The 109,511-nt window shown below is 63.0% G+C and carries 116 protein-coding genes (2 of these 116 running past the window's edge); 37 read left to right on the plus strand and 79 right to left on the minus strand.

Translation table 11 applies throughout. The features are described 5' to 3' along the window. The 4 genes in view from thiD to Q9Q94_RS06640 are tightly spaced (at most 41 nt apart) and all read left to right on the plus strand, a layout consistent with a single transcriptional unit that may run on beyond the window. On the plus strand, positions 1 to 301 hold the end of the coding sequence (gene thiD, locus Q9Q94_RS06625; protein ID WP_305979233.1) for a bifunctional hydroxymethylpyrimidine kinase/phosphomethylpyrimidine kinase. The gene continues 533 nt to the left of window position 1, outside the view; only the last 301 of its 834 coding nucleotides appear in the window; its start codon lies beyond the left edge, outside the window; its stop codon occupies positions 299 to 301. Positions 302 to 309: 8 nt separating this feature from the next. Then, the gene (locus Q9Q94_RS06630; protein WP_305979234.1) at positions 310 to 990 is read left to right on the plus strand and encodes a pseudouridine synthase; all 681 of its coding nucleotides are present in this window, start codon (positions 310 to 312) and stop codon (positions 988 to 990) included. A gap of 41 nt (positions 991 to 1,031) precedes the next feature. Then, entirely contained in the window at positions 1,032 to 1,676 is a 645-nt protein-coding gene (locus tag Q9Q94_RS06635; RefSeq protein WP_305979235.1) for a YceH family protein, read from the plus strand. Continuing rightward, positions 1,673 to 2,407, plus strand: a complete 735-nt coding sequence (locus tag Q9Q94_RS06640) for a hypothetical protein (RefSeq protein WP_305979236.1) — start codon at positions 1,673 to 1,675, stop codon at positions 2,405 to 2,407. Before Q9Q94_RS06635 ends, Q9Q94_RS06640 begins: the two co-directional genes overlap by 4 nt. Here the strand turns inward: Q9Q94_RS06640 and Q9Q94_RS06645 are convergent. The 11 genes from Q9Q94_RS06645 to ccmA all read right to left on the minus strand — a co-directional run bounded on the left by Q9Q94_RS06645 (position 2,323) and on the right by ccmA (position 10,148). Next, on the minus strand, positions 2,323 to 2,616 hold the full coding sequence (locus Q9Q94_RS06645) for a hypothetical protein (protein WP_305979237.1): 294 nt from the start codon (positions 2,614 to 2,616) through the stop codon (positions 2,323 to 2,325). The two genes, Q9Q94_RS06640 and Q9Q94_RS06645, sit on opposite strands and share 85 nt — an antisense overlap. Positions 2,617 to 2,835: 219 nt before the next feature. Next, positions 2,836 to 4,038 carry a c-type cytochrome biogenesis protein CcmI gene (ccmI, locus tag Q9Q94_RS06650; RefSeq protein ID WP_305979238.1) on the minus strand — a complete coding sequence of 401 codons (1,203 nt, stop codon included), beginning with the start codon at positions 4,036 to 4,038 and terminating at the stop codon, positions 2,836 to 2,838. A 1-nt stretch (position 4,039) separates the two neighbouring features. Then, a complete protein-coding gene (locus Q9Q94_RS06655; RefSeq protein ID WP_305979239.1) occupies positions 4,040 to 4,489 on the minus strand; it encodes a cytochrome c-type biogenesis protein in 450 nt (149 codons plus the stop codon). A 19-nt stretch (positions 4,490 to 4,508) separates the two neighbouring features. Continuing rightward, positions 4,509 to 5,039, minus strand: coding sequence for a DsbE family thiol:disulfide interchange protein (locus Q9Q94_RS06660; protein ID WP_305979240.1), 531 nt, complete (start codon positions 5,037 to 5,039; stop codon positions 4,509 to 4,511). Continuing rightward, positions 5,036 to 5,365 (minus strand): hypothetical protein, encoded by a 330-nt coding sequence (locus tag Q9Q94_RS06665; RefSeq protein WP_305979241.1) that lies wholly within the window; start codon positions 5,363 to 5,365, stop codon positions 5,036 to 5,038. The genes Q9Q94_RS06660 and Q9Q94_RS06665 overlap by 4 nt, the downstream gene beginning before the upstream one ends. Next, positions 5,362 to 7,302, minus strand: coding sequence for a heme lyase CcmF/NrfE family subunit (locus Q9Q94_RS06670; RefSeq protein ID WP_305979242.1), 1,941 nt, complete (start codon positions 7,300 to 7,302; stop codon positions 5,362 to 5,364). Before Q9Q94_RS06670 ends, Q9Q94_RS06665 begins: the two co-directional genes overlap by 4 nt. Before the next feature lie 94 nt (positions 7,303 to 7,396). Beyond that, entirely contained in the window at positions 7,397 to 7,843 is a 447-nt protein-coding gene (gene ccmE / locus Q9Q94_RS06675) for a cytochrome c maturation protein CcmE (protein ID WP_305979243.1), read from the minus strand. Position 7,844: 1 nt separating this feature from the next. Beyond that, positions 7,845 to 8,018, minus strand: coding sequence for a heme exporter protein CcmD (ccmD, locus tag Q9Q94_RS06680; RefSeq protein WP_305979244.1), 174 nt, complete (start codon positions 8,016 to 8,018; stop codon positions 7,845 to 7,847). Further along, positions 8,019 to 8,777: a heme ABC transporter permease CcmC gene (gene ccmC / locus Q9Q94_RS06685; RefSeq protein WP_305979245.1), complete on the minus strand. Its 759-nt coding sequence runs from the start codon at positions 8,775 to 8,777 to the stop codon at positions 8,019 to 8,021. Between the two features lie 82 nt (positions 8,778 to 8,859). Further along, the gene (gene ccmB, locus Q9Q94_RS06690) at positions 8,860 to 9,525 is read right to left on the minus strand and encodes a heme exporter protein CcmB (protein ID WP_305979246.1); all 666 of its coding nucleotides are present in this window, start codon (positions 9,523 to 9,525) and stop codon (positions 8,860 to 8,862) included. Continuing rightward, on the minus strand, positions 9,522 to 10,148 hold the full coding sequence (gene ccmA, locus Q9Q94_RS06695; protein ID WP_305979247.1) for a cytochrome c biogenesis heme-transporting ATPase CcmA: 627 nt from the start codon (positions 10,146 to 10,148) through the stop codon (positions 9,522 to 9,524). The genes ccmB and ccmA overlap by 4 nt, the downstream gene beginning before the upstream one ends. A gap of 208 nt (positions 10,149 to 10,356) precedes the next feature. Between ccmA and dctP the strand changes: the two genes are divergently transcribed. From dctP to Q9Q94_RS06715, 4 genes are all read left to right on the plus strand, one after another. Then, complete coding sequence (gene dctP / locus Q9Q94_RS06700; protein WP_305979248.1) at positions 10,357 to 12,495, plus strand: TRAP transporter substrate-binding protein DctP; 2,139 nt, start codon at positions 10,357 to 10,359, stop codon at positions 12,493 to 12,495. Positions 12,496 to 12,657: 162 nt separating this feature from the next. Next, positions 12,658 to 13,644, plus strand: coding sequence for a TRAP transporter substrate-binding protein (locus tag Q9Q94_RS06705; protein WP_305979249.1), 987 nt, complete (start codon positions 12,658 to 12,660; stop codon positions 13,642 to 13,644). 278 nt (positions 13,645 to 13,922) lie between these two features. After that, a complete protein-coding gene (locus tag Q9Q94_RS06710; protein ID WP_305979250.1) occupies positions 13,923 to 16,067 on the plus strand; it encodes a rhamnogalacturonan lyase in 2,145 nt (714 codons plus the stop codon). 408 nt (positions 16,068 to 16,475) lie between these two features. After that, positions 16,476 to 18,152 (plus strand): DEAD/DEAH box helicase, encoded by a 1,677-nt coding sequence (locus Q9Q94_RS06715; protein ID WP_305979251.1) that lies wholly within the window; start codon positions 16,476 to 16,478, stop codon positions 18,150 to 18,152. 79 nt (positions 18,153 to 18,231) lie between these two features. Here the strand turns inward: Q9Q94_RS06715 and Q9Q94_RS06720 are convergent, their stop codons facing one another. After that, complete coding sequence (locus tag Q9Q94_RS06720) at positions 18,232 to 19,131, minus strand: fructosamine kinase family protein (RefSeq protein ID WP_305979252.1); 900 nt, start codon at positions 19,129 to 19,131, stop codon at positions 18,232 to 18,234. Next, complete coding sequence (gene argH, locus Q9Q94_RS06725; protein WP_305979253.1) at positions 19,131 to 20,552, minus strand: argininosuccinate lyase; 1,422 nt, start codon at positions 20,550 to 20,552, stop codon at positions 19,131 to 19,133. Before argH ends, Q9Q94_RS06720 begins: the two co-directional genes overlap by 1 nt. A gap of 113 nt (positions 20,553 to 20,665) precedes the next feature. On the opposite strand from argH, the gene Q9Q94_RS06730 reads away from it, so the two are divergent. Further along, the gene (locus Q9Q94_RS06730; RefSeq protein ID WP_305979254.1) at positions 20,666 to 21,667 is read left to right on the plus strand and encodes a sensor histidine kinase; all 1,002 of its coding nucleotides are present in this window, start codon (positions 20,666 to 20,668) and stop codon (positions 21,665 to 21,667) included. After that, entirely contained in the window at positions 21,667 to 22,428 is a 762-nt protein-coding gene (locus tag Q9Q94_RS06735) for a LytTR family DNA-binding domain-containing protein (protein WP_305979255.1), read from the plus strand. Before Q9Q94_RS06730 ends, Q9Q94_RS06735 begins: the two co-directional genes overlap by 1 nt. Before the next feature lie 311 nt (positions 22,429 to 22,739). On the opposite strand, the gene Q9Q94_RS06740 is transcribed toward Q9Q94_RS06735, so the two are convergent. Genes Q9Q94_RS06740 through pyrE form a run of 3 tightly spaced genes read right to left on the minus strand, consistent with a single transcriptional unit; the run spans position 22,740 to position 26,116 of the window. Further along, positions 22,740 to 24,833, minus strand: a complete 2,094-nt coding sequence (locus Q9Q94_RS06740; protein ID WP_305979256.1) for a molybdopterin-dependent oxidoreductase — start codon at positions 24,831 to 24,833, stop codon at positions 22,740 to 22,742. Between the two features lie 19 nt (positions 24,834 to 24,852). Then, positions 24,853 to 25,476: a hypothetical protein gene (locus Q9Q94_RS06745; protein WP_305979257.1), complete on the minus strand. Its 624-nt coding sequence runs from the start codon at positions 25,474 to 25,476 to the stop codon at positions 24,853 to 24,855. 1 nt (position 25,477) lies between these two features. Beyond that, positions 25,478 to 26,116: an orotate phosphoribosyltransferase gene (pyrE, locus tag Q9Q94_RS06750; protein ID WP_305979258.1), complete on the minus strand. Its 639-nt coding sequence runs from the start codon at positions 26,114 to 26,116 to the stop codon at positions 25,478 to 25,480. Between the two features lie 32 nt (positions 26,117 to 26,148). On the opposite strand from pyrE, the gene Q9Q94_RS06755 reads away from it, so the two are divergent. The 8 genes from Q9Q94_RS06755 to Q9Q94_RS06790 all read left to right on the plus strand — a co-directional run bounded on the left by Q9Q94_RS06755 (position 26,149) and on the right by Q9Q94_RS06790 (position 32,702). Further along, a complete protein-coding gene (locus Q9Q94_RS06755) occupies positions 26,149 to 26,943 on the plus strand; it encodes an exodeoxyribonuclease III (RefSeq protein ID WP_305979259.1) in 795 nt (264 codons plus the stop codon). Positions 26,944 to 27,055: 112 nt separating this feature from the next. After that, the gene (locus Q9Q94_RS06760; protein ID WP_305979260.1) at positions 27,056 to 27,295 is read left to right on the plus strand and encodes an acyl carrier protein; all 240 of its coding nucleotides are present in this window, start codon (positions 27,056 to 27,058) and stop codon (positions 27,293 to 27,295) included. After that, the gene (locus Q9Q94_RS06765) at positions 27,288 to 28,541 is read left to right on the plus strand and encodes a beta-ketoacyl synthase (RefSeq protein ID WP_305979261.1); all 1,254 of its coding nucleotides are present in this window, start codon (positions 27,288 to 27,290) and stop codon (positions 28,539 to 28,541) included. The genes Q9Q94_RS06760 and Q9Q94_RS06765 overlap by 8 nt, the downstream gene beginning before the upstream one ends. Beyond that, a complete protein-coding gene (locus Q9Q94_RS06770) occupies positions 28,538 to 29,530 on the plus strand; it encodes a hypothetical protein (protein ID WP_305979262.1) in 993 nt (330 codons plus the stop codon). The genes Q9Q94_RS06765 and Q9Q94_RS06770 overlap by 4 nt, the downstream gene beginning before the upstream one ends. Beyond that, positions 29,527 to 30,375 (plus strand): MipA/OmpV family protein, encoded by an 849-nt coding sequence (locus Q9Q94_RS06775; protein ID WP_305979263.1) that lies wholly within the window; start codon positions 29,527 to 29,529, stop codon positions 30,373 to 30,375. Before Q9Q94_RS06770 ends, Q9Q94_RS06775 begins: the two co-directional genes overlap by 4 nt. A gap of 41 nt (positions 30,376 to 30,416) precedes the next feature. Beyond that, complete coding sequence (locus tag Q9Q94_RS06780) at positions 30,417 to 31,148, plus strand: 1-acyl-sn-glycerol-3-phosphate acyltransferase (RefSeq protein WP_305979264.1); 732 nt, start codon at positions 30,417 to 30,419, stop codon at positions 31,146 to 31,148. 4 nt (positions 31,149 to 31,152) lie between these two features. Next, positions 31,153 to 31,917 carry a glycosyltransferase family 2 protein gene (locus tag Q9Q94_RS06785; RefSeq protein WP_305979265.1) on the plus strand — a complete coding sequence of 255 codons (765 nt, stop codon included), beginning with the start codon at positions 31,153 to 31,155 and terminating at the stop codon, positions 31,915 to 31,917. A gap of 11 nt (positions 31,918 to 31,928) precedes the next feature. Continuing rightward, on the plus strand, positions 31,929 to 32,702 hold the full coding sequence (locus Q9Q94_RS06790; protein WP_305979266.1) for a class I SAM-dependent methyltransferase: 774 nt from the start codon (positions 31,929 to 31,931) through the stop codon (positions 32,700 to 32,702). 74 nt (positions 32,703 to 32,776) lie between these two features. Here the strand turns inward: Q9Q94_RS06790 and Q9Q94_RS06795 are convergent, their stop codons facing one another. The 15 genes from Q9Q94_RS06795 to Q9Q94_RS06865 all read right to left on the minus strand — a co-directional run bounded on the left by Q9Q94_RS06795 (position 32,777) and on the right by Q9Q94_RS06865 (position 45,455). After that, the gene (locus Q9Q94_RS06795) at positions 32,777 to 33,409 is read right to left on the minus strand and encodes an outer membrane beta-barrel protein (protein WP_305979267.1); all 633 of its coding nucleotides are present in this window, start codon (positions 33,407 to 33,409) and stop codon (positions 32,777 to 32,779) included. 128 nt (positions 33,410 to 33,537) lie between these two features. Then, entirely contained in the window at positions 33,538 to 34,257 is a 720-nt protein-coding gene (gene fabG, locus Q9Q94_RS06800) for a 3-oxoacyl-ACP reductase FabG (RefSeq protein WP_305979268.1), read from the minus strand. Between the two features lie 45 nt (positions 34,258 to 34,302). After that, on the minus strand, positions 34,303 to 34,749 hold the full coding sequence (locus Q9Q94_RS06805) for a 3-hydroxylacyl-ACP dehydratase (RefSeq protein WP_305979269.1): 447 nt from the start codon (positions 34,747 to 34,749) through the stop codon (positions 34,303 to 34,305). Further along, positions 34,746 to 35,540, minus strand: coding sequence for a beta-ketoacyl synthase chain length factor (locus Q9Q94_RS06810; protein WP_305979270.1), 795 nt, complete (start codon positions 35,538 to 35,540; stop codon positions 34,746 to 34,748). The genes Q9Q94_RS06805 and Q9Q94_RS06810 overlap by 4 nt, the downstream gene beginning before the upstream one ends. Continuing rightward, the gene (locus Q9Q94_RS06815) at positions 35,537 to 36,730 is read right to left on the minus strand and encodes a beta-ketoacyl-[acyl-carrier-protein] synthase family protein (protein ID WP_305979271.1); all 1,194 of its coding nucleotides are present in this window, start codon (positions 36,728 to 36,730) and stop codon (positions 35,537 to 35,539) included. The genes Q9Q94_RS06810 and Q9Q94_RS06815 overlap by 4 nt, the downstream gene beginning before the upstream one ends. 32 nt (positions 36,731 to 36,762) lie before the next feature. Further along, the gene (locus Q9Q94_RS06820; protein WP_305979272.1) at positions 36,763 to 37,527 is read right to left on the minus strand and encodes a class I SAM-dependent methyltransferase; all 765 of its coding nucleotides are present in this window, start codon (positions 37,525 to 37,527) and stop codon (positions 36,763 to 36,765) included. 9 nt (positions 37,528 to 37,536) lie between these two features. Further along, a complete protein-coding gene (locus tag Q9Q94_RS06825) occupies positions 37,537 to 38,355 on the minus strand; it encodes a polysaccharide deacetylase family protein (protein ID WP_305979273.1) in 819 nt (272 codons plus the stop codon). Then, a complete protein-coding gene (locus Q9Q94_RS06830) occupies positions 38,352 to 39,029 on the minus strand; it encodes a hypothetical protein (RefSeq protein ID WP_305979274.1) in 678 nt (225 codons plus the stop codon). The genes Q9Q94_RS06825 and Q9Q94_RS06830 overlap by 4 nt, the downstream gene beginning before the upstream one ends. Continuing rightward, entirely contained in the window at positions 39,013 to 41,355 is a 2,343-nt protein-coding gene (locus Q9Q94_RS06835; protein WP_305979275.1) for an MMPL family transporter, read from the minus strand. The genes Q9Q94_RS06830 and Q9Q94_RS06835 overlap by 17 nt, the downstream gene beginning before the upstream one ends. After that, positions 41,355 to 41,939 carry a LolA-related protein gene (locus tag Q9Q94_RS06840; RefSeq protein WP_305979276.1) on the minus strand — a complete coding sequence of 195 codons (585 nt, stop codon included), beginning with the start codon at positions 41,937 to 41,939 and terminating at the stop codon, positions 41,355 to 41,357. The genes Q9Q94_RS06835 and Q9Q94_RS06840 overlap by 1 nt, the downstream gene beginning before the upstream one ends. Continuing rightward, a complete protein-coding gene (locus Q9Q94_RS06845) occupies positions 41,929 to 42,870 on the minus strand; it encodes an acyl-CoA synthetase (RefSeq protein ID WP_305979277.1) in 942 nt (313 codons plus the stop codon). The genes Q9Q94_RS06840 and Q9Q94_RS06845 overlap by 11 nt, the downstream gene beginning before the upstream one ends. Beyond that, positions 42,867 to 43,154, minus strand: a complete 288-nt coding sequence (locus Q9Q94_RS06850) for a hypothetical protein (protein WP_305979278.1) — start codon at positions 43,152 to 43,154, stop codon at positions 42,867 to 42,869. The genes Q9Q94_RS06845 and Q9Q94_RS06850 overlap by 4 nt, the downstream gene beginning before the upstream one ends. Further along, a complete protein-coding gene (locus Q9Q94_RS06855; protein ID WP_305979279.1) occupies positions 43,154 to 44,491 on the minus strand; it encodes an AMP-binding protein in 1,338 nt (445 codons plus the stop codon). Before Q9Q94_RS06855 ends, Q9Q94_RS06850 begins: the two co-directional genes overlap by 1 nt. Before the next feature lie 8 nt (positions 44,492 to 44,499). Next, a complete protein-coding gene (locus Q9Q94_RS06860; protein ID WP_305979280.1) occupies positions 44,500 to 45,162 on the minus strand; it encodes a hypothetical protein in 663 nt (220 codons plus the stop codon). Then, the gene (locus Q9Q94_RS06865; RefSeq protein ID WP_305979281.1) at positions 45,162 to 45,455 is read right to left on the minus strand and encodes a phosphopantetheine-binding protein; all 294 of its coding nucleotides are present in this window, start codon (positions 45,453 to 45,455) and stop codon (positions 45,162 to 45,164) included. The genes Q9Q94_RS06860 and Q9Q94_RS06865 overlap by 1 nt, the downstream gene beginning before the upstream one ends. A gap of 359 nt (positions 45,456 to 45,814) precedes the next feature. Here Q9Q94_RS06865 and Q9Q94_RS06870 point away from each other — a divergent pair, with 359 nt between their 5' ends. Beyond that, complete coding sequence (locus Q9Q94_RS06870; protein WP_305979282.1) at positions 45,815 to 46,381, plus strand: hypoxanthine-guanine phosphoribosyltransferase; 567 nt, start codon at positions 45,815 to 45,817, stop codon at positions 46,379 to 46,381. 346 nt (positions 46,382 to 46,727) lie between these two features. Here Q9Q94_RS06870 and Q9Q94_RS06875 read toward each other — a convergent pair whose 3' ends face one another. The 3 genes from Q9Q94_RS06875 to Q9Q94_RS06885 all read right to left on the minus strand — a co-directional run bounded on the left by Q9Q94_RS06875 (position 46,728) and on the right by Q9Q94_RS06885 (position 48,502). Further along, complete coding sequence (locus Q9Q94_RS06875; protein ID WP_305979283.1) at positions 46,728 to 47,111, minus strand: carboxymuconolactone decarboxylase family protein; 384 nt, start codon at positions 47,109 to 47,111, stop codon at positions 46,728 to 46,730. After that, the gene (locus Q9Q94_RS06880) at positions 47,053 to 47,508 is read right to left on the minus strand and encodes a MerR family transcriptional regulator (protein WP_305979284.1); all 456 of its coding nucleotides are present in this window, start codon (positions 47,506 to 47,508) and stop codon (positions 47,053 to 47,055) included. Before Q9Q94_RS06880 ends, Q9Q94_RS06875 begins: the two co-directional genes overlap by 59 nt. A gap of 76 nt (positions 47,509 to 47,584) precedes the next feature. Then, positions 47,585 to 48,502, minus strand: coding sequence for a DMT family transporter (locus tag Q9Q94_RS06885; RefSeq protein WP_305979285.1), 918 nt, complete (start codon positions 48,500 to 48,502; stop codon positions 47,585 to 47,587). A 182-nt stretch (positions 48,503 to 48,684) separates the two neighbouring features. On the opposite strand from Q9Q94_RS06885, the gene Q9Q94_RS06890 reads away from it, so the two are divergent. Beyond that, the gene (locus Q9Q94_RS06890; protein WP_305979286.1) at positions 48,685 to 49,626 is read left to right on the plus strand and encodes a glycoside hydrolase family 43 protein; all 942 of its coding nucleotides are present in this window, start codon (positions 48,685 to 48,687) and stop codon (positions 49,624 to 49,626) included. 175 nt (positions 49,627 to 49,801) lie between these two features. On the opposite strand, the gene Q9Q94_RS06895 is transcribed toward Q9Q94_RS06890, so the two are convergent. Both Q9Q94_RS06895 and Q9Q94_RS06900 read right to left on the minus strand, forming a co-directional pair. After that, on the minus strand, positions 49,802 to 50,917 hold the full coding sequence (locus Q9Q94_RS06895; RefSeq protein ID WP_305979287.1) for an EAL domain-containing protein: 1,116 nt from the start codon (positions 50,915 to 50,917) through the stop codon (positions 49,802 to 49,804). Positions 50,918 to 51,034: 117 nt separating this feature from the next. Further along, complete coding sequence (locus Q9Q94_RS06900) at positions 51,035 to 52,393, minus strand: MATE family efflux transporter (protein WP_305979288.1); 1,359 nt, start codon at positions 52,391 to 52,393, stop codon at positions 51,035 to 51,037. 135 nt (positions 52,394 to 52,528) lie between these two features. Between Q9Q94_RS06900 and sbcB the strand changes: the two genes are divergently transcribed. After that, positions 52,529 to 53,959, plus strand: coding sequence for an exodeoxyribonuclease I (sbcB, locus tag Q9Q94_RS06905; protein WP_305979289.1), 1,431 nt, complete (start codon positions 52,529 to 52,531; stop codon positions 53,957 to 53,959). Between the two features lie 115 nt (positions 53,960 to 54,074). Here sbcB and Q9Q94_RS06910 read toward each other — a convergent pair whose 3' ends face one another. Further along, the gene (locus Q9Q94_RS06910) at positions 54,075 to 54,974 is read right to left on the minus strand and encodes a LysR family transcriptional regulator (protein WP_305979290.1); all 900 of its coding nucleotides are present in this window, start codon (positions 54,972 to 54,974) and stop codon (positions 54,075 to 54,077) included. Between the two features lie 229 nt (positions 54,975 to 55,203). Between Q9Q94_RS06910 and Q9Q94_RS06915 the strand changes: the two genes are divergently transcribed. Continuing rightward, complete coding sequence (locus tag Q9Q94_RS06915) at positions 55,204 to 56,199, plus strand: DMT family transporter (protein WP_305979291.1); 996 nt, start codon at positions 55,204 to 55,206, stop codon at positions 56,197 to 56,199. Between the two features lie 66 nt (positions 56,200 to 56,265). On the opposite strand, the gene Q9Q94_RS06920 is transcribed toward Q9Q94_RS06915, so the two are convergent. The 3 genes from Q9Q94_RS06920 to Q9Q94_RS06930 form a co-directional block, all read right to left on the minus strand. Then, entirely contained in the window at positions 56,266 to 57,840 is a 1,575-nt protein-coding gene (locus tag Q9Q94_RS06920; RefSeq protein WP_305979292.1) for a DUF4139 domain-containing protein, read from the minus strand. A gap of 253 nt (positions 57,841 to 58,093) precedes the next feature. Beyond that, entirely contained in the window at positions 58,094 to 58,546 is a 453-nt protein-coding gene (locus tag Q9Q94_RS06925; RefSeq protein ID WP_305979293.1) for a hypothetical protein, read from the minus strand. A gap of 64 nt (positions 58,547 to 58,610) precedes the next feature. After that, on the minus strand, positions 58,611 to 60,098 hold the full coding sequence (locus tag Q9Q94_RS06930; RefSeq protein ID WP_305979294.1) for a hypothetical protein: 1,488 nt from the start codon (positions 60,096 to 60,098) through the stop codon (positions 58,611 to 58,613). A 171-nt stretch (positions 60,099 to 60,269) separates the two neighbouring features. Here Q9Q94_RS06930 and Q9Q94_RS06935 point away from each other — a divergent pair, with 171 nt between their 5' ends. The 5 genes from Q9Q94_RS06935 to Q9Q94_RS06955 all read left to right on the plus strand — a co-directional run bounded on the left by Q9Q94_RS06935 (position 60,270) and on the right by Q9Q94_RS06955 (position 65,793). Continuing rightward, positions 60,270 to 61,181, plus strand: a complete 912-nt coding sequence (locus Q9Q94_RS06935; RefSeq protein ID WP_305979295.1) for a hypothetical protein — start codon at positions 60,270 to 60,272, stop codon at positions 61,179 to 61,181. A 285-nt stretch (positions 61,182 to 61,466) separates the two neighbouring features. After that, the gene (locus Q9Q94_RS06940) at positions 61,467 to 61,862 is read left to right on the plus strand and encodes a hypothetical protein (RefSeq protein WP_305979296.1); all 396 of its coding nucleotides are present in this window, start codon (positions 61,467 to 61,469) and stop codon (positions 61,860 to 61,862) included. A 379-nt stretch (positions 61,863 to 62,241) separates the two neighbouring features. Further along, positions 62,242 to 64,590 (plus strand): heparinase II/III family protein, encoded by a 2,349-nt coding sequence (locus tag Q9Q94_RS06945; RefSeq protein WP_305979297.1) that lies wholly within the window; start codon positions 62,242 to 62,244, stop codon positions 64,588 to 64,590. 81 nt (positions 64,591 to 64,671) lie between these two features. Next, positions 64,672 to 65,040, plus strand: coding sequence for a VOC family protein (locus Q9Q94_RS06950; RefSeq protein ID WP_305979298.1), 369 nt, complete (start codon positions 64,672 to 64,674; stop codon positions 65,038 to 65,040). A gap of 54 nt (positions 65,041 to 65,094) precedes the next feature. Continuing rightward, on the plus strand, positions 65,095 to 65,793 hold the full coding sequence (locus Q9Q94_RS06955) for a YafY family protein (RefSeq protein WP_305979299.1): 699 nt from the start codon (positions 65,095 to 65,097) through the stop codon (positions 65,791 to 65,793). Positions 65,794 to 65,847: 54 nt separating this feature from the next. On the opposite strand, the gene Q9Q94_RS06960 is transcribed toward Q9Q94_RS06955, so the two are convergent. The 16 genes from Q9Q94_RS06960 to Q9Q94_RS07035 form a co-directional block, all read right to left on the minus strand. Continuing rightward, on the minus strand, positions 65,848 to 67,470 hold the full coding sequence (locus Q9Q94_RS06960) for a methyl-accepting chemotaxis protein (RefSeq protein WP_305979300.1): 1,623 nt from the start codon (positions 67,468 to 67,470) through the stop codon (positions 65,848 to 65,850). Between the two features lie 156 nt (positions 67,471 to 67,626). Next, on the minus strand, positions 67,627 to 68,232 hold the full coding sequence (locus Q9Q94_RS06965) for a metal-dependent hydrolase (RefSeq protein WP_305979301.1): 606 nt from the start codon (positions 68,230 to 68,232) through the stop codon (positions 67,627 to 67,629). Then, on the minus strand, positions 68,232 to 69,245 hold the full coding sequence (locus Q9Q94_RS06970; protein WP_305979302.1) for an acyltransferase: 1,014 nt from the start codon (positions 69,243 to 69,245) through the stop codon (positions 68,232 to 68,234). The genes Q9Q94_RS06965 and Q9Q94_RS06970 overlap by 1 nt, the downstream gene beginning before the upstream one ends. 4 nt (positions 69,246 to 69,249) lie before the next feature. Then, the gene (locus Q9Q94_RS06975) at positions 69,250 to 69,795 is read right to left on the minus strand and encodes a TonB family protein (RefSeq protein WP_305979303.1); all 546 of its coding nucleotides are present in this window, start codon (positions 69,793 to 69,795) and stop codon (positions 69,250 to 69,252) included. 175 nt (positions 69,796 to 69,970) lie between these two features. Then, positions 69,971 to 70,978, minus strand: a complete 1,008-nt coding sequence (locus Q9Q94_RS06980; protein WP_305979304.1) for an energy transducer TonB — start codon at positions 70,976 to 70,978, stop codon at positions 69,971 to 69,973. Between the two features lie 10 nt (positions 70,979 to 70,988). Continuing rightward, positions 70,989 to 72,911 (minus strand): ribonuclease catalytic domain-containing protein, encoded by a 1,923-nt coding sequence (locus Q9Q94_RS06985; RefSeq protein ID WP_305979305.1) that lies wholly within the window; start codon positions 72,909 to 72,911, stop codon positions 70,989 to 70,991. Between the two features lie 183 nt (positions 72,912 to 73,094). Then, entirely contained in the window at positions 73,095 to 73,970 is an 876-nt protein-coding gene (gene rarD / locus Q9Q94_RS06990) for an EamA family transporter RarD (protein WP_305979306.1), read from the minus strand. After that, positions 73,967 to 74,539, minus strand: coding sequence for a YqiA/YcfP family alpha/beta fold hydrolase (locus Q9Q94_RS06995; protein ID WP_305979307.1), 573 nt, complete (start codon positions 74,537 to 74,539; stop codon positions 73,967 to 73,969). The genes rarD and Q9Q94_RS06995 overlap by 4 nt, the downstream gene beginning before the upstream one ends. 3 nt (positions 74,540 to 74,542) lie before the next feature. Further along, positions 74,543 to 75,484: an undecaprenyl-diphosphate phosphatase gene (locus Q9Q94_RS07000; RefSeq protein WP_305979308.1), complete on the minus strand. Its 942-nt coding sequence runs from the start codon at positions 75,482 to 75,484 to the stop codon at positions 74,543 to 74,545. Positions 75,485 to 75,552: 68 nt separating this feature from the next. After that, on the minus strand, positions 75,553 to 75,804 hold the full coding sequence (locus tag Q9Q94_RS07005; RefSeq protein ID WP_305979309.1) for a YkgJ family cysteine cluster protein: 252 nt from the start codon (positions 75,802 to 75,804) through the stop codon (positions 75,553 to 75,555). Between the two features lie 166 nt (positions 75,805 to 75,970). Further along, positions 75,971 to 76,285 carry a DUF3325 domain-containing protein gene (locus tag Q9Q94_RS07010; protein ID WP_305979310.1) on the minus strand — a complete coding sequence of 105 codons (315 nt, stop codon included), beginning with the start codon at positions 76,283 to 76,285 and terminating at the stop codon, positions 75,971 to 75,973. Beyond that, on the minus strand, positions 76,278 to 77,975 hold the full coding sequence (locus Q9Q94_RS07015; protein WP_305979311.1) for a PepSY domain-containing protein: 1,698 nt from the start codon (positions 77,973 to 77,975) through the stop codon (positions 76,278 to 76,280). The genes Q9Q94_RS07010 and Q9Q94_RS07015 overlap by 8 nt, the downstream gene beginning before the upstream one ends. Further along, entirely contained in the window at positions 77,975 to 78,292 is a 318-nt protein-coding gene (locus tag Q9Q94_RS07020; RefSeq protein ID WP_305979312.1) for an iron uptake protein, read from the minus strand. The genes Q9Q94_RS07015 and Q9Q94_RS07020 overlap by 1 nt, the downstream gene beginning before the upstream one ends. A gap of 112 nt (positions 78,293 to 78,404) precedes the next feature. Beyond that, positions 78,405 to 80,792, minus strand: a complete 2,388-nt coding sequence (locus Q9Q94_RS07025; RefSeq protein WP_305979313.1) for a TonB-dependent receptor — start codon at positions 80,790 to 80,792, stop codon at positions 78,405 to 78,407. Between the two features lie 123 nt (positions 80,793 to 80,915). Beyond that, a complete protein-coding gene (locus Q9Q94_RS07030) occupies positions 80,916 to 82,088 on the minus strand; it encodes a FecR family protein (protein WP_305979314.1) in 1,173 nt (390 codons plus the stop codon). Positions 82,089 to 82,179: 91 nt separating this feature from the next. Continuing rightward, positions 82,180 to 82,722 (minus strand): RNA polymerase sigma factor, encoded by a 543-nt coding sequence (locus tag Q9Q94_RS07035; protein ID WP_305979315.1) that lies wholly within the window; start codon positions 82,720 to 82,722, stop codon positions 82,180 to 82,182. Positions 82,723 to 82,976: 254 nt separating this feature from the next. On the opposite strand from Q9Q94_RS07035, the gene Q9Q94_RS07040 reads away from it, so the two are divergent. The 3 genes from Q9Q94_RS07040 to Q9Q94_RS07050 are packed head-to-tail and all read left to right on the plus strand — an operon-like array spanning position 82,977 to position 84,935. Further along, entirely contained in the window at positions 82,977 to 83,429 is a 453-nt protein-coding gene (locus Q9Q94_RS07040) for a hemerythrin domain-containing protein (RefSeq protein WP_305979316.1), read from the plus strand. Beyond that, the gene (locus Q9Q94_RS07045) at positions 83,426 to 83,653 is read left to right on the plus strand and encodes a DUF2249 domain-containing protein (RefSeq protein ID WP_305979317.1); all 228 of its coding nucleotides are present in this window, start codon (positions 83,426 to 83,428) and stop codon (positions 83,651 to 83,653) included. The genes Q9Q94_RS07040 and Q9Q94_RS07045 overlap by 4 nt, the downstream gene beginning before the upstream one ends. 1 nt (position 83,654) lies before the next feature. Beyond that, complete coding sequence (locus tag Q9Q94_RS07050) at positions 83,655 to 84,935, plus strand: hypothetical protein (RefSeq protein WP_305979318.1); 1,281 nt, start codon at positions 83,655 to 83,657, stop codon at positions 84,933 to 84,935. Between the two features lie 10 nt (positions 84,936 to 84,945). Here Q9Q94_RS07050 and Q9Q94_RS07055 read toward each other — a convergent pair whose 3' ends face one another. Further along, entirely contained in the window at positions 84,946 to 86,148 is a 1,203-nt protein-coding gene (locus Q9Q94_RS07055; protein WP_305979319.1) for a DUF2252 domain-containing protein, read from the minus strand. Positions 86,149 to 86,565: 417 nt separating this feature from the next. Here Q9Q94_RS07055 and Q9Q94_RS07060 point away from each other — a divergent pair, with 417 nt between their 5' ends. The 6 genes from Q9Q94_RS07060 (at position 86,566) to Q9Q94_RS07085 (ending at position 92,314) form a co-directional block, all read left to right on the plus strand. Continuing rightward, entirely contained in the window at positions 86,566 to 86,871 is a 306-nt protein-coding gene (locus Q9Q94_RS07060; protein WP_305979320.1) for a chaperone NapD, read from the plus strand. Further along, positions 86,868 to 89,411, plus strand: coding sequence for a nitrate reductase catalytic subunit NapA (napA, locus tag Q9Q94_RS07065; RefSeq protein WP_305979321.1), 2,544 nt, complete (start codon positions 86,868 to 86,870; stop codon positions 89,409 to 89,411). Before Q9Q94_RS07060 ends, napA begins: the two co-directional genes overlap by 4 nt. A gap of 34 nt (positions 89,412 to 89,445) precedes the next feature. Beyond that, complete coding sequence (gene napG, locus Q9Q94_RS07070; protein ID WP_305979322.1) at positions 89,446 to 90,243, plus strand: ferredoxin-type protein NapG; 798 nt, start codon at positions 89,446 to 89,448, stop codon at positions 90,241 to 90,243. Further along, a complete protein-coding gene (napH, locus tag Q9Q94_RS07075; protein WP_305979323.1) occupies positions 90,240 to 91,097 on the plus strand; it encodes a quinol dehydrogenase ferredoxin subunit NapH in 858 nt (285 codons plus the stop codon). The genes napG and napH overlap by 4 nt, the downstream gene beginning before the upstream one ends. After that, the gene (locus tag Q9Q94_RS07080; protein ID WP_305979324.1) at positions 91,094 to 91,552 is read left to right on the plus strand and encodes a nitrate reductase cytochrome c-type subunit; all 459 of its coding nucleotides are present in this window, start codon (positions 91,094 to 91,096) and stop codon (positions 91,550 to 91,552) included. The genes napH and Q9Q94_RS07080 overlap by 4 nt, the downstream gene beginning before the upstream one ends. Before the next feature lie 87 nt (positions 91,553 to 91,639). Further along, on the plus strand, positions 91,640 to 92,314 hold the full coding sequence (locus Q9Q94_RS07085; RefSeq protein WP_305979325.1) for a NapC/NirT family cytochrome c: 675 nt from the start codon (positions 91,640 to 91,642) through the stop codon (positions 92,312 to 92,314). 248 nt (positions 92,315 to 92,562) lie between these two features. Here Q9Q94_RS07085 and Q9Q94_RS07090 read toward each other — a convergent pair whose 3' ends face one another. From Q9Q94_RS07090 to Q9Q94_RS07115, 6 genes are all read right to left on the minus strand, one after another. Continuing rightward, positions 92,563 to 93,600 carry a PIN domain-containing protein gene (locus Q9Q94_RS07090; protein WP_305979326.1) on the minus strand — a complete coding sequence of 346 codons (1,038 nt, stop codon included), beginning with the start codon at positions 93,598 to 93,600 and terminating at the stop codon, positions 92,563 to 92,565. 165 nt (positions 93,601 to 93,765) lie between these two features. Further along, entirely contained in the window at positions 93,766 to 93,978 is a 213-nt protein-coding gene (locus Q9Q94_RS07095; RefSeq protein ID WP_305979327.1) for a KTSC domain-containing protein, read from the minus strand. 109 nt (positions 93,979 to 94,087) lie between these two features. Further along, positions 94,088 to 94,633 (minus strand): DUF2799 domain-containing protein, encoded by a 546-nt coding sequence (locus tag Q9Q94_RS07100; protein WP_305979328.1) that lies wholly within the window; start codon positions 94,631 to 94,633, stop codon positions 94,088 to 94,090. A gap of 67 nt (positions 94,634 to 94,700) precedes the next feature. Continuing rightward, complete coding sequence (locus tag Q9Q94_RS07105; protein ID WP_305979329.1) at positions 94,701 to 95,141, minus strand: NifB/NifX family molybdenum-iron cluster-binding protein; 441 nt, start codon at positions 95,139 to 95,141, stop codon at positions 94,701 to 94,703. Then, the gene (locus tag Q9Q94_RS07110) at positions 95,129 to 95,671 is read right to left on the minus strand and encodes a hypothetical protein (protein WP_305979330.1); all 543 of its coding nucleotides are present in this window, start codon (positions 95,669 to 95,671) and stop codon (positions 95,129 to 95,131) included. Before Q9Q94_RS07110 ends, Q9Q94_RS07105 begins: the two co-directional genes overlap by 13 nt. Then, positions 95,668 to 96,000: a DUF134 domain-containing protein gene (locus Q9Q94_RS07115; protein ID WP_305979331.1), complete on the minus strand. Its 333-nt coding sequence runs from the start codon at positions 95,998 to 96,000 to the stop codon at positions 95,668 to 95,670. Before Q9Q94_RS07115 ends, Q9Q94_RS07110 begins: the two co-directional genes overlap by 4 nt. Before the next feature lie 110 nt (positions 96,001 to 96,110). Between Q9Q94_RS07115 and Q9Q94_RS07120 the strand changes: the two genes are divergently transcribed. After that, a complete protein-coding gene (locus Q9Q94_RS07120; protein WP_305979332.1) occupies positions 96,111 to 96,425 on the plus strand; it encodes a rhodanese-like domain-containing protein in 315 nt (104 codons plus the stop codon). A 108-nt stretch (positions 96,426 to 96,533) separates the two neighbouring features. On the opposite strand, the gene Q9Q94_RS07125 is transcribed toward Q9Q94_RS07120, so the two are convergent. The 16 genes from Q9Q94_RS07125 to Q9Q94_RS07200 all read right to left on the minus strand — a co-directional run. After that, on the minus strand, positions 96,534 to 96,866 hold the full coding sequence (locus tag Q9Q94_RS07125; protein ID WP_305979333.1) for a hypothetical protein: 333 nt from the start codon (positions 96,864 to 96,866) through the stop codon (positions 96,534 to 96,536). A gap of 20 nt (positions 96,867 to 96,886) precedes the next feature. Further along, positions 96,887 to 97,741 carry an archaetidylserine decarboxylase gene (asd, locus tag Q9Q94_RS07130; protein ID WP_305979334.1) on the minus strand — a complete coding sequence of 285 codons (855 nt, stop codon included), beginning with the start codon at positions 97,739 to 97,741 and terminating at the stop codon, positions 96,887 to 96,889. A gap of 151 nt (positions 97,742 to 97,892) precedes the next feature. Beyond that, complete coding sequence (locus Q9Q94_RS07135; RefSeq protein WP_305979335.1) at positions 97,893 to 99,179, minus strand: hypothetical protein; 1,287 nt, start codon at positions 99,177 to 99,179, stop codon at positions 97,893 to 97,895. After that, positions 99,176 to 99,919 carry an outer membrane lipoprotein-sorting protein gene (locus Q9Q94_RS07140; protein WP_305979336.1) on the minus strand — a complete coding sequence of 248 codons (744 nt, stop codon included), beginning with the start codon at positions 99,917 to 99,919 and terminating at the stop codon, positions 99,176 to 99,178. The genes Q9Q94_RS07135 and Q9Q94_RS07140 overlap by 4 nt, the downstream gene beginning before the upstream one ends. Positions 99,920 to 99,992: 73 nt before the next feature. Beyond that, positions 99,993 to 101,237 (minus strand): FtsX-like permease family protein, encoded by a 1,245-nt coding sequence (locus Q9Q94_RS07145; RefSeq protein WP_305979337.1) that lies wholly within the window; start codon positions 101,235 to 101,237, stop codon positions 99,993 to 99,995. Then, positions 101,234 to 101,923 (minus strand): ABC transporter ATP-binding protein, encoded by a 690-nt coding sequence (locus Q9Q94_RS07150; protein ID WP_305979338.1) that lies wholly within the window; start codon positions 101,921 to 101,923, stop codon positions 101,234 to 101,236. The genes Q9Q94_RS07145 and Q9Q94_RS07150 overlap by 4 nt, the downstream gene beginning before the upstream one ends. A 101-nt stretch (positions 101,924 to 102,024) precedes the next feature. Beyond that, positions 102,025 to 102,738 carry a hypothetical protein gene (locus Q9Q94_RS07155; protein WP_305979339.1) on the minus strand — a complete coding sequence of 238 codons (714 nt, stop codon included), beginning with the start codon at positions 102,736 to 102,738 and terminating at the stop codon, positions 102,025 to 102,027. A gap of 59 nt (positions 102,739 to 102,797) precedes the next feature. Continuing rightward, positions 102,798 to 102,962, minus strand: a complete 165-nt coding sequence (locus Q9Q94_RS07160) for a hypothetical protein (protein WP_305979340.1) — start codon at positions 102,960 to 102,962, stop codon at positions 102,798 to 102,800. A gap of 16 nt (positions 102,963 to 102,978) precedes the next feature. Then, the gene (locus tag Q9Q94_RS07165) at positions 102,979 to 103,197 is read right to left on the minus strand and encodes a hypothetical protein (protein WP_305979341.1); all 219 of its coding nucleotides are present in this window, start codon (positions 103,195 to 103,197) and stop codon (positions 102,979 to 102,981) included. Between the two features lie 322 nt (positions 103,198 to 103,519). Beyond that, positions 103,520 to 103,882, minus strand: coding sequence for a CoA-binding protein (locus Q9Q94_RS07170; protein ID WP_305979342.1), 363 nt, complete (start codon positions 103,880 to 103,882; stop codon positions 103,520 to 103,522). 13 nt (positions 103,883 to 103,895) lie between these two features. Continuing rightward, entirely contained in the window at positions 103,896 to 105,563 is a 1,668-nt protein-coding gene (locus tag Q9Q94_RS07175; RefSeq protein ID WP_305979343.1) for an FAD-dependent oxidoreductase, read from the minus strand. A 24-nt stretch (positions 105,564 to 105,587) separates the two neighbouring features. Continuing rightward, positions 105,588 to 106,019: a DUF2141 domain-containing protein gene (locus tag Q9Q94_RS07180; protein WP_305979344.1), complete on the minus strand. Its 432-nt coding sequence runs from the start codon at positions 106,017 to 106,019 to the stop codon at positions 105,588 to 105,590. Positions 106,020 to 106,023: 4 nt separating this feature from the next. Beyond that, positions 106,024 to 106,449, minus strand: coding sequence for a thioredoxin TrxC (trxC, locus tag Q9Q94_RS07185; protein WP_305979345.1), 426 nt, complete (start codon positions 106,447 to 106,449; stop codon positions 106,024 to 106,026). Between the two features lie 304 nt (positions 106,450 to 106,753). Beyond that, the gene (dksA, locus tag Q9Q94_RS07190) at positions 106,754 to 107,176 is read right to left on the minus strand and encodes an RNA polymerase-binding protein DksA (RefSeq protein ID WP_305979346.1); all 423 of its coding nucleotides are present in this window, start codon (positions 107,174 to 107,176) and stop codon (positions 106,754 to 106,756) included. 207 nt (positions 107,177 to 107,383) lie between these two features. Continuing rightward, complete coding sequence (locus Q9Q94_RS07195; protein WP_305979347.1) at positions 107,384 to 108,763, minus strand: NAD(P)/FAD-dependent oxidoreductase; 1,380 nt, start codon at positions 108,761 to 108,763, stop codon at positions 107,384 to 107,386. Positions 108,764 to 108,970: 207 nt separating this feature from the next. Then, positions 108,971 to 109,511, minus strand: partial view of an ATP-binding protein gene (locus tag Q9Q94_RS07200; protein WP_305979348.1) — the end only. The gene runs 851 nt beyond the window's last position; 541 of the gene's 1,392 nt are visible here — the last part of the coding sequence; the start codon falls outside the window, past its right edge; the stop codon is at positions 108,971 to 108,973.

Genomic DNA, 109,511 nt, shown 5'->3' on the forward strand with positions numbered 1-109,511 from the left:
GGTGCTCCTCAAGGGCGGCCATCTGCCGGGTGACGAGCTGGTCGACCTGCTTTTCGACGGTGACCACATGATCGAAATGTCCGCACCGCGCATCGCAACGAAGAACACGCATGGCACCGGCTGCTCTCTGTCTTCGGCGATAGCGGCCCTATTGCCGCAGCATGCCGGAGGATTCCGCCCTGTCGAGAATGCCGTACGCGGCGCGCGCGACTGGCTGCGCGGGGCGATTGCAGCCTCCGGCCAGCTCAGCGTGGGCCAGGGGCATGGACCGGTGCAGCATTTTCATGCGCTGTGGACATGACGTCCGCAGTGTCTGACGCCCCGCTGGCGCCGCGTGTGCTGTTCAGCCACCCGGATTTTCTCGTGACCCTCAAACCGGCGGGGGTGAGTTTTCATACCGAGGGCGAGGTGCCCGGCTATGTTGCGCTGGTGAAGGCACTCACCGGCGAACCTGGCCTGCATCCGGTGCATCGGCTGGATCGCATCACCTCGGGGCTGGTCATTTTTGCCCGGCACGCCGATGCGGCACGTGAATTCGGGCGCATGTTCGAAGATGGCGAAGTGGCCAAGTGCTACCTTGCACTTTCTGATCACAAACCGGCGAAAAAGCAGGGCTGGGTGAAAGGCGCCATGCTCAAGGCGCGCGCCGGTTGCTGGCGCCTGGCTCGTGAAGGTGAGCTGCGCTGCGCCACCCAGTTCTTCAGCTTCTCGGCAGCAGATGGTTTGCGCCTCTTCGTGCTGCGCCCGCTGACCGGCCGTACCCATCAACTGCGCGTGGCGCTGAAGAGCCTGGGCGCCCCGATCCTGGGCGATGCGCGTTATGGCGGCAGCCCGGCCGACCGCGGTTATCTGCATGCCTACGCGTTGCGCTTCACCTGGCAGGACGTATGCTACGACTTCGTCGAGCGTCCCGCCGAGGGGGCGCTCTTTGCGCTGACCAGCGATCAGCTCACCGGCAAACCCTGGTCACTGCCCTGGCCGGAGGCATGATCTGGCGCCCATCCATTGCACAGAACGTTTCAGGAGACTCCATGTCCGAACCGCAACAACTCAGCCCTGTTGAAGCCCGCGTCCTCGGCGTGCTGGTTGAGAAGCAGGCCACCGTGCCGGATACCTACCCGCTGTCGCTGAATGCGCTGATCACCGGCTGCAACCAGAAGACCGCGCGCGATCCGGTCATGGAGATCAGCGAATCCGCTGCGCTGGAGGCGCTGGACAGCTTGCGCAGCTACAGCCTGATCGTCGAATCCTCGGGCGGCCGGGTGACCAAGTACGGTCATAACCTGCCGAAGGTGTTTCAGCTGCCGACTCCCGCCGTCGCCATCGTTACCACCCTGATCCTGCGCGGGCCGCAGACCGTGGCGGAGCTGCGCGCGAATTGCGAACGGCTGTACCGCTTTGCCGATGCGTCATCGCTGGAAGCCTTCCTTGAAGAGCTTGCCACCCGTGTGGCCGCGCCGCTGACGGTGCTGCTGCCGCGTGCACCAGGCGCGCGCGAGAGTCGCTGGGCGCATCTGCTGTGTGGCATGCCGGACATCTCCGCGCTGCCCGCCGCCACTTCACGCGCCAGCGATTCAGGCCTGGCGGCCGATGTCGTCAGCCTGCGCGAAGAGGTCATGCAGCTGCGTGCCGAGGTGGCGGAACTGCGGGCGGAGCTGAAGGCTCTGCTGGAGTGAGCGCCCTGCGCAGCCATCTGTGGCATGCCAGCGGCGGGCTGGTCTACCACTGGCGTGCGCTGCGTTATCGACGCCGTCTGTGGCAGCCCTTCGCGGCGCAGGTGGCGCGCTGGCTCGCTGACTGGCAGCCCGCGCAGGAGGAACTGGTCATCGTCGGGCCAAGTGCCGGCTATACGCTGGATGCGGGCTTCCTTGCGCGCTTTGCACGCGTGACGATTCTTGAGCCGGACCCCATCGCCAGGAGCCTCTTGCGGCGGCGCTTTGCAGGTATCCACTTTGAAAAAGGGCGCGTGGATTGCTTCTCCGGCATGGATGGCCCAAGAGCCTTGTCACAAGCCTATCCGCGGGCAGCCATCCTTTTCGCCAATTCCATCGGCCAGCAGCTTGAGCGCCTCGACCCGGGCTGGCCGGCAGCGCTGCAGGCTGCCCTGCAAGGGCATTCCTGGGCGAGTTATCACGATGTGACTGCGACTGCGCAGGCGCCACGGCAGAACGCGGCGGCGCAGTGCTTTGCGTCAGGTGCAAGTCTGGAAGAGGTGCTGGCCGGCTTCTGGCCGGGTGGCGAACTGGTCTTGCATGACCATGGCAGCTTTGGAGTGCTGCCGGCGCAGGCGTACGCGATCTGGTCCATCACGCCGCAGCAGCATCATCTGGTGGAGTGGAGCTCCATCACCGTGGTCGGGCCTTCGAGCATCATGCCGGGGAATTCGGGCATTTCCGGCAGATCGTAGTCGGATTCAACCAGACGCAGCGTGCTCAGCTGGCGCATGATGTCCTTCGGGTCGCCGAGCTGTGCGAGCAACTCACTCAGTTCGCCAAAGGGCGTCTTGCCATCCACCATGATCAGGGCACGGCGCAGGCGCGGATTCAGGCCCAGCGTGCGCTCGCTGATTTCGGCCCGGCCCTTGGCGGTTTTACTGTAAATGGCGACGTCGAACATGGTGTGGGTTTCGTGACAACTGTGTGAATGCTAGCTGTCTCAGGGCCCACGGAATACTGTCTGAAGAGGCGATATCGAGCATTTGCGACCGGTGGTTGCCCAAGCCGGACCGGCGAAAAATTGTTCGCTAAATCAACAATTTGTCGAATTTGATTAATGTGAAATAAGTCACACAAAAGCAAAAATAATTGGGCACCCCGGCAAGGCGCCCACCATCGTTCAGCGCGGAATTTCTTCGCTGATGACGAGTTTTATCCCTTGTGCATCCGGCGCGACCGGGGGCGAAAAACCCTGCAAATCGCCAGGCCCGGGAGTGGCATTGCCAGACTTCGAGATCCGCGCGCCGATGATGATTTTTTCCGGCAGGGCCGCGCCGGCCATCATCAGCGTGGCCTGGCGGAAATCGAAATCCAGCGGCAGATCGCTCACCTTGAAGCGCAGTGCGGCGAGTGGCGGCCCACCCGCGGCGGGGCGGGCAAACACGAAGAGGCTGGTTTCAGGGCTGATGCCCGCTGCCATCTCTTTTCCCGCGAGGGTGATTTTCCCGCTCGCGCTGAGCGAGCCTGCGGCGGGTTGTGCCGGGCTGGCGATCGGCAGGCCAGCGCGTTTGCGCGCCTCGCCAATCATGGTCTGGGCAGATTGCGCCATGTCGCTTTGCGGATCGACATGGGCGGCCATCTTTTCCCACAGGCTGACCGCCTGTTTGTAATCGCCCGCGTCGAAGGCAATCGTGCCGGCCAGGGCCAGCGCCTTGACGTTGGCGGGGTCCAGCTGCAATGCACGTGCGACCAGTTTGGCCGGCTCGCCGGTGAGTGAGCCTCCGGCGCTACCCAAGGCATCGGCCCAGTCGGCGAAGGTCTGCGCATTAGCCGGCTGCTTCTGCGCCAGCTTGGCAAAGGTGTCACTGGCGTCCTTGAAGCGCTCCAGCACCATGTAGGAGCGCCCCAGCATGTGCAGGCCCTCCAGGTCATCGGGATTGGCCGCCACCTTGGCGGCGAGCTTGTCGACCATGGCTTCGATCTGCAGCGGGCTGATGCCCTGCGGTGCAACGCGCAGTGCCGGGTCCAGTGCGGCCGGATTGCCCAGCGCCAGATACAGCCCCACGGCGAGCAGGGTGCTTGCCAGCCCGGTGGCAATTGCCCAGCCGCGGCGCGGCACGGCGAGTGCCTGTTCAGCGGGAGCGACATCCGCTTCTGCCAAGGCGCGGCGAGCCAGTTCGTCGAGGCCTTCGGCGTGGGCGGCAGCGTCGATCTGGCCGGCAGCCAGTTCGGCGTCCAGGGTGGCGCGCTGCTCGCGCAGGATGCGTAGCGCAGGCGCTTCGGCGGGGATTTCGAGCGCTGCGGGCCGGCGCCACAAGGGCCACAGCAGCACGGCGAGTACGGCGAGCAGGAGCAGGCCGGCGGCAATCAGGAAGGGGCTCATGTCAGCTTTCTTTCTTGTCGAGCAGGGCACGGGCGCGCGCCAGTGCGGCGGCATCCGGCACCGCCTCGGCGGGCTCGCTGCGGCGTTGGCGCAGGCGCCAGAAGAAGGCGGCCAGTGCGCCGAGGACGAGCAGCAGCGGGCCGAGCCACAGAATCAGCGTGCCGGTTTTCAGCGGCGGGTCGTAGAGCACGAAATCACCATAGCGCTCGACCATGAAGTCGCGCACCTCGGCCTCGCTCTTGCCGGCGGCAAGCATCTCGTGCACCTGGCGCTTCAGGTCCATGGCGAGATCGGCCTGCGATTCGGCAATCGACTGGTTCTGGCAGACGAGGCAGCGCAACTGTTCCTCAAGCCGCGTGGCGCGGGCGTCTACGGTCGCTTCGGGCGTCGCGGCGAAGGCCGAGACACTGAAAAATACGATGCATATTGCCCGGATCAAGCGCTGTGCCATCCGGGGCCTGGAGAGAGATTCACGCACCCTGCAACTCCTTGATCCGTGGCAGCAATTCCTTCTCCAGCACCTCCGGCGTGAGCGGGCCGATGTGCTTGTGGCGGATGCGTCCCTTGCCGTCGATGAGGAAGGTTTCCGGCACGCCATACACGCCGTAGTCGATGCCCACGCGACCGTCGGCATCGACGATGGAGAGCGTATACGGGTCGCCAAACTGGCCCAGCCAGCCCAGCGCGTCGTCACGCTTGTCCTTGTAGTTCAGGCCGATGATGGGCAACACGCCGCGTTTGGCGAAGTCGATCAGCACCGGATGCTCCTCGCGGCAGGCTACGCACCAGCTCGCCCACACATTCAGCAGCCAGACCTTGCCCTGCATGTCGGCGAGCTTGAGCTGCGCCTCGGGCTGCTGCAGTTGCGGCAGATTGAAAGCCGGCGCCGGCTTGTCGATCAGCGGCGAGGGAATCTCGCGTGGATTGAGAGTCAGGCCGATGGCGAGGAAGGCGACGAGGCCGATGAAGATCGCGAGAGGGATGAGGGCTTTGGCTTTCATGCGGATTCTTCTGCGCTGATGAAATGGCACAGTTGTGCGGTGACAGAGATAAGACCGCGGGCCAAGTAAATGAAAGTGGTTCCTTGCGTTGGGGACGGGGCCCACGAAACGATATTTCCAGCTCTGGCATTTGACTTCAACTCTGCGAAATCAGCGATTTGTGAGTGCTGTGACACACCTTCAAAGCGGATGTTGGCGGGGCAGCGTTGGCGTGAGTTGTTTCCGTTTGGGTAATAGTCCAGAGAAATGGAAATCGTGTCCGTTGCCACGTTTATTTCCATTCCTTTGAGTACGGCGTCGTGCAGTTCGATAGAGTCCAGACTCATGCGGCCACCTTGGTTTTTGTCTTGCGGTAACGCGCATCCAGTGCCGCGCACAGCCCGCCCAGCGCCATCAGCAGGCAACCGCCCCAGATCCAGCTGACGAAGGGTTTGTAGTACAGGCGCAGCACCCAGCTGTCCGGCCCGACGGCTTCACCCAGCGAGACATACACATCGCGGAACAGGCCGGTATCAATCGAGGATTCGGTCATCGGCATCTGGCGAGCTGTGTAGATACGCTTCTCCGGATGCAGGACATTGATCTGCCGGCCGTCGCGGGCGAGGCTGACCGTGGCCTGCGCGGCGACGTAGTTGGGGCCTTTGACTTCATTGACCCCGTCCAGCCGGAAATCGTAGCCCGCCAGCTGCGTGTTGCTGCCGATCTTCACGGTGACGTCGACATTGGCCTCCAGCGTCTTCACCAGCGTCACGCCGATGATGAAGATGCCGATGCCCAGATGCGCCAGCCACATCCCCCACCACGAACCGGGGATGCCGGAGAGCCGCGCCCACAGGCCGTCTTCACCCTGCATGCGGGCCCATAGAAGCTGCACGTTGCCCGCCAGTACCCATGCCGCGAGAGCCAAACCCAGCGTACTTCTCCACGATGGATGCCCGGAGAGCCACGCCAGCAGCGCGCCTGCGAGCAGGCTTCCTGCAAACGCAGGCCAGAGGCGGCTCACCAGCGTGCCGAAAGCGTGATCCTTCCAGCGCACGAAGGGGCTGACGACCATCAGCAGCACGACCGGCGCCATCAGTGGCACGAACACGGCTTCGAAATAGGGCGGACCGACGGAGAGCTTGCCGCCGCCCAGTGCATCCATCAACAGCGGGTACAGCGTGCCGAGCAGCACCGTGGCGCACACCACGGCGAGTAGCACGTTGTTGGTCAGCAGCAGGGTTTCACGCGACAGCAGACCGAAGCGCCCGCCGCCCGCCAGCTTCGGGGCGCGCCAGGCATACAGCGCCAGCGAGCCGCCGATGACGATGACCAGCAGCGCAAGAATGAACACGCCGCGTTTCGGGTCGGTGGCAAACGCATGCACGCTGGTCAGCACGCCGGAACGCACGAGGAAAGTGCCGAGCAGCGACAGCGAGAAAGCCGAGATGGCCAGCAGCACCGTCCAGCTTTTGAAGGCACCGCGTTTCTCGGTGACCGCCAGCGAGTGGATCAGCGCGGTGCCGACCAGCCAGGGCATGAAGCTGGCGTTCTCCACGGGGTCCCAGAACCACCAGCCGCCCCAGCCCAGCTCGTAATACGCCCAGCCGGAGCCGACCGCGATGCCCAGCGTGAGGAACAGCCAGGCGGTGAGCGTCCACGGCCGTGACAGGCGTGCCCAGGCCACGTCGAACTGGCCGCCGATCAGCGCCGCGATGGCAAACGCGAAGGCCACCGAGAAGCCCACATAGCCCATGTACAGCAGCGGCGGATGGATGATCATCCCCGGGTCCTGCAGCAGCGGGTTCAGGTCGTTGCCTTCCGGTGCGCCCGGCAGCAGGCGGGTGAAGGGATTCGAGGTGATCAGCATGAAGGCCATGAAGCCCACGCTGACCAGTCCGAGCACGGCCAGCACGCGCGCCGAGAAAACTTCCGGCAGGCGCTTCGAGAAAGACACCGCAGCGGTCCAGCCGGTGAGCATCAGCCCCCACAGCAGCAGCGAGCCCTCGTGGCTGCCCCACACGGCAGTCAGGCGATAGACCAGCGGCAACTGCGTGTTCGAATGCGAGGCGACGTAAGCCACCGAGAAATCGTTGTCGACAAAGGCCCAGGCGAGGCAGGCGAACGCCACCAGCACCAGCACGAACTGCGCGCGTGCGGCCGGGCGGGCGACCGCCATCAGTGCCGCATCGCCACGCTGGGCGCCGAGCAGCGGCAGGCTGCCGAGCACGGCGGCGGTGACAAAGGCGAGGATCAGGGCAAAGTGGCCGAGTTCGGGGATCATGGGTCAGTCGTACCAGTCTCGCCGGGCGGAGGAATGAGTCGCGCGGCAATTGTTGAGCATCAGGATGGCGGGTTACGCCTTCGGCTAACCCGCCTTACTGTGAAATCGTTTGCGCTGTCTTGTGGGCGCGGTCAATCGCGTCCTTGGCTTCCGGCGGCATGTAATTCTCGTCGTGTTTGGCGAGCACTTCGGTGGCGGTGAACACCCCGTCGGCGCCCAGCTTGCCCTGCGCTACGGCGCCTTTGCCATCCTTGAAGAGATCCGGCAGCGCGCCTTTGTACACCACCGGCACCGTCTTCGCGGTATCGGTGATTACGAAGCGTACGGTCTGGCCATCTGCGTTGCGCTGCAGCGAGCCCGCCAGCACCATGCCGCCGACGCGGAAGTTGCGGCCCTGCGGCACCTTGCCCTCGGCCACTTCGCTCGGAGTGTGGAAGAACACCAGATTGTCGTTGAAGGCATTCAGCACCAGCGCGGTGGCGCCGCCAAGCAGGGCCAGCGCGATGCCGATGAGCAGAAAACGTTTGTGGCGGGGTTTCACGTCAGTCCTTTTCAATTTGCTGCAACTGGCACAGGCGCTGCAGGCTCTGCTTCCGACGCTGGTGCAGCAGCCAGAGTTCCGCAGCGATGAGCAGAAAACTCACGCCGTAGGAACCCCATACGAAGAAACCGCGCCCGCCCATGGCGATGAATTCACTGAAGGATTGCCACTGCATTTATCGATCCTCCCTGTTGTTCCGACTCCCCAGCCGGGCAATTTCGGCCGCCGCCCAGTCGGTGTGGCGTTCGCGCTCCAGAATGATGCTGCGGGTGCGGGCAAAGGTGACGGCGAGGCTGTAGAACCAGGCAGCGAAAGCCATGACCAGCATGCCGAGCTTGATCGACGCTGCTACGCTGGCCGAGCTGCCGGCTCCGACCGAGGCGCCCTGATGCAGGGTGCTCCACCATTTCACCGAGAAATAGATGATGGGCACATTGACCGCCCCGACCAGCGCGACGATGGCGCCCGCCTTGTCGGCGCGGCGCGGGTCTTCGATGCTGCGGGTCAGCGCGATGAAGCCGAAGTAGAGGAAGAGCAGCAGCAGTTGCGAGGTCAGGCGTGCATCCCATACCCAGTAGGCGCCCCAGGTCGGGCGGCCCCACAGCGCACCGCTCCACAGTGCGATGAAGCAGAACAGCGCCCCGGTGGGGGCGAGTGCCTGCGTGACGTAGAACGACAGGCGCGTACCCAGCCCCAGTCCGATCGCTGACCAGAAGGCCATCACCAGATAGATGAACATGCTCATCCAGGCGGCGGCGACGTGGATGTAGATCACGCGGTAGACCTCACCCTGCACGGCATCGACGGGGGCGACGAAGAAGCCAATGTACAGGCCCGCGGCACAGCACAGGGCGGCCAGCGTTGCAAACACGGGCACGAGCTTGCCGGCGAGCGGGTAGAAGGTCTGCGGTGAGGAAAACCTGAAGATGTTCATGGTTTCAGCTGTAAGTACTCAGGCAGTTCCGCATGATACGAAGAAATGTGCCTGCAGGTGCCTTGATCTGTTTCAAGAGAGGTCATTCACAGGCCAGTCGCAGGGCCGCCGCGCAAGCAAATGGCGCCAGCGCCAGCGCCGCCAGACTGGCGCCGCCCAGCAGGGAGAGATGCGGCGTGATGCTCATGCCCCCCGCCCATGCATCCACGGCACCTGCACCGAAAACCAGCACCGGTACGCATAGTGGCAGGACCAGCAGGGCGAGCAGGCTGCTGGCGCCGCGCAGGCCCAGCGTCAGTGCTGCGCCGATGGCTCCGAGTAGTGACAGGATGGGGGTCCCCAGCATCAGGCTGGCGACGAGTACCTGGGTGGCGCCAGGCTCCAGCCGATACATCAGACCCAGCAGCGGGGCGATCAGCACCAGCGGCAAACCGGTAGTGAGCCAGTGGGCGAGGATCTTGGCGCTGACCCAGATAACGGAGGGTTCGGGCGAGAGCAGCAGTTGCTCCAGCACGCCATTGTCGAAATCCTGCGCAAACAGGCGGGGCAGGGCGAGCAAGCTGGCAAGGAGTGCTGCGACCCACACGACGCCGGGACCGATGGTACGCAGCTGTTCTGCTTCTGAACCGATGCCAAAAGGGAACAGGCTTGCGACGATGACGAAAAAGGACAGCGCGACCAGCAGGTCGGCGCGCGCGCGCCATGCCAGGAGAATGTCTCGATGCAGGACGGAGAAAAAGGTGTTCATGGAGCAAACGTCTCTACATCAAGGATCCGCAATGGCGTCCGGAAGGAAACGTCCTGATGCGAACTGAAGATCACGCTGCCGCCGGCCGCGCAATGCGCATCCAGCGTGGCCGTCAGCCCGGCCACCGCATCTGCGTCAAGAGCCGTGAAAGGCTCGTCAAGAATCCAAAGAGGACGATCTGCTGCGAGGAACAGTCGTGCCAGCCCGACACGACGACGCTGGCCCTGTGACAAAACTTTACAAGGCAGAGTGGTCTGGTGCTGCAGTCCGATCTGCGATAGTGCTGCGACACAGTCTGCGTGGCTGACAGGAGTGCCAGCTGCAGTGCAGGCAAAGCGCAGATTCTCGACCGGAGTGAGCAATTCGTTGAGAGCCGGAGCGTGGCCCAGATAGAGCAGGGCTGCGTGAAACGCCTCACGCTGGACGTGAATCGAGGTGCCATGCCAGCACAGTGTTCCGACGGCGGGCGGCGATAGTCCGGCAAGCAGGCGCAGCAAGCTGGTTTTTCCCATGCCATTGGCGCCTGCAATGCGCAGCAATTCGCCAGGCTTCAGGGAAAAGCCCAGCCGGCGGAACAGGAGGCGGTCGCCGCGCTGGCAGGCGAGTTGATCGACGTCAAACATGGACGGCATTCAACCACAAGCGGGCAGGCGGAGCCAGCCCGTGAGGGGCGACTGCCTTTCTGGCAGGGGCCTCAAGGTCTGTGATGTGCCGCCGTAACCTGAACATGTAGTCCCGTTTTGCGGGGTGTGTTCCGGTGATGCAGACACGGGGTGTTTCAGGACGGTGCCAATCGGCACCGGGCGGAAAGCTGGTGATTTTCGGAGGATCATGATGTCCATTACCCGCAAGATTTTTGTGCTGATTTGTGTGGCACTGGCCAGTTGCGGTGTTGTTTTCGGAGTGGCCCTCAGCGGCCTTTCGCGCATGCAGGCGGCGGCCAGTGCGGCGGATCCTCAGGCCGTGCAGGTGGCTTTTGCCTCGGCACGCATGCTGTCGGTCGTGGCCTTGCTGCTGGGGGTTGTCGTGATTGCCGGGTTGGGCTATCTGCTGTGGCGTTCTCTGGTGAAACCCTTGCAGAACATGCAGGAGACGATCGCTCAGGCGGCGGACAAACTGGATTTCACCGGAGTGATCACGGTGAGTTCCGGTGACGAAATTGGCACGACGCTGAGTGCCTATAACCGTTTGCTGGAGCGTCTGCGCCAGAGTTTTGCCGATATCCAGAAGGCGACCGAGCACATGCTTGAGGTGACCGAGGATGTCGACGTGTCTTCACGCAAGATTGCGCGCAATTCGCAGATCCAGAGCGATGCGTCGGCCAACATGGCAGCAGCGGTCGAAGAAATGACCGTCAGCATCTCCATCGTTGCGCAGCAGGCCAAGGATGCCAATCAGCACACCCAGGAGTCGCGGGATATTGCCGAGCACAGTGCAGGCTCCATCCTGAGCACCGTTGATGGTATTCGCACGATTTCAGACACGGTGGGAGAGGCTGCCGCGCGGATCAAGACCCTGCGCGCCGACTGCGACAGTATTTCGGCAATGGCCGGGATCATTCACGAGATTGCCGATCAGACCAATCTGCTGGCGCTGAATGCGGCCATTGAGGCCGCACGGGCGGGCGAGCAAGGGCGTGGTTTCGCGGTGGTGGCCGACGAGGTACGCAAGCTTGCTGAGCGCACCACCAAGTCGACGCAGGATATCAGCGCGCTGGTGGTCCGGATGCAGGATAGCGCCCGTTCCGCAGTTGACAGCATGAGCGCAACCGAAGAAGCCGTCAGCCACGGCGTGGTCAATGCCAAGCAGGCTGGGGATTCGATCGAACGCATCAAGGAGGGTTCTGCGGCCGCGGCGGGTGTCGTGGAGGAAATTGCCGGGGCGATTCGTGAGCAGCAAACTGCAAGTACCGAGATAGCCAAGAACATCGAACAGATCGCCCAGATGAGCGAGCAGAATTCCGCAGCGGCAGGTGCATCGGCGACGGCGGTGAGTCGCATTTCGCAGGCGGGGCGGGAGATTGCCCAGTCCCTGTCGTTGTACAAGGTGGATAACCGGCGCAAGACTCTGGAAATCCGCGTTGCGGATATTCACGGCGATGATCATCCGGCGGTGCGCGCCTTGCGCGCAATGGGCGAGTTGATCGAATCACGTTCGGATGGTCGTTTGCGCATGAAGGTGATGTCCAAGGGGGCGTTCGGTGCAGAGAAGGAAGCACTGGAGCAGCTCAAGAGTGGTGGGCTGGACATGACTCGCACCATGATCTCCAGCCTCAACAAGGATTGCCCACAGACTGTGGTGCCGGCCATGCCCTTCCTGTTCCGCTCTATTGATCACATGCAGAAAGCCATGGACGGACTGCCGGGGCAGCAGATCCTTGCGTCCTGTGCGAGTGGTGGGTTCATGGGGCTGGCCTTCTATGACAGCGGGGCGCGCTCGATCTATGCCAACAAGCCTGTGAAATCGATTGCCGATGTGCGTGGCATCAAGTTGCGCGTACCGCAGTCGGATCTGTGGATTGCCGTGGCCAATGCCATGGGTGCGCATGCCACGCCGATGTCACTTGACGAGATCGTGGCGGGCCAGCGCATGGGCCTGGTCGATGCGGCGGAAAACAATCTGCCTTCTTATGAAGGCTTCAAACATTCTGAAATCTTCAAGTATTTTTCCTTTACCGAACACTCGATGGCTCCGGATATTCTGGTGTTCTCGAAGAAACGCTGGGATACGCTGGCTGAGGAAGATCGCCAGATTATTGCCGAGGCCGCTCGCGAATCGGTCGGCATCATGCGCCGGTTCTGGAAGGAGCGTGAAGAGCAGGCCAGCCGGGCCGCCAGTGCTGCGGGGTCGATCTTCGTGCGGGATGTGGACAAGGCTTCTTTCCAGAGCGCGATGAAGCCAGTCTATGACAAGTTTGTGACGACCAGCGACCAGCGCGCCCTGTTGCAGGCAATCCAGGCCATTCGCTGACCCGGATCCGGGCCGTCATTGTCATTCTGTCGCCGTGTGGCAGTGACTGTTATTGCCATCGGCGCTACATCCTTTAGGGTACTTTCTTACTTTATGGCGGGTCGTTAGCATGGCTACGGCAGCGCACGCTGCCCAAGCCATATGACCCGGAGGAACCCGCCCATGAAGTTCGCCCTGACTGGCATTGCCCTGGCTGTCGCCAGCCTGTTTGCAAGTGTTGCTCAAGCCGCTCCGACACCTGTCAATCTGCGTGTTGTGACCCCATTCGCTACCGGCCACATCCTGGCTGATACCGCCGTCAAGTTCAAAGAAGAGCTGGAGGCCCGCGCCCCGCATATCAAGGTGTCGATTCAGACGGGGGTGCTCAACGAGCAGACCATCGATCCGGCCTTCCAGCCCTGCAGCGCAAGCGAGCGCGTCGGAGAGGTGCTCCTGACCGGGGGACAGCCCATTCAGGATTACGCGCCGGCCTATTTCTTTTTCAACGGCCCGTACGTTATTCGTGACTTCAAACATCTGCAGGAGGTGTGGGAAAGCAAGATTGGCGACAAACTCGTCAAACAGCTCGAGGACGACGGCAAGATGGTGGCCTTCGATCCGGTTTATCGTGGTTTCCGGCAGTTCACTGCCAACAAGCCGATCAACACCCCTGCCGATTTCCAGAGCATGAAGCTGCGCCTTCCTCCTGTGCCGGACTGGATTGCGGTCTGGCAATCACTGGGGGTCGTCCCGGTGCAGGTGCCGCTGCCGGGTATCTACGATGCGCTTAAAACCGGTGCTGCCGAAGCGTCCGAGGGCGACCTTACCCAGATCAAATCGCTCAAGCTGTACGAAGTACAAAGTCAGTTGATCATGACCAACCATCTGGTTGGTTTCGGCATGCAGATGGCCAATGCCTGCTTCTATCGCAAGGAATTGTCGAAGGGAGATCAGAGCAAGGTTCGCCTGGCGCTCAAGAAAGCCGCGCAATGGGGAACCCGCACAATCCAGGAGCGTGAGGCCAGCCTGCTGGCCGAGTTGCAGGCGTCCGGCATGAAGATTGTCACTCCGGACGCTGCGGCGATCCGCACTGCGGCTGAACCGGCAATCAACCAGCTGTTTGCCACGAAGTGGACGGTTACCACCTGGAAGAAAGTCCTGGATCAGTAAGCGTTTCAAGGAGTCTGGCTGGAGAGGCTTTCTCCAGCCAGACACGGGTGCTGATTTCGCGGAACGCCCAATGCGGTTGAATCCTGACAGCACCCTCCAGGCATCCTTGCTGGACTGTCTGTCTGTACCATTTGGGATACCGTACCTCTGCCTGGTCGTGGATTCTCCTCCATCCATCTTCCGCTGGTCACTATTTATTTGTAGGATTTATTCTTACAAACTACGATGCCACGGAGACGGGATATTTGTATCCCCGACAACAAGAACAGTGAGGAGACATGATGCGTAGCAAGATTCTTGGCGGCATGGCCGTCATGCTGCTGGCAGCTAATGTGCAGGCAGCTACGGACTATCCGTCCGGTTATACCAAGTGTGCCAAGGAAGGCGCGGCCTGCGCCATGAGTGGCACGCGCAGCGTGGCATTCGGCAAATCCGGCGCGTTTGTATACGCCACCCTGAGTGGCAACTTTACCTGTCAGGCCTCGCTGTTCCCGTCGAACTCGATCACCGGCACGCGTTATTGCTCTTACGCGGCGACGACTTCTTCGTCCAGCTCCAGTTCCTCTTCGAGCAGCAGCTCGTCGTCCAGCAGTTCGAGCAGTTCCAGCTCGTCTTCAAGCAGCAGTTCGTCTTCCTCCTCCTCGTCGAGCAGCAGCTCAAGCAGCGGCGGTACCGGCAAGTACGTCGAGAAGCTCGACCGTGGCGTGGTGGCGGTTCCCGCTTCCAGCGGCATGCTGGTGAGCTGGCGCCTGCTGGGCACCGATCCTTCCGGCATCAGCTTCAACGTGTATCGCGGCTCGGTCAAACTCAACAGCAGCCCGATCACGGGTGCCACCAACTATCAGGACACCGCCGGCAGCGCGGGTTCAGCCTACTCGGTGCGTCCGGTGATCAATGGCGTGGAGCAGTCTGCTGCCAGCGCCACCGTGCTGGCCAATCCCTACTTGAGCATCCCGATCAGCAAGCCGGCTGGCGGCACGACACCGGATGGTGTGGCGTACACCTACGAGGCCAACGATGGCTCGCCGGCGGACCTTGACGGCGACGGCCAGTATGAAATCGTGCTGAAGTGGCAGCCAACCAATGCCAAGGACAATTCGCAGTCCGGCTATACCGGCAACACCTACATTGACGCCTACAAGCTCAACGGCACACGTTTGTGGCGCATCGACCTAGGCAAGAACATTCGCGCCGGCGCGCACTACACCCAGATGGTGGTGTATGACCTGGATAGCGACGGCAAGGCCGAGGTCATGCTCAAGACCGCTGACGGCACGAAGGACGGCAAAGGCACGGTAATCGGATCAAGTTCTGCCGACTACCGCAACAGCTCGGGCTACGTTCTGTCCGGCCCGGAATACCTGACGGTATTCAACGGCGCCACCGGGGCGGCGATGGCCACCACCAACTACCTGCCGGCACGTGGCACGGTATCCAGCTGGGGGGATTCCTACGGCAATCGTGTGGATCGCTTCCTCGCTGGCGTGGCCTACCTCGATGGTACAAAACCGTCGGCGGTGTTCGCGCGTGGCTACTACACCCGTGCAGTGCTGGTTGCGTGGGACTGGCGTGATGGCAAGCTGAGCCAGCGCTGGACGCATGACAGCCCGACTTCAGGTTCGGGTGCTTATGGTCAGGGAGCGCACTTCTTTACCGTGGGTGACGTTAACAACGATGGCAAGGATGACATCGTCTATGGCGCTGCCACCATCAATGGCAGCGACGGCAAGCTGCTGTATCGCACGGGCCTCGGCCATGGTGATGCACTGCATATGACGGATCTGAACCCGAACCGCAGCGGTCAGGAAGTGTTCATGGTTCATGAGGAAACCGGTGCTGCCTATGGCATGGAGATGCACGATGCGGCCACCGGCAAGATCCTTTGGGGCGTGAAGACCGGCGTGGATACCGGGCGCGGCATGTGTGCGGACATCGACCCGGCCTATCCCGGTTACGAGTGCTGGTCCAGCGTGGGCGGCGTGTACAGTGCCACCGGCGTCTCGCTCAGCAGTTCCCGCCCGAGCATCAACTTCGGCATCTGGTGGGACGGCGATCTGTCGCGCGAACTGCTCGATGGCGTGAAGATCGACAAGTGGGTGCCGTCCTCCTCCAGTGTTACGCGTCTGGTTACGGGGGCTAATGCTGCGTCCAACAACAGCACCAAGGCCAATCCGGTGATCTCGGCAGATCTCTTCGGGGACTGGCGCGAGGAGGTGGTCTGGCGCAACACCGACAACAGTGCCCTGCTGGTATACACCACCGGCATCGTGACCAGCGCGCGCATTCCGACCTTGATGCACAACCCGCAATACCGCGTGCAGGTGGCCGGCCAGAACATGGCCTACAACCAGCCGCCGTATCCGAGTTACTTCCTCGGCAATGGCATGGGGGTTGCAGTTCAGCCGGCCGTGCGTACGCCCTGAAGACACTCCGTCGGGAGTGGAGCGCGGGGCGTTGGCAAGATGCTCGCCCCGGTTCCGCTCCGCCGTACCGAAAACCGCCTCCGGGCGGTTTTGCTTTTGGTTGTTCCGGTCATGAGCCCGCAAGCCGCTCCGCGCTTGCTTTTGCGCGAAGACATGCTGTAAACGCTTGCCGGGTGCGGCTCTTCAGCCTGTGCTCACTGTAACTAGACACGAGAATTCACTTTGCACTGCAGCATTTAGCGGTTATCCTGCGCCGCCTGTGGCATGTGTTCCAGTCTCCCCGCCACTGTCCTGTAGCAGCAGACTCGCTGCCCTCAGTAATTCACACGAACCTGCTTCGTCCTCCTCGACTGGAGCCGCACCCTGAAGGCAGCGGCTGGTCGACGCAGCTCTCTGATTGAGAGAAAAATGTCCTTTGCATCCCTCGGGCTCATCGAGCCCCTCGTCCGCGCCGTTACCGAGCGTGGCTACACTACCCCTACGCCCATTCAGACCCAGGCCATTCCGGCCGTGCTGGGTGGTGGCGACCTGCTCGCCGGCGCGCAGACCGGCACCGGCAAGACCGCCGGTTTCACCCTGCCGCTGCTGCAACGCCTGACCGAAACTCCGGCCCGCAAGCCTGGCGCGATCCGCGCGCTGGTGCTGACGCCGACCCGCGAACTGGCCGCCCAGGTCGAAGAATCCGTGCGCCACTATGGTGTGCACCTGCCGCTCAAGTCCATGATGATGTTCGGCGGTGTGTCCATTAACCCGCAGATCACCCAGCTCAAGCGCGGTGTCGACATTCTCGTCGCCACGCCGGGCCGCCTGCTGGACCACGTGCAGCAGAAGACTGTCGATCTGTCCGGTGTCGAAATCCTCGTACTGGATGAAGCCGACCGCATGCTCGACATGGGCTTCATCCGCGACATCAAGCGCGTGCTGGCCCTGCTGCCGAAGCAGCGCCAGAACCTGCTGTTCTCCGCGACCTTCTCGGACGAGATCAAGGAGCTGGCCGACAGCCTGCTGAACAAGCCCGCGCTGATCGAAGTGGCGCGTCGCAATGCCACGGTCGAAGCCATCACCCAGCGCGTCATGCTGGTTGATCAGAAAGCCAAACGTCATCTGCTCGCGCATCTGATCAAGGAACACGCCTGGTTCCAGGTTCTGGTGTTCACACGCACCAAGCACGGTGCCAACCGGCTGGCCGAGCAGCTCACCAAGGGCGGCACTCCGTCCCTGGCGATCCACGGCAACAAGAGCCAGAACGCCCGTACCCGTGCGCTCGCCGAATTCAAGAGCGGCGACCTGCAGGTGCTGGTGGCGACCGACATCGCCGCGCGTGGCATCGACATTTCCGAGCTGCCGCATGTGGTGAATTTCGAGCTGCCCAATGTGCCGGAAGATTACGTGCACCGTATTGGTCGGACCGGCCGTGCCGGCTCCACCGGTGAAGCCCTGTCGCTGGTAGCGCCGGACGAAACCGGTTTCCTCAGGGACATCGAGAAGCTTACCCGCCGCACGATCGAGCGCGTAGTCGTGCCGGCTTTCGAGATTCCGGCCGGTGCTGCTGCTGAAGATGCGCAACCGCGCCCGCCGCGTCAGCCGCAAGGTCGTGGGCGTCAAGCCCAGGGCCAGCGCCGCGAAGGCGGCACACCGGCCAGTGCGCCGCGCAGCCGCTCCGGCAGCGCTTCTTCGGGCAGGTCTTCTGCACAGCCGCGCGCAGCCGGCGCTGGTGAAGGCCGTGCGCCGCAGAGTGAGGCACGGCGCGGATCTGCAGGCGCATCGTCCGGACAGCCGCGCGGAACGGGCTCTTCCGGGCAGCCTCGTCGCTCAGGTCCGTCGGGTGCGGCTTCCGGGCAGGCACGTCATGGTTCCTCGCAAGGTGCCAATGGTCGTCCGCAGCGCAGCAATGCACCGCGTGGCGAAGCCAATGGCAATGTCGCGCGTCCGCAGCGTGAAGTGAATGGCAATGTACTGGCGCAGCCGCGGCGTGATGTTAATGGCAATCGCGCCCAGCCGGCCCGTTCGGGCGAGAGCCAGGGCGGCTTGCGTGGCGCGTTCTCGCGTGGCATCAGTGCCTTGCGCCGCCTGAGCGACAGCTGAAAAAGGCAGTTCGGCGCTTGCCGGGCTGAATGCACAAAGGGCCGCGTTTGCGGCCCTTTGTGCGTCTGCGGATCTGGCGTCAGCGCCCCAGTTCGCGGGCGAGCTGTCCGGCGAGCTTCAGGCTCTGGTTGAGATAGCCGCGACCGAACAGGTTCAGGTGATTGAGGATGTGATACAGGTTGTACAGCGCTTTGCGCCGTTCGTAATTCTCATGCAGGGGCAGGGCTGTGCGGTAAGCGGCATAGAAACCGAGCGGAAAGCCGCCGAAGAGTTCGCTCATGGCGACATCGGCCTCGCGGTCGCCAAAATGGCAGGCCGGATCGAACAACACCGGGGTGCCGTCCGGCAAGGCGCCGATATTGCCGCTCCACAAATCGCCGTGCAGCAGGCTGGGCCGGGGGTGGTAGTCGATGAACAGGCCCGGCGTCTTTTCGCAGATGCGTTCGCCATGCTGCTGCAATTCGCCTTTGAAGCCGTTACGTGCGGCCAGCGCGAATTGTGGCTGCAAGCGCTTCTGCACGAAGAATTGCGACCAGTTGTCGGTCTCGCCGTTGGTTTGTGGCGTACTGCCGATGAAGTTGTCCTGCGGCCAGCCGAAATGCTCGCCGGTGCAACGATGCAACTCGGCCAGAGCTTCACCGGCCCGGCGGGCCTCGGCATCACTGCGCAATGGCGCGATATCCAGCCACTCAAGGAGCAGGAAGGCGTGCCCATCTGCTTCGCCAAGACCCAGTACCGCCGGGGTTCTCAGGGCTGGGCAGCGCGACAGGGCGCGCAGGCCATCGGCTTCCGCCGCGAACATGGCCAGATCACCGGCAGGGCGGAGCTTGACGAAAACATCGCTGGTTGAACCGCCGAGTTTCAGTGTGGTGTTGATGTCACCACCGCTGATGGGTGTGATGCAGTCGATGCGGAAATCCATACCGATTGCGCTGCGAGCGCAGCCTTCAAGACTGGATCGCAGCGCTTCGCTGAGCATTACTTCGCCAGTCTTGCGCGTGCCCGCGCAATCGCTGCGCGCACCTGCTCCGGTGCGGTGCCACCGATGTGATTGCGCGAGGCCAGCGAGCCTTCCACGGTGAGCACGCCGAAGATGTCATCGGCGAGTCTGTCGGCGGCTCCCGGCACATGACCCATCGAGGTGCGCAGTTCGGCCAGCGACATGTCGGGCAGATCGCAGCCTTTGGTTTCGGCTGCGCGCACAGCCAGCGCCACGGCTTCGTGCGCGTCGCGGAAGGGCAGACCCTTCTTGACCAGATAATCAGCCAGATCGGTGGCAGTGGCGAAGCCGAGTTTGAGCGCTTCGCGCATGTTGTGCGCTTTCACCTTGATGCCGGTAATCATGTCGGCATAGATGCGCAGGGTGTCGATCATCGTGTCGGCGGCGTCGAAGATCGGTTCCTTGTCTTCCTGATTGTCCTTGTTGTAGGCCAGCGGCTGGCCCTTCATCAAAGTCAGCAGGGCGATCAGGTGACCATTCACGCGACCGGTCTTGCCACGCACCAGTTCGGGCACGTCCGGATTCTTCTTCTGCGGCATGATGCTGCTGCCGGTGGTGAAGCGGTCGGCCAGATCGATGAAGCCGAAGCGCGGGCTCATCCACAGGATCAATTCTTCGGACAGGCGTGACAGATGCATCATCGCCAGCGCCACGGCGGCGCAGAATTCGATGGCGAAGTCGCGGTCCGACACGGCGTCCAGCGAGTTCTCGCAGACTTCGTCGAAGCCCAGCTCGCGCGCGACGAATTCACGATCGATCGGATAGGTGGTACCTGCCAGCGCGGCAGAGCCCAGCGGCAGGCGGTTGGTGCGGCGGCGCACGTCGGCAAAGCGCTCGGCGTCGCGGCGCAGCATCTCGCTGTAGGCCATCAGGTGGTGGCCAAAGGTGACCGGCTGGGCGATCTGCAGGTGTGTGTGGCCGGGCAAGGGTGTGGCCGCGTGCTCTTCGGCAAGCTTGAGCAGGTTGGTCTGGAAATCGCCGATCAGCACCAGAATGCTGTCGATCGTGTCACGTAGCCACAGGCGGATGTCGGTGGCGACCTGATCGTTGCGTGAGCGGCCGGTATGCAGGCGTTTGCCGGCGTCACCGATCAGCGCGGTCAGGCGCTGCTCGATGTTCATGTGCACGTCTTCGCCGTCCAGCGTCCACACGAACTCGCCACGCTCGATTTCGCCGAGAATCTGCGCCATGCCACGCTCGATATCGGATAAATCCTGATTGCCAATGATCCCTTGTTTTGCCAGCATCCTGGCGTGCGCCAATGAACCGCGAATATCCTGCGCGGCCATGCGGCAATCGAAGAACACGGAAGCGGTGTAACGCTTGACCAGATCGGAGACGGGTTCGGAGAAGCGGCCAGACCAGGCGCCGGAAGCGTTGCCGGAGGATTTATCGGTCATAATCAGCAGATTGGTTCATCAATAACGGTTTGGGTGGCAGCTTGTCACGCAAGGGGAACATGGCGGCAGCACCGGAGAAGACGACAAGTATAAAGCAAGCACCAGAGCGCTCCGTGATTCCGGAGCGTTTGCGCGTGCCGGTGCCGGATTTCCGCAATCTCGGGGCGATCCTGCGCGTGCTGGGCTGCGGCAATCTGCTGATGTTGCTGACCGTACTGATCCGTACGCCGCATCTGCGTGAGTTTGTGTATCACATGACAGTGATGGTGGGGCGGGCCGAATTGCCGTTGATGGCTCTGTCTGGCTGGCTGTACTGGCTGGGGCCCTGGCTCAACCGGCTGCACTGGCGTGACCTGACCCTGATTACCGGCTGCATGGCTGTGGCGCTGGCGATCATCTTCCAGACCTGGATCCTGCCCGCGGTGGATGCCGATGCCTATTTGCGCGGCTTGCTGTGGGCGGCAGGCAGTTCAGTAGCCGTGATGGCGTATTTCCGCTGGCGGCAGATCTCGCAGATGCCGGCGCTGGGGGAGGCACGCATCCTGGCGCTGACGGCGCGTATCCGCCCGCATTTTTTCTTCAACTGCATCAATGGCGTGCTTGGGGTAATGCGCTCTGAGCCCAAGCGCGCCGAGCAGGCACTGGAGTCGATGGCCGAGCTGTTTCGCGAACTGATGCGTGACAGCCGCGAACTGGTGCAGCTGTGCGATGAAATCGAGCTGTGCAACCGTTATCTGGAGCTGGAGCGATTGCGCCTGGGGGACCGTCTGAATGTGAAGTGGGAGCTCAAGCATGCGCCGCTCAACGCCCAGGTTCCGCCGCTCATGCTGCAACCCCTTCTCGAGAATGCGGTATGTCACGGTATAGAGCCAAACCCGGAGCCGGGACGCATCCTGGTGCGTATCATCCGGCGTGGCAATATGCTCGACATGCGTATCAGCAATCCGCTCTGTCCGGGGGGCGGCCGGCGTGCTGGCGGAAACCGCATGGCGCTGAACAACATCCGGGAACGATTGGCGCTGTTTTTTGATATGGAAGCTACCCTCTCTACTGAAGAGCAGGATGGCGAATTCAGGGTGCGGGTGCGCATCCCGCTGCGAAAAGAGGAGAAGTAATGGAAACGACGTCGCTGGCAATCCTGATCGTGGATGACGAGGCCCCCGCGCGCGAGCGCCTGCGTGACCTGCTCGGCGATATTGCCGGCGAGCAGCCCAACCGCGTGGTCGGCATGGTGGGGAACGGGCTGGAGGCCCTGCGTCTGCTTGAAACCACGCCGGTTGATGTGATCCTGGTGGACATCCGCATGCCGGCCATGGACGGCATCGAGTTCGCCCAGCATGCCGCCTTGCTCAAGCCGGCGCCGCCGATCATCTTCGTCACGGCCTACGATGAGCACGCCGTGCAGGCCTTCGAACTGAACGCCATCGACTACCTGCTCAAGCCGGCCCGTGCCGACCGCCTCGCCGCTGCCTTGCAGAAGGCCCGGCACGCCACACCGGTTACCCGCGAGGCGCTCGACACCATTGCCGAACCGCGCCGCCACCTCACCTGCAGCGAGCGCGGCAAGATCCATCTGATTCCCATTGCCGACGTGCTGTATCTGAAGGCCGAGCTCAAGTACGTCACTGCTCGCACCGCTGGTCGCGAATACCTGCTCGAAGAGTCGCTGGTCCAGCTGGAGCAGGAATTTGCCGAGCGCTTCGTGCGTATCCACCGTAACTGCCTCGTTTCCCGCTCCGCTGTCGTCGGCTTCGAGCGTTCGGTGGGGGAGGATGGTGGCGAAGGTTACTGGAGCGTACGCCTGAATGGGCTGGACGAGCTGCTGCCAATCAGTCGTCGGCAGTGGGCCAACGTCCGCGCCGTGCTGGGCGACTGAAAAATCGGCATAAGCCTGCTGCGCGACGCAATCTCGAAGCTCCAGTGCTCAAGCTACTCACGTAGCTATCCGCTCCTCGCTTCGACCTTGCGCCGCTCGCTACGGCTTCTGCACGATTTCCGGGCCTGAACCGGGGTTAGGCAAATCCCGGGAGAGTGTTCTGCTCAGGCGAAAGATGGCTGAAGAGCCGCTTTGGCGGCCGATCTTGCGTGGGTATGCCTGAAAAACCAGCAAGGGCCAAGGTCTTCGCTGGGCGTGCTTGCAGAGCCTTGCTGATGGCGGGTGTACAGGCAGGAGTGGGTGCTGCTCTGTCAGGCTACGTCGGCCGTGACTTCCACCAGACAATCATAGAAGGTCGCGCTGCCGCCCATGTCGGCCAGTGCCTGCGAGGTGACGGCGTTGGCGTTGCAGCCATCGCCGGAGAGCTTCTGCCACCAGATCGAGGGCGCGCTGACCACGCCTTCCCGTACGCCCGGCGTTTCCGCATTCACGCGCAATGTGGCGTGGAAGGCGCCACGGGCGTTGAAGATGCGTACGCGCTGCCCGGTCGTGAGGCCGCGCGCGGCGGCGTCAGACGGGTGCATGTCCAGCCAGGGCTTGCCTTCGGCCTCGCGGAAGCGAGGCAGGTTGGCGAAGCTGGAATTGAGAAAGTGGCGTGAAGGCGGACTGATGAAGGCCAGCGGGTATTTTTCTGCGAGTTCAGGATTGCTGCGCGGGCCTTCGCGAGGGGGCACGTAATGCGGCAGCGGGTCGATACCCTGATGCGCCAGCGTGTCGGAGTAGAACTCGCATTTGCCGGAGGGCGTGGGGAAGCCACCTTCGGCAAAGGGTGCAAAGGGCGTTGGCACGTCAAGACGCTGCCAGCCCTGTTCGCGCAGGATGGCCGGGTCGATATTGCCACTGCGCGGATGGTCGGCGCGGAAAGCCTGCGCGCCGATCTGCTCGTCTGTTTCCGTGAAGCATGGATCGCTGAAACCCATGCGCCGCGCCAGTTCGCGAAATACCCAGGTGTTCGGCCGTGCTTCGCCCAGCGGGGCAATGGCTGGCTGGTTCACCATCACGTTGAGATGGCCGTAGGATTTGTGGATGTCCCATTGTTCCAGCTGGCTGGTGGCGGGCAGCAGGATGTCGGCGAAGTCGGCCGTATCGGTCTGGAACAGCTCATGCACGACCACGAACAGGTCGTCGCGGGCAAAGCCGGCGCGGACCTTGTTGGAGTCCGGCGCCACGGCGACCGGATTCGAGTTGTACACCATGATGGCGCGGATGGCCGGATCGCTGGCTTCGAGCAGAGCGTCGCCTATCGCGCTCATGTTGATGTGGCGTGGCGGGAAGCGCTGGTCGTAGGGATACAGGTCGGGCCGCTCCAGCGCGTGGCTGTCGGCACCGTAAGTGCCGGAGGTGGAGAGCAGGATGCCGCCGTGGGCCCAGCGCCAGTGGCCGGTGAGCGCCGGCAGGCAGGCAATTGCGCGCATCGCGGCGCCGCCACCGGCGCAGCGATTCAGTCCGTAATTGACGCGAATCGCCGCCGGGCGGCCTTCCTGGCCGTATTCGCGGGCGAGCTGCTCGATATCCTGAGCCGCGAGGCCGGTTTCGGCAGCGGCGCGTTCCGGTGTCCAGTCATGCACACGGCGTTTGAGGACGGCATAACCGGTGGTGTAGCGGGCGATGTAGTCTTCGTCGCAGAGGCCGTCGCGGATCAGCACATGCATGATTGCCAGTGCCAGGGCGGCATCGGTGCCAGGCAACGGGGCGAGGTGCCAGTCCGATTTTTCGGCGGTGAGACTGCGTGCGGGGTCAATGCACACGACACGGGCGCCCTTGCGTTTGGCCTCGACGATGCGTGCCCACAGATGCAGATTGGAAACGACCGGGTTGCTGCCCCAGATCAGGATGTAGGGCGCGTTGGCAAAGGCTTCGGGGTCGGTGCCAAAAGTGGCGCCGATGGTGGCCTTGTAGCCGAGGTAGCCGGCTTCGGCACAGATCGTACGATCCAGAAAGCTGGCACCAAGGCGATGAAAAAAGCGCCGGTCCATCGAACTGCCCTGCACCAGACCCATGGTGCCCGCATAGCTGTAGGGCAGGATGCTGCGCGGATCGGTGGCGGCAAGCTGGCGGAACTTTTCGGCAATGGTATCCAGCGCCAGCTCCCAGCTGATGCGCTCGAAGCGCCCTTCCCCTTTCTTGCCGGCCCGCTTCATCGGGTGCAGAAGGCGTTGGTCGGAGTAGGTGCGTTCTTCGTAGTGAGCGACCTTGGCGCAGAGGGTGCCGCGCGTGATCGGGACGTCAATAGCGCCCTGAACCTTGATGGCACGGCCGTCCTCAACCGTGATTTGCATGGCACAACTGTCCGGACAGTCGTGCGGACAGACTGCGCGGACGGTATGACGTGAGTTCGGGCTCATGATGCCCCCTTGCAGTGAATTAGCGCACCGAAGCGCCAGTCAGCACCATGTAGCGGTTGCGATCGGCCTCGAAGCGGGCGCGCAACTGGTCGATTTCGCGTTGCTTGGCGGCGATGACGGAGCGGATGGCTTCCAGTTCCGAGGTGTTGATGCTGATGTTTTCAGCCAGGGTTTTGGGGAAGCTGCCTTTGGCGGGGCGGCTCTTGTCGAGTTTGGCCTGCTGCACCAGCAGGTCGGCCTCGCGAGCGCGGGCGGCTTTCAGCTCGCCTTCGACGTTGCCGATATCGCGGTCACGCCGGCGGTCCAGTTCGCTGACGCTGGCATAGGAGTCGAGCAACACCTGATCGCGCCGGCGAGCTTCTGCTTCTTTGGCGATACGGTCGCGCTGGGCGCGCAGCTCTGCATCTTTTTTCGCACGCTGCTCGGCGGTCAGGGGGGCTTCTACCTCGCGAACCACGCGTCCACCGAGAATTTCCGCATAAGCACGGTCAAAGCAGACCTGTGGCAGGCTGTCGCCGCAGGTCCGGCGGCCCTGCGCGTCATTGCAGCAGAAAGAGCGTGTTTGTCCGGGAGCGTTCGCTTGCCCATGCACGGGCAAAACCGTCAGCAGGCTTAGCAGGAACAGAGCACGCATCAGTCTCATGTCAGCTCACTCCGTAGGTTTGCCGGTAGGCCCGGACGGCCGGCAGGAAGGTGGCAAGACGAGCATCATCCGCGATGAAGCCCATCAGGTCATCAAGGTTGGTCACTGCAACGACCGGTACGCCGAAAGTGTCGCGAACTTCCTGTGCGGCGCTTTTCTCGCCGGTGCCGCGTTCCATGCGATCAATGGCGATGATTACGCCGGCCAGTTCGGCTCCGCTGGCGCGGATGATTTCCACGGATTCGCGCACCGAAGTGCCTGCTGATATTACATCATCGACCACGATGACCCGGCCTTTCAGCGGGGCGCCCACCAGTGTGCCGCCCTCGCCATGGTCCTTGGCTTCCTTGCGATTGAAGCAGAACGGGATGTTGCGCCCTTGTGCGGCCAGTTGCATGGCCGTGCCAGCGGCCAGAGGTATCCCCTTGTAGGCGGGTCCGAACAGCGTATCGAAGGCAATGCCGGAAGCTCGGATGGCCTGAGCATAGTAGTCGCAGAGTTCGGCGAAGGATGCACCATCATCAAACAGGGCCGTATTGAAGAAATAGGGAGACAGACGGCCCGCCTTGGTTTTGAATTCACCAAAGCGCAAAGCTCCTTTGCGTTCTGCGAGGGCGAGAAACTTGCGGCTAAAATCCACGGTAATTATCGATAGCAAGGAAAACGCCAAGGATGTTACGCGTCATCACTCTCAACCTCAACGGCATCCGCTCCGCCGCGACCAAAGGCTTCTATGAATGGCTTGCCACCCAGGATGCCGATATCGTGTGTCTGCAGGAGGTCAAGGCGCAGGAAGCGGATCTGACTGCAGCCATGCTTAATCCGCCTGGCTGGCATGGTTATTTTCACTGTGCCGAAAAGAAGGGTTACAGCGGTGTGGCCATTTATGCACGACGCAAGCCGGCGGCTGTTGCCAGCGGTATTGGCGTGGCCGAGTTTGATGTTGAAGGACGCTACATCCAGGCCGATTTCGACTTGCCTGGCGGTCCTTTGTCGGTGGTGTCTCTGTATCTGCCCTCCGGATCCAGTTCCGAGGAGCGCCAGCAGGCCAAGTTCCGCTTCATGGCCGAATTCGCCCCGCGCATGGATTTTCTGCGCGCGAGCGGGCGCGAGGTTATCGTTTGTGGTGACTGGAATATCGCCCACCGCGAAGCCGACCTGAAGAACTGGAAAAGCAACCAGAAGAACTCCGGATTCCTGCCTGAGGAGCGGGCCTGGTTGGGGGGGCAACTCGATGCGGGCTGGGTGGACGTGTATCGCCGGCTTGAACCCGATGCGACCGATGCCTGCTACACGTGGTGGAGCAATCGGGGCCAGGCCTGGGCCAAGAACGTGGGCTGGCGTCTGGATTACCAGCTTGCCACGCCGCTCATTGCCGCCCAGGCCAGGCAGGCTGCGGTCTACAAGGCGCAGAGGTTTTCCGATCATGCCCCGCTGAGCATTGATTACCTCTTTCCGGTCGCTTGAAACTGCCGTCCATGCAACAAACCGGCTATAGCCTGCATTTGCTGCGCAAGAGTTCAACCGGGCAAGTCCCGGCTGGATTAAAATCGCTCAACTTTGCCTTGCTGGGTTTGCCATGGATACGCTTGAACTGCTGCGCGACTTCATCAAACGTCGGGTCGCCAATCCGCCTGAAGAAATCACGCTGGAGAGCCGGCTCGAAGATGTTGGAGTCGACTCCCTGACGTTGCTCGATCTGATGTTCGACATGGAAGACAAGTTCGGCGTGCGCATGCCGGATGATCTGCCACGCCCCGAAACCGTGGGGGAACTGATCGCGATCTTCGAAAAGCTCAAGCCCGCGACCAATGAGTAATCCCGGCCGCCGCCGTGTGGCGGTGACTGGCGTAGGGCTGGTCAATCCCTTTGGCGGGGATGCGCAGGATTTCTTCGCTCGCCTGATGCGTGGCGAGTCTGCAGTGCGTCTTTATCACCACCCCGCTTCACCCTCGCCGCTCGCCCAACCTGCGGTGAGTTGTCCCCATTTCGACCCGGAGCTTGTGCTGGGCCGACCGCTGGCGGGGGTAATGGATCGTTACAGCCAGCTTGGCGTGGCGGCCGCGTTCTCTGCGTGGGACGATGCCGGCTTGCCGCGTCAAGGGGCTGGCTCCGATGAGTATGGTGTGTCCTGGGGAACGGGCGTCGGCGGGACGCTGACCTTCGAGCGTGGGTACACCGACTTTTATGTCCACGGCAAGGACCGCGCTCACCCGCTTTCCATCGTGCTGGCGATGAACAATGCCGCTGCTTCTCATGTAGCGATTTCGCTGGGGCTGGGCAGTGCCTGCCTGACCTACTCTGTGGCGTGTGCCTCGTCGGCCGTTTCCATCGGTGAGGCAATGCGACGCATCCAGGCTGGTGAGTCGCAACTGGTGGTGGCCGGAGGTTCCGAGGCGCCACTGTCGTTCTCTGTCATGCGGGCTTGGGAGGCCATGCGGGTGGTTGGACAGGGGAATGAAGAGACGGCCTACCGTGCCTGTCGTCCCTTCCAGAACGGGCGGACCGGATTGGTGCTGGGTGAGGGTGGAGCGGCCCTGATCCTTGAAGACTGGGAGCATGCCGTGGCACGTGGCGCACGGATTTACTGTGAACTGGCCGGTTACGGACAAAGCTGTGACCACTCCCATCTGGTCAAGCCTGATGCCTATGGGCAGACCCGGGCGATGAAGCTAGCGTTGCGTGAGGCCGGACTGGCGCCGGAAGAGATTGGCTACGTGAATGCCCATGGCACGGCGACGCGCGAGGGAGATCCGACCGAAATCGACGCCGTGCGCCAGATATTCGGTGCGCATGCGGAAAACCTGCTGGTCAGCGCAACCAAGTCCATGCATGGTCATCTGCTGGGGGCAACGGGAGCCATGGAAGCCCTGATTACGGTGCTCGCATTGGCCCGGGGCGAAGTACCGCCAACCGCGCACCTCGACGACGTTGCCGCCGACTGTACCGGCGTACGGCATGTCATGGGAGCTGGACTGCGTGACGTTCCGCTCAAGGCTGCCCTGTCCAATTCCTTTGCATTCGGCGGCAGCAATGCCGTGCTGGCATTCAAGGCGGCAGCGTGAGCGTTCAGCATCCTTTGCGCATTCTTGATCTGCAGAGTCTGGCTCCGCGCGATGCCGGAGAAGATCTGCTGGGGGCGGTGATCTATGGCGCGCCGCAGACACTGGAGGCGGCGGCAGTCGGCGTGCCTTTGCGGGTACTGCCGGCGGGAGGGCGTACCTGTACCACCTGGTTGTCGCCGGGACCTTTTGTCGAAGGGCACACAGGCGAACTGAACTGGCGGCACAACGAACATCTGCTGTTTGGCAGCATCAGTTTGCGCGAAGCAGGGCAGAGCACTCTCCAGCAGGTCAGCCATCAAGCCTATGCTGCCGTATTTGAAACGCTCCGCCTGACCGGGTTCCCGTATTTGGCCCGCTGCTGGAATTATCTGCCACGCATCAATCTGGATGGCGGCGGGCTCGAACGCTATCGCCAGTTCAACATCGGCCGGCAGGACGCCTTCATCGCCGCCGAACAGGCCTGGTTGGCGGGAGCCCCGTCGGCATGTGCGCTGGGGACTGCCGAAGGTGATCTGGTCCTGTACTTCCTGGCTTCGCGGGTGTTGCCGCAGGCCATCGAAAACCCGCGTCAGATCAGCGCCTACCGTTATCCGGAGCGCTATGGTCCGCGTAGTCCGACCTTTTCGCGAGCCAGTCTGCTGGCCTTGCCGGGGCAGGAGGTGCTGTTCATTTCCGGCACGGCGAGCATCGTCGGACATGAAAGTCTGCATCGTGACAGCGTCGTGGCGCAGACCGAAGAGACATTGCGCAATATTGCCGTGGTGGTGGAGCAAGCCAACCTCAAATCCGGAATTGGTGGCTTCAGCAGCCGTGAGCTGATCCTGAAGGTGTTTGTACGTCATGCTGAGGACATCCCTGTCGTGGCTCAGGTACTGAGGACTCAGCTGGGGCCGGATCTTGATGTGATTTATTTGCAGGCGGATATCTGCCGTGCCGAACTGCTGGTGGAAATCGAAGCGTTCGGTTTTCGCGATGAGGAAAGAAAATGAGCATTTCCCGCCTGTGGAGTCCGTTTTTTCTGTCCCTGCTGTTTTCTTTGCCTGTGCAGGCCGAGCAGGTGCCGCGCTGGGAACTGGGGATGGGCGCGGGTGGTGTGAGCATGCCGGATTACCGGGGCTCGGATGAAACGCGCAGCTACCTGCTGCCTTTTCCCTATGTGGCCTATCGTTTCGAGTGGCTCAAGGCTGATCGCAACGGCGTGCGCGCCACCCTGTTCGACTCCGACCGGGTCGAACTGAACATGAGCCTGGGCGCCACGCCACCGGTACGCAGCAAGAACAATCATGCACGTGAAGGCATGCCTGACATCAAGCCGATGATCGAATTCGGCCCGTCCATGGATTTCAGCCTGTGGCGCAGTGAGGACAAGAGCAAGCGGCTGAACCTGCTACTGCCAGTGCGTGCCGCGATCGAAGCGCGCAGCAATCCGCGCTCTGCCGGCTGGGTGTTCACGCCCAAGCTGAATTTCGATATTTCCGGTATTGGCATGCCGGCAGGCTCGAAGGAAGGCTGGAATCTGGGGCTGGTGGCAGGCCCCTTGTTTGCGGACAAACGCCAGAATGCCTATTTTTATACGGTCGATGAGCAGTATGCGCGTCCGGACCGTCCGGCCTATCAGGCACGTGCCGGTTATGCCGGCACGCAGTTCCTTGCCTCGCTGTCGCGCCGCTACGGCAAGGCCTGGGTCGGAGCCTATGCACGTTACGACAATCTGCGTGGGGCGGTGTTCGAGGACAGCCCGCTGGTCAAGCGCTCGTCCTATGTAACGTATGGACTGGCCTTCACCTGGACTTTTGCTCAATCATCCGAGATGGTTGAAGTGGGTGGCGACTGAGAGTGATGATGTTGTCCGGTCTTTTTTCCCCGCTGCGCCGGGTGCACTCCTTCCTTGCCTTGCGTCTGGGTCTTGGCACCCTGGCGCTGGGCTGTCTGGTGTGGACCCTGTTTTCCCTGCCACTGACCTTCGTGCTGTCCCGTCGTCAGGGGATCTGGTTGGGGCGCTGGGTGGCCTGTCTGGGTTTCCGGCTGTATCTGGGGTTTCTGTGGTTGACGGGGGTCGGGCGTTTCGATCTCAAGGCGCTGGACGAGCTGCGCGATGCCGGACCACTCATCATTGCCCCGAATCACCCGGGCCTGCTGGATGCCGTGATGGTCATCTCGCGTCTGCCCAATGTGGCCTGCGTGCTCAAGGCCAGCCTTCTGGATAACGTGCTGTGGGGCGCTGGTTCGCGCCTGGCCGGCTATGTGCGTAACGACTGGTTCATCGGTTCGATCAATCTGGCCGTGGCTGACTTGCAGCGAGGCAGTCAGTTGTTGCTGTTTCCGGAAGGCACGCGTACCGAAAATCCTCCGCGGCTCAATGATTTCCGGGCCGGCGTGGCCTATGTGGCACATCGTGCCGGAGTGCCGATCCAGACCGTCCTGATCGAACAGGACACGCGTTTCCTGGGCAAGGGCTGGCCCCTGTTCAAACGTCCCGATATGCCGATGCGTTTCCGGGTGCGATTGGGGAGGCGTTTTGAAGCGCCATCCAGCCCGGAAGCTTTCACTCACACCTTGCAAGACTATTTCGAGCAAGAGTTGAATCCCGCAAATCAAAGCACCTGAACCGATGCCCGTCAGCTCCACTAGCCATCTCGTCCTGATCCCCAGTTACAACCCCGGCGCCAAGGTGCTGGAAACCGTGCGTGCCGCACGGGCCCAATGGGAGCCCGTGTGGGTCGTGGTCGATGGCAGCACTGATGGCACGACGGATGCCCTGCTTGATCTGGCCAATGATGATCCTGGCCTGCATGTGCTGGTGCTGCCGGAGAATCGCGGCAAGGGCGCCGCCGTGCTGTACGGCCTGGATGAAGCCAGCCGGCATGGCTTCACGCATGCCCTGACCATGGATTCGGATGGCCAGCATCCGGCAGACCTGATTCCCGCCTTCATGGCAGCCTCACAGGCCGCACCGGCTTGCATGGTGCTGGGTGTGCCGGTGTTCGACGCCAGTGCGCCAGCCCTGCGCGTGAAGGGCCGCAAGATTTCCAACTGGTGGGCCAATCTCGAAACCCTGTGGATGGGCATCGGCGATTCGCTCTACGGATTTCGCGTCTATCCGGTTGGGCCGTTGCGGGCCGTCATGCGTGGCCAGCGCTGGATGCGGCGTTTCGATTTCGACCCGGAGGCGGTCGTGCGTCTGTGCTGGCGCGGTGTGCGACCGGTGAATCTGGCGGCTCCGGTCAAATACCTGAGCGCGGATGAAGGGGGCGTTTCCCACTTCAATTACTGGCGCGACAACCGTCTGCTTACCTGGATGCATATCCGTCTGATGTTCGGCTTCGCCTTACGCCTGCCCGTGCTGGCATTTCACAAACTGTTTCCATATTCCTGATCAGGATTTCCATGTCTACCAATCCGCAAGTCCAGCCTGCCAATGCGCCGCACGTTCCGCTGACCGACTACTACGCCAGCGAACAGGAGCGCGCCGGCTTCGTACGCGAGATGTTTGACAGTACGGCGGAGGATTACGACCGTATGGAGCACATCCTCGGTTTTGGCACCGGACCGACCTATCGCGGCGAGGCGCTGGAGCGTGCGGGTCTCAGGGCTGGCATGCGGATTGTTGATGTCGGCACCGGCACCGGTCTGGTCGCCCGCGAAGCAGCGCGCATTACCGGAGATGTGGCCCTGGTGATTGGCGTGGACCCCAGCCCCGGCATGATGGCCGCGGCAAAACTGCCTGCCGGACTGCAGCTGGTTGAAGGCCGCGCCGAAGCGATCCCCTTCCCCGACGCCAGTTTCGACTTCCTGTCGATGGGCTACGCACTTCGCCACATCAGTGATCTGTCGGTCGCTTTCAAGGAGTTCCATCGCGTCATGAAACCGGGCGCGAAGCTTTGCCTGCTGGAGATTACCTGTCCGGAATCCACGCTGGGGCGCTTCCTGCTCAAGATCTACATGAAGGGCATCGTGCCGATGCTGGCCTATGTCGTCGGTCGCCAGAAGCAGGGCACCAGCAAGCTGTGGCGTTACTACTGGGACACCATCGAAGCCTGTGTGCCACCGAAGCAGGTGGTTGCCACACTCGAGGCTGCCGGTTTCGTCATGGCACGTCGGCACATCGAGCACAAGGGCCTGTCGATTCTGGCCGAGTACCAGGCGACCAAGCTGGAGTAAGGCTTGCCCTTGCCAGCCGGAAAAAAAGCCCGTCAGTTATTGCTGACGGGCTTTTTCATGAGGATGGCTGGCGATCAGAAACGCCCTTCGACGCCCGCGTACATCAGGCCGTAATCGGCCGATTTTGAGAAGCTCGCGCCGTCGGCACGCTCGATCTCATATTTGGCGCCGCCAAAGTGCTCATAGGCCAGGCGAACCGCGAAGTTCTTGCTGGCATGCCAGCGAGCGCCCACACCGCCGGACACGACGATCTTGCGCGTTGTTTTGTCTGGCAGGGACGAGCAGTACAGATCCTCACAGTGATATTTCTGCGAGACGATGCCGGGGCCGATTTTCGCGTCGATGCTGAACTTGTCACCCAGCGGAAGAATGCCGACTACATTGAGGCCGAACGCCTTGGCTGCCAGCGAGTCGCTGACGCTGTAACCATCCCAGTCACGGCCCGAGGCGACATACTTGCCGAAATCGATGTAGCTGGCTTCGACAGCGACATGTTTGTTGAAGGCATAGCCACCGTACACGATAAAGGCGGCATTGCTGTCTTCCTTCTTGTCGACCGTCACGTAGTCGGCGAAGGTCTGTGACAGGCGCTCGGCGGCGTTGGAGCGGGTCATGCCTCCGCCAATCCCGAGATACACCTCGGCAGATGCAACTGAACTCAGCAGCGACAGGCCGGCCGCAGCCAGCGCGAATTTGGTGCTTTTCAAGACAAAGACCCCCGGAAAATGGATTTTCAGCGCAAGCGGTTGGGTGCGCAGGCCGGATTCTAGGGGAGGCGCCCGGCGACAAGTTGACGAGCATTCAAGTCAGTGCCCGAATGCCCGGAAGGGCAGTGTCAGATCATCCCGCCGTTGATGGAGATGACCTGTCCGGTGATGTAGGCCGCGGCGTCGGAAGCGAGGAAGGCGACCAGTTCGGCGACCTCTTCCGGCTGGCCGGCGCGTTTCATCGGCACCAGTTGCTTGATCGCGTCGGCATCAAAGACATCTTTCGTCATGTCCGAGGTGATGATGCCTGGCGCCACGGCGTTGACCGTGATGTTGCGGCTGGCCAGTTCCAGTGCCAGCGATTTGCTCGCAGCGTGCAACGCGCCCTTGGCGGCCGAGTAATTCACCTGGCCGCGGTTGCCGGTGATGCCGGCTATCGACGAGATGCTGATGATGCGGCCCCAGCGCGCGCGGATCATCGGCATGGTGAGCGGCTGGGTCACATTGAAGAAGCCGTTGAGGGATACGTCGAGCACGCTGTCCCACTGTGCACGGCTCATGCCGGGGAAGACGGCATCGTCGTGAATGCCGGCGTTGTTAACCAGAATCTGGATCGGACCTGCCTGCAGAGCCTCTTCCAGCGCGGATTGCGTGGCTTCCCCATCGCAGATGTCGAACTGCAGCGCCTCTGCGGACAGACCCTCTGCACACAGGCTCTGCGCAAGGCTCTGCGCGGCATCGAGATTCTTGTTGGCGTGAATGATGACGTGCAGGCCGCAGCGGGCAAGCTTGCGGCAGATGGCCGCGCCAATGGCGCCACTGCCACCGGTAACGAGCGCGCGTTTCATGACCGTACTCCTGTGATGTGAGGTCGGCGCAGCCTTCGGTCGCGCCTAAAGGTTGCTGCCTGCATCCAGCATTACGCTGGCACGACCGGAAACGAGAACGGCGCCTGCCGCTTCGACGCGGAAGGCATACATCTGGTGGTTGCCGGCGTCTGACAGGCATTCAGCGTGCACATCGAGTCCGTCCGCCACGTCGAGCTGGCTGACGTGAAACTCGACTTCGCGCACGCTGGTGAGGAAACCGGCGCGTGGCGCAGTGCCCGCTCCGGCGCGCAGTGCGCCATGTACAGCCATGGCCTGCGCGGCGTATTCGATGGCGTTGGCAGTACCGAGGCGGCCAGCAGCGCGCAGCGGGTTGTCGCTCAGGCGATGGCTGCTGGCGATGCAGTGAATCCGTTCCTGTGACCAGTCTGCGACGCCATCAAGCAGACACATGCTGCCCTGGTGGGGAATGCGGGTCGCAATCCAGGCGCGGTCCGGGAGCGCCTGGCTCATGCCGTCACCTCGATGGCGAGGCTCAGGTGCTCCAGATAGTCGATGACGACCCGGCCGGGTGCATTGCGCGCCAGTCGTTGCAGCAGCGGCAGGGCTCGTGCGACCGGAATACTCTGGCGCAGGGATTCGAGCGTGGCGTCGGTGCAGCGGTCGGGTGCTTTTTCGCTCAGGCCGATGTTCAGGCAGGCAAGGCTGGTGGTGCTGCGTGCCGGGCGCAGCAGCAGGGCAAGGCCGAAGGGATAGGGGATCGGCCGCAGCGAGTACAGCGGGTCGGGGTAGGCCGTGTCGTAGGCCAGCAGCAGACAGGGCTGGCCGCTTGCCAGAGCCTGGCTGGCGGCTTCAAGCAAGCCCGCGCCGAATGTGGCATCCAGCGCGCACAGGCTGGTGGACGGCGCCATGCAATGGGTGGCGATGCTCCAGTAGCCCGATGGCGCGTTGTGCACCGAGTTGTGGAAGCGCGTCGGCGAAATCTGGCGGTCGTCCGAGGCCAGGGTTTCGAGAATGGCGTGGCAGTTGTCGCAATCGCCACCGGTCGAGGAGAACACTGCCGCGAGGTTTGCCGGATCGACGCCGGCCTGCTGCGCGGCTTCAAAGCCGATGGCCATCGACAGCTTGATCGGCACTCCCACCCGTCTGCGCTCGGCCGGCGGCAGAGCCTCGGCTGCCGGCAGCACGGTGGGACTGAGTTCGACGGGCCGCGTGCCCGCCAGCGAGTCGCGGCTGGCCGCCCAACCCGCCATGCCCGGCCCGCACAGGCCGATGCCGTCCAGATACACACGGAGCGCGCTCATGCCATCACCTTTGACAGGACAATGCTGCAGTTGCTGCCGCCGAAGCCGAAAGAATTGCTCAGGGTGTGGCGCATCGGGATCGTGAGGTTGGTGAGCAGGTAATGACTGGCCAGGCGCGGGTCCACTTCGGTGGTGCCGACGCCGCCAGGGGCGAGGTCATGCTGCAGGGCCAGCGCACAGATGATCGCTTCGGCGCCGCCAGCGGCACCCAGCGTGTGGCCGGTATGGCCTTTGGTCGAGCTGCAGGGTGTGGCCGTGCCGAACAGACCGCTGACGCCCTTGTCTTCGGCCGCGTCATTGCTGGGCGTCGAGGTGCCATGCAGGTTGATGTAATCAATGTCCGTCGGGGTCAGGCCGGCCATGTCCAGTGCAGCCTGCATTGCCAGACGGGCCCCCAGCCCTTCCGGATGCGGCGAGGACATGTGGTGAGCATCGCTTGATTCACCGATGCCGCTCATCACGATCTCGCCGGGGCGGGCCAGCTCACCGGCTTCGACGAGGATGAAGGCCGCTGCTTCACCAATCGAGATGCCGTCGCGGTGTGCATCAAAGGGCTTGCAGGCCGTCGGCGACACCAGTTGCAGCGAGTTGAAGCCGTACAGCGTAGTCAGACACAGCGAATCGACACCGCCAACGATGGCGGCATCGATCAGCCCGGCGGCGATCATGCGCTGAGCGCTGCCGAATACCTTGGCCGAGGACGAGCAGGCCGTTGACACCACGAAGGCCGGGCCGCGCAGGTCGAAGTAATGACGCACGAAATCAGCCACCGAGTAGCTGTTGTGGGTGTGACGGTAATCATGGTTGGCGGGCAGATGGCCGCTGACCGGATCGCGGTGACGATAGGCAATTTCAGTGCTGAGGATGCCTGAAGTACTGGTACCCAGGAATACGCCGACACGGGTCGCGCCGTACTTGGCGATAGCGCTGCGGACGGCCTCGGCAAAGCCGTCCGTTTCCAGTGCAAGCTGAGCCAGGCGGTTGTTGCGACAATCGAATTGCGCCAGATCCGCACGTACCGGCAGGTCATCCAGACCGCCGACTTCGCCGATGCAGGTATCCAGATCGACGGTCTCCCAGTGCTTGTGGGCCAGACCGCTGCGCTGCGCGCGCAGTGCTTCCAGGGTGGGCGCCAGGCCGGTGCCCAGCGCACTGCTCAGGGTGAAGGATGAAAGTCGCAGGGCGGGCACACAGACTCCGGATCAAGAATTCAGGCTGGATTTTAACCGATGCGGCCTTCGGCCTCCGTGACGTGGCCCAAGTTGCCGGAAAGTTTTGCGACCAGCATCACGTTGGCGAAGGGATTGGCGCCATTCATGGGTTCGGTGCGGACTTCAAACCCACGCGCCTCCAGGATGCGTACCCATTCGGCGAGTGGGCGACACCACATGCGTGGCAGGCGATGGCCTTGCACGAAAGAGATCGAGCGGTCGACCAGCTGGCTGATGCGAAAGCGCAGACCGCCCTCGGCATCGCCGACGCGGGTCAGGAACAGGCAGCCCGGGCCGAGTGCGGCACGGATCTGGTCGAGCACCTTGTCCTGCTCCGGATAGTCGACGTAATGGAGCACGTCGAGAATCGCCACGACGTCAATGTTGCTGAAGTCAGCACGGCGCATGTCGCCCTGGGCCAGCTCAACGCGCCCCGGATAGACCGGCTGCAGCGCACGGTTGCCAGCTTCGGGCTCGCGGCCCATCAATTCGAGGCCGCGAAAATGCAGACCGCGCGGGGGCGGTGGGGCATTGGCAGGCCAGAGTCCGTCGGCAGCCATTTTTTCGGCGGCCAGAAACCACGCGGCGAGCAGCCCGCGACCGCAACCGAGATCGAGGATGCTGGCGTTCGACGGAAAAATCTGCTCGTCGATCAGTGCGGCGAAGATCGGATCTCCGCCGAGCTTGCCGCGGCCCCAGTAGTAATGAATCACGCCAACGGCCTTGAAGGGGGCGGTAGCAAGCTTGATCAGACGTTTTTTCAGGGCACGTTGCATGACAGGACTTTAACGTGAACGTCGCTCGGCGACTCGGTCTGGCAGAAAGGCGGGCACAAGCTGGCGCTCGGTCAGCGCCGCCAGCAGGCGTGGCAGTACCGCGAGAATCACCGGCTCGCCTGCCGGCGTGCGGGCGGCGTGCCCGTCGTGCAGCAGCAGGATGTCGCCTGCTGCCAGTCCACGGGTGAGGCGGGCCAGCACGGCATCGGCATCTCCCGTGCGGGTGTCATAGCCGCGCCGGGTCCAGCTCGCCAGATGCAGCCCGAGGCGCTGTAATGCCGGGTCGAGGAATGGGTTGCGCAGGCCCGCAAGCGCCCGGAAGTACTGCGGGCGTCGTCCGCTCAGGGCCGCCAGCGTGTCTTGCGCATCGCCGACTTCGCGTGCCCAGCCGCGCGGGCCATACAGTGAAGCGTGTTTGCGGTGATGCTGGCCATGGTTCTCGATGCGATGGCCCGCGGCAACAATCGCCTGTATCAGTGCAGGGTGCCTGGCGGCGCGCTCGCCGATGCAGAAGAACGTGGCACATGCGCGCTGCGAGGCGAGGATGGCCAGCACGCGCGGGGTGACTTCGGGGTCCGGACCGTCATCGATGGTGAGCGCCACTTCCTTGCGGGCGATGGCCTCGGCTGGCAAGCGGGTGAGGTTGGGGCCGAGCAGGCTGCAGCGCGGCAGCATGCCGGCGACGACCACGCCTGCATGGCTTGCCAGCAATATGCCCAGCGCCCAGGGCCAGGCGTCCGGTCGGGCAAGCCATCCTGCAAGCGCGCCAAGGTGCACCAGGGCCGACAGGAGGATGAACGGAGAGGGGCGCCAGGCGGGCTTCTTCAAGCTGCCTCCCCGGAGAGGCCCGCTGTGCGCGGCAGCGCAGCATGGTCCAGCCAGGATGCCCACAGTGCTTGCCAGACGGGCCAGTCGTGAGTCCCGGGCAGATACTCGACGCGGTCCGTTGGCAGCAGGCCGGCCAGCAGGCGCTGGTTGCGGATGAAGCGATCCTCGCTGCCACAACCGAAGCTCACCGGCAGCGGCGAACCCGCAGCGGCCTGCTCTACCAGCCAGCGCCAGAACACGCGCTCGTCGCCCTGCGCTGCAGCCGGCGTCGCAGACCAGGCCTGCGGGCCGCCAGCGGCGCGGATTTCGGCCACGATGTCGCCGGTGCCGGGGTAAGGCGCGAGGAGGTGAATGCCCGCCAGCTCCGCTGCGTGTTCGCTGGCATACAGCAGGGCATTCATCGCGCCCAGCGAGATGCCGGCGAGCCAGATTGCGCGATAGCCGGCCGCGCGGGCGGGGCGGATCACGGCTTCATGCAGGCTGCTGACCACCGTGCGCGCCATGACATGGGTGTAGTTCAGATCGGTGACGAGGATGTCGGCAGCAATGCCCCGGCTGCGCACGGCTTCGATGAAACCGTGCTGCCCGAAGTCCTCCAGGGTCATCTCCGCACCGGGCAACAGCACCAGCAGGGTGTCCGGACGCGGGGCGAGGCAATCAGTCAGCGTGCGCATCTGCCGGAGCCTTGCTGGCGAGGATTGCGGCGGAAACGAGAGCCAGGAAGGTACCGGGGCCGACGGTACTGCCAAGATAGGACAGCACGGGTACTTCCGACAGGGCGAGCACACCGAAGCTGCCCACCGCAGTGAGATTCGCCACCACGATGGAAATCTGCACCTGGCGTTGCTGTGCCGGGCTGCCGGTGTGGCTGCCCGCATCGAAGAACAGGGTGTAGTTGCGGCCGATGGCGACCACCAGCAACAAGCCGATCAGATGCAGGATGGTCAGTGTGATGCCACACAGGAGCAGGCCGGCGGTGACGCCGATCACGGCGCAGGCCAGCGGCGCGGTGGCGCGCAAGGCGCGGGGCAGGGAGCGCAAGGCGAACAGCAGCAGCAGGAAGATGACGAGCATGCCACCGCCGACCAGCAGCTTGGCCTCGTTCAGATAGCTGGAGAACAGGCTGGTGGATTCCTCCAGGATGTCCAGCACGGTGACACCCTTGAGGCCGGCCGCGTGGATGGCTGCATCCAGGGCCGGGATGTCGATGAGTTCCTGACCGGCCGGCGCGCGCAGCGGAACCAACACCAGCACGTCGCGGGCGCGCTGCACCAGCAGCGAGTCCACCCCGAGTGCGGCGGAACTGCCGGCGAGATCCTGGCGGGTCAGCAAGGCGTGCTGACGAGAGTTTTGCACATCGCTGACAAAACCCTCCAGACGTGCGGGCTGGATCGGCAGATCGCGCAGGGCCTGACCGAGATTGGCGCGCAGAGTGGCTTCATCCGGCAGGGCGGCGCGGCGAGCAGCCTGAGCCTGCTGGCTGGGCAGGAATTGTGCGGGCGAGGTGAAGCCGGCCAGCTTGCCCGCCTCGACTTGCGCCTGCAGCACCACTCCGAGGGCTTCGGCAGCTTGCAGGGCCGCCTCGGAGTCCGGCGCCGAGAGCGCGGCGATGTAGCGCATGTCCGGTGCGCCCATCTCGTTGCGCAACGAGATATCCAGCGCCTGTTCGGCCGGCGTGACCGGGCTCAGGGCGTTGAGCTGGCGGTTCCAGACTGCATCGCCTTGCCAGGCAATCCAGGCTCCGGCGGAAACTACTGCAAGCAGCAGCAGCGGGCGCAGGCGCCGGGCAAAACGGAAGGCGCGGTCAACCTGCCGGGCCGGGCCTGCAAGATCGCGCAGCTTGAGTTGCTGCGGCATCAGGCCGGGCAGCACGAAGCGGGCGGTCAGAGCGGCGGCTACCAGACCGGCAATCGAATATACGCCGAGCTGGGCCAGGCCAGGGAAGCCGGAGACCAGCAGGACGGAGAAGCCGGCCAGCGAACACAGCACGCCCAGCCCCATGGTGCGCCAGAAGCGGCGGCCCTCGATGCCGGCGGCGCGCTGGATGAACAGGTAGATCGAGTAATCCACAGACTCACCGATCAGGGTGCTGCCGAAGGCCAGGGTCAGGCCATGGATGTTGCCGAAACTCAGGCTGACGGCGGCCACTCCGGCGAGGACGCCGGAAGCCACCGGCAGCAGCCCCAGCAGCAGCAAGCGTGGCGAGCGATAAATGGTGAGCAGCAGGCCGACCACCAGAACGGTACTGAACAGGGCAAGGCGATGGATGTCACCCTGGATGCGCTCACGCGAGGCAACCGACATCACACTGGTGCCGCTCATGAGCAGGCGGGTGTCTGCAGCGCGGCCGGGGATGCGGTCGAACGCCGCACGGATATGCTCCAGAGCTGCGGCCTGGGCATCGGTATCCGAGCCTTCGGCGCCGGTCTGGACCAGCAGCAAGGCCCGCTGACCGTCGCGCGAGGCCCAGGCGCCCTCCAGCTGGCGGGGGTGACTGTCGCCGGTGAACTGCTCCAGCAGGTTCAGGGTCTCGCCGGTCGGATCATGCGGCAGCAGCTTCTTGAGCATCAGGCCGGCGTTGCCGGAGAGTGCCTCGAGCGAGCGTTCGATGGCGCTCTGCAAGCCTTCGGCGCTGAAGCGTTCGGCGGTGACGGCAGGGCTGAGCAGATAGCGATTGTCGAAGAAATATGCGCGGTCGCGTGCCTCGGTGGCGGCTTCGCCATTCTGTACGCCAATGAAGGCCGGGTCGGCACGCAGCTGTGCGGCCAGCTCGCGCGATATGCGGGCCCGTTCGGCGGCGTCGCCCCCCTCGATGCCGACCATGATCAGGCGGGCGATGATGCCGTCGCGCAGCTGCTCGATGAGCATCTGTTGGCGGGCATTCGGCGCCCGTGGCATGAAGGCTGTCAGGTCGGCAACGAAACGGGTATGCGCGATGACCGCGATGCAGGCAGCGAGTGCAGCAAGCCAGAGTGCGAGCGGCAGCAGACGACGATTCATTACTGGGCTACCACCTTGGTGACGAACATCTCGGAGCGATCGCCGTCAGCCAGATCGAAATCGATGCGGTTCACATCTCCGCGCACGCCATTGATGCTGATGCGGGTGACGATGTCGCTCATGCGCGAGTACTGGGGCTGCAGGATCAGCTGCCATTTCTCCGCAGAGCCGTGCAGGGTCAGCCGATAGACCTTTTCCAGTGCACTCTTGTCGCCGGCCAGGGTGCCACGAATGCTTTCGACGAAAGCGGCGGCTTCCGGGTAGTCCTGCAGATTCAGGCTCATGCGGGTCTTGCCGGGGCGCTCGATGATCAGGCGTTGCCCTTCCAGCACCAGGCTTTCGGCCTTGGGTTTGAGGGTGCGTTTTTCCAGCTTGTCCGGCGCCGTGAAGCGTAGTTCGCCGGAGGATTCGACTGGTTTGTCGACAATCCCGATGTATTTCTTTTCGACGAAGGTGGCGCGCCCGTCGCGATTCTGCGCCAGTTGTTGCATCAGATCGTTGAGTTGCCACTCGGCGGCCTGGCCGATCGTGGCAAACAGGCCGGTCAGTACGGCGATGGCAAGGCGGAAAAGGTCAGGACGCATCGCGGGCAGATTTCCAGAAATCGTAGAAGTTGAACCAGTTGTAGGGTTGGGCCCGGCAGTGCCGTTCCAGCGTGGCAACGTATTTTTCCACGGCCGCACGGATTGCCGCATCGCGCTCGCCGCGGTCAATCTCGCTGAAGTCGGCAATCTGTTCGAAATGTACATCGTAGCGATTGCCCCCCAGATACAGGCCGGCCATGAAGAATACCGGCTGGCGCAGCATGGCGGCCATGCGGAAAGGGCCGCTCGGAAAATGCGCCGGCGCACCGAGGAAAGACACCGTCTGGTACGCATCGGTTCCTGTCGCGCGATCCGCGAGGATGCCGACCATCGCACCTTCCTGCAGCTTGTTGTGTGCGTTGAGCATCGAGTCGAGCTGGCCGAGCGGAATGATGTCCTGCATCGCGCGCGGGTTGATTGCCGCGAGGGTGCTGTTGATCTGGCGTGCATTGTCAGCGTACATCGCCATGCATACGTTGCGGTGCGGGTTGCCGCGGGCCAGCGTGCGCAGCATCTCGAAGCTGCCCAGGTGAGCGCCGAACAGGAACAGTCCGGTGCCGCAGTCATGTCGCGCGTGCATGGCCTCAGCGCCAAACCAGCGTACGCTGAAGGCCTCGCTGCGATCGTTGAGCAGGTAAAAGCGGTCGTGGATGGTGCTGGCAAACGACAGGATGTGACGATAACCATCAAACCAGTTGCAGGGACGTCCGAGGACACGATCGAGGTAATCCCGCGAGGCGCGGCGTGCTGCGGGGACGGCAAACAGGAAGTACAGGGCAATGCCGTACACGATCAGACGCGAGAATCTGCGCCCGAGCAGCAGGGAGAGCCTACTCATCACGCGCAGCAGGAACATGCTGCCGCGTTCTTCGCGCTGCATCCATTCGGGTTTCTGTGCCGTGGCGGCAGGTTTTCCGGCAGGCATGTTCATGCGGCCTCCGTCGGGCGCAGCGTGAAGCGCCCGTTTGCCACCTTGCGCTCCTCTGTCCGGATCGTGAATGCGCCCGTGTTCTCGAAATCCAGCCACAGCGCTTCGCCAGGGCCGACCGGACTGAGGAATTTGGCCATGGCCAGGCCGCTGACCTGATGTCCGGTGGCCTCGATCAACAACTGGGCCTGATCCAGCAACACGACGCCCGGCACGATCGGGCGCCCGGGGAAATGCCCGGCAAAGGCCGGATGATCCGCTGCGATGTGCAGTTCCAGTGTCGGCATCAGGGCTTTTGCTCCAGATGCGCAGCGACCAGTTGTGCCATCGCGGCCGCAGTGATCTTGCCGGTGGCATTGCGTGGCAGGCTGTCGACAAAGACGATCGGGCGCGGCAGGAATACCGCATCCACCCAGGCGCGCAAGCCGTGCTGGATGGTGTGGGCGCTCACTCCGGGCGCCACCACAAAGGCTGCCAGGCGGCTGGTTTCGCCTTCATGCGGCAGGCAGAAAGCGGCATCCTTCACGCCAGGCAGACGCAGGATCACATTATTCAGGAACGCCAGCGAGGAACGCTTGCCGGCGATGTTGATCATGTCGGCGCCACGGCCAAGCAGGTGGAAGTGCTGTGCGTCGAGCAGTTCAAGCACATCGCCGAGTACGATGTCCTGTTCCAGGCAGGGGCTGCTGGCTGTGGTCAGCTCACCTTGCTGGCGCAGGCTTACGCCGGCATACAGAGTCCACGCCTCGGTGCGGGTCGGCTGGCGTGTGGCGAGCTGGCCGGTTTCGGTGGAGCCATAGATCTCCAGCATCGGCGCGCCGAGCTGCTGCTCGGCCTGCTCGGCCAGTTCGCGGGCCAGCGGAGCCGTGGCCGAGAGCACTGCGGCTACAGGTGGCAGATCAATCTGTGCATCGAGCAGGTTGCGCAGATGGAAGGGCGTGGTGACCAGAAAGCGGGGCTTGGGCAGGGCTGCCAGCGCGGCCGCAACGTCGCCAGCGAAATAGGGACGCTCGGCACTGAGCACGCCGCCGCCAAACAGTGGCAGCAGTACCGTGGATTCCAGTCCGTACATGTGCTGGAAAGGCACCGTGCCGAGCACTGCACAGGGCCCGCCTGCGGCCGCCCACATGCGTTCGGCTTCAGCCAGAACGATTGCGCGCAAACGGCCAAAGCTCTTGAAGTGTGGCTGTGGCACTCCGGTGGAGCCGGAAGTGAACACGCAGGCCATGAGTTGCCCGGCCGGGATCTGTGGCGTGGGGAAGTGTGCCCCCGGAGCCGTGTCGGCCTCATCGAATGCGATGCGCAGGCGCGGCAGATCGAACGGCGCTTCGGCCTGATCGAACAGGCACAGCAGGTCGGGCTGCTGCGCATGCAGGGCGGCAATGGTTTCAGGCGTGGTCGAATTCGGCAGCAGGCTCAGCGAGCCGCGGCTGATTGCCGCAAACAGGGCCACGGCAAACAGATAGCGATCGTTGCACAGATTGAGCAGCGGACGGTCCGCCGGCAGGCTTTGAGCCAGCGCCAGTACGTCACGCAGGAAGCGGGCGCGGCTGATGGCCTGACCATGGCGGCAGGCGACGATCTGATGATCCGGCAGGTCGGGCAGGAGTGGCAGGGTGCTCATCGGACAAGTCAGTGCGGGAGTTTGGCCTGACGCTGTTGCGAGAACTCGCGATAGGCCCGGATGCTGCCGGCAATGCCTGCGTGCTGCCGGTTGGGCAGCACCCGGATGCGGATTGCGTATTCAACGACGAACAGCAGGCCGATGATCACCGGCGTCAGCAAGTTGGCGTAGACCGACCAGACCGATAGCGGGCCGAAGAAAAACAGCAGTGTCGACAATGCGGTGGTGAAGGCGAAATAGATCGTCCACATCACGGTGACGGCCCAGGCGTAGTCGAAGAACTTCGCATCCAGCGTTTCCTTGCTGTAGACGAAGCACGAAATCTGCGAGCACAGCGCCACCGTGCGGTCCCGGCTCAGGGTGCGGCCGAACATCAGGCCGAGCATGGTGTGCATGCCCGCGTGCTGGATGAAATAGACCCAGGCCATATTGGCTCGCAGGAAATCGATGTACACCAGCATGCCGAGCAGACCTGCGGCGCACAGCGCAATCAGCCATGCCGAGCGCGAATGCACGGCCAGCAGCACGGCGCTGACGCTCAGCGGCGCCAGACCGATCAGGATGCTCAGCAAGGGCGGGTCGGCCGAAATCGAGGCCAGATGGCCAAGCCAGAGATACGCCGCACCAAGCAGGCCGATCAGTGCCAGGCGTAACACCTGCTTGACCGGCATCACTTGGTCCGGTGCGCGGCGATGTAGTCGGTCAGGCTGCGCAGCGAGCCGAAGATGCGGAAGTTGTCTTCGCTGTCGGCCTTGAGCTGGAAGCCGAAGCGCTTGGATACGACCAGTGCTACCTCCAGGATGTCGATCGAATCCAGGCCAAGGCCTTCTTCGCCGTACAGCGCATCCTCGCCCTTGATTTCTTCCGGAGCCACTTCCAGATTCAGGGCGGAAACGATCATTGCGGCAACTTCGCGCTCCAGCGCGGTATCGGGTGCGGCGGCCGGGGTTTGCTCTTGAGTCATGCTTGGCGGGAATACAGGTGAACGGGAGGGCGCGATTATAGCCAATCGGTTCCGGTATCCGTTTGATTTCTGCAGGTTTTCCGGTGTCGCCGGGCGGAGGTGGTGGCGAGACCACCGGAAAAGCCATTTTGGCTGCCTGTTTGCAGAAAATCTGTCGTTTTGTGTGAAAACGTGTCACCAAAACACCTGACGGGACGGCTGTCCGGCATCCCTGCCCAGCCTTGTCGCCACCGCGCAGGCATCGCCGTCCTCGCGGTGCTGGCCTGAGAGGCTGGCAGGGCCGCTCTTTTGCTGCGACAGATCAGATCGGCGGCGGGCGCAACGGCTAGAATCCCGCGATTGATTCTGGAGCCCGATTGATGGACAAACAACACGAAAACCTGCAGGACGCCAAGCGTGCCATGGCTGAGGCCGATTGCCTTGTCGACAACGCGGCCGTTGAAGCTGCGCTGGACAAGCTCGCCGAGAGCATCACCGCGCGCCTGGCCGACAGCACCCCGCTGGTGTACGCGGTCATGAATGGCGGCCTCGTGCTCGCCGGCCGTATCCTGCCCAAGCTCAACTTCCCGCTCGAAGTCTCTTACCTGCACGCCTCGCGCTACGGCCACGCCCTCAACGGCGACCTGCTGGACTGGCGCGTGCGCCCCACCCAGGACTTGCGTGGCCGCACCGTGCTGGTGCTCGACGACATCCTCGACGAAGGCTTCACCCTCAAGGCCATCCTCGAACACCTGCGCAACGAAGGTGCGGCCGAGGTGCTCTCCGCCGTGCTCGTGCACAAGGATCACCAGCGCAAGGCCTACCCGGGCATGCGTGCCGACTTCACCGGGCTCGACGTAGCGGATCGTTTCCTCTTCGGCTGCGGCATGGATTACAAGGGCTACTGGCGCAACGCGCCGGGCATCTATGCGCTCAAGGGGCACTGAGGTTCCGTGCCGGGTCCTGAGAGGCTGTTCATGATCTTACTGCGAGGCCGTGATCAGGGCTCATGCGCTGCTCGGAATCCTCATTTATCAACATAAACTCCGGGTCCTGCGCTGCTCTTCACCCTGCTGACGGCCTCTCGCTACAGATCGTGAACAGCCTCTGAGGGCCGGATGAAAATTGCGCCGGCTTCTGCCGGCGCAGTTGTCTGGAGGATGCTGTCTGAAGAGCCTCGCCCGGCGGCCTTCTTCAGATAGGCGTGCGGCAAATGATTGCGGGACGCAGGTCTTGCAGCAGGCATGCTGAAGACCTTTTCTGGATGCGGCTCTTCAGCTGCCTCCAATGTTGTCAGCCCTTTTCCGCAAAGACTTCCTTGGCCGCGAAGAGGCCGTTGAGCGCGGCCGGGAAACCGGCGTAAACACCCATCATCATGATCGTTTCGACGATCTCTTCGCGCGTACAGCCGACGTTGAGCGCTCCGTGCAGATGGACCCGGAGTTGCGGCCCGGCATTGCCGAGCGCGGTGAGGGCTGCGACCACGGCGATTTCGCGGGTCCGCAGGTCCAGGCCGGGGCGGCTGTAGATGTCGCCAAAGGCGAATTCGACCAGCAGGCGGGCGAAGTCCGGTGCAATGTCCTGCAGGGCGTCGCAAACCTTCTGGCCAGCCTCGCCGTCAACCTCGCCGAGTTTTGCGAGTCCGGTCTGGTAACGGGTGTTTTCCTGAGTCAGCATGTTCAGTCTCCATGGTTGCCGGTGGGGTGGAGATGCGTGCCGTGTCGCGATACCAGCGAACCTTGTCCGCCACGAAGCTGGCGAGCTCCTGCAGATGAGCGATTTCTGCCTCTACGCGGGCCAGATGGGTTTCCATCATGAGGCCACGTTCTGCATGGGTGCTGGTGCCTTGCCGGCGCAGTTCGGCGTAGTGCAGCATGTCTGCAATCGACATGCCGGTTTCACGCAGACGCATCAGGAAACGCAGCCAGTCCATGTCCGCCGGGGTATAGCGCCGCCGTCCGCCCGCATCCCGCGCGACGTCGTGGATCAGGCCGATCCGCTCGTAATAGCGCAGGGTGTGGGGGCTCAGGCCGGTGCTTGCCGCGACGTGCTGAATGGTGAGTTGCGTGTCCATGGAGACATTCTCGAAGTTTGAGTGCACTCGAAGTCAAGCACGTACTGAAGCTCCCCGCGTGTCAGCGCGGCGAGCTTCAGGCGTGCAGGTGAGCAGGCCCGGCCGGACGGGTGGACAGGAAAATCCCGCTGATGATCAGGGCCATGCCAGCCAGGTGGTAGGGCAGAATCGATTCGCCAAGGAATACGGCCGACAGCAGCGGTGTGGCCACCGGCATCAGGTGGATGAACAGCCCGGCCGGCGCGGCACCAACCTGCGCCACCGCGCGGTTCCAGAACACGTAGCCAAGGAACGCTGGCAGGGTGCCGGTATAGACGATGCTCGCCAGTGCCGCCGGGGTGGCGTGGATGACACGGCCGGCGGCCAGCTCCCACAGATAAAAAGGCGTCAGCCCCGCCAGGCCGATGGCGGTCAGCAGGGCCAGCAGCAGCATGGGAGGCAGCCCGGCCGGCCGGCGTCCGAGCAGCAGGGTATAGCCCGCCCACACGAACACCGAGAGCATGATCCACAGGTCACCGGGATTGAAGCTGAGGCTGGCCAGACGAGCCAGCTCACCATGCGCCACGATGACCGTCACCCCGGCCAGCGAGACGCTCACGCCCAATGCCTCCAGCGCGCGCAAACGCTTGCCGAGAAAGGCGCAGCCCAGCCCGATGATGACGATGGGGATGAAGGAATTGAGCAGCACGCCGTTGGTGGCGGTGGTGTACTGCAGGCCGAAATAGGCCAGGGTGTTGTACCCGGTGATGCCCAGCAGCGCCAGGGCCCCGAGGATGCGCCAGTGTGCCCGCAGCGCCGGCCAGGCCAGCTTGCGATGCGGCCAGGCAAAAGGCAGGGTGCAGGCCAGCGCCAGCGTCCAGCGCCAGAAAGCCAGTGCCACCGGCGGCACATCACCGCGTGCGCCGCGTCCCACCACCCAGTTGCCGGACCAGAACAGGGCGGTCAGGACCAGTAGCAGCCAGGGGTTGTCGAAGCGCCGGAAAAAGGAAGGCATACAGGGACGGGGTGTTGTAAGAAAAATACCTACATTTGTTCGAGCGATTTTCTTTCTTCATTGAAAGAAAAAACAGCAATTCTGGTCATCGGAGCAGGGTATTGCTGTGCTAGCGTGCGCAGGCTGGGCAGAAAAATGAGTCCGAAAACGGACCATACCATTCAATCAAGGAGACAGAAATCATGCAATCCATCTTTCGCAAGGCGCTGCTCGCGGCCGCGCTCGCCGGTACCACACTGAGCGCAGCCGCCGAGCATTGGGCCCTGAGTGGCGACCTCGGTGTTCACGATCCGGCCATCATCAAGGAAGGCAATACCTGGTGGACCTTCTCCACCGGCGAGGGCATCCAGGTCCTTTATTCCGGTGACGGCAAGGCGTGGAGCCGTGGTGTGAAGGTCATCGGCTCGCGCCCCTCGTGGTGGAGCACCTACGTGCCGAAACACTCCGGCCTCGATGTCTGGGCGCCGGACGTGGTCAATTACAACGGCAAGGTCTGGCTGTACTACTCGATCTCGACTTTCGGCTCCAACACTTCGGCGATCGGCCTGGCCTCGGCCACCAGCATTGCCAAGGGTGACTGGTCCGACAAGGGCAAGGTCATCAGCACCAAGGCCGGCAGCAACGATTACAACGCGATTGATCCGAACTTCACCCTGGACGCCAGCGGTCAGCCTTATCTGGTGTTCGGCTCCTGGTTCTCCGGCATCAAGATCGTCAAGCTCGACAAGAGCACGATGAAGCCGACCGGCTCGGTGTCGACCATCGCCAAGCGCAGCGGCGGCATCGAAGGTCCGGCCATCGTTTATCGCGACGGCTATTACTACCTCTTCGTGTCGATCGACAAGTGTTGCTCGGGCACGTCCAGCACCTACAAGGTGGCCTATGGCCGCGCGACCAAGATCACCGGTCCGTATGTCGACAAGAACGGCAACAAGATGACCGACGGCTATTCGAGCGTGCTGGATGCTGGCAATTCGCGCTGGGTCGGCCCCGGCGGTCAGGACATCTATCGCGAAAACGGCTACAGCATCATTGCCCGCCATGCCTACGACGCGACCGCCAATGGCGCGCCCAAGCTGCTGATCAGCGACCTGAAGTTCTCCGGTGGCTGGCCGACATACTGATTGCTCCTGCCCTGGAAAAAACGCCGCGTCAGCTCATGCCCGACGCGGCGTTTTCATTTCTGTACCTTTTGTAGATCCGCTTCTGGCAAGGCTCTGTGCGTATGCAGTCTGGCGATGTCCGGCTGTATTGGCTCTTGCGGCAGGCTGGCTGGAGATGACCGTCCGGTGCGGCTCTTCAGGTCGGTGCGAATAGCTTGTCTGCGGGAATCGGCTTGCCGGTGAGGAAGCCCTGAATCAGCTGGAAGCCCATCTCGCGGCAGATTTCGGCTTCGGCCTCCATCTCGATGCCTTCCGCCAGCGGCACCGAACCCAGATCCAGCACCAGCTTGACCAGATCCCGCACGACGCGACGCTTGCGCTCGCTGGCCAGATGGATGTCGTGCAGCAGCCCCATGTCGAATTTCACGAAATGCGCAGGCGCCTCGCCGAGTTCGTTCAGGCGGGCCTGGCCGGCGCCGAAGTCGTCATAGGCGAAGCGCACCCCGATGTCGCGGAAGCGCGCGGCCAGCTCCTTGAGCCGATCGGGTTCGGTCACTGCCGTTTCGTGGATCTCGATCACCAGATCCAGATCCGGCATGTCGCGGCGCAGGCTGACGACGGATTTGAAGAATTCCTCGCTGAAGGTTTCCTTCGGATGGGTATTGGCAAACAGCGGATAGCCCCTGAGGTGGGGGGCGAGGGCGGCGATGCCGAATTTGCGGAAAGCCACCGACAGTTCGACTTCGCGATCCAGAGCGCTGGCCAGCTCGAACAGGCGGATCGGGGAAACCGGCAGCAGCGGATGATTGGCTCGGCCGAGCAACTCGTAAGCGTAGATCTTGCCGGTGTGCGCTTCGACAATCGGCTGGGCTGCGCCGGACATGCCGTGACCATCCAGCAGTGCGAGGAACTCCGCCTCATTCGGGACGAACAGTTCCGAGAGCGCCATGCCATTGGGCACCAGCATGGTGTGCATGTCGCTGGCGGAGAGGATGCGGGTCTGATCCGAGACGCGGATGCGCAAACGGAATTCGGCCGTGCCGAAATGCACGATGTCGTTTTCGTCGAGCAGGCACGAGCCTTCGATGCGCCGCCGGTTCACGAAGCTGCCATTGGTGCTGTTCATGTCGGTCAGGCGGATGCGGCCCGAGATGTCCGGCGTGAGGAGCGCGTGATGGCGCGAGAGGCCGAGCGTTGCCACCACCAGATCATTTTCCGGGTCGCGGCCGACACGGAAAGGCAGGTGGGTGATGTTGTAGGTGACGTGCGAGCCATCTGCTGCGATGGACTCCAGGAACCACTGCCTTTCCACGCTGCGCTCCGGGTTAGGGGATGAAGGGACGGTGTTCTTGATTGCTCACAGGCAAGTATCGGCCAGTCCGGTCCGAACTTGCAGACCCGTAAGGGTAGTGCCACACAGTCTGCAAGGCTAGCTTACCAGACGCCGGCCTTTCCAGCGTCCTCCGGAGAGCCGCGCCAGGTAAAGGCCGCTGCGCACCAGCCAGTCGGTGAACATGCCCAGCCACACGCCGGTCACGCCCCAGCCGAACGTTACTCCGAACAGCCATGCCAGACCGAGACGGAACAGACACAATCCGACGAGCGTAGTCAGCATCGCGTAGCGCGCGTCCCCCGCTCCCTTGAGTCCGTTGGGCAGCACGAAGGTGCTGGGGAAGGCGATCAGGAACAGACAGTTCAGCCGCACCAGCGTCGCGCCCAGACTGATCACCTCGGCATCCTGCGAATACAGGCCGACGATCCACTCCGCCAGCGGCGCACACACGATGGCAATGCCCAGCATCGCGACGCTGGCCAGCTTGAGCACGTACCACATGTCACGCTCCGCGCCGGTTTCGTCGCCACGTCCGATGGCTTGCCCGACCAGGGTGGTGAGAGCCACCGCCAGCGCGTTGCCGGGGATGTTGAGCAGCATGGAGATCGAGAAGCCGATGAAATTCGCCGCAATCGCCACGGTGCCCATGCCGACCACCATGATCTGCACCAGCAGCTTGCCGCCGTTGAACACCAGCGACTCCACGCTCGACGGAATGCCGATGGCAAACACGGCGCGCAACAGCGACAGATCAAAGCGGAAACCGGCCAGGCGCAGCGGCAGCAGATGGTGGTGGCGCTGCAGCATGGCAAACAGATAGAGCGCACCGCCCAGCCGTGCCAGGCTGATGGCCACCGCGGCGCCGGCCACGCCGTGGCCGGCAACATCCAGCACGAACCATTCGGTGCGCAGGTGCATGCCATAGATCAGCACGTAGCTGAAGAGCACGTTGAGCACATTCATCAGCGTATTGGCCTGCATCGCCAGCCGCGTCTCTCCTGCGCCCCGCAATGCCCCGCTGGCGATCAGGGTCAATGCTGTGAGCGGATATGTCAGCGCGGTGATCAGCAGATATTCGTGCATGTAGCCCTGCACCGTGGCGCCGGGGGAGCCGTACAGCCAGGCCAGTAGCGGCTCGCGCAACAGCGCGCCGAGCGCCCCCAGCAGCACGGCGAGCAGGCCGCAGACCACCAGCGCCTGACTGGCGGCGGCTCCGGCGCGGGCCCGCTCGCCGCGGCCGATGCACTGCGCCACCACCACGGTGGCGCCGATGGCCAGCGCCGAGAACAGCGAAGAGACGATCAGGTTGATCGAGTCCACCATGCCGATGGCGGACACCGCATCGCGCCCGATGCGCGCGGCCATGATGGTATTCACCGTGCCGAGCAGGTTCACGAACAGCTGCTCGAAGAATACCGGGGTGGTCAGGGCGAGGACGTCGCGGCGGATGCGCATTGGGGCGTGGCGGGTGAAGCGTGGCAAGTGACAGGTACGGCGGCAGGCCCCAAACGTATCACGGATCACTTGTCCCCTGTCACGCGCTGCCCTTCCCGTAGAATGCCGGCATTCCCCATCGCCCGGCGCAGCGCCATGCCCAACACCTTTTACTGGCACGACTACGAAACCTTCGGCATCTCGACGCGGCGCGACCGTCCGGCCCAGTTCGCCGGCATCCGCACCGATGCGGAGCTGAACGAGATCGGCAAGCCGCTGATGATCTACTGCCAGCCGGCGCCGGATTATCTGCCGGACCCGGAATCCTGCCTGCTCACCGGCATCCTGCCGCAGACCTGTGTGGCCCAGGGCCTGCCCGAGCATCAATTCGCCGCTGCGATCGAGCGTGAGCTGGGCGAGCCCGGCACCGTGGGTCTGGGCTACAACACCATCCGCTTCGATGACGAAGTCACGCGCTTCATGTTCTGGCGCAACCTGATTGATCCGTATGCGCGCGAGTGGCAGAACGACTGCGGCCGCTGGGACCTGCTCGACGTGGTGCGCACCACCTGGGCGCTGCGGCCCGAAGGCATCGAATGGCCGAAGCACGAGGACGGGCGCCCGTCCTTCAAGCTCGAACACCTGACCAAGGCCAACGGCCTGACCCACGAGGCGGCGCACGACGCGCTGTCCGACGTGCATGCCACCATCGCGCTGGCCCGCCTGATCAAATCGAAGCAGCCAAGGCTGTGGGATTTCTGTCTGGCCCTGCGCAAGAAGGATGCGGTGCTCAAGGAAATCGACCTGATCAACCCCAAGCCGCTGCTGCACATCTCCGGCATGTTCGGCCCGGAGCGCGGTTGCATGGCGATTGTCTGGCCGCTGGCGCAGCACCCGACGAACAAGAACGAAATCATCGTGTGGGATCTGGCTTTCGATCCGGCCGAGCTCGCCGGCCTGTCGGCCGAGGAAATCCGCACGCGGATGTTCACCAAGGCGGCCGATCTGCCCGAAGGCGTCAGCCGTCTGCCGGTGAAGACCATCCACATCAACAAGTCGCCGATCGTGGTCAGCAATCTCAAGATCCTCAGCCCCGAGGTGATTGCGCGCTGGAATATCGACCTGCCGCAGGCCATGGCGCATGCCGACATTGCACGGGGCTTGCCGGCGCTGACGGGCAAGTGGGCCGCCGTGTTCAAGCGCCCGGCGGATGAAGCGGCGGCGGATGTTGATGAAGACCTCTACGGCGGTTTCGTCGGCAATACCGATCGGCGCACCCTGAATCAGTTGCGCAGCCTCGCGCCGGAAGCGCTGGCGCGGGAGCACGTGAGTTTTCAGGATGCACGCCTCGAAGAAGTCCTCTTCCGCTATCGCGCGCGCAATTTCCCGGCCAGTCTGACCGAGGCCGAGTTGGAGCGCTGGGAAGCCCACCGTGTGGCCTGCCTGCACGAAGGCGCCGGTGGTGCCCGCTCGCTGGCGGCTTTCTTCGAGCAGATCGACACGCTCTCCGAGACGGCCGACGAGCGCGGCGAGGCGATTCTCGGCGCGCTTTACGACTACGCAGAATCCATTGCGCCCCCATTCTGAAGACCCGCATGTGGCGGTCTTCTCCGGTTTACCATGCTGAAGAGTCGCGCCCTGCCTTGCTGAGCGCGATGCCTGCCTGAAGAGGCTTGCCGGAAGCGGCTTTACAGGCAGAGGTTTATGGCAGGTCTATGGCGTCGGCGCGCAGACGGGTGAGCAGGGCGCGCACGGCGGGCGAGCGCTCGAAGCGGCGGTGTATCACCAGCAGGTCGGAGGTGGCCGTGCCATCCTGCAGGGGTCGATACACCACGCCGGGAATCTGCATGTAGGTGGCCGACGCCGGCAGCAGTGCCACGCCCAGTCCGGCCGCGACCAGCCCGACAACCGAGGCCATTTCATTCACGACCATGCTGCGCCGGGGAACAAAACGCGCGGCCGCGCACAGGCGGCTCACCGTATCGGCCAGACCCGTGCCCGGCGGATCTTCGGGCTGCAGAAACGTGTCTTCACTCAATTCCGGCAGGGCGATCGCTGACGCGGCGCTCAGCGCGTGCGCCTGCGGCACGGCGACGACGATGGGCTGATGCGCCAGGACGAAAGACTCGTAACCCTCCGGGATGTCTGGCATGGGGCCGCGGGTGACCGTGAGGTCTACCGCCTGCGCGCGCAGGGCTTCGATGTGCACGGCCACCAGGCGCATGCGCATCTCGATCACGACTTCCGGATGGCTGCTGCGGAAGGCGGCGAGTGCGGCTACAAAAGCCGGCTCGGCCAGCGCGCTGCTGACATAGCCGACGACCACGTTGCCACTTTCTCCCCGGGCGGCCCGCTGCGCCGCGTTGGTAGCCAGCTCCGCGTGGCGCAGGGCCTCGCGCGCCTCGGCGAGAAAGGCTTCGCCGGCTTCGGTCAGGCTGATGCGGCGGTTGGCGCGCAGGAACAGCTGCACGCCGAGGCGATCCTCCAGCGCGCGGATGTGCTGGCTCAGCGCTGGCTGCGCCATGCCCAGCTGCGCCGCGGCACGGGCGACGTGCAATTCTTCGGCAACAGTCACGAAATAGCGGAAGTGGCGGAAATCCATGGATTCAGATTGATATGAATTTACTTATCAATATAGCAATACTAATGCAATTGATAAGATGGAACGCGCCAGCCACACTATGTTTGAGCGTCGGGCCCACGCATCGTCCGGCACTCTGCGTTTGACTTTCCGTTGCCGGAGCGCGCGGCTCCCAGGCCGATCTGGCGACGGACATCCGAGGGTGGGAGTGTACCCAGCACTCCCATCCTGCTTTTTTTCCGGAATCCGCATGACCCCCACTGCACAGACCCCCTTCCTGGCTCGTCCCCTCGTCCTCTTCGTGCTCGCCAGTTTCTGCGGCCTGCTGTGGGGCAGCGCCTATCCGGCGATCAAGCAGGGCTACGCGCTGTTTCACATCGTCTCCAGTGACGTGGCCAGCCAGATGGTCTTTGCCGGCGTGCGCTTCATTGCCGCCGGGTCCTTGCTTCTTGCTGGCGCCTGGGTCATCGGCTGGCAGGTGCGACTCGAACGCGAGCATTTCGCCGGCGTCGTCGGCCTCGGCCTGAGCCAGACCGCGTTGCAGTATGTGTTCTTCTACATCGGGCTGGCCAATGCCACCGGCAGCAAAAGCTCGATCATGAACGCCACCGGCACCTTCTTCTCGGTGCTGCTGGCGCATTTCATCTATCACAACGACCGCATCAGCGGCCGCCGTGCGCTGGGCTGCCTGATCGGCTTTGCCGGCGTGGCCGCGGCCAACTACGGCCCCAGCCTGTTCGAGCCGGATTTCACTTGGGCTGGCGAGGGCTCCATCGTGCTGGCGGCGTTCCTTCTTTCCGCCGCCTCCATCTACGGCAAGCGTCTGTCGCAGCGCCTCAACGCGGTCGTCATGACCGCGTGGCAGATGGGCATTGGCGGCGTGGTCCTGACGGTGCTCGGCCTTCTTGGCGGCGGAGCCCTGCAAGGCTTCACCCCGGCCAGTGTCGGGCTGATGGCTTACATGGCCGTGCTGTCGGCTCTGGCCTTCGGCATCTGGAGCGCGCTGCTCAAATACAACCCGGTGGGGCGCGTGAGCATCTTCAATTTCCTCGTACCGGTGTTCGGCGTCGCCCTGTCCGCCATCTTCCTCGGCGAAGAGGTGCTGGTGGCGAAAAATGCGGTCGCCCTGTGCCTCGTGTGCGTCGGCATCTGGCTGGTCAGCGCCGAGCGGCGCAAGGCGGCGCAGCCGGCGCGGCAGGACATCCCGCGCAAGGATCAGCCCGCAGCCGGCCAGGCGCGGGCCTGAGCGCCACGCCTGCCTGGAGAGCCGCGCTGGGCGGACTTCTCCGGGCGGGTGTGCTGAAGATGCCCGTCAGAAGCCGCTTACCAGCGCATCCTTGGGCCAGGTGATGCGGTAATCCACGCCGAATTTCTGCGTGCTGCCCGCCGGCAGCGTTTGCTCCCAGGCCACCACGCCGGGCTTGCTGTCCCAATCCTGTTTTGCCGGTTGCGGCGTGAAGCGGCTTTCAACCTTGAGCTGCTCGTTGTTGCTGACTGGCGAGGGCTCTAGCAGCAGAAGTTCGACCGGCTGGCGGTGCTGGTTGCTCACGACATATTCGCTGGCGATCTGGCGTTCGCGGCGCTGCTCGATGAAGCCGCTGCTGCTGTTCATCTGCTTGCCCTGATTCACGGTGACCCGCACCAGATCGTCGCGGCCGAAGGGCAGTTCCAGTTTGTCCCCCTCCTGCGCGTTCCAGCGCGTGGCGCCAATGTAGGCGCCGTCGCGATACAGCTGCACGTCGCCCGGCAGCCACACACCTTGCGGGCGCTCACCGGCGGCGACGAGGAAGGCGGTCGGGTCCTGCCGCGGCACCACCTGCACACGCAGCTTCATCGGCAGGCTCTGGCGGGCCAGTGACACGGTGACCTTGCGCCCGTCCGAGGGCAGTGAGATGCGCGCGGGCACGTCGAATTCGGTGGCGAAGGCACCCTGCAGTTCGGTGACGTTGAACAGCGCCTCTTCACTGTTGCGGCGTGCCAGTGGCGCGGGTGCGGCAGCTGGCATGGCCATCGGTTTGGCGGCATAGGCGACGACTGGCTGCGGCTCGCGGATCGAGATGTTCCAGGGGCGCGGTGCCTGGCCTTGCGGCGCGCTGCGCGGCTGGCCGGTGGATAGACGCAGGGCGACGTTGCTCCAGTCCTCGCCGCTGTTCTGCGCGATCAGGGCTTGGCGTTCGATCTCGACATTGGCGCTGGCCGAATCCAGCGTGGCGCGATACACCGGCTGCCAGCCCGGGCCGTTGAGCTGATAGCTGATGCGGATATCGCCGCTGCGTTCGGCGGCGAGGCTCAGATTGAGTTTGCGCGAATCGCGGTTGCGGTCGCTGATTTTCGCGAGCTCGCGTTGCAGGGCAGCCTGCTGCTTTTCCAGCGCCCGCTTCTGCAGGGCAACTTTCTGGATGCGGCTGAAGGCGTCGCTGCCGCCTTGGCGGATGGCGTCCAGCGTGACGCTGAGGTTGCGCCCTTCGGGCCCTGCGGCCTTGCCGTTTTCGGCCGGCGTGCCGAGTTCCTTCAGATAGGCCGTGACGAGTTCGGCGGACTGGCGTTCGATATCCAGCTGAGCCAGCTGGTCTCCCAGCGCCTCGATCTTCGCCTCCAGCTCGGCCTGGCGCGGATTGACCGCTTCGGTGCTGGCCACATCCTGCACGGTGAATTCGCCGAGGCGGATGCCGGTGTCGGCCTCCACCCGGATGGTGCGCGCATCAAAGCTCGCAGGCAGGCCGGCCAGCTCCAGCTTTGTGGCGCCAGCGGCCACGCGGGCGACGCGTTCGACGGTTGCCGCACCCGGATACAGGGTGACGCGGGCGATGCGCGAGGCGTCTTGTGCGTGGGCGAGGCCGGCAGCGAAGAAGAGGGCGACGAGAGGAAGCAGGCGCAGCGATGTCATGATCAGCTCCGGAAAATGGGTTGGGCCGGCGAAGCCGGTCAGTTCATTGATAAACCCCGTTCGGCCTGAGCGTAGCGCGAATGCGCGAAGTCGAAGGCGGCGCAAGTCACTGATTTCTTTGTGTGCGGGTGTTTCGACTTCGCTTCGCTACGCTCAACACGAACGGTATTTTGGCTTTGTCAGCAGTCTGGCCGGCGAAGCCGGTATTGTTGCCGATCCTGAAACGGGCGAGCGTGCCCACACGGGTTGCCGGCTAGCCGGAGCGGCTGCGTTTGAGCTGGCGCAGGGCCGAGGCCGACGGGCAGAGGAAGCTGTCATCCACCGGCAGATAGCGCAGGTTTTGCGGGCCGGCCTCGTGCAACCAGTCATTGATCGTGTTGATCTCGACGCGGCGGTAATAGGCGTGCGCGATCAGATCGTCGGCATCGATACGCTGGTTGGCGTTCCGGTCCGCACGCAGCAGCATGAAATGGGATCGGGTCAGCAGCAGGACATCCTGCCCGGCAATTGGCGTCTGGCCGAGTTGCAGGCGCTGCGCGCGTGGCCACCAGAAGGCGAGGCCCTGATGGATGTTCATGTCCGGGCAACTGCGGCCCGCCTTGCGCAAGGCCTCGATCACCGCCGTAAAGCAATTCAGGCCCGTGCCGGCTGCCGTGTCCGGCTGGCGTGCATAGAGGCGGTACGGCACGTTTCGCAGCGTTTTCATGGCGTGTGCGGCGGGTCGCTCGCCGGCCGCAAGGCAGGCGCCGCTGACGGCGCTCATCGCCGCGCTAAAACAGATAGACCGGATAGATCTCAGAAATGCAGTTTTCATCCGAACCCTTGCGCGCATGAACGCCCTGAATCTCGATCAGTACCTCATCGAATGCGATGCCGCTGCGGTACTTTCTGGCCGCTTGCGCGGATTCAAGTGCTTCGTCGAGCCCGGGAATGTTAGCGGGCCAGATTTCGAGCAGGGCATGTGTGCGGAAGCGGTCACGCGGGCTGCGCATGGCCTGCAGGGGCAGTACGCTCAGGTTGTCGGGCGGCAGAACGCTGCGGTTTTCGGGCTGCGCATCCTGCCCCGCAGCCTCAGCCCCAGCCTCGCGCGAGCGCAGGTGGATTTTCCGGGCCAGTCCGTACTGCGTGAAATGCGCCTGATCAACGACAGCGCCATTGAGCAGCCCGATGCCGGCCAGGCGGCCCTGGTTAAACAGTTTCGGGATCTGTGTATCGGGCGTGATGACTTCACGTTGCAGACGTGCCAGAAGCTGTACCGAAGGCCCGCGCCAGCACCAGAAGGTCTCCGGATTGCGATCCGTCAGTGCGGCGATGTTCTGCCCCGCCGCCGCCGGCTGGCCCGCCCAGAGCAGCACCTGATAGCGGCTCTGCCCGCGTTGCAGGGTGTCCATGAAGCTTGTGTAGTTGCGATAGCCGGCGTTGTCGGTGCGCAGCACCAGCACCGGCAGGCGGGCCAGATCCGGCTTCTGCAGCGTGAGTTGCGCGCGCTCGCCGGTGAAGGCAAAGGGCCAGCGACGGGCATCGAACTGTAGTGGCCCCTGCAGTCCGCTGGCATCGACCCGGATCACCAGATCGCGCATGTCGGGCGCGGCCCACGCCGCGGCGGGCGAGAAGTCATACACCATGCGGGCCGGGCCGTGGTGATCCCCCGGGCTCTTGCTGGTGCCCGCGCTTTGCTGGCGGTAATCCGCCTCGTAATGCAGCGTCAGCGTTTCGACAGCCAGCGTGGCGGGAATCTCCGCCCGGAAAAACACGTTTTCATCGGGCGACTCCTGCTCGACGTCCTCGCCCTGGCGCACCCGTGCATTCAGTCGCCGGGCCTGCGCGCGCAGTGCGGCGTTGCCGGCAAGTTCGCGTGGAGAAACAAGCTGGCTGGTTGCGGCCTGACCATTGATCTCGATCCGGAAATTCCGCACGCAGTCGGCGGGTTTCTCGTCTTGCGCCGACAGGGCATGGCAGACCACCGGAAAGTACAGATAGGTCTTCTGGCCGGCGCGTGCGCCACGGTCGCGCGTCACATAGCGCACGCTGACCGCATGGCTGTCGGCGCGCAGGCTGATATCGAGCTCTTCACGCAACAAGGCGAGGCGCGCTGAGGGCTGCAACAGATTGCCTGCCGCGCGATGCGGGGTATCCCACACGCCGCCATTGGCGCCGGCATGCATCGCCATCCCGCCAAGGCAACACAAGGAGAGGCAACGGAAGAATCGTGACAGGAACATGCGCGCTTTCGAAGGCAGGAAACTGCGGCGAATCATAGCAGCGCCGCCTCCCGGGCGAGGCGGTTGCGCAAGCCGGCAAAGCGGATCGCCCTGCCGGGGCGACAGGATTACGATGCTGTTGTTATGATGGCGGCGTGCGGATTGGGGTTCTCTGGCGACTGCAATCGGCCACAACGGTTGTTTTCAATACAAAATCCTCGAAGGAACATGATGCGTTTAAGAACACTAACTGTAGTTGCACTGTTCAGTTTGGTGTCATACGTGACACCGTGCTTTGCATCAAAAGCTCTGGCTGAGAAACAACCAAAAAGGGCTGCTCCCACTGCTGCCGCAACAACCAAGCCAGAAACAAAGACGACCAAGCCTTGGGAGCCAACAGCCTTTGATGAAAGCGTGGATCGACTCCCTCCCCGCTACCCTGGACTCGATGCGATCAAATTCTTTGAAATGCTCAAATCAAAACTAAGTAGATTAAAAAAGGGAGAGTTTGAAACATCAGAAGAGTTTTTCCTGCGAACGGAAGACAAGAGTGCGATATTTTCTCCAATCAATACAGCCGATTTATATGCCTTTAAGATAACTGACAACTACAGCAAAAAATATGATGCTGATTCACAAGCCTATATTTTAGAAGAAACTGGGGGGTTGAATTGCACAGAAACTTACTCAACTTCAAAATATGGAAACGCGGTGACCTGCCGTATCACCACCGCTATTCACGAGAATGACTCCTACGAAGCAAGCAACGCTTACGGTGCATCTGTGACGGTCCGAAGAACACGTTCTCATTGGCTGTCTGTCGCAATCAATAGAGACAGTTCTGTTTTCAAAGAACACTTTACAAAATACAAATACCTACCGAACAAACATTCATTCACTGACAACATCCCTGTTCAGCTAGAGAAAGCAAAAAGCCTTGCGCAATCAAAAATTTCCATGTTGTTTGTTGGACGATTAATAAGCCCAGAAATAATAGAGGGGCGTCCGCTAGTATTGTCAGCAACAATTAGCTCGCCCAGCGAAATATTTGCCACAGAAGACGCAATTCCATTTGATTTAAAGAAGATTGTTTATTTCGTTACTGAGACGGGTGAAATTCTAGGGCAACGATCTTTTTAGCCTTGTAGGGTGCGCACCGCGCACGCGGAACCCATGTTCATCCTCGCTCGGCGTTTTATCTCTACGGCGAAGGATGCTTTTTGCGTTAAAGGGGCCTGGCTCGAATTAAATCCTGGGCGGCAGCTTGGACTGAGTCTACGAAGCCCAACACCTTCGGGTGATGGTGTAACGTACAGGGAAGGTCTTGGGCTTCGCTTTGCTCGGCACCAACCTACACCCCTCCTACACGTGCTGAAGGTCTGGAGTCGCATGCGCCCCAAGAGATCCGTATTCATTGGCACAGCAATGTGCATCCTGCTGTCAGGCGTATTTTTGGGGTGGGTCAAGTCCGAGCATTCCCCGGAAGAAGCTGTGCAGGTCGCCAGCAGTTTTCTGAAAATGCTCGAAGAAAGCCATTTTTCGCAGGCCTTTGAGCTAAGTGTCAAACAGGGCTACGTCGGAGATAGTCCGGAAGCGCTTCAGGCAATCTCTGCGCGGGAACTATGCAAGGTTGATCGTCTGGTCTCCACCTCTCCCTTTCAATCGAATGGAAACCGGCTGCGTCGCCTCGTGATGGGGAGGGACGTAGAAATGCCGCAGATCCAGGTCGAGTTCTCGGGGGCCTGTCTTCTCGGAGTCACGCTGCGCCGTACTGCCCGGAATGAGTGGCGTGTGTACAGGTTTGCCCGGCATGCAGGCTAAAGGCCTGATCAGGGCCGCTGGTCGCAGTTAAAGGGGCCAGGCTCGAATTAAATCCAGCCTTGTAAGGTCGATGCCATCAAGTTAGGCGTTAACTCCCTTCATTGGCGTCATCCCGGCGAAGGCCGGGATCCAGGCAGGGGCCCGGAGCACTGGATTCCGGCCTTCGCCGGAATGACGTCAAAAGGCCGTAAGCCGGAAGGCGCGCTCGCGAAGGCCGTCCGAGGCCCGGCGAGGCGCCGCGTCCGGCGCTGGTTTTCAGGCAGACATGCCGCAGAGGCCCGCCCGATGCGGCTTTCCGGCTGCCATCGGAATGAGCGATTTGCATGCAGGAAATCCGCCTCCTGCCGATAATCCAGCTTTCCGCTGCGGTGTGCCCATCATGAGAATTTTCCTGCCTGTGCTGTTGGTGATCCTGCCTGCCCTGTGCTGGGCGCAGAGTGATGGCGAACTGGTCGCCGCGCGCGCAAAGCAGTTCCAGCAACAATTGGCCGACGCGCATCCACGCCTGCTGATCCGCCCGGCTGACCTGCCCGCCTTGCGTGAATTCATCAAGACCCTGCCGGCGCAAGCGGAGGGTGCCACGCTGGCGAAACTGGCCCTGCCGCCGCTGGACAATCGTGCCCTGATCCCCGAGCCGAAAGCCGCGAAGAACGGCACGCCGGAAGGTGCGAAACAGTGGGAAGCGGGCTACAAGGCGGCGAACGAAACCGCCGCCTGGGCGCAGCGTTACGCGTTGGCCTGGCTGCTTACTGAAGACCCCGCGTATGGCCGCGAGGCGGCGCGCTGGCTGCTGCATCTGGCGAGCTGGAATATCACGCGCGACACCTATCGCACCAACGACGAGCTTTTCATCCAGTCCCTGCGGCCGATGATCTTTGCGTATGACTGGGCGTATGCCGCGCTCACGCCGGAGGAGCGGGCGACGGTTTCCAAGGCGCTGATTGCCCGCATGGAAATTCTGGCGGCGCAGGTGCAGCCAAAATTCAGCCTGAGTCGCGCGGCAGTTCCGGACAATGGCCTGAGTCACCCGATGCGTTTCATCTCCACGCTGGGGCAGGGCGGTCTGGCGCTGTTTCACGAAACGAAAGAGGCGCCCGGCTGGCTGGCCTGGAGCTATGAGTATTACCTGCGTCAGTTTCCGGTGTGGGGTGGCTCGGCGGGGGGCTGGGCGGAGGGGCTGAACTACTGGAACACCGGGATCAGCCAGCATCAGCGCTTCCTCGAAGGCATGGCGCTGCTGGGCTTCAACGAGCCCTTGCAGAAACCCTTCTGGCGCAACACGCCCTACTTCGGCGTGTATAGCCAGATGCCGTATCCCGCCTCGTTCTTTGGCGATCTCAGCAACATCAACGCGCCCTCCGGCAGCATGGCGCTGATGATGGAAAAATTCGCGGTGCTCAATGCCGATCCCTATCCGCTGGCCTATGCCAGGGCGCTGCGGCAGAAGCCGCCGACCAGCTTCAATTACTACAGCTACGATGGCATCGACGCGATTCTGCAGCGCTTCCGCACGGCGCAGGCCAAGCTGCCGGAGGTGAGGCTCGCCGAGCTGCCGCAGAGCCGCTACTTTGACGACATTGGCGTGGTGACGATGCACTCCGCGCTGGGCGATGCGGCGAATGACATCATGCTGGGCTTCCGCTCCAGCCCGCAGGGCTCGGCCTCGCATGGTTTCGCGGATCAGAACAGTTTCGTGCTCAATGCCTTCGGCCAGCCGCTGGCGATCAACTCCGGCTACCGGGAGTTCTATGACAGCCCGCATCACGTTGGCTGGAGCCGCCAGACCAAATCCAAGAGCGCCATTCTCTTCGGTGGCGAGGGTCAGCGCATCAAGGATGCCAGCGCCAGTGGCGCGATCACGCGCTTTGCCGATGGCGCGAGCTACAGCTTCGCCACGGGGGATGCCACGCGCGCCTATGCGCCACATGCTACGCGCGCGCTGCGGCATGTCTTCTTTGTCGGCCGCCGCTACTTCGTGATGCTCGATGAAGTGGCGGCATCCGAACCGGTCGCTTTTCAGTGGCAACTGCATGCTCGCAGCGAGATGCAACTGGCTCCGGAGCGAGCCGAGATCACGCTGCAGCAGAAAGACGCCCGGCTTGCCGTGCGCTTCCTGCAGCCTGCGCCCGCTGCGCTGGTTTTCCGCCAGACCGATGCCTTTGAGCCGCCGGTGATCGAGAGCTATCGGACGAAGATGCCGAACGAATGGCATGTGACGGCCGAAACGAAAGCCGCCGCGCCGCAGCAGGAATTTCTGACCCTGCTGTATCCGTGGAAGGCATCCCCGGAGAGCGGCGCTGCGCCTGCGTCTGCGAGCATGCCTGCCGCGAAGGGCCATGCCATGAGGCTCGCCGGGCAGGGGGGTGAGGAAGTCGTGCTCATGGCGCGCGAAGCGGAGAAACGGGCCGAGGCGGGCGGCTGGGCGCTGGCCGGCATGGCGGCCAGCTTCGCGACACAAAGCGATACCCTGCGTTTTACACTGGTTGAGGCAACCGGGCTGAGCGGTCCGCTCAGCCTGAAGGCCAGTATGCCGGTGAGTCTGGAAGGTGTGCGCAATGCCAATGGGCTCAACATTGTGGCCAGCCTGCGCGAGCCGCTGACGCTGCAATTGCGGCCGGGCTTTGCCGTCAGCAGCGTGACGGGCGCACAAGGCTGGCAGCAAGACGCCGATGGCGGCGTGGTGGTGACGCTTGCTGCCGGGCCGGTACGGCTCAGTCTGCTGAAGTGATGGCTTGGGGTCTGCTGACACCACGCTGTCAGCAGCCCCCCCGCAACATGACGGCTCCTCAACCGCAACAAGGAGTCCGACATGAATGTCATCAACTGGTTTGAAATCCCCGTCGCCAATTTCGACCGCGCCCGCCGTTTCTACGAAACGATCTTCGCCGTCCAGCTCAAGCAGGAAGCCTGCGGGCCGGACAGTCGCATGGCGATCTGGCCGCATGAAGGCCAGGCGGTGGGTGGTTGCCTCATCGAAATGGCCGAGGCGCGCCCGCACAAGGATGGCACCCGCGTCTACCTGAATGGCGGCAAGGATCTGGGCGAAGTGCTGGCGCGCGTTGAAGCGGCAGGCGGCAGCATCGTCGTGCCCAAGACCCTGATCAGCCCGGAGATCGGTTACTTCGCGCTCTTTTTCGATAGCGAAGGCAATGTGATCGGCCTGCACTCGCTGGGGTGATTTGATCTGTAAATGGAATAATGTGCGGGCTTCGTGATTGCTTCGCACAAACCCATGCGCCGCGCTGACCGCCTCTTCCGTCTCGTCGAACTGCTCCGCGCCCGCCGCCATGCGACGGGTGCGTGGCTTGCCGAGCAGTTGCAGGTGTCATTGCGCACGCTGTACCGCGACATTCATGACCTGACGCTGTCCGGCGTGCCGATCGAGGGCGAGGCTGGCGTGGGCTACCGTTTGCGCTACCGGCTGGACGTGCCGCCGCTGCTCTTCAACCCGGAGGAGCTGGAGGCGCTGCTGGTCGGCTCGCGCATGGTGCAGGCCTGGGGCGATGGGGAACTGGCGGCGGCAGCCGGCGCGGCGCTGGCCAAGATTCATAATGTGCTGCCCGAGCCACTCAAGCGCGAAGCCCAGCTGGCGCGCCTGTTCATCCCGCCCGGCGGGCAGGAGCGCCTGCCCTGGCTGCAGCCCTTGCGGGTCGCTGTTCGCGAGCGGCGCATGGTGCGCATCGATTACGTACGCGAGGACAAGACGCCCTCCGAGCGTATTCTGTGGCCGCTCGGACTGTTCTTCTGGGGCCGCGCCTGGACCCTGATCGGCTGGTGCGATCTGCGCGGGGACTTCCGCCATTTCCGTGTTGACCGCATCCAGCAGCTCGACGCGCTGGATGCGCTGTTCCCGGATCAGCCTGGCCGGCGCCTCGGTGATTTCTTCGATCAGCTGGAGCGCAGGGAAGGCATTCGCGTCAAGCGCGAGTAGGCACCAGGGCGTGTTCACAGCAGGCGAGGGGTTGCGCGTGCACGAAATGACGCTCTAGAGTTGGTAAGCCGACACGATGCCGTGCATCTCCTTGGCAAGATGGTCGAGCTGTTGCGCAACACTGGCGCTTTCTTCTGCCGAAGCGCTGCTTTCCTCCGACATCTGGGCAATCTTCTCGACCTGTGCCGCAATGGAGTTGGTGGCGGAACCCTGCTCGCGGATGGCGCTGGCGATTTCTTCGACCATCTGCACGGCACCGTGACTGCCCGCCCGGATCTGCTGGATGGCCTGGTTGGCTTCCTGCGCACCGGAGACGCCCGTGCTGACGCGGCGTACTGCCTCCTGCATGCAATCGACAGCACCGCTGGCGCTGGTGCGCATGGTGTTGATGGTGCCCTCGATTTCCCGCGTCGAATTGGCCGTGCGCTCGGCGAGCTTGCGTACCTCGTCGGCCACCACGGCAAAACCACGCCCCTGCTCGCCGGCCCGCGCGGCTTCGATGGCGGCATTCAGCGCCAGCAGGTTGGTCTGGTCGGCGACTTCCTTGATTACGGCCACCACGCTGGCGATCTCGCCGCTGTGGCGCTCCAGTTCGTGAATGCGCCCGGCGGCTTCGTGAACGGAGCCGGCGATGTCATTGATGTCGCACACGGTCTGGCCGATCACCTGTTCACCGTTCGCGGCCAGAAGACCGGAATGGCTGGACAGGGTATTGGCTTCCTGGGCGCGATCGGCCACGTGGTTGATGCTGACCGTCATTTCCTCGACGGTTGCGGCCATGTCGGAGGCGGCTGCGCTTTGTTGCTGCGAGCCCGTTGCTACATGGCTCGCGGCACTCGCCATCTGACTGGCGGAGGCGGCGAGTGAATGGGCGCCGTTCGCGATGGTCTGCAGGCTGCCCTGCATGCGTTCGATCAGGCGGTTGACTGCGCCTGCCGTAGCGCCCAGCTCATCCTGCTGCAGGACCCGGATGCGACGCGTGAAGTCCAGCCGGGTTTCGATATGTTCGACCGCCTCCTGCACCTCGTGCAAGGAGCGGCGCACGCTGCGAATCAGCAGGAAGGCGAGCAGGCCGGTCACGGCCATGGCGAGCAGACTCACTGCCCAGGCGATCTCCAGCAACAGGCTGGCCTTTCTGGCCGCCGCCAGCTGGGATTCGTCGGCGAGCTTGTCGTTGTATTCCCGGTGCGCCTTGATCGCTGCGCTGACCTTGGTGCCCAGCTCCACGCCCTTGCCGGTGAAGAGATCACGCGCAGCATCGGTGTCGAAGTCGCGCGACAGCTGCATGACCTGCTCGGTGACCTGCGCATAGGCACGAATCTGCTGGCGTTCGTCTTCCAGCAGGATTTTGTCCTGTGCATCGACCTGCATCTCTTTGGCATAGCGCTCGAGATTCGCCTCGATCCGTTCGTTCGTAGCCCGGATGTTCGCTTCGTCGGCTTTCTTGCGCTCGTCGTAGAGGTCCAGCACGTGTACCGCAGCCATGCGACGAATCGCCAGGAAGTCACGTTCGACTTCATTGAGCAGGGCCAGACTGGGGCGGATGTTGGTCTGGAAGTCGGTCAGACTTTGCTGGGGCGCGCGTGCGGCAAAATAACCTGCTGCCGAGACCAGCAGCAGTGACAGCATGGATGCTGCGCTCATGACAAGAAGTCGTTGCGTGATGCTCAAATTCATATCGATCAACCCCCGAGTAGTCAGAAAACCGGAAATGGGTTGGCGAGTCTTCTGGCTTGCTGCCTGGCCCGAAAGGGTAGGTATCGACAGGTTTAGGGGCGACTTGAATGAGTTTGTGTGAAATTTGTTTTCTGATGCAAAAACCCGGCGGTTTGTTCAGCGCTCGGCCGAATTCATGTCAACCGACGCCGGTTCAGGCGGGATGGTGTGCCGCATGCAGCGCCGGGAGGCGATGTGCCAGAGTTGTCGGCCGGACCAGAGTGCGCTGGCGACAGCCAGACCCGGCAGCCAGATCCACAACAATTCCGAATACAGCACCGCCAGCCCGCGCCCGTCCATGAAGCGCTGCAGGCTCAGCGGCGAGACACGGATGACTTGCCAGGGCGCAAAGAAGCGGTGCTCGCTCTTCGGCCACAGCAGGGCGATGCCCAGGCCACCAGTGGTCAGCGTGTCGAGCAGACCATGTGAAGCCATGGCAATGAAAAGAAACAGCCATGTGCCTGTAAAGCGGCGCGTAGCGGGCTTCTCCAGCAGGCGTGCCATGAGAGCCGCGACAGCAAAGGCTGTCAGCAGGGCATGGCTGAAACCCCGGTGTCCAAGCGCGTTCGCATAGGGTATGCCGAGCCGGAAGGCGAGCACATCCAGATCCGGCAGGATCGACAGCGCCACCCCGGCCCACATTACCCGGCGCGGAATCAGTTCCTTGCCCAGACCAAGGCCGAGGGCGAGTGGCACAGCGGCATGTGACAGGATGGTTGGCATCAGCGCACCGTCTGGCGAATGAAGGGGATGCGCAGCAGCAGTGCGGTGGACAGTGCCGACAGTGCGAAAGCGGCCAGCGTCGTGAGCGGGATGCCGACGGCCGGGTGCCACAGGAAACCGTTGATGCCGATCCGTGCGAGTGCCAGCAGCCACAATGGATGGATCAGGTAGATGCCGAAGGATAGCGGCGCCAGCCTCACGCAGCCTGCGGCCAGGTGCGTGATGAAGCCGGCATGGCGGCGCAGGCCGAGCAGGAACATGCACACGCCCATCAGCAGGATCAGCGGATTCGGGTAGGCGTACATCAGTTCGATGGCGCGTGGTCCCAGCCAGGGGCGCAGCAAACCGGCGCCGAGCGCGACGCCGCTGCCCGCCACAAGCATCAGCACCAGCAGGCCTGGCGAGCGCGGTTGCGTAGGGTGCGTGAAGAGCAGATGGCCGAGCAGGAAATAGCCGGTGAAGGGCAGGAAACTGGTCAGGAAAGTGGCACTGGTGGACGGTGTAGCAGTGCCCACGGCGGCGAGCGCGCAGCAGGCAATGGTCAGCCCGCGCAGCTCGGTGTCGTTGCTGCGGGCGATCAGGCGGCGCAGGAAAGGGGTCAGCAGATACAGACCCGGCAGCATGTACAGATACCACAGGTGATACCAGGGCGTGCCGCGCAGGAGACTGCCAGCGGCCCGGAGGAGGCTCCATTGCGGGGCCGTGGCGGCTGCCAGCGCGAGGTAGAGCAGCGTCCAGAAAACGGTCGGCCGCCACAGGCGCAGGGCGCGGCGTCGGTAGAATTCCGCTGCCGGCTGATCCGCCGGGCCGCTCAGCAATACGGCTCCGCTGATCATCACGAAGACCGGCACGCACCAGTGGCAGAAGCTGTCCCACAGGTTTGCCGCCCACCAGGCGCTGTCCTGCCCGTCGGGCAGGGCGACCAGCACCATCGCCGCCGCATGCACACCGACCACGGCCAGGGCGGCGGCGCTGCGCAGGAGTTCGAGGGAGGCGTGGCGGGTGGAGGGCATGCGCCTATTGCGAGCTGACCCCGATGTCCTCGCGCGTGAAGTTCAGGGTGCGCACCAGCACGAGGATGTCGTATTCCTTGCGGATATCCGGCGAAAAGGGTTCGAAGGGCGCGGCTTTGCGCACGATGCGCAAAGCCGCTTCGTTGAGTCTGGCGTCGGCGGTGGAGCGGGACAGCTCGGCGGACTGGAGGCTGCCGTCAGGCCTGATCTCAAAGATTACTTGCACGCTGCCATACAGTGAATGCCCCGAATCGTCCTTGGGAAAATTGGCATCACCAACCCGCGCGATCTTTTGCACGGTCGAATCAGCGTACGCGGCAAGTGGGTATTCCCGTGTCCGCGGCGAAATGATGCCCTTACGAGGGGATACCGTGTAGTCAGCAAGATTTTTCTCGATGACATCCTCATTGCCCGCGATAGCTTTCGCCTTGCTGATATCGAGCCCTTGGGCGGCTGATGCAGTGGCCTGTGGCGGCGTACTCTGGCTGGCCCCCGGTTCATCGGCACGTACGCAGAAGCTGGCCGATAGGACAAGGAGGATGGCGCGCATGAATGTTTTCACCGTTACGATAAGGCCGGATCATGCCAGCCTATGCGGGGCCGGGGCAATGCTGCACCGTTGGAACAGACGGTCACGATCCTGATCGGCGGGTTACGCTGCGCTAACCCGCCCTTGCTGACTGTGGCTGCCCGCCGTGATCTGGCGGGGGACATCACTCAGTGGGTCACTGTCCGATGCTGATGTCGTCGGTGGTGAAGCGCATGGTCCGGGTCAGCACCAGGATGTCGTACTCTTTGCGGATGTCCGGCGGAAAGGCTGCAAACGGTGCCGAGAGCTTGATGATCCGCAGCGCTGCCTCGTTGAGCTTGGTATTGCGATCCGGGCGCACCACGTCGACGGAGGCAAGGCTGCCGTCGGGGCGGATCTCGATGGAAACCAGCACGCTGCCGTAGAGCGAGCCCCGTTCGCCACGCGGGAAGTTGAGTTCGCCGACCCGCTCCAGCTTCATGCGGAAAGCCTCGCCGTACTGGGCCAGGTTGTATTCCCGGGTGCGTGGTGAAATGAAGCCTTTCTTGGGGCGTGCAGCGTAGTCGCTGACGCTCTTCTCAACCACGGCTTCCTGGCGCGCGATGGCTTTTTTGGTGCTCAGGTCCAGCCCGCCCTTGGGTTGCGGCGTGTCGGCGGGCTGCTCTTCGTTCTTGCTCTGACGCTCGCGGGCAGCACTGATCTCTGTCGCCTTGTTGCGCGCCAGCAGTTCCCGCTGCAGGGTTTCCAGCTGCTGCACTTTCTGCTGGGTTTCGACCAGCGCATCGCCGTCGCGTGTTGCATCCTGCGGCGGCAGGGGCGAGGTCGGCATGTTTTTCTGGTCAGCCTGCTCGCCACCTCCGTCCAGATTGGCCTGAGCCAGGGCCTGGGCGTCCTTGGGCGCGCGCTTGTGCTTGGCGTTGACCAGCACGACCTGCAGGCCCTGATCGCGCTGTTTGCGCAAACCGCCATCGGGGTTGATGAAGTGGGTAGCCAGCAGCAGGCCATGAGCCAGTGCGGAGAATCCGATACCGAAGACCAGCGCGTGCATGATCATCCACTGGCGGACGCGCTGCATCGGTTCGCTTTCGCGCCGCTTCATCTCGCGCACGACCGCCGGCACGCGCGGCTTCTTGGCGACCTGCGTGGCAGGTGCTTGAGCGGACGTGGGCTTGAGGACGCGAGGTGGGCGGTTAGGTGCAGACATCGCGAGGATTCTACGCGAGCGGGGTTTCTTCTTCCTCGCCGTCGGTCCCGTCATCCGCTGTGGTCAGCGGCGGCAGGGTAGCGAGGTATTTGCCGCGCAGCTCGATTTCGACCAGATCGCTGCTCTCGATGGCGAACTGCACGCGTTCGTGCGGCTTCACCTCACCCGGCAGGGAGTGCAGCTTGAAGACGAAGGGCACGGCTTCGCAACGCAGGATGTTCTCGCGCAGCACCTTGGCAGTGGCTTCCTTCTCGCCACTCTGGCGCAACCAGCGCAAGGCCCAGTAGCGCTCCATGCCGCGCTGGAATTCGTTGTAGGCGCTGTAGGTGGCGTCAAAGTCGTTCATCGCCGCGGCGAGTTCGGCCGAGCCTGGCGCGAAGGGCGCGTCCACGCCCTGCAGGTGAGCAATGAGCTGCCACTGATTGCACAGGTCGACGTAGCGCCGCAGCGGGCTGGACGACCAGGCGTAGCAATCGACGCCGAGGCCGTCATGCGGCGCGGCAGCGGTGGTCATGCGCACCCGGCCGCCGGTTTGGGCGCGGTAGATCGCCGGAATGCCGGCTTCGTGCAGCAGCTTGCCCCAGCTGGAGTTGGCCAGAATCATCAGCTCGGCGACCAGCTTGTCCAGCGGCGAGCCACGGCGGCGCTGCTCGATGGTGATGTGCCCGGGGCCGTCCTTCGTCTCCTGCGACCAGTCGACGGTGTAGTTGAAGTCCAGCTGGTTCTGGTTGGCCGAGGGCTTGCCACGCCCGGCTTCCAGCACTGTGGCGAACTCCCACAGGGTTTTCAGCTCGGCCATGTAGGGTGCGTCGGGCAAGTCGCCCTGCAAGCTTTCTTCGTTGAAGACGGGTTCGATGTCGTGGTGGCGCAGATTGGCCGAAACATGCACGCGCTCGATGCGGCTCGTCATGCCAGCGATGCTGAAGTCGCGATTGACCTCGACGTACAGCGACAGCGCCGGGCGCGCCTGACCTTCGCCCAGCGTGTAGGCGGCGACGAGTTCATCCGGCAGCATGGTGATCTTGTTGCCGGGCATGTAGACCGTGGACAGGCGGCGGCGTGCCACCGCATCGACCGGGCAGCCCGGGCGGATGCCCAGACCGGGTGCGGCGATATGGATGCCGACCGTCCAGCCGCCTTCAGCGCGTGGCGCGAGCGAGAAGGCGTCGTCGATTTCGGTGGTGCTGGCGTCGTCGATCGAAAAGGCTTCGACCGGTGCCAGCGGCAGATCATCGGGCAGCGCCGGCGCCATCAGTTCCGGAAAGGCCGTGCCTTCGGGGAAGTATTCGAAGAGGAAGCGGCCCAAATGCAGATCGTGGGTCGACTTGATCGCGCCGACCTTGAGCAGCAGGCGCGGCGCAGACTGACCGCTCTCGTCGGTGGCGGCTTCCAAGGCCTTGGTTTCCAGACGGTTGCGATCCGGTTTGTAGAGCAAGGCTTGCAGCATCGGCGCGAATTCGGCGGGCAGGGAACCAGCGAGCAGTTCGCCCTTCATGCGCTCGACCTGCTCCTGCTGCAGGCGCTTCTTTTCGGCGCCGGCCAGTGCGGCGGCAAGAATCTCGGGTGGTGCCTTGCGGAAACGGCCCTTGCCCTTGCGATGGAAGTGGATCGGCGAGGCGAAGAGCTTCACCAGCACGGCAGTCGCTTCGACCGGCGATGCGGCATGGCCGAAATAGTCGGCAGCGAATTCGCTGAAAGCGAACTCATCGTCGCCACACATTTCCCACAGGAATTCGGTATCCATCTCCGCTGTGGCGGCCTCGGCGCGCGGCATCAATTCACTGGCCGACGGGGCATTGAAGCGCAGCAGCACATTGGCGGCCTTGAGCTTCACGCGTTTGCCCGTGGCGGTTTCCACCTGCAGGGAGGAATCGTTATCAGCGAGGATCGTACCGGTCTTGAAAGACCCGTCCTCTTCGAACAGCACATTCATCAAATTCGGCCTGCGGGGTTTTACGACCGGGGATTATAGCGGGGAAGCAGGCCGGCAAGCCGCTGCAACGGGTATGTCTGGATAGCCGCGTGCAGACTCATTCTTCACCAAGGGGGTTCTGCCAGCCAATGTCCGCCTTGGTCTGCGGGGAGGTGCTTTGCAGGTCCTTGTGCAACAAGGCTTTCAGGCATGTGCCCGGCGCAATGCATCCAGCGAGAAGACTGCCAGCCCGGCCCAGATGAACAGGAAGCTGATCAGGGCCACGTGATCGAAGGTCTCACGGAAGACGAAAACCGCCAGGGCGAACTGCAGGCTGGGGCCTATGTACTGGATGAAGCCCAGGGTGGTGTAGCGCAGGCGGCGTGCGCCGATGGCATACAGCAACAGGGGGATGGCGGTCATTACGCCGGTGCCGGCCAGGGCCGCCATCATGCCGATCCCGGAGAAGTGAGCGTTACCCTGCCAGCCGAGCCAGGCCAGCCAGGCCAATGCAAAGGGCGCGCCGAGCAGGGTTTCGATGAACAGGCCGTCCAGTGCGCCGACCGGGGCCTGCTTGCGCAGCAAGCCGTAAACCGAAAAGGTCACCGCCAGACTCAGTGAGATCCACGGCACCACCCCGAGATGCCACACGCGCCATAACACGCCGGTGCAGGCGAGCGCCACGGCGAGCAATTGCCAGGGCTGCAGGCGTTCGCGCAGGAAGACCGAGGCCAGCAGCACATTCAGCAGGGGGGCAATGAAGTAGCCGAGGCTGGATTCGAGTACATGACCATTGACGATAGCCCACACGAAGAGCAGCCAGTTTACGGCCGTGAGTGCAGTCGTCAGCGACAGCAGGGCTGCCAGACGCGGCTCGCGCCAGATCCGGACCACCACGCCGAAGCCGCCGGCGCGCGGCATGATCAGGGCCAGCAGCAGAAGCGACCACACGACCCGGTGCGACACGGTTTCGAGCGCCGGTACGCCTTGTGTCAGTTTCCAGTACAGCGGGGCGATGCCCCAGATGAAGAACGCCGTGAAAGCGGCCCAGAATCCGCCGCGGTCCTGATCCTTGCTCATCGGCTCAGTCCGGCGAAGGCGATCACCTCGTCGAGATAGTCTTCCCAGCGCGTGAAGCCGTGGTCGCCGCCCGGCAAGACGGTTTGGCGGCTACCAGCGTAGCGCCTGACGGCATGACGATAATCGAGGGTTTCGTCGCCTTCTTCGGCCAGCAGCCAGAAGTTTTCCGGCTGGCGGATCAGGGGTGTATCCAGCGCGGCGATCTGCGCGGCGTGTTCGGCGTTGAACGTGAACCGCTGCGGCGTGTAGAGCATCTCGTGCTCGCCGAGGAACAGGGTCGGGTCGAAGGCTGCATGCGGCACGAAGGGATTGATCACCACTGCGCGCAGCCCGTGCTTCTCGGCCAGATGGGTCACATAAAAACCGCCCAGCGAGCTGCCCGCCAATGCAGGGGGCGTGGCACATGCGGCGATCTGCGCCTCGACCTGGGCGATGACTTCAAACGGCACGGGCGAGAGTTGTGCGCACCACATCCGGTCACTCAGCCCGCGCTGCGCCATGCGCGCGGCGAGTGCCTGCACCTTCTGCGATTGCGGGCCGGAGCGGAAGCCGTGGAGGTAGAGGAGCATGCTTTACATCTCCACCCAATGCACCCAGCCCAGCTGCCAGGTCAGCAGTACGATCAGCCCGAACGCGATGCGGTACCAGGCGAAGACCTTGAAGCTGTGGGTGGAGACGAAACGGATCAGCCAGCGCACCACGAAGAAGGCGGAGACGAAGGAGGCGAGCATGCCGACGGTCCACATGCCGATGTCGTCCATCGAGAGCAGCGCGCGCTCCTTGTACAGCTCGTACAGTGAGGCGATGCCCAGGGTCGGGATGGCGAGGAAGAAGGTGAATTCGGTGGCGGCTTTGCGTGACAGGCCGAAAAGCATGCCGCCGATGATCGTCGCGCCGCTGCGCGAGGTGCCGGGGATCAGAGCAAACGCCTGGGCGATGCCGACCTTGAGGCCATCCAGCCAGTTCATTGATTCGACCGTGGCGACGCGCTCATGGTGACTCTTGCGTTCGGCCCACAGGATGATCAGGCCGCCCACGATGAAGGTGGTGGCGACCACCGGGGCGTTGAACAGATGCAGCTTGAGCCACTTGCCGAAGACCAGCCCCAGTGCGGCCAGCGGTATGAAGGCGATGGCGACGTTGAGCAGCAGGCGCAAGGAGGCTGCCTGCTGCATGAAAGCGCCGAAGAGGCGCTGCCATTGCTGGAACACTTCACTGCGCGAGCGGCCTGGCTGCAGCAGACGCTTGCCGAACTTGCCGCTGAGGGCGAGCGCGGCGATGCCTTCCCGGGTTCCCTGCATGCAGGCCAGGCTCAGGCGCTGACGGTATTCCCACACCACGGCGAGGATCGCGGCGGACTGGATGACGATCAGGAACAGCTTGGCGCGCTCGCCAGTGAAGTCCAGCAGCGCACTGCCGAGGATCAGATGTCCGGTCGAGGAAATCGGCAGGAATTCGGTCAGACCTTCGATGATGCCGAGGAGTGCGGCCTTGAGCAGAAGCAGGAGATCCATGGGAAGCGGAAAGTGGGGAGTGGATGGCGGGGATTATACGAGGCGCGGCATGACAGCCCGTAGCGGGCTCAGCGCGTTTCCCTTTCCAGGTGGCCCAGCCAGCGCAGCGCCTGCTCGCGCGAGTCGCCGCACATTTCTTCAGACGGCTGCAGGCTGCCGCATACCGCCGGGCGTTCCGGCGAGCCGAAAATCTGGCAGGCATCGTTCTCGTCGAGCTGGATGCAGCGCACGCCAGCCGGTTTGCCATCAGGCATGCCGGGGATCGGGCTGGAGATCGAAGGCGCGATGCAGCAGGCGGCGCAACGGGGACGGCAGTGCATGTCGGGCGTGGGGAGCGGGGTTGCGACAATGATGCCTGAAAACGCCCGTCGTGCGTGGCGTTGCAAGGATGCATGCTGAAGAGCCGCGCCAGGAGCGGCTCTTCAGCACATGCGCGTGAACGAGTGAAATCCGGCTGCGGAGCGGGTGCTTTGGATTCTGCCGGGCTCAGTGAGCACGCAGCGGGCAGAGTACGCGCAACAGGGCGGGGCGCCAGGCCAGAGCAAGGGCTACCGTCAGGGCACTGGCGGCGAGCAGCATGAACCACACCAGCACTGCCATCGAGGGCCGGTCTGCCAGCATGCTGGCGACGGCCGACGCCGCCAGCATGACAGTGCCGAAGCCACGCAGCGTCCGCCGTGGCGCATCGGCCCGGCTTGCAGGACGCGGCATGACCTGATCCCAGTGCATTGCCAGCGCCAGCCAGGTCATGCCGGTCAGGCTCAGGACGGCGGCGATGATAAGCCACAGGCTTTCAGGCATTGGCCACCTCCACCGGGTCTGCTGCGCCCATGGCCACCGGATGACGTTCGCGTCGGGCGAGTTTGAGAGCGGCTGCGATGGCCAGCCCGGCACAGACCAGCAGACTCAGATCCACGCCGGCCACTGCCAGGTACGGATCAAGGAACAGTGTTTTCAGCAGGTGATCACCCGTGGTGATGGCGTTCAGTGCGACAGCTGCCAGCGCCAGCGCGGCAATGGTCCAGCACTGCTCGCGCCAGGCCGGGTTGATGCGTGCCTGTGCTACGGGGGCGCCACGCAGCGCGGCATGCACGAAGCTGAGTGCCCACAGGCCCCAGAAAATCTGCTGCTCCCAGGCGCCCTTGTCCGTCAGCCCTGCCGGCAGCAGACGGTTGGCTACCAGGATGCCGATGGCAGCGATGATCATGCCGGTGACGCAGCCGACAGCCAGGGCGTCGACCACACGGGCTCCCTGCAGGCCGGACCTTGCATGTTGCTGCTTGCGTTTCTCGACGAAGAAGATGAAACCCGTGGCAATGCACACGCAGCCGAGCAGGCCGCCCAGCACGTAGAGCCAGCGCAGCAGCCAGTGTTCGAAGTGCTGCAGGTGCAGACCGGCGAGGAATTCGTTGAGCGCCGGCACCGGCGCGCGTGGTGGCTCCTCGCGCAGTACTTCGCCTGTGCTGGCCTTGAAGTGGATGGCCTCGCCGACCAGCGCCACGCGATCACTGCCAGCACGGTAGATGCTCACATAGCCATTCGCGTCGCCCATGTGCTGCAGTTGCAGGAAGCCGACCTCGCCAGCCATGTCGCGCGCGGCCCAGCGGCGCCTGGCCTCCGCCATCATGGCGTCGACGGAGGCCAGCGGTGCCGGGATGCCGGCGCGCGCATGCGGCAAGCCGGTCTCGCGCGCCTCGATGATTTCATGCTGGTCATGCAGGGGTTTGAGCTGGAACTGCGAGACCGGGAAATAGTAGAAGCCGGCAAAGATCAGCAAACCCGTGAAGGCGAAGAAGAAATGGAAGGGCAGGGCGACGACGCCCGTGAGGTTGTGCAGATCGAGCAGGCTGCGCTGGGTCTGCTTGGCGGGGCGGAAGGTGAAGAATTCACGGAAGAATTTGCGATGCATGATCACGCCGGTCACGAGCGCGGCGAGCATGACCAGACCTGCCAGACCGACGATGAAGATGCCCATGTTCCGCCACTGCCAGTTCAGGCTGTAGTGCATGGGATAGAACCACTGGCTGCCGATCTTGAGCTGGTCCGAAGGCACTGCTGCGCCGCTGCGCGGGTCGATGGTGGCGTTGCCGTGGATGTGGTTGTGCCCGTCTGGATCCTTGGCCAGTGGCACGCGAAAGCCTGCGCCGATGGCCAGCACCGGATCGCGGTGGGTGGTGTAGGCCCAGTATTCGTCAGCAGGAAGTGACAGGCGCGGGGTCTGCGGACCCTTGGCAGGATCATGCATGGCGGGCATGTTCAGCGCGTAGTCGGCTGGGTCCGCCTCAAGCCGTGCGAATGCCGGCGCGAGGACCTTGTCGAACGAAGGCATCGGTTGCGGCGCGAAACGTGTTTCGGGCAGCGCCCAGCGGTCGATCTCGCGATCAAATACCGACAGTGCGCCGAAGAAGAAACAGCTCATCAGCACATAACCCAGTACGAGGCCGAACCAGGTGTGCAACCAGGCCATGGATTGGCGGAAGTTTGCGAACATCAAAGTCCCCAGGACAGGATCTGGCGCTGCAGCAGCAGAGCCACGACATGGAATAGCAGCGCGCCAACCGGCAAAGCCGTCGCTACGCGCAGCGCGCTGCGGGTGGCAAAAGCCCACAGGAAAACCGTGAGGAAGGCCAGCAGGCCCAGCATCAGCGAGGCTGTTTCGGCATCGTGAAATGGCATGCCCAACCCCACCAGAACTGTCGTACTGCAGGCCACAAAACTCCAGGAGAACGCCCAGCCGCCGAGGATGGCGGCAAGGATGCGGAGCGGCAGACTGAATTTCCGTAAGGAGGCGGTGAGCGGAATAGTCATGTTGCGATGAGAGATTCTGGATTTGAAATGGCAGTCGCCCCGGGCCGACGAGGTCGGTCCGGGGCTTGCGCCTCACCCCTGCGTACGCCGGGGCGAGGGGGTGGATCTGCGTTCAGAGCTTGTAATCAAGCGAAAGATAGGCGCTGCGCGGTTCGCCATAAATCGCGCCATAAGCAACCCCCGTTACATATTTCTTGTTGAACAGGTTGTTGATGTTCAGGCGCGCGGTGAGGTCTTTCGTGAGCTGGTAGCTGGTGAATGCATCTGCGATGAAATAAGCATCCTGCCGGGCGCCGCCATCCTTTCGCACATCGGATTGCCAGCGTGTGGCGAGCCCCATGCGCAGCTCGGGCAATGTTGGCAGGCTGCTGTCAACGCGTGCCTTGAGCGTGCTGCGCGGCACCCATTCGTAGATGTCATTGCCATCCGGGCCGGTCAGCTTGAGGCGGGTGAAGCCGAGTGCTACGCGGGTGTCGCGGCCGAGCTTGCCGTTGGCTTCAATTTCGAAGCCGCTGGACTTCACATCTTTCGGCACGTAGGCATACTGGCCGCTGCCGGTCATGCCGTCGTAGGTTGCCAGTCCGGCCTGCTTGGCGCTGAACACGGCAAAGCTGGTGAGCAGGCGCTTGTCCAGCCAGTCGGCCTTGACCCCGACTTCGCGATTGACGCCTCTCATCGGAGCCAGATAGGCGCCGCTGTAGTCGGTCTGATCCTGATTCTGGAAGATATCCGAATAAGACACATAGCCCAGCAGATTGCGTGTGAAATCGTAGGTCAGGCCCGCGTAAGGGCTGGATTTTCGCGTGTCGGGGTAGTCGGTGGTGGTGGTGACCGAACCGTAACGCGAGCTGCCTTCACGTGCGAGTTTCACGGAGTTGATGCCCAGGATTGCCCGCAGATCGTCCGTGACCGCCAGGCGCGAGGCCGCATAGAGGCGGGTCAGGGCTTGTTCGCCACCGGTGCTTGGCGTGCGCGGCCCCCAATCGGGCTCGGCGTATACGTTGCCGTCATAGGGGAAGGCCGGCAGCGGCAGGAGCATGTGGGCGGCATCGACGGCAAAGGTGTCGGTCTCGGTTTTTTCCGTGGAATGGCTCAGGCCTGCGATCAGTTCGTGCTTGCGACCGAAGAGCTTGAAGCTGCCGCTGAGGTTGGCGTCGAGCAGATTGCTGTCAGTTTTCGCGAAGCTGCCGTAGGGCCAGCCGACCAGACCGGTGTTGTCGGCATTGAGGCCACCTGACAGTGAGTAGGCATAGAGCAGGCGTGTTTCTTCCTCGGCCTGACGGTGGTTGTAGGTGAGCTTGGCTTCCCAGTCACTGCCGAGGAAATGGGTGTATTCGGCGAATGCGCTGGTGGCCTTGGTGTCCCAGAAGGTCCATTTCTGCGAAGTGGACGAACTGGTGTCAAAGCTCGCCTGATCGCCACCGTTCAGGTAATTCAGGGTCAGCGAACCCCACATCGGCGATTTCTGGTGATTGTCCTGATGCGTGACGCCAACGCTCAGCACGCCATTGCTGCCGATCTGGCTGTCCAGCACGCCGTACAGGGTTGTGTTGCGGTCATTCAGATCGCGGATCCAGGAGTCCTTGTCCTGATGGATCAGTACGACCCGGCCGGCGATGCCGCCGTCTTCGGTCAATACCTTGTTGTAGTCGAGAGCCAGACGTTTCTTGTCGTAAGAGCCGCCGCCCAGGCTGATTTCGCCGCCGTCCGTGTTCTTGGGGCGCTTGCGTACATAGTTGATGGTGCCCGAGGAGTTGCCGACCCCGGTCAGCAGTCCGTTGGCCCCGCGGATGACTTCGATCTTGTCGAACAGATAGGTGTCCTGCTGACCGACGACGGTACCCCAGCTATTGGTCATGCCAAGGCCGTCAATCTGGGTCAGCTGGACTTCGAAACCGCGAGAGTTGAAGGTGGCGCGGTTGGTTTCGTACTGTTCGACATTCAGGCCGGTGACCATTTCCACGGCCTTGTTGCTGCCAGTGACGCCGTAGTCGCGGATTTCAGCAGCATCGAGCGTGCTGATGCTCTGGGGGGTTTCCTTGATTTCCATTGGCAGGCCAGTCGCCCCTTTGGAAACTCGGTTGGCCCGCAGGCCCATGACGGCGATGGGGGCGAGCTCTTTGGCGTCGGTCCCCGCGGCGGGGGGCGTGGCCTTTTTCACTACCACGGCAGCCCCATTCACGCTTGCTTCCAGTCCGCTGCCTGCGAGCATACGTTCCAGCGCCTGGCGTGGTGTGAGCTGTCCGGAAACAGCCGGTGCCGTTTTGCCGGCCACCAAGTCGGCCGGGAAGCTTAGTTGCAGACCCGCTTGACGAGCCAGTTCATTGAGCGCCTGTCCAAGAGCTTGCGCCGGGATCTGGATGGTGCCGGACGCTGCCGTGGCGGCCGGAATGCTGCTTTGGGCATGGGCTGTGCTGGCTCCGCCAGCGGCAAGAACGAGAGCGACGGCCATCGCCAGAGGTGTGGGGGTGAAACGCTTCTTCAGCAGCGCTGCGCGCATGGTTGAGAACTCCTGCATCGGTGGTTGATTGCCGGACCCGGCACTACGCCTGAAGGTCCTCCTGCCGATGAAGACGCAGCACCCTCCCCTGATCCTCATGTTGCAAATGAGAATCTTTTCTATTTATTTTGTTTGCGCGATTATTTCGGTGAGTTCGCCGTGTCGTCGCAGGCGCACTGGCAAAAGCTCCGGCAGCACCCTGGCGAATTCTTGATGCTGGTGCAGGGAATAGCTGCCGCCCACGGGCAGGGCTGCGACCACAGGGTCGCGTACGATCAGGCCGGTGTAACCATAGCGCTCGAATTCCGCGATGGCCTCGGCCAGTGGTGTCTGATCGAAACTCACGCGGCCGCTGCGCCAAGGGGCTACGGCCGTCGTCTGCATTGTGATTACCGCACCAAGATTGCCTTGTCCGTCGGCTACAAGCCGTTGTCCGGCAACCAGCTCCAGAGCAGCCTGAGTGTCAGTGTTGGCTGGAGCGACCCGTACCCGTCCTTCCTCGACCTCCACTACGGTCTGGCCAGCATTACGTCCGCTGCGACTGTGGCGTACCGAGAAGCGTGTCCCCACCACCGTGATGCGGACATTGCCAGCCCAGATGTGGAAGGGGCGCTGTGCATCCGGATGCACGGCGAACATGGCCTGCCCCTCCTGCAGACGGACTTCCCGTCGGTCGCGGTACAGGCTCACCGCCGCCTCACTGGCTGCGTCCAGTTGCAGCGTGCTTCCCTGGCCGGGGGCGTCCGGCAGAGTCAGGCTCAACTGCTGACCACGTGCAGTGGCGTAGGTGTGTTCAAAAACAGGGCGCTGCTGCCACCACAGACCGCCGAGCCAGACCGCCGCACACAATGCAAAAACAGTGGTCGTCAAGGCCGCCTGTGGCCAGTAGCCTTGATGCAGGACATGCCACCAGCGAGAGCGAGAGAGAGGCGCCGGCTTCCGCGCGGGCTGGAGTGCGGCGGGCTTGTCAGCAGAGTATCTGCGCTTCAGTGCTGTCAGCTCACTGGCAGATAGTTGCTGAAGTTCATCAATGGTATGTGCCATGTCATCCAGAGCCCTGACGTGCCGGGGTTCTGTAGCCAGCCAGTCAGCCAACGCGGCCGCCTGAGCTGGGTTCAGGCCGCTGCGCTTGCGCAACGCCCAGATGGCGGCCTGGATATCTGCCGAATTCTGTGTCAATGCAAAGGCCTCGAACTCGGACGCTTCTGCGTCGGGGTCGGGGTCGGGGTCGGGGGCCGGGGCCGGGGCCGGGGCCGGGGCCGGGGCATGAGTAAATTCGTTGCAACGCAGATTCATGATGGGGATGAGGATGGCTCTCAGGAGGTAGACGCACGGAGGAGGATATTTCCTCAGATATCCGGCCGTTTTGAAGGAGGACGTCGGCGGACTATAGTCCGGAGCGGGGTGACTCAGCGCCGGTCGAGGCTTCGGGCATCAGCGTGTGGCGACATTGCTTGCAGGTCAGCATGCCTCGAACGATGTGTTTCTCGACCATGCTGACTGATATCCCCATTCGCTGCGCTACCTCGGCCTGGCTGAGATCTTCGAAGATGTGCAGCACGAAAGCTTCACGACAGCGTGGTGGTAGTGCCTCGATTGCGGTCGTGTAAGCGTGGATGTTCTGACGCGAAGCCAGCGCTTCTTCTGGCTGCAGATGACGTGGCGCAGGTGGATGCTGCGCTTCTGGCATGGAATCCAGTGCTTCGTGCTGGCGCACGGCTTTGCGACGGGACTGATCAATGAGCAGATTGCGTGCCGTACGGTAAAGAAAGGCACGCACGTCGAAAATCGTTTGCCCGCTGCTTTGTAGCGTCAATACCCTGAGACAGCTTTCCTGCGCCAGGTCAGCGGCTGCGTCATGGTCGTTGACCTGACGGATCAGAAAGCTCAGTAATTCGCGGTGATAGCGCTCCAGCACAATACGGCTCACAAATAAGAATCATTCTCATTTTATCTGTGAGCGGGGAGCTTGTGATCTGACCGGAAGCAAAAAATCCTGCATTGCCTGGGTGGAGCGGAGTGAAAAGACAGAAACCCGAAGCTGGGATGCGGCCTGAGAGGCGGCGCTAATTCTGAATAGCGCGCCTTTGTCCTGCAGTGGGGGTGTGCCGATTGACCCGAGTCAATTACAGCTTGCCGCGTGGTTTTTCATACTGCGCCCACACTCCCTGCATGGACAAGACAATGAGCACGACAACTTTCGATCAATACCTGATGGCGGATCATCGCGATTGCGATGCGCTGCTGGGGGCACTGCGGCAGCTCGCCGGTGCGGGCGACTGGGAAGGCGCAGGCAGCGCCTTCCAGAGCCTGCGCAAGGATGTGCTGGCGCATTTTGCGGCCGAGGAAGAGGTGCTGTTCCCTGCGTTCGAGGCGGCGAGCGGAATGACATGCGGGCCGACCCGCGTGATGCGCATGGAGCACGACGAAGTTCGCGATCTGCTCGAAGACCTGAGCCTTGACATGAGCGAACAGGATGGCGAAGGTGTGCGTGGTCATGGCGAGGCGCTGCTGATCCTGCTGCAGCAACACAACATGAAGGAAGAGCACATCCTCTACCCGGCGGCCCTGCAATCCGCCGGTGCGCAGGCGGCGGAGCTGTCGGCGCAGGTCATTGCCCGGCGTGAAGCAGCATGAGCATCCTGCTGGATGTCCGTGGCCTGCCGCCCTGCGAGCCCTTCGAGCGCACCCTGGCGGCGCTGGATGAATTGCCGGCGGGTGAAACGCTGGAGGTGCTGATTCATCGCGAACCCTTCCCTCTGTATGAGCTGCTGCGCGAGCGTGGCTTTGCGTGGCAGGTCGCGCGTGAAGATTTCAGCGGTTACGAACAGTTCCGCATCTGCATCAGCCGGCAAGGCTGAGATGCAGCTCGTTTCGACTGAAGCATCGCCTCCGCCCGGGCTGACCTTCGCCAGTATGCTTGCGGGCCTTCTCGGCATGCTGGCTGCGGCCTTGCTGCTGGTGTGGCAGCCCGAGGCCCTGTTCACGCGCTGGCATCCGGCGGCGCTCGCCGCAGTGCATCTGTTCGCGCTGGGGGGGCTGATGCCGGTGATGCTCGGCGCCCTGTATCAGTTTGTGCCGGTGGCTTGCGGCCTGGCCCTGCCGCGCTGGGGTGGGCTGGACTGGCTGATCCTGTTTGCGCTGCTGGCGGGGGCGTTTGCGCTCGCTGGCGGCTTCCTCTTCGGTGGCCCGCTGTGGCTCGCCAGCGCCGGTGTGCTGCTGTTGGGCAGCCTGCTGGCGGCAGGCGTGCGGCTGGCCTGGTCGCTGTGGCATCAGCCCTTGCGCAGCGAGATGGTGGCGGCCCTGCGACGCAGTGCGCTCGCGCTGGGCGGTACGCTGACACTGGGTGCCGTGCTGCTGGGCGTCCTGCTGTTTGGCTGGCCGCTGCCGCTGATGGTCATCGTTGATTGGCATGCGCTGTGGGGGATCGCTGGCTGGGTGAGCGGGCTGGTTGTCAGCGTGGCCAGCGTGGTGGTGCCGATGTTTCACGTAACCCAAGCGTATCCCCGCCAGTGGAATTGGGCCACGCGCGGACTGCTCCTTGCCTTGCTGCTGGGCAGTGCCGCCGCGTGGCTGGAAACTGGCTGGCTGGCGAGCGCCGCCTGCGTGCTGCTGACGCTGCTTGGGCTGGGGTTTGGCATTCTGACGGCGCAGCGCGTGCGGGCATCAAAGCGCGGCGAGCGCGACGCTTTCCATTGGGGCTGGCTGGGCGTGGCGGCGATCAGTGTGCTGCTGGCGGTGCTCGGGGCACTGGCGCATTTTTCGCCAGATCCGCGCTGGAGCGTGGTCTTCGGCGTGCTGGCGCTGGCCGGCCTGGGGGGCGGCACGGTCAGCGTGATGCTGTATCGCATCGTGCCCTTCCTGATCTGGCTGCACTGGCAGCGTGCCAACAAGGCGCGGGCCCGTCTGCCCTTGCTGCATCAGATCGTGCCGGAGCGCTGGCAGCGAGTCCAGCTCGCCAGCGAGCTGATGGCGCTGGTCTTGCTGTGCCTCGCGGCGTTCGTCCCCGCGCTGACACAGGCGGGGGCATTGCTGCTGGCGATGGGCAAGCTCGGCCAGACTGCGCTGCTGGCGCGGGCGATGCGTGATTACCGCCAGCGTCTGGCGATTCTCAAGACCCTGCCGCCGCGCGTGCGCACCTGAGCCATGTCGCTCATGGCCTGAAAGCGCCGTCGTCGTAGGCCTGGCAGTAAATCTTCCAGTCCGCATTGACCTGCCCGGCGCCAATTTCGGCCAGCGCCATGATGCGCTTGCGCCATTTGCGTTTGGTGCCGAACTCGATCAGTGCGTCGGCATTGGCGGCGCCTTTGCGCCCGCTGCTGCGCAGCTGTGCCCAGGCAACGAGCTGACCCATCTGGACCAGCAGCTCGCGGAACTGGCGGGTTTTGCCGGCGCACCGGTCGAGATTGATGCGGTCTTGTGAGGGCTGCAGCTCACGTAGCACACAGCTGCGTTTGCCGAGTTCGACCGGATGAAGGAATGCCGTCGGGATCGCCTGCATCATCGTCTGCACACCGATGACGCGTTCTGCCTCAGAGCCCCAGCGAGGCTCCGGCGTATGCAGGTGCGGGGTCAGCGTGGAAAGAGGGGCTTCCTTCAGGTCAAGCAGATAGTGTTCGTCCGGAGCGCCACGGCCGCGCACCAGGATGACATAGCGTTCCAGCCCCAGGCTGGCTGTGCCGCTGACGCGCCGCGCGATGTCCAGAACCTTGAAGAATTCCGGGTTTTCCTGCCGGGCTGCGAAGTTGTCGAGTAGCGCTGCGACTTGTGCGTATTGCTTGTCGCTGGCCGGCAGCGCCTTGTCGCCATCCGTGCGCAGGCTGCGCTGCTTGCCCCGGCGCCGCGTGCGGCTGTCGAGCAGATCCTTGCGGCTGCGCTCGCGCAGGTCTTCCAGATGCTCGCGGATCAGGCCTTCGGCGGTGTCGCGTTCCAGCCAGCGTGCCTTGCCAGCGCTCAGCGCATCGGCATAAGCGTCGATAAAGGCGCTGCCATGCTCAAGGGCGTCTTCATGTTTGAAATGCAGGCCGGGTGCCGCGACGAGCACGCTGCTTACGAAGCGCACGATGCTCCAGGTCGCAGGGGCCAGCGTGGCTTCGTCAAAATCGTTCAGATCGAAATAGACCAGACGGTTGTCGCCTTTGTAACTGCCGAAATTTTCCAGATGCAGATCGCCGCAGGTCCATGCCAGGGGCGCCTTGTCGAAGGCCTTGTCGGCGGGCATGGCGGCATTGAAAAGATGGCAGGTGCCACGCAGGAAGTTGAAGGGCGTCTGGCGCAGGGCGGCGTATTTGAGCGCCAGACGCTCGGGCTCACGTGCTGCGTTGTGGTGGATCAGGCTGTCAATCAGGCGGGACATGGTGCATTCCGAACATGTTGTTGTGCGCCGAGCTTAGCGCGCCATTTCCTGCAGGAATATGACAGCCCGACCTTGGGACGTGATCAGTCCGTTCCGGCGCGTGGCTGAAGAGCCGCTTCTGGCGGGCATCTCCAGCATACCCGCCTGCACAGCAAGACCGCGGGCTGCTTTGCGGGGTGGTGTGCCGGAAAGGCCCGCTGCACGCCCCTGTACGGGTAATCACCTAGCTGCGCAAAGCCTTGCCGGATGTGGGCTCTTTTCATTCTTGACTCGAATCAAGGAGCCGCCCTGTTTCCCGGCTTTCAATCAGCCCTGCTGGCACCAGTGTGGGGCAGTTCCCTTGCGGGTGCTTTTCATGCGCCATTCCGGTGCTGATAGCTAAGCTGATCGGGTATCCATGGCGGTGCGGGAGACAACATGAAGATCGTAACCTTGCTGGCGCGGGTGCGTCCGGAGCAGGCCGAGGCCATTGCTGCGCGGCTGGCGCAGATTCCTGGCGTCAGTCTGCATGGCACGACGCCGGACGGCGGGCGCCTGATCGTCATGATCGAAGATGGTGAAGGTTATGCCGTCAGCGATTCCATCCTGGCGGTGTCGATCGAACCCGCCGTGCTGGGTACCACCCTGGCCTACGAATACACCGACGACGAGGTCACCCCGGCCGAGTTGTCGGCAGCCATGAGCAGCTCGAAGAAAAGACACGAACAGGAGACGCAGGCATGACTCTGACCCGACGCGAATTCATCAAGACCCAGGCGCTGGCCGCCGCCACCGCAACCGCCGTGGGCAGCCCGCTGGCCCACGCGGCGACCGCCACCCGGGTGGCACCCGGAGAAGTGCGCTGGGACAAGGCCGCCTGCCGCTTCTGCGGAACCGGCTGTTCGGTGCTCGTCGGGGTGCAGGACGGCAAGATCGTGGCCACGCAGGGCGACCCGGACGCGCCGGTCAACCGCGGGCTGAACTGCATCAAGGGCTACTTCCTCTCCAAGATCATGTACGGCGCGGATCGCCTAACCCAGCCGCTGCTGCGCATGAAGAACGGCCAGTACGCCAAGGATGGCGAATTCGCCCCGATCAGCTGGGACAAGGCCTTCGACATCATGGCGGAGAAGTGGAAAGCCGCGCTGAAGGAATCCGGCCCGACCTCGATTGCCATGTTCGGCTCCGGGCAGTGGACCATCTGGGAAGGCTACGCTGCGTCCAAACTGTGGAAGGCCGGCTTCCGCTCCAACAATCTTGATCCGAATGCCCGCCATTGCATGGCCAGCGCGGTGACAGGTTTCATGCGCACCTTCGGCATCGACGAGCCGATGGGCTGCTACGACGATATCGAAGCCACTGACGCGTTCGTGCTGTGGGGCTCGAACATGGCCGAGATGCACCCGATCCTGTGGAGCCGCATCACCGATCGCCGCCTCAGCCATGAGGGCTGTCAGGTGCATGTGTTGTCCACCTTCGAGCATCGTTCTTTCGATCTGGCCGACAACGGCATGGTCTTCGTGCCCAACACCGATCTGGCGATCCTCAACTACATCTGCAACTACATCATCCAGAACAAGAAGGTGAATCTGGATTTCGTGAAGAAGAACGTGAATTTCAAGAAGGGCGAGACCGACATCGGTTTCGGCTTGCGCCCTGGCCACGATCTGGAAAAGAACGCCACCAACAACGGCTACCCGGGCGCCGACGGCAAACCGAAGGGCGATGTCGGCAAGGCCACCCCGATCAGCTTCGAGGAGTTCGCGAAATTTGTTTCTGAATACACGCTGGAGAAAGTCAGCAAACTTTCCGGCGTGCCAGCGGCCAAGCTGCAGAAGATGGCCGAGCTGTATGCCGACCCGAAGAAGAAGGTGATCTCCTTCTGGACCATGGGCTTCAACCAGCACACCCGTGGGACCTGGGTGAACAACATGATCTACAACGTCCACCTGCTGGTGGGCAAGATCTCGGAGCCCGGCAACAGCCCGTTTTCGCTCACCGGCCAGCCCAGCGCCTGCGGTACTGCGCGGGAAGTCGGCACCTTTGCGCACCGTCTGCCGGCCGACATGGTGGTCACCAATCCCGAGCACCGCAAGCACGCCGAAGAAATCTGGCAGCTGCCCGAAGGCACCATTCCCGACAAGGTCGGCCTGCACGCCGTGGCCCAGAGCCGCGCGCTGAAGGATGGCAAGCTCAAGTGCTACTGGACCAGCACCACCAACAACATGCAGGCCGGGCCGAACATCAACGGCGAGGTCTATCCGGGCTGGCGCAATCCGGCGGCCTTCGTGGTCGTCTCCGATGTGTATCCCACCGTGTCGGCGCAAGCTGCCGACCTGATCCTGCCCAGCGCCATGTGGACCGAGAAGGAAGGCGCATTCGGCAACGCCGAGCGGCGCACCCAGTTCTGGCGCCAGCAGGTCAAGGCCCCGGGCGATGCGCGTTCGGATCTGTGGCAGTACATCGAGTTCTCCAAGCGCTTCAAGGTCGAGGAAGTGTGGCCGGCTGAGCTGATTGCCAAGAAGCCCGAGTTGAAAGGCAAGACCCTCTTTGATGTGCTGTATGCCAACAAGGTGGTGAACAAATTCCCGCTTGCCGAGCTTGAGAAGACCAATGGTCACGCCATCAAGGGCTACATGAATGAGGAGTCGAAGGTCTTCGGCTTCTATCTGCAAAAAGGGCTGTTCGAGGAATACGCACAATTTGGTCGCGGTCATGGCCACGACCTGGCGGACTTCGACGTCTATCACAAGGCCCGCGGTCTGCGCTGGCCGGTGGTGGATGGCAAGGAAACCCTGTGGCGCTTCCGCGAGGGCTACGACCCGTACGTGAAGAAAGGCGAGGGCGTGAAGTTCTACGGTCACAAGGATGGTCGTGCCGTGATCTTTGCGCTGCCCTACGTAAATCCGCCCGAAATGCCGGACAAGGAATTCGACCTGTGGCTGTGTACCGGCCGCGTGCTGGAGCACTGGCACACCGGCTCGATGACGCGTCGCGTGCCTGAGTTGCACAAGGCCGTGCCCGAGGCGGTGATCTACATGCATCCGGACGACGCCACCAAGCGCAAGCTGCAGCGCGGCATGCTGGTCAAGGTTGCTTCGCGGCGTGGCGAGATCACCGCCCGCATCGAAACCCATGGCCGCAACAAGCCACCGGTCGGGCTGATCTTCGTGCCTTTCTTCGACGAAGGCCGCCTGGTGAACAAGCTCACGCTCGACGCTACCTGCCCGATCTCGAAAGAGACGGACTTCAAGAAGTGCGCAGTGAAGGTGACGCGCGCTTGATGCGTGACAGCTGATTCGTGACGCGTGACACGTGATGAGCGAGCCCGCCAAGCCAGCCGCCAGCGCCCCGCGCCGCCGTTTCCTCAAGGAAATGGCCGGTGCGGCTGGTGGCGCCTGCCTGCTCGCCATGGGTGTCGGCCTCTATTCGAAGCAGGCCCGGGCGCTGCCGGCGCAGGCCATCCGCCCGCCCGGTGCGCTGGCGGAAGATGCCTTCCTCGGCGCCTGCATCCGCTGCGGCCTGTGCGTGCGCGATTGCCCCTATGACACGCTCAGGCTCGCCACGCCGGGCGACGGCGTGGTCAGCGGCACCCCCTATTTCACTGCCCGTGACATTCCTTGCGAGATGTGCGAGGACATCCCTTGTGTGAAGGCCTGCCCCAGTGGTGCGCTCGATCATGGCCTTACCGATATTCGCCAGGCCGACATGGGCATCGCGGTGCTGATCGATCAGGAGAACTGCCTCAACTTTCTCGGTATGCGCTGCGACGTGTGTTACCGCGTATGCCCGGTGATTGACAAGGCCATCACCCTGGAGATGCGCCGCAACCCGCGTGAGGAGCGCGAAGGTCCGGCCACCACCCGGCATGCCATGCTGATTCCTACCGTGCATGCCGATACCTGCACCGGCTGCGGCAAGTGCGAGAAGAGCTGCATCCTGCCCGAGGCCGCGATCAAGGTGCTGCCTGCGCACATCGCCCGCGGCGCCCCCGCTGATCACTATCGCCGGGGTTGGGAAGAGAAGAGCAAGGCGGGCGGTTCGCTGATCGGCGATCAGGTGAAGCTGCCGGTGCGCGGGCTGGATGGACAATCCGCGCCGGGAGGCCAGCCATGAGCGCTCAGCACCCCGGTGTTGAAGCCATCGCCGCCAAAGGCTGGCTGCGTGCGCACAAATGGCTTTTGCTGCGGCGTGGCTCGCAACTCGGCATCCTTGCCGCATTTCTTGCCGGGCCATTGTTCGGCTGGTGGATCGTCAAGGGCAATCTTGCCGCCAGCCTGACGCTGGACGTATTGCCGCTGACGGACCCCTTCGTTTTCACGCAGATGCTGGCCGCACGGCACTGGCCGGAAGTGAGCGCCATCACCGGAGTCCTGATCGTGCTCGGTTTCTATCTGCTGGTTGGTGGCCGGGTGTTCTGCTCGTGGGCATGCCCGATGAATGTGGTCACCGATGCCGCCAGCTGGCTGCGTCGTCGCCTGGGGCTCAAGGGCGGCCGCACGCCGCACGATGCCACGCGTCTCTGGCTGCTCGGCGCGGTGCTGCTGGCTGCCGCCATCACCGGCAGGCTGGTGTGGGAATGGGTCAATCCGGTGTCCATGCTCATGCGTGGCCTCGTTTTCGGCTTTGGCGCCGCCTGGGTGTTCGTGATCGGCGTCTTTCTCTACGACCTGCTGCTCGCCGGGCGTGGCTGGTGCGGCCATGTCTGTCCCATGGGGGCGTTTTACGGCCTGCTCGGCAAGGTCGCGCTGCTGAGGGTTTCCGCCCATCGGCGCAGCGCCTGCAACGACTGCATGGATTGTTTTGCCGTGTGTCCCGAGCCGCAGGTAATCCGTCCGGCACTGAAGGCGGCAGGACAGACCCATCCCGTGATTCTGGAAAGCGCCTGCACCAACTGCGGGCGTTGTATCGATGTATGTAGTCAAGATGTTTTCCGGCTCGGCAGCCGGTTCAACAGGAGCGAACAATGAAAAAACTGATGCTGATCCTATCGACCTGCCTGCTGCTGGCTCCGCTGTCACTGCAGGCCGCTCCCGAAGCCAAGCCTTTTGAGCCCATCAAGCTGCAGACCCTGCGCGGCGTGGACATCCAGGGGCCGGAAGCGACGTCCGACAACTTCCGCAACGAACGTGACCAGCCGCCCCTGCCGCGCGATTTCGTGCAGCAGCCCCCCCTGATTCCGCACACGGTGAAGGGTTACAACATCACCAAGAACTTCAACAAGTGCATGGATTGCCACGCCTGGAACCGCACCAAGGATACGGGCGCGACCAAGGTCAGCGTCACCCACTTCAAGACCCGCGAAGGCACCGAGCTCTCCAACATTTCACCGCGCCGCTATTTCTGCACACAATGTCATGTGCCGCAGACCGATGCCAAACCGCTTGTAGCGAACAAATTCCAGCCCGCCGCCGGAATGAGATAAGAAACGCTCGTCAGACGCCAAACCCTTTCGTGCCCGGCTCGACGCAGCATGAATGGGGGCCCGGACCCGACACAACAGGATAAAAACATGAGCAACGACACCCAAGCCTGCAGTCTTAAATCCCGCCTGTGCGGTCTGCTGAAGAAGAAATGGGTCATCGGCCTCGGCGGGCTCACCGTCGCTTTCGCCGCGGGCATCCTCTTCTGGGGCGGCTTCAATACCGCGATGGAATGGACCAACCGCGAAGCCTTCTGCATCTCCTGCCACGAGATGGAAAACAACGTGTATCAGGAATACCGCAACACCATCCACCACTCCAACCGCACCGGCGTTCGCGCGACCTGCCCTGACTGCCATGTGCCGAAAGAGTGGGTACCGAAGATGATCCGCAAGGTCCAGGCTTCGCAGGAAGTGTGGGGCAAGCTCACCGGCACCATCGACACGCCGGAGAAGTTCCAGGCCAAGCGCCTGCAGCTGGCCCAGAACGAATGGCGGCGCATGAAGGCCAACAATTCGCAGGAGTGCCGCAACTGTCACAACTACGATTCGATGGACTATGCCGAGCAGAACCGTCGTGGTGCCGCCATGCACCAGCAGGGCTTTGCCGATGGCATGACCTGCATCGACTGCCACAAGGGCATTGCCCACAATCTGCCGCCGGTCGAGCAGCACATCGGCACGGAGCGCGCCGAAGTGCCGGCGCAGGTGATGCACCCGCCTGTTGCGCCCAAGCCTGAAGCAGACGTATCGGCGCCGAACTGAGCGCTCGAACCTGAAAGCACAAGGCCCCGCGAGTCGGGGCCTTGTGCTTTGCAGGAGGCTTCGGGTTTCGACCCGGAGCGGGTGGTCTGCGCATGTGGAGGCGGACGTTCAATTTGTAGGGGGCGCATTGCGCACCGTTTCAAGAATTCATCCACCACCTAGGCAGATAAAGCCGCCGAGAGAGAACGGGAACATCGGTTCAGCGTGCGCGGTGCGCACCCTACAAGGCTTGATAGGTCGGTCGCCTTCTAGGTGTCGAGCATGTCCCACTCGTCGCCGAGCATCCAGCGGATCGCGGATAGCTTACCGTTGATCATGCCCCACTCGAAGTCATCCCATGGGCCGCACTTCGCTCTACCAAGCCGCTTCATGGTGTCAGCCGCCGACGCTTTCGCACCGTCGAATACCGAGTCTATGATATGTGTTTGGTTGTTCGAGCCGGCCTTGACCCATTCGTCGCGCGTGACAACCTTAATCTTCCCGCTCTTGACATCCCAGCGCAGGTTCATGTGTCGGTTGTACCAGACTTGCTCGGTTAGCTCATCCATAGCCGCGACCATCTCACTTAGGCCGCGCGGCTCAAATTCGTAACCCATCGCCTTCAGCACGTCTGGTTCAAGATAGATACCATCGATTTTACGAATCAGGTCGGCGAGCGTGATGAAATACAGCGACTTGATTTTGCTGAATCCTGCAGCCAGATCCACGTGCGGTTCCTTCTGGTTCCCGCCAACAAGGCTGAAGTCGCTCTTGTTGTGCGTAACGAAGGCAAACCGCTCACGCGGTTTGCCTGACTGCACTGCTTCGAAGTAGGTTTCCACCAACATTGCATCGGCAATGCTGTTCTTGTTCTCGTGATGGCATGGCGCTTTCCGGCTCAATGCACGCTCTGCCGCTTTAAGTTTCGCGGCGTCACTCGTCTTTAGCAGGGTGCCAGCGCATAGCAATTTCTCAATCCGATCGAGCGCGCTCTTGGTGGCAGCGCCCTTGATCGGGATGCTGTGGTCAAGGTCTGACAGGTACTCGAGTACTTGATCCTTTTTCGCGTCATTCGATGCATTTCTGACGGCTTCCTTCACGAGATTGAAATGTGAACTCAGGCTCTTGACACTCCTCGCTGCTACCCGCTCCCGGTTCGCTCTGAACTCCTCGAGCACAAGCTGGGGCACAAGCAGAGCGATCTTGTCATCGTCCACGAGCGCCTGAAGAATCTCAACAAGCGGTGTCTGCCGCTGATTCTCAGCAAGGTCGAGCCAGACGCTCGTATCAATTAAGACGTTGAACATAAATTTCACCTGTCCGCCAGAGCCATGGTCAACTGAGTACGCTCGGTGTGCTGTGACTTCGTCATCGCTTCACGGAGGTCTTAATGAGCAAAGCGAATTGCGCCGTATGAATGTTTTCCCCTGCGGCAAAAAAATGGCGCAATTCCGCTTCGCTCCATTGTTCCCTCAACGCTTGATCGAATAATCCTCTTCGATCTTGTCCTGGTAATAGCCGAACGGGGAGCTGCTGGCGAGGAAGCGGGTGGCGATTTCTTCGCCGACGTTGGTGTGCTGGATCACCTTGCCGGTGGAGAACTCGATTTCGAGGATGCGGCTGCTGCGCTCGTAGCCGGCGGATTTGATGCCGCCGCGGTTGATGGGTTTGCGTTCGATGGCCATGGTGGTTTCCTCTGGAGGTGTCTGAAGAGCCGCATGTGGCGGACTTGTCGGAGCAGCCGTGCTGAAGAGTGCCAAGGGGCGCGGCTCTTCCGGCATGCTGCCCTGAAACTCAGTACCGGAGCCGGTCTGCGCGCATCTCGCGGCGATGCAGATCGTCCCAGGCGAAATCGCGTTCCATGCGCAGGCGGCTCATCTGGCCGCTGAGGTAGCGGACTTCGTCCTTGCTGTCGGCTCTGCGCAGGCGTTGTTCGAGCTCGCGCTGGTCGTTTTCCAGGCGTTCCAGACGCTGGCGCGCCAGATAGATGTCGCGGCCGATTTCGTAGCTGTTGAGGAAGCTGCCTTCGCTCCGGTCCGGGCAGACGCCGGCGTAGTGCTCGCCGCGCTTGCCGACGGCCAGGCCGTTGGTGGGCGTGCAGTAAAAGGCGATGCCGCGTTCGCGGCCCTCTTCATAGGCGCGCTGGTTGGGGTTGATGCCGAATTCGGTGCAGGCTTCGCGGTGCTCGTCCAGGCGGGCCAGTGGGCGGCCGTTCTGGCCATCGCGATAGCCGATGGCGCGCCAGTCACCATTGCGGCATTCCTGCTCGCTGAGCGTGGAGCAGGCACTCAGCAGGAGAGGGAGCAGACAGGACAGCCAGGGCAGGAAGCGGGCAGACATGGAATGACTCCAACGCAGACAGGTGCGAGTCTAACGCGGCACGCGCGCGAAAGGCTGACGTGAGTACTCAGAGGGCAGGTGTCATGCACGCCAGACCGCGCTGCCGCCGCCCGCCTGCCGGGCTGGCTTCGGCGGCCCGGGTGATCAGGCTGCCCGCCAGAAAGCCCTGCACGATGCGCTGTGGGTCCGCTTCTTCCGTTACGCGCGTGTGGATGCCGCGCAAGGCGAGCTTGTCGCGGATGCCGACGCCGATGCTGCGTGCGATCAGCATATCCACGCCATCGAGCGGATGCGCTGCATCGGCCTGCAGCGCAAACAGGCTTTGCTGCGGGCTCAGATCGAGTCGCTGCGGTTCGCTGCCGGCAGGGGCGGCCAGATCAAAGATCAGGAAGTGCCGGCAGCGTCCGGCGTGCGGACTCAGGCTGTGGCGGTTTTGACAGGCGAGGGCGAGCCAGCGCACCGGTGGCGGTGCGGGCTTCGCCCGGGTGCCAAGGATCAGTGCGAGCAACCGCAGCCGCCGCTCTTGCGCCCCTGTCCGCCACAACCACCGGCACCGTGCTCATGGTTGTGACCCTTGCCGCCACAGCATTCGTGGTCGGGATTGTCGTGGCCCTTGCCACCACAGCACTCGTGATCGTCGCCGTGGTTGGCGCCGCCGCAGCATTCATGATCGGCTGCATGATCGTGCCCGCCGCAGCATCCGCCGCCCGCGTGCTCGGGGTTGAAGAGCGGGGCGGCTTCGAGTTCGCCGGCACGGAACTGGGCCAGTGCGGCGGCGGCCGATTCGGCTTCGCAACCGAAGACCTGGATGCCGTTCTGCTGCAGCTGGAACAGCAGCTGCGGGTGGATTTCGCTGCACAGGATGCCCTGGATGCCGCTGACGATTTCTTCGCTGATGGCTTCGGGTTGGGCGCGGTCGATGGCGTGGAAGACTTCGCTGTCACTGTCGAGGATCAGGAGGTGCTGGGCGGCGCCGAAGTCGGCTTCCAGAGCAGCGGCGAGGCCATCCGGTGTGGCGACGGGGATACAGAGTTTCATGCGGGTTCCTTCAGGGCAGAAGATTGGGAAACGAGAGTGATGAGCGGCTGCGCCGGACTGGTGATGCGGAGCGCCTTGCCGTTGATGAGTGCATCGGCGATCTTGCGATGCGCGCGTTCGAGGATGTTGCCCACGGTCTGGCGCGAAACCCCCATGCGCACGGCGACATCGGCCTGATACAGGCCATCCAGATCGGCCAGGCGCAGGGCTTCAAGTTCGTCCAGCTCCAGCGCGACTTCATCCAGCGCGTGCAGCGGAACCCCGCGTGGCTTGAAGTAGTCTGAAACGGGTGCGCAACTGACGCAGCGCTGCTTGGGTGGGCGAGCCATGGCAAACTTGATTATTGGCAAAAGCCAATTATGCAGGCTGCGCCAGAATGGCCGGGTTGATGTGGATCAGGCCGGACCTTCGGCCGCCCGATAATCGAGGAGACAGAAGCATGAAACACATTCTGCTGACGGCACTGCTGGGGCTGGCCTGTGCGGGCGCTTCGGCCAAAACCGTGCTGATTGATGTGCGCACGCCGGAGGAGTTTGCGGCGGGCCATCTGGAGGGCGCGCTGAACATCGACCATCAGGTGATCAGCCAGCGCATCGGCATGGCCGGGGTGAGCAAGGACGACGAGGTGATCCTGTATTGCCGTTCGGGGCGTCGCTCCGCGCTGGCGCTGGAGTCGCTCAAGGGCCTGGGCTACAAGAAGCTGCAGAACTACGGCAGCATGGACGAAGCCCGCAAGAGACTGCAACAGAAGTAGGCTGCAGACCCGCTTCTGGCGGGCGTCTTCAGCAGGCTATGCCGGAGAGGTGCATCAGAAGCGCCTGAGCAGGCGGCATGCCCGGAAAGACTTGCCGGGAGCGGCTCTTCAGGCTTCCTTGCGTCTGCTGAACAGCGCGAACATCAGAAAGCCCCAGCCGGTGGCGTCGCAGGCGAAGCGGATGGCAGTGACCAGACCGATCACCAGGCTGATCTGCGGTCTGAAGCCGGCTTCGGCGACTGCGTCGACCATCCAGATATTCAGCCCGACCGAGATCAGCAGGCCGAGGATCAGGCAGCCGAAGCCCGCCAGGCACAGGCCGGATACGCGGGGATGCTGCTGCCAGCGCACAGCGGCGATGCAGATGCCCGTGGCGTAGACCAGAAACATGGGCAGGATGCTCAGCACCAGCCCCAGAAAACTGCCGATATTGCCGCCCATGGTTTTGTTTCCTTCTTGGCTCAGGCGGATGCGCCGACGCTCATGCACATGGCTTCACCCATGCGCAGCGCGCCGCCCGGCTGCCAGGCCGGGTTGAAGTCGCGCGTGGCCTTGGGAAAGAGCATCACCACGGTGGAGCCGAGCAGGAAACGGCCCATCTCGTCGCCCTGCTTCAGATCGATCTGCTGACCTTCGTAGCGCCACTCGCGCACTTCCTTGCTGCGCGGCGGATTGACCTGGCCGTGCCACACCGTGGCCATGCTGCCGACAATCGTTGCGCCGACCAGCACCAGCACGAAAGGCCCCTGCGCCGACTCGAACACGCAGACCACGCGCTCGTTGCGCGCGAAGAGGCCCGGCACGCCGCGGGCGGTGGTCGGATTCACCGAGAACAGCTCGCCCGGCACATGGATCATGCGGGTGAGGCGTCCGTCACAGGGCATGTGGATACGGTGGTAATCGCGCGGGCTGAGATACAGGGTGGCGAAATCTCCATCCTGGAATTGCGCGGCCAGGGCGGCATCGCCACCGACCAGTGCGGTCGTCGAATAGCGGTGGCCCTTGGCCTGGAAGATCTGGTCGCGCTCGATCTTGCCAAACTGGCTGATCGCGCCATCCACCGGGCAGACCAAGTCGGCAGCCGCCAGCGGGCGGGCGCCGGGCTTCAGCGCGCGGGTGAAGAAATCGTTGAAGCTGGCGTAGCTGGCGATGTCCGGGTTCGCCGCTTCAGCCATGTTCACCTGATAGCGGCCAACGAACCAGCGGATCACGCGGGTGGTGAGACCGCCCAGTTGTGCCGAGGCAAAGCGCCCGGCCAGTTCGGTCAGCGCCTGTTTGGGCAGAAGGTATTGCGGCAAGACGGCGAGACGGGACACGGCGGATCCTGAGTAAAAGGGTTCAGGGGCGGATTGTAGGGCCTGCGGCGCCCGGATGGCGTATCCGGGCTTTGCGGCGGGGCCGTGATCGTCGGAGCGCAGGTGCGGCCCGGAATCCTTACGTACCCCTATTTACTCCGCTGACAGCCTCTCAGAAGAAGTAGCGGGCGTAAGCCTCGACGCGCATCGAGCTGCTCTTGGTGGGGAATTCCGCATTCGGCTGCCCGCCGAAGAAGATCACGCGGCTGCGCAGTTCCCAGTTGGCAAAGCCGGTGTAGCTGACTTCCGGCTGAAGCTGCCAGGAGCCGTCTTTCAGATTGGTCATCGCGGTGACGGAGGCGGCTCCGTATACCCAGTCAAACGGCTCGCTGACACTGGCTTTCAGATACAGGTAATCGGTGCCGGGATTGGCTTTGCCGTAGCCCGATTGCGCCACCGTGCGCGCCTTGCTGCTGAGGGCGGGTGATGCGCCGGGGGCGAGCGCCCGGTCGAGGAAAGCGTAGTAATCGTCGAGCTGATTGGCGCTGTAACCGGCGCCGTTGCGGTAGTACTCGGCGACCCAGGTGACTTCGCTTTTCGTCAGGTAGCGCAGGCCCAGCAGCCATGAGTTGAAATTGATCTGGCCGCTGCTGGTGAGGCCGCTGGCGCTGACGGTGTTGCGCGGGGCATCCAGCGTACGCGCCCATTCGCCATGCACTTCCAGCGCGGGCGTGAGGTTGCGCGAGAAATCGATGCCGAAGGCCTCGGGCTTCGCGCCCTTGCCGCGCCACATCAGGTCGATGTCGGTATCAAAAGCCAGCAGGTAGAGTTTGGCCGCCGGGTTCAGATCCTCTTCGCGGCCGAAGTCGTTGTTCAGATTGTCGTTGGTCGGCACCACCATGCCGGTAAAGTTGATCGAGCTGACCGGGCCGCTGAAGCTGCGGGTCCACTCGCCGCTGGCCATCACGAAGCCTTCGCGACTGGCGGTCGGATCGGACGGGTCCTTCGGCCGTTCGACGAGGCCAACCGGGCTCCAGGCGTAGCCCTTTCCCCAGCGCTGCACGCGCTTGCCGATATCGAAACTCAGTTCCGGCCCGACGCTCCAGCGCAGGCCGCCTTCCATGACCTGGCCATAGTTGGTGGTGTGCACTAGATCGTCGCCCTGATAACTGGCCTGGGCGCGCACATCGGCCGCCAGCGACTGGTAGTTGGCTTTGCCACTCAGTTCCAGTGTGCTGGTGCTGCGTTGCAGCCAGTCCTGCGCGGGTTCGCCGGGAAAGGCCAGCCGGTAGGCGGAGCTGTCGCCGCGCAGTTTCAGGGTTTCGAATTTCTGTTCGAGGTAGCCGTTGAATTCGTAAGGCTTCTTGTCGAACTCGCTGGCGTCGAACTTGAATTCCTCTTCGGCATTCGCCGTCATTGCGGCCAGCGCCAGAAGGATGGCGGCGGATGCCCTGATCATTTGCGCAACTCCTCCAGGCGCGACATGTAGCCCTGTGTGAACACTTCATCACTGACCACGCGCTTCTTCAGACCGGAATAGAGCATCACCGATTTGTAGCCCTTGTACAGCGGGCTGTCGGTTTCGACCGTCGCCGGACGCTTGATGCCGCCGCCGAAGTCTTTGATGTCCTTGAAACGCAAGGTCTTGATCAGCATGCCGGAGCTGGCAAACGCTTCGATTTCCAGCGGCAGCACGGTTTTTTTGTCGACCACCATCTTCAGCTGGTCGTAGGCCACTTCAGCGGTCTTGGCCTTCAGCTTGAGCAGGTAAGTGTCGCCTTGGTCCTCGGCGCTGGTGACGGTGTATTCCTCGGTGTAATCGATGCGCAGGATGTCGGCATTGCTGAACACGCCGCCGGTGATCGACTGCTGGCTGGTGATGCGCATCGGCTTGCCGACGCTGGGCACATAGAGCCACATGTTGTCGCCCTGGCGCAGGGTGCTGCGGCCCTTGTCGCTGGCGGGCGAGAGAAACAGTGCGGCGACGTTGTCCTTGCCCTTCTTCACCGAGAACAGCACGAATTCCTTCTTCGTGCCGTCCGGCTCGATGTTGATGAGCTTGCGATACATCTCGTAGCTCTCTGGCTCCAGATTGCGGTCCACCTTTTGCAGAATGGCAACGCCATCAATGGCGGACTGGCTCAGGGCCGAGGCGAACAAGGCCACGGCAGCGAGCGATAGGGCGATGAGTTTTTTCATGGTGGATCTCCTGATTCCTGGTGTGTGCGGCATGCCCGGAGAGCCTGGCGCAGAGCGGCTCTCCAGGCATATGTCAGACGTGGCGCAGGGCCGTGACGGGGTCCATGTTCGCCGCCCGCCAGGCCGGCTGCAGGCTGGCCAGGGCGGAGACCAGAATCGCCAGACCAAGCACCAGCAACACTTCGCCCGTAGCCAGCACCGGCACCAGCGCCAGCGCGTTGCGGCCGAAGGTGAAACTGATGGGCCAGACATGGAAGATGGCAACCAGTGCATAGCTGATGGCGACGCCGGCGACGGCGCCTACCAGACCGAGCAGAAGACCTTCGCCGAGGAAGATGCCCATGATCTTGCCGGGCCTGGTGCCGATAGCGGCCAGCGTGCCGATTTCGCGGATGCGTTCATACACGGCCATCAGCATTACGTTCATCACACTCACCAGCACGATGGCGATCAGCATCACGCGGATGAAGAGGGTCATCATGTCGATCATCTTGACGATGGTGGCAAAGGGCGACAGTTCTTTCCATGAGTGCAGTTCCGTCGCCGGCTTGTCTTCCTTGTTGCGGATCGTATCGAGCTGCGTGGCGAGGCCTTGCTGCACGCGTTCGAGCATATTGATGTTCTTCAGGCGTACAGCGATTTCCATGACCTCAGGTTTTTCCATGCGCAGCAACTCGCGGGCATCCTTGATGTGGATGTAGCCATCACGTCCGCCCGGACCGGTCACCTGATCAAGGATGCCGCGTACGGTGAAGGGCCGCGCATTGACCGAGCCGGAGGCGTTGGTGACGACCAGCACCACCGAGTCCCCTACCTTCACCTTCAGACCACGCGCCAGCAGCGTTGGCAACAACAGTTCGCCTTCCTTGACCAGCGGGCCGATTTTCTCGCCATCCAGGATGCGATTGCGCAGGGCCGGCACGGTAGTGTCTTCGGCTTCAGGTTCGATGCCGTTGAGGCGAATTGCACTGGTCTCCGCATAGTTGGAGAACATCGCGCCCATCTTCACGCGTTTCGAATACGCAGCAACATCCGGATTGGCCTTGAGGAAGTCCTCGACCTTGCTCACGGCATTGGGTTGCAGGTTCAGGTTCAGCGGCGAGTTGTCCGTCGCGGCCTGATAGCCTTTGCGGTGTACCTGCAGGTGGCCGAGCATGCTGTCGGTGATCTCGCCGACCATGGTCTGCTTGAAGGCACCGGCACTTGCCACGAAGATCAGCAAGGCGACGACGCCCAGAGTGATCAGGCCCGCTGTGAGCAGGGTGCGACGGCGATAGCGCAGCAGGTTGCGCGCCGACAGTTTCAGGGTGGCGATCATTGTTGAGCTCCTTGGCGTGAGAGCAGGCCGTCTTCAAGGATGAAGGTGACTTCGGCTTCGCCCATGATCTTCGGGTCGTGGGTGGAGAACACGAAGGTCGTGCCCGATTCATCGCGCATCTGCTTCATCAGATTCAGGATGCGGTAAGCAGTGTCGTGATCGAGATTCGCAGTCGGTTCGTCGGCCAGCACCAGCTTGGGTTCGCCGACCAAGGCGCGGGCCACGGCTACGCGCTGCTTCTGCCCGCCGGAGAGCTGATCCGGACGCTTGTGTGCCTGATCCGCCATGCCCACGGCTTCGAGGATTTTCATCACGCGCTCGCGCCGCTTGCTTTCTGCCCAGCCGCGCACCATCAGCAGCGGGTACTCCACATTTTCGTAGGCGGTCAGTACCGGCACCAGATTGAAATCCTGGAATACGAAGCCCAGATGCTCGCCGCGGAATGCTGCAGCGGCATTGCGCGAGAGCCTGGCGACTTCTGTGTCATTAACCAGCAAGGTGCCGCTGCTGGGGTGATCGAGACAGCCGATCAGGTTCAGCATCGTCGACTTGCCACTGCCCGAGGGGCCAACGATGGCGACGAAAGCCGACTTCTCGATCTCGAAATCAATGCCTTTCAAAGCCGGTACGTCGATCTCGCCGACGCGGTAATTCTTCTTGATTGCGGTGGCTTGGATCAGGGCCATTTTTGTCTCCTGAGAAAATAGGGGGCGTCATCCCGGCGAAGACCGGGATCCAGTGCTGCGTGATCTGGACTTCGACCTTGCCCGGAGTGTCGCGATTGGAATCAGCCGAACTTGATGAACATCCTGGAGTAGGGCACTTTTACCTTGCCCAAAGCTGCTTTGACCTTAGCCTCATCATTGGAAAACAGTGCTGCCTTGAGGTCTGCCACCGACTTCTGGACAGCCGCGAGCATCGCGTTGAATTCCTCGTTCCTTGCATAGTCAGACGGGGCTTCTGTCTTGAGGCGAGCCGCGAGGAACTCCAGTGCGCCGGTCTGAGCGGTCAGTTCCTGAATGCCATTGGGGCCGGCCAGTGTTCTGGCTCCATCATTCAGCACGAGCTCCATCTGGGCGTGATAGGCGTTCATGTGGTCGCTATAGACAATCACGTCATTGCGATGGCGCATGTCTGCCATGATGTCGCGGGCATGCTCCAGGGTTTCATGCGCCTCGGTGAGCGCGTTCTTCGCAATCTCGGCGGCAGCCTTGTCGTAGACCTTGCTGACTCCCGCCAGCGAGCTGGCGAATTCCGTGTCGCGGTCATACGGGGCGGGCGGCGTGGCACCGAATTTCGTGGCGATGGCGCTCCAGGTCTGGCGTGCCTGGTCGATGGCCTGCTGTGCCTCTGTCTGAGAATTGCTGTTGGTCTTGAACAAGGCGACGCGATAGGGTGCGTAAGCCTTTTGCATCGCATCGGTGACGGGGTCGGCGGCACTGGCGAGACTGCTGAACAGCATGGTGCCGATCAGCAGAGCGAGTGTTTGCTTGAATGTCATGATCTTCTCCGTGGCGAAATGCAGTGATTGCAGTGTGGCCCGTCACGGAGAAGAAAGTGTTAGCGCCGCGTCAGCGTTTGTAAGCGGATGTAAAGAAAATGCAATTGTGTTGCCGAATGGCGCGCCATGCGGGCTGTGCCCGGTACGTAGTTCGGCTCGTCAAGGAGATAAGCCATCGCCAGCAACAGGCCCGCTTCAAAGCTGGCGGGTGCCGCGATGTGCATGCACTGCCAGCGTGACTCAGCTAAACGCCCCCACAAACACCAGACCTGTGCCCGCGAGCTGAAGCAGGAACGGGTTTCTCGCAACATCCCAATGCAGGATCAGAAATGCCAGCGATGCCGGCGCAAAGAGAAAGCAGGCGAGCCCCCAGACGAGGCTGGTTCTGAATGCGGCAATCAGGGTTCCGATGCCACCCACAAAAATCAGGGCGACGCCCAGAAACATCAGTACTGGCATGAAACATCCTTTGGTTGCCGAGGGCGCTTGCCCGGTTAAAAAACAAGGAGAGTGAGGCGCGAAGCGACCCGCCATGAACGGCAACGGCTGGCGAAGTGACGGGGGGCGCTGTGCCCGGGACCCACTCTGGCGGTATCGACCGCGATCTCGCTGGCCGTCCGCTCGCACCCGCGCTGCGCCATTCTAAGCCTTTGGCATTTGAAATCGCAAAGCCGCATGCGACGGATCTCTCCGGCATGCCTGTCTGGAAAGGGCCGTTCGATGCGTTTCTTCAGGGTGGATGGCTGCAAAGTCTTGTTGGGGGCGGCTCTGCGGCGAGGATCTAGAATTGCCGGGTGCGTAGCAGCACGAGGGTGCAGGCTTCGAGGTGCGGGATGCCGGCTGCGTCGAGGCGTGTATAGGCATCCGGGTTCTCGGTGCCGGGGTTGAAGATCACGCGTTTGGGTTTGAGCGCGACGATGGCGTCGAGCAGTTCGCCCTGTCTTGCCGGGCCGACGTACATCGTCACGGTGTCGACCGGGCCTTTGACGTCTGCCGGGGTGGCGACGGCGGGGCGGCCTTCGATCTCGGCGACAGCCGGGGCGACCGGCAGGGTTTCATGGCCGTACTCGGCCAGCATTTTCATGGCCTTGTTGGAATAGCGCTCGGGATTATTGCTGGCGCCAATGACGACGACTCGTTCCATTCTTCTCTCCTCTTCAGGCTGCGGGCAGTTTGCCCGGTGAGCGCGGATCGATGTTGCCGCGCATGCCGCCGCTGAAACTGGTGACATCGAAACCTTCCTGCGCGAGCAGGCGGGCGGCGAAGTAGCTCATTTTGCCGAAGGCGCAGACGGTGACGACGGGGCGGCTGCGGTCGAGTTTATCAAGACTGGCGCGCAGGGTCGGGAAGGGAATGTTGATGACCGTGCCCGGCACGGGGAAGGCTTCGGCGAGCGGCTTGGGGCGTACGTCTACAATCTGCACCTGAGGGTCGGCGGGCAATGCGCTGGTGTGGCGCACCAGACCGTCGCGGCGGTTGCAGGCGGCGAAGCCGGCGAGGTTGATCACATCCTTGGCGGCGCCGAAGGGCGGAGCGTAGGCTAATTCGAGGTGGCACAGGTCGTCGATGGTCATGCCGCCGAGAATGGCGGTGGCGAGTACGTCGAGACGCTTGTCGATACCCTCGAAGCCGGTGACCTGGGCGCCCAGGAGTTGCCCGCTGTCGGGGGCCCAGATGATCTTCAGGGTCAGTGGTCTGGCGCCGGGGTAGTAGCCGGCGTGGTGCTCGGCGTTCACCGTGACGCTCTGGTACGGTTTGCCGGCTGTGGCCAGGCGCTTTTCGCTCCAGCCGGTGATGCCGGCAGCGACCTCGAAACCGCGCACGATGGCGGTGCCGAGCGAACCGGGGTAGGGGCGGGCCGTGGCAGGCATGAAGAGGTGATCGGCGGCGGCGCGGCCCTGCCGGTTGGCGGGGCCGCCCATTGGCACGTTGACCGGGCTGTCGAGCACGCGGTCGCGGGTCTGCACCGCGTCGCCAGCGGCGTAAATGGCCGGGTCCGAGGTCTGCATGAATTCATTGACGACGATGTGGCCGCGCGGGCCGAGTTCCAGTCCGGCGGCGCGGGCGAGCTCGGTGTCGGGCTTGACGCCGATGGAGAGAATGACCAGATCGGCATCCAGCTGCTTGCCGGAGTTGAGGTGGCAGCGCAGGTGACCATCCTGCGGCTCGAAGCGCGCCACGCCGTCGCCCAGGGTGATGCCGATGTCGTGATGGCGCAACTCGGATTCGAGCAGTGCCGTCATGGGTGCATCGAGCTGCGGGAAGATCTGCGTCTGCAGTTCCACCATCTCGACGGAAAGGCCCTTGTGGCGTAGCTGCTCGGCCATCTCGATGCCGATGAAGCCGGCGCCGATCACCACGGCGCGTTGGCCTTCGGCGGTGGCGGCGACGATGCCGTCCATATCCTGCAGGTTGCGCAGGGTGTGGATGCGTGCGTCGGCGATGCCGGGTAGCGCCGGGCGTAGCGGCGAGGCGCCGGGGGCGAGCATCAGGGCGTCGTAGCGGATCCATTCATGGCGTCCGTCGGCGAGATATTTCACCTCCACCTGACGCGTGGTACGGTCGATCTGCAGGGCTTCGCAGCCGGTGCGTACGTCCAGATTCAGCAGGGCTTTCAGCGAGGCCGGCGTCTGCACGGCCAGTGCGTTGCGATCGGCAATCTCGCCGCCCACGTAGTACGGCAGGCCGCAGTTGGCAAATGAAACGTCCGGACCGCGCTCGATCATGATGATCTCGGCGTGTTCAGCCAGGCGGCGGGCGCGCGCAGCACAGGAGGCGCCGGCGGCGACCCCGCCAATGACCAGCAAACGGATTGGTGCATTCATGACAGATCCTTTCGGCGGAAGGGTTCAGTACTTCAGCTGGACGCTGATCCGGCCGCCGGTGGCGGGCTGGTCAAAGGCGCTGTCGGCGAAGGCGGGCGGACCGAAGACCTTGGGATTGTTGGAAAGACCGTAGCCTTCGAGCGGGAACATGCCCAGGCGAAGATCCAGTTTGTCGTTGGCATTTTCGTCGTGATAAGCCATCAGGGCGTAGCGTCCGGCGGGCAGATCCTCGAAGCGCAGCAACGCCTTGCCGGGCTGGGCCAGTACAGCCAGCACGCGGAAGGCCTGGGCTTCCTTGCGGAATGCATCTTCCGCGCGATACAGGCTCAGACGCAGCTTGCCGGTGGCGTTGCGCACGCCGGCAAGTTCCACCTCCAGCGTGCCGTTAGCGGGCGTCTGCGCGGCGGCGGTGCCAGCCCAGACCAGCAGGAGGAGGGACAGTGCATGTTTCATCATGTGTTCATTCCAGATAAGGGGTGACCCAGCGCACGATTTCCGGCGCCGGGCGGGCACCGGCTTCGCGAGCCACTTCGTGACCGGTCCTGAAGATCGCCAGGGTGGGAATGCTGCGAATGCCGAAGCGGGCGGCAAGCGCCGGCTGTGCTTCGGTGTCCACCTTGGCCAGCACGGCGCGGCCGTGCAGTTGCCGGGCCGCTTCGGCGTACATCGGCGCCATGCTGCGGCAGGGGCCGCACCAGGGGGCCCAGAAGTCGACCATCACCGGCAGGCCGCTGCGCGCGATTACGGCGTCGAAGTTGTCCGTCGTGAGCTCGACGGGCTCAGGTGGCAGGATGGGGTGTTTGCAGGCACCGCAAACCGGGCCATCCTGCAGGCGCTCGGTGGGCACACGATTGATCGCTTTGCAACGGGAGCAGACGATTTCCATGAGCAACTCCTTGTTGAGTTGTTGAAACTATACTGCTATGTAGTTATAAAGTAAATATTTGGCCTTGTCACGTCATCAGGGTGCCGCGTCACTCTGGTTGGTCTGAAGAGGGGCAGAAGGAACGCTTGCCGACCTGCCGTGCAGGCAGCGGAGGAGTTCTGCGACGGGGTGCCTGAAGATTCGCCTGCAGCAATGATCTTCAGGCGGGCTCGTCCGGGATCATTGCTGCAGGCGGGTTTCTGGGTAGAGCGGCCGGAGAGGTCCGCTGGAGGCGGGTTTCAGCCCGGCAATGCGCGGGCTGCCTTTAGCCGCCCTGCATCTTGCGGCGGATTTCGTGGCGCTCCTGCGCTTCGACGCTGTAGGTGGCCGTCGGGCGGGCGATCAGGCGGGCGATGCCGATGGGCTCGCCACTCTCTTCACACCAGCCGTAGCTGTTGTTGTCGATGCGTGCAATCGCTTCGTCGATCTTGTGCAGCAGCTTGCGTTCGCGGTCGCGCACGCGCAGCTCCAGGGTGTGATCTTCTTCCTGCGAGGCACGGTCGGCCGGGTCCGGCGTGGCGACATAGTCCTGCAGATGTTCGGTGGTGTTGTGTGCGGATTCGAGCAGAGCATCGCGCTCGGCGACCAGGCGGGCGCGGAAGAATGCGAGCTGGGCAGGCGACATGTATTCATCGGCCGGCGCGGCGAGAATCTGCTTTTCAGTGAGCAGTTTGCTGCCTGGGTTCATCGTTGCGTCCCTTGTTCATGTCATGTGTTGATCGGGCCAAGCGCTTGTCCTGACCGACAGTGCGAGCAGACAGAGCTGTCTGGTCGTGACTCACCATACACTGCCGCCTGACCGGACTCAAGACATTGGCAATGGCAGGGGCAAAGGCGGCGCGAAACCGCCCTTTAGAGCGTGGTACGGCAACAACATCATTGCGCTGTTGCGGGTTCAGTCGGTGCTGCCGGCATCGGCACTGGCCAGTGCCTCGCGGTGATTCCGCCGTCGCCAGGCCCAGGTCTTGATTGCCTGGGGCAACAGGCTCAGGCAGGAGCAGTAATAGATGAATTTGAAACCCAGCAGACGCGGGCCGATCGGTGTGTTGCGGAACAGATCGCCAGCCAGGATCGAGACGACGGCTTCCTGCATGCGCCACACGTTGCTGGGCTGCATGAAGATCTTGCGGATGGCCGGCGAGGTGATGCGGTAGATGAACCACGAGAACATTTTCGGGCCGTGCACGATGACGCGCTCAAAGCGGCGGAAGGCTTTCTCGGCCTGCTTCGCTTCACCGCGCAGCCAGTGGTCAACGGCTGTGCTGCATTCAAATGCGCTGTTCATGGCGAGGTAGACGCCGGAAGAGAACATCGGATCGACGAAGGCGAAGGCGTCGCCGATCATGGCAAAGCGCTCGCCGCGGCAATAGGCCGAGTTGTAGGAGAAGTTGCCGGTGGCGGTGGCAGGTTCGACCATCCTGGCATCTTTCAGGCGCTCGGCAAGCTTGGGCACCAGCGCGATGGTTTCCATCAGGAAGCTCGATGGATCGCTCTTGCGAGTCTTGAAATACACCGGCGAAGCGACTGCACCGACGCTGACCGTGCCGTCGCGCAGCGGGATGTACCAGAACCAGCCGTGGTCGAACCAGAAAATCGAAATGTTCCCCTCGCGCCGGCCGGCACCACGCCAGGCTCCGGTGAAGTGGCCGAACAGCGCCGCACTGCTGTGATCCGGGTTGCGCTGTTTGATGCCGAGCTGGTTGGCGAGCAGGGTGTCGCGGCCGCTCGCGTCGATCACGAAGCGCGGGCGCCATTCGGTGTCCACGCCATCGTCGCCCTTGATCCTGACCGTGGCACGCTCGTCACCGCCTTTGCCCGCATGCATGTCCACATGGGTGACGCGTTGCCCTTCGAAGCAGCGAGCGCCGCGTTTCTCCGCGTGACGGAAGAGAAGCTCGTCGAACTCCGAACGACGCACGTGCATCGAGTAGGGAAAGGATTTGTCCATCGCCTCGGCGAAGGTCAGGTCACTGGTGTGCTCATGCCAGGGCGAGACGAATTCGACACCGTATTTGGTGATGCCGATGCGCTCGATATCGGTGCGCACACCCAGCCGGTCGAACAGTGGCATGTTCATCGGCAGCAGGGATTCGCCGATGTGAAAGCGCGGGTGCTGCGACTTCTCGACCATCACCACGTCATGCCCGCGTTCTGCGAGCAGGGTGGCGGCGGTTGAGCCAGCAGGGCCGCCGCCAATGATCAGCACGTCAGGGGTCGTGCCGGTGAAGGGCGGACGCGATTCTGCGCAGGCCGCGCCCGGATTCTGTTTGTCCATGATCTCTCCAGGGTTTTATGCTTTATCGGTATGTTTGGCCGACGATAGCATGCGCACCCGGAGTGCGGCATCGCTGGGCAGAAGAAATTCTGACCGGCTATCTGGAGAGCCGCATGCAGCAACACTCTTCAGCATGGCGTGCCATACAGGTCCGTACCGTGAGGCTGTGCAGCATGGCACGCTGAAGAGGCCCGTCAGAAGCGGCTCTCAAGGCATGCTTGCGGGCAGGTCGATGTGGACTTCCAGCCCGCCGGTGCTGCGGTTGCGGGCGCGGACCTGGCCGCCGTGAGCCTCGATGGCGCGCCGTGCAATCGCCAGACCGAGGCCGTAGCCGCCGCTGCCGGCATTTTCACCACGGTGAAACGGCTCGAAGATCGTGGCCAGCTCGGCTTCGGCTACGCCGGCGCCGGCATCTGCAATGGTGATGTGCAGGGCGCGAATGGTGCTGTCGCGGCTCAGGTTCAGCTCCACCACGCTATCCGGAGGGGTGTGACGCAAGGCGTTGCGCAGCACGTTCTCGACGGCACGGTGCAGCAGCTCACCGCGTGCCCGGATGATCATTTCGCCATCCACGCTGCTGGTGAACACGATGCGCCGTGCGCTGCCTTCTGCCTCGAAACGGGCGTCCTCGACCACGCTATCGAGCAGCTCGACGACATCGACGTAGTCATCCGCGTGCTGCACGCTTTGCGCCTCCAGCCGGGCGAGGGTCAGGATTTCGCCGATCAGGGCGTCGAGCCGTTCGCTC

Source organism: Uliginosibacterium sp. 31-16 (assembly GCF_030730865.1).
In the GTDB taxonomy this organism is placed as follows: Bacteria; Pseudomonadota; Gammaproteobacteria; order Burkholderiales; family Rhodocyclaceae; genus Uliginosibacterium.

Bases quoted from the DNA above. Each gene is read 5' to 3' on its own strand.
- Q9Q94_RS07145 (WP_305979337.1), bottom strand. From the start codon at position 101,237: ATGATCGCCACCCTGAAACTGTCGGCGCGCAACCTGCTGCGCTATCGC.
- Q9Q94_RS06665 (WP_305979241.1), bottom strand. From the start codon at position 5,365: ATGAGTCTGGACTCTATCGAACTGCACGACGCCGTACTCAAAGGAATG.
- Q9Q94_RS06720 (WP_305979252.1), bottom strand. From the start codon at position 19,131: ATGCTCAGCGAAGCGCTGCGATCCAGTCTTGAAGGCTGCGCTCGCAGC.
- Q9Q94_RS07025 (WP_305979313.1), bottom strand. From the start codon at position 80,792: ATGCGCGCAGCGCTGCTGAAGAAGCGTTTCACCCCCACACCTCTGGCG.
- Q9Q94_RS06785 (WP_305979265.1), top strand. From the start codon at position 31,153: ATGCCCGTCAGCTCCACTAGCCATCTCGTCCTGATCCCCAGTTACAAC.
- Q9Q94_RS06835 (WP_305979275.1), bottom strand. From the start codon at position 41,355: ATGAATCGTCGTCTGCTGCCGCTCGCACTCTGGCTTGCTGCACTCGCT.
- Q9Q94_RS06805 (WP_305979269.1), bottom strand. From the start codon at position 34,749: ATGAGCCAGGCGCTCCCGGACCGCGCCTGGATTGCGACCCGCATTCCC.
- Q9Q94_RS06970 (WP_305979302.1), bottom strand. From the start codon at position 69,245: ATGCCCTCCACCCGCCACGCCTCCCTCGAACTCCTGCGCAGCGCCGCC.
- Q9Q94_RS06705 (WP_305979249.1), top strand. From the start codon at position 12,658: ATGAAGTTCGCCCTGACTGGCATTGCCCTGGCTGTCGCCAGCCTGTTT.
- Q9Q94_RS06740 (WP_305979256.1), bottom strand. From the start codon at position 24,833: ATGAGCCCGAACTCACGTCATACCGTCCGCGCAGTCTGTCCGCACGAC.
- Q9Q94_RS06910 (WP_305979290.1), bottom strand. From the start codon at position 54,974: ATGGATTTCCGCCACTTCCGCTATTTCGTGACTGTTGCCGAAGAATTG.
- Q9Q94_RS06950 (WP_305979298.1), top strand. From the start codon at position 64,672: ATGAATGTCATCAACTGGTTTGAAATCCCCGTCGCCAATTTCGACCGC.
- Q9Q94_RS07095 (WP_305979327.1), bottom strand. From the start codon at position 93,978: ATGGCCATCGAACGCAAACCCATCAACCGCGGCGGCATCAAATCCGCC.
- trxC (WP_305979345.1), bottom strand. From the start codon at position 106,449: ATGGAAATCGTCTGCTCCCGTTGCAAAGCGATCAATCGTGTGCCCACC.
- Q9Q94_RS06760 (WP_305979260.1), top strand. From the start codon at position 27,056: ATGGATACGCTTGAACTGCTGCGCGACTTCATCAAACGTCGGGTCGCC.
- dctP (WP_305979248.1), top strand. From the start codon at position 10,357: ATGATGTCCATTACCCGCAAGATTTTTGTGCTGATTTGTGTGGCACTG.
- Q9Q94_RS07120 (WP_305979332.1), top strand. From the start codon at position 96,111: ATGAAACACATTCTGCTGACGGCACTGCTGGGGCTGGCCTGTGCGGGC.
- ccmI (WP_305979238.1), bottom strand. From the start codon at position 4,038: ATGAGCCCCTTCCTGATTGCCGCCGGCCTGCTCCTGCTCGCCGTACTC.
- Q9Q94_RS06635 (WP_305979235.1), top strand. From the start codon at position 1,032: ATGTCCGAACCGCAACAACTCAGCCCTGTTGAAGCCCGCGTCCTCGGC.
- Q9Q94_RS06830 (WP_305979274.1), bottom strand. From the start codon at position 39,029: ATGCGCACGCTGACTGATTGCCTCGCCCCGCGTCCGGACACCCTGCTG.
- Q9Q94_RS06810 (WP_305979270.1), bottom strand. From the start codon at position 35,540: ATGAGCGCGCTCCGTGTGTATCTGGACGGCATCGGCCTGTGCGGGCCG.
- Q9Q94_RS06670 (WP_305979242.1), bottom strand. From the start codon at position 7,302: ATGATCCCCGAACTCGGCCACTTTGCCCTGATCCTCGCCTTTGTCACC.
- Q9Q94_RS07140 (WP_305979336.1), bottom strand. From the start codon at position 99,919: ATGAAAAAACTCATCGCCCTATCGCTCGCTGCCGTGGCCTTGTTCGCC.
- Q9Q94_RS07000 (WP_305979308.1), bottom strand. From the start codon at position 75,484: ATGGATCTCCTGCTTCTGCTCAAGGCCGCACTCCTCGGCATCATCGAA.
- Q9Q94_RS07135 (WP_305979335.1), bottom strand. From the start codon at position 99,179: ATGATCAGGGCATCCGCCGCCATCCTTCTGGCGCTGGCCGCAATGACG.
- Q9Q94_RS06925 (WP_305979293.1), bottom strand. From the start codon at position 58,546: ATGAAAACGCTGCGAAACGTGCCGTACCGCCTCTATGCACGCCAGCCG.
- Q9Q94_RS07150 (WP_305979338.1), bottom strand. From the start codon at position 101,923: ATGGCCCTGATCCAAGCCACCGCAATCAAGAAGAATTACCGCGTCGGC.
- Q9Q94_RS06985 (WP_305979305.1), bottom strand. From the start codon at position 72,911: ATGAATGTGCTGTTCGAAGAGGACGGGTCTTTCAAGACCGGTACGATC.
- Q9Q94_RS06645 (WP_305979237.1), bottom strand. From the start codon at position 2,616: ATGTTCGACGTCGCCATTTACAGTAAAACCGCCAAGGGCCGGGCCGAA.
- ccmD (WP_305979244.1), bottom strand. From the start codon at position 8,018: ATGCAGTGGCAATCCTTCAGTGAATTCATCGCCATGGGCGGGCGCGGT.
- Q9Q94_RS06845 (WP_305979277.1), bottom strand. From the start codon at position 42,870: ATGAACATGCCTGCCGGAAAACCTGCCGCCACGGCACAGAAACCCGAA.
- Q9Q94_RS06660 (WP_305979240.1), bottom strand. From the start codon at position 5,039: ATGAAAGCCAAAGCCCTCATCCCTCTCGCGATCTTCATCGGCCTCGTC.
- Q9Q94_RS07110 (WP_305979330.1), bottom strand. From the start codon at position 95,671: ATGAAACTCTGTATCCCCGTCGCCACACCGGATGGCCTCGCCGCTGCT.
- Q9Q94_RS07045 (WP_305979317.1), top strand. From the start codon at position 83,426: ATGAGCATCCTGCTGGATGTCCGTGGCCTGCCGCCCTGCGAGCCCTTC.
- Q9Q94_RS06955 (WP_305979299.1), top strand. From the start codon at position 65,095: ATGCGCCGCGCTGACCGCCTCTTCCGTCTCGTCGAACTGCTCCGCGCC.
- Q9Q94_RS06930 (WP_305979294.1), bottom strand. From the start codon at position 60,098: ATGATTCGCCGCAGTTTCCTGCCTTCGAAAGCGCGCATGTTCCTGTCA.
- Q9Q94_RS06850 (WP_305979278.1), bottom strand. From the start codon at position 43,154: ATGCCGACACTGGAACTGCACATCGCAGCGGATCATCCGGCCTTTGCC.
- Q9Q94_RS07195 (WP_305979347.1), bottom strand. From the start codon at position 108,763: ATGGACAAACAGAATCCGGGCGCGGCCTGCGCAGAATCGCGTCCGCCC.
- Q9Q94_RS06935 (WP_305979295.1), top strand. From the start codon at position 60,270: ATGATGCGTTTAAGAACACTAACTGTAGTTGCACTGTTCAGTTTGGTG.
- Q9Q94_RS06965 (WP_305979301.1), bottom strand. From the start codon at position 68,232: ATGCCAACCATCCTGTCACATGCCGCTGTGCCACTCGCCCTCGGCCTT.
- Q9Q94_RS06840 (WP_305979276.1), bottom strand. From the start codon at position 41,939: ATGCGTCCTGACCTTTTCCGCCTTGCCATCGCCGTACTGACCGGCCTG.
- Q9Q94_RS07040 (WP_305979316.1), top strand. From the start codon at position 82,977: ATGAGCACGACAACTTTCGATCAATACCTGATGGCGGATCATCGCGAT.
- Q9Q94_RS06870 (WP_305979282.1), top strand. From the start codon at position 45,815: ATGGACAAACAACACGAAAACCTGCAGGACGCCAAGCGTGCCATGGCT.
- Q9Q94_RS06655 (WP_305979239.1), bottom strand. From the start codon at position 4,489: ATGGCACAGCGCTTGATCCGGGCAATATGCATCGTATTTTTCAGTGTC.
- Q9Q94_RS06975 (WP_305979303.1), bottom strand. From the start codon at position 69,795: ATGCGCGCCATCCTCCTTGTCCTATCGGCCAGCTTCTGCGTACGTGCC.
- Q9Q94_RS06865 (WP_305979281.1), bottom strand. From the start codon at position 45,455: ATGACTCAAGAGCAAACCCCGGCCGCCGCACCCGATACCGCGCTGGAG.
- Q9Q94_RS07085 (WP_305979325.1), top strand. From the start codon at position 91,640: ATGAGCAACGACACCCAAGCCTGCAGTCTTAAATCCCGCCTGTGCGGT.
- Q9Q94_RS06960 (WP_305979300.1), bottom strand. From the start codon at position 67,470: ATGAATTTGAGCATCACGCAACGACTTCTTGTCATGAGCGCAGCATCC.
- Q9Q94_RS06875 (WP_305979283.1), bottom strand. From the start codon at position 47,111: ATGCTGACTCAGGAAAACACCCGTTACCAGACCGGACTCGCAAAACTC.
- Q9Q94_RS06940 (WP_305979296.1), top strand. From the start codon at position 61,467: ATGTGCATCCTGCTGTCAGGCGTATTTTTGGGGTGGGTCAAGTCCGAG.
- Q9Q94_RS07115 (WP_305979331.1), bottom strand. From the start codon at position 96,000: ATGGCTCGCCCACCCAAGCAGCGCTGCGTCAGTTGCGCACCCGTTTCA.
- Q9Q94_RS07180 (WP_305979344.1), bottom strand. From the start codon at position 106,019: ATGATGAAACATGCACTGTCCCTCCTCCTGCTGGTCTGGGCTGGCACC.
- fabG (WP_305979268.1), bottom strand. From the start codon at position 34,257: ATGAAACGCGCGCTCGTTACCGGTGGCAGTGGCGCCATTGGCGCGGCC.
- Q9Q94_RS06890 (WP_305979286.1), top strand. From the start codon at position 48,685: ATGCAATCCATCTTTCGCAAGGCGCTGCTCGCGGCCGCGCTCGCCGGT.
- Q9Q94_RS07010 (WP_305979310.1), bottom strand. From the start codon at position 76,285: ATGCCTGAAAGCCTGTGGCTTATCATCGCCGCCGTCCTGAGCCTGACC.
- Q9Q94_RS06790 (WP_305979266.1), top strand. From the start codon at position 31,929: ATGTCTACCAATCCGCAAGTCCAGCCTGCCAATGCGCCGCACGTTCCG.
- sbcB (WP_305979289.1), top strand. From the start codon at position 52,529: ATGCCCAACACCTTTTACTGGCACGACTACGAAACCTTCGGCATCTCG.
- ccmB (WP_305979246.1), bottom strand. From the start codon at position 9,525: ATGAACACCTTTTTCTCCGTCCTGCATCGAGACATTCTCCTGGCATGG.
- Q9Q94_RS06765 (WP_305979261.1), top strand. From the start codon at position 27,288: ATGAGTAATCCCGGCCGCCGCCGTGTGGCGGTGACTGGCGTAGGGCTG.
- Q9Q94_RS06745 (WP_305979257.1), bottom strand. From the start codon at position 25,476: ATGAGACTGATGCGTGCTCTGTTCCTGCTAAGCCTGCTGACGGTTTTG.
- Q9Q94_RS07015 (WP_305979311.1), bottom strand. From the start codon at position 77,975: ATGTTCGCAAACTTCCGCCAATCCATGGCCTGGTTGCACACCTGGTTC.
- Q9Q94_RS06945 (WP_305979297.1), top strand. From the start codon at position 62,242: ATGAGAATTTTCCTGCCTGTGCTGTTGGTGATCCTGCCTGCCCTGTGC.
- rarD (WP_305979306.1), bottom strand. From the start codon at position 73,970: ATGAGCAAGGATCAGGACCGCGGCGGATTCTGGGCCGCTTTCACGGCG.
- napH (WP_305979323.1), top strand. From the start codon at position 90,240: ATGAGCGCTCAGCACCCCGGTGTTGAAGCCATCGCCGCCAAAGGCTGG.
- Q9Q94_RS07155 (WP_305979339.1), bottom strand. From the start codon at position 102,738: ATGACATTCAAGCAAACACTCGCTCTGCTGATCGGCACCATGCTGTTC.
- Q9Q94_RS07020 (WP_305979312.1), bottom strand. From the start codon at position 78,292: ATGACTATTCCGCTCACCGCCTCCTTACGGAAATTCAGTCTGCCGCTC.
- Q9Q94_RS06995 (WP_305979307.1), bottom strand. From the start codon at position 74,539: ATGCTCCTCTACCTCCACGGCTTCCGCTCCGGCCCGCAATCGCAGAAG.
- Q9Q94_RS06885 (WP_305979285.1), bottom strand. From the start codon at position 48,502: ATGCCTTCCTTTTTCCGGCGCTTCGACAACCCCTGGCTGCTACTGGTC.
- Q9Q94_RS07050 (WP_305979318.1), top strand. From the start codon at position 83,655: ATGCAGCTCGTTTCGACTGAAGCATCGCCTCCGCCCGGGCTGACCTTC.
- Q9Q94_RS06820 (WP_305979272.1), bottom strand. From the start codon at position 37,527: ATGCAACGTGCCCTGAAAAAACGTCTGATCAAGCTTGCTACCGCCCCC.
- Q9Q94_RS06775 (WP_305979263.1), top strand. From the start codon at position 29,527: ATGAGCATTTCCCGCCTGTGGAGTCCGTTTTTTCTGTCCCTGCTGTTT.
- Q9Q94_RS06755 (WP_305979259.1), top strand. From the start codon at position 26,149: ATGTTACGCGTCATCACTCTCAACCTCAACGGCATCCGCTCCGCCGCG.
- Q9Q94_RS07090 (WP_305979326.1), bottom strand. From the start codon at position 93,600: ATGTTCAACGTCTTAATTGATACGAGCGTCTGGCTCGACCTTGCTGAG.
- Q9Q94_RS07165 (WP_305979341.1), bottom strand. From the start codon at position 103,197: ATGCCAGTACTGATGTTTCTGGGCGTCGCCCTGATTTTTGTGGGTGGC.
- Q9Q94_RS06715 (WP_305979251.1), top strand. From the start codon at position 16,476: ATGTCCTTTGCATCCCTCGGGCTCATCGAGCCCCTCGTCCGCGCCGTT.
- Q9Q94_RS07005 (WP_305979309.1), bottom strand. From the start codon at position 75,804: ATGCACTGCCGTCCCCGTTGCGCCGCCTGCTGCATCGCGCCTTCGATC.
- argH (WP_305979253.1), bottom strand. From the start codon at position 20,552: ATGACCGATAAATCCTCCGGCAACGCTTCCGGCGCCTGGTCTGGCCGC.
- Q9Q94_RS07080 (WP_305979324.1), top strand. From the start codon at position 91,094: ATGAAAAAACTGATGCTGATCCTATCGACCTGCCTGCTGCTGGCTCCG.
- Q9Q94_RS07055 (WP_305979319.1), bottom strand. From the start codon at position 86,148: ATGTCCCGCCTGATTGACAGCCTGATCCACCACAACGCAGCACGTGAG.
- Q9Q94_RS06860 (WP_305979280.1), bottom strand. From the start codon at position 45,162: ATGCCGGTCAAGCAGGTGTTACGCCTGGCACTGATCGGCCTGCTTGGT.
- Q9Q94_RS06710 (WP_305979250.1), top strand. From the start codon at position 13,923: ATGATGCGTAGCAAGATTCTTGGCGGCATGGCCGTCATGCTGCTGGCA.
- Q9Q94_RS06980 (WP_305979304.1), bottom strand. From the start codon at position 70,978: ATGTCTGCACCTAACCGCCCACCTCGCGTCCTCAAGCCCACGTCCGCT.
- dksA (WP_305979346.1), bottom strand. From the start codon at position 107,176: ATGAACCCAGGCAGCAAACTGCTCACTGAAAAGCAGATTCTCGCCGCG.
- napA (WP_305979321.1), top strand. From the start codon at position 86,868: ATGACTCTGACCCGACGCGAATTCATCAAGACCCAGGCGCTGGCCGCC.
- ccmA (WP_305979247.1), bottom strand. From the start codon at position 10,148: ATGTTTGACGTCGATCAACTCGCCTGCCAGCGCGGCGACCGCCTCCTG.
- ccmC (WP_305979245.1), bottom strand. From the start codon at position 8,777: ATGAACATCTTCAGGTTTTCCTCACCGCAGACCTTCTACCCGCTCGCC.
- Q9Q94_RS06735 (WP_305979255.1), top strand. From the start codon at position 21,667: ATGGAAACGACGTCGCTGGCAATCCTGATCGTGGATGACGAGGCCCCC.
- Q9Q94_RS06915 (WP_305979291.1), top strand. From the start codon at position 55,204: ATGACCCCCACTGCACAGACCCCCTTCCTGGCTCGTCCCCTCGTCCTC.
- Q9Q94_RS06880 (WP_305979284.1), bottom strand. From the start codon at position 47,508: ATGGACACGCAACTCACCATTCAGCACGTCGCGGCAAGCACCGGCCTG.
- Q9Q94_RS07125 (WP_305979333.1), bottom strand. From the start codon at position 96,866: ATGGGCGGCAATATCGGCAGTTTTCTGGGGCTGGTGCTGAGCATCCTG.
- Q9Q94_RS06855 (WP_305979279.1), bottom strand. From the start codon at position 44,491: ATGAGCACCCTGCCACTCCTGCCCGACCTGCCGGATCATCAGATCGTC.
- napG (WP_305979322.1), top strand. From the start codon at position 89,446: ATGAGCGAGCCCGCCAAGCCAGCCGCCAGCGCCCCGCGCCGCCGTTTC.
- Q9Q94_RS07030 (WP_305979314.1), bottom strand. From the start codon at position 82,088: ATGAATCTGCGTTGCAACGAATTTACTCATGCCCCGGCCCCGGCCCCG.
- Q9Q94_RS06900 (WP_305979288.1), bottom strand. From the start codon at position 52,393: ATGCGCATCCGCCGCGACGTCCTCGCCCTGACCACCCCGGTATTCTTC.
- Q9Q94_RS07170 (WP_305979342.1), bottom strand. From the start codon at position 103,882: ATGGAACGAGTCGTCGTCATTGGCGCCAGCAATAATCCCGAGCGCTAT.
- Q9Q94_RS06920 (WP_305979292.1), bottom strand. From the start codon at position 57,840: ATGACATCGCTGCGCCTGCTTCCTCTCGTCGCCCTCTTCTTCGCTGCC.
- Q9Q94_RS07100 (WP_305979328.1), bottom strand. From the start codon at position 94,633: ATGTCTGCCCGCTTCCTGCCCTGGCTGTCCTGTCTGCTCCCTCTCCTG.
- Q9Q94_RS07160 (WP_305979340.1), bottom strand. From the start codon at position 102,962: ATGCACATCGCGGCACCCGCCAGCTTTGAAGCGGGCCTGTTGCTGGCG.
- Q9Q94_RS07175 (WP_305979343.1), bottom strand. From the start codon at position 105,563: ATGAATGCACCAATCCGTTTGCTGGTCATTGGCGGGGTCGCCGCCGGC.
- Q9Q94_RS07060 (WP_305979320.1), top strand. From the start codon at position 86,566: ATGAAGATCGTAACCTTGCTGGCGCGGGTGCGTCCGGAGCAGGCCGAG.